Raw genomic sequence first — 115343 nt, forward strand, 5'->3', positions numbered from 1 at the left:
GTCACTTTGCTGGTTCTTCAGCACATTCGAGATGCTTGCTGTCGTACCCGACGCATCTGCCGCCATAACGGTTGCAGCTGGCTGCAGCAGCACTGCTGGAGCCGAGAGCAGCATAGTAAAAGCTAGAGCTACGGATACCGTACTTTTTTTCATGGAACAAATCATCCTCCTAATTTTCAAATAGTTGTAATTTTTGTATCATAATTACCTTTCGAATTATACTTAGATCCTGTTAATTTGTCAATAATATCCTTGTAAAAAATTGTCGCTAGATGTAGAAGAGTGTCTAAACATGGCGTTATATGACATTCGCTATACACCTATAAAGCATGTAGCTCTTCCTCTATACTTTCCCCTAGCATTTTTATGGCAATTGTCAAAAAATCCGCCTCGCTAATTTTAATTTGTCCGAAGCGGAAGCAATAGCCCCAGTTGCGTTTGCCACTCGTAAACGTCAAGTCGTCCAACAGACCCGCGATTTTCACGGTCCGGCAAGGCAGAAAGCGAACGGCCCGCCGAAAGGGAATAAACGATTCCGTCATTTGATGCGGATAAATCCGGTCATCCATCATCTGCCCAATGGCGGTAAACGCCTGCAGCGATTCTCCTCCGTTCATCTCCGTACGCGGCGAATAATAAATGAGCCAATCTCCCGCCCGCATCCGCTTCAGCGCAGCTTCCTTGCCGTTGCAAAGCTGTGCAACCCCCTCCTCCACACCTATCCGCACATGCGCTTCCGAGACGACGCCTATCCAATAGCGGCGCTGCTCTAGCGAATCGCTTGCTACTGCGGCTAAACTATCCTGCTCCATGGACATTGCAAGCTGCGCCGGCTGCTGAGTGTGTCCCCTTTGCGCCAATTGCTCTAACTTCCTCATTACGGCTTTCGCATCATACGCTTCATTTCGTAACATATTTGCTCTCTCCTCGGCCTTTTATTAAGCTAACTATACAAAAACACTACTGACAACAGGTTGTCAGTAGTGTTGATCACCTTCTCTAGCTCGTCCATTTCCTTCAAATTAATTGATGATGGCTCCATAGGATCGCAAGAAAATAACGGCCTGTTCGCTATCCATACGCACCCCCTTCAAATCAAGGCCCTTTAAATCAATTCCATCCAGCTTGGCCCCTCTTAAATCGGCTCCTTTAAGTCTAGCTTTGCTTAAAGAAATTCGGGTCAGATCGGCATCTCTTAAATCCGCCTTCTCCAAATTAGCATCCGTAAAGTCAGCCTCCAAAAAACGAACGCCTCTTAAATCTTGTTTTGAAAATCGGGCATGCCTTAAGTTCGTGTAAGCCCAATCTCCTTGAGCAATCGTAATTCCGTCCATTTGGGCACTCGAAAAGTCGGAGCCTGTCATTTTGCAAGCGTTGAATATGGAAACAAATAGGTTTGCATCGTTGAAATTACAATTTTCGAAGGCTGTCCCCGTATGAACGGAGCCGTTTAAGGATGTTCCGCGAAAGCTGCATTCGACAAAACGACAGTTAGTCGTAACTACTTCCTCCATGGAAGTATTCGTAAATGTGCATTTAGTAAACGTACAGCGAAATAATTCGCCATAACGCAAATCACGTCCATCAAACGGAACCTCATTATAAGACTGCTCCTTGTATTGGTACAAAAATAACCCTCCTGCCCTATTTTATTGCTTCTTTTTGGATTCTGCCTTTTTCTTCGATGACTTTGTTGATTTTTCTGGCGTTTTTCGCTCAGCTAGTACAGCAGCCAATTGATCCGCCTCTTCTCTGAGCAGCTTTTCTTGCTTCGATTGATATTCCGATATAATAAAGTTTTGGAGATCAGAATTGTTCATTTGCAGAAATTGAGCAAAAGCTTCCGGATATTGGAATGATTTTTCCCCAATTGCATTTGAAAATAAAACGTTTATTTTCCCGTCTTCCTTGCCTACTACACGCCCAATACCAAATTTAATATGGGTAACCGGTTGATCCATCATATTCATTGGATTCGTTTCCTTTCAGCTCAGCTCGCAAATATTGGCCGGTGTAGCTCGCTTCGCAATCGGCTACCTCCTCTGGGGTACCTGTGCAAACGATACTGCCGCCATGTGTACCACCTTCGGGGCCTAAATCGATGATATAATCTGCGTTTTTAATCAAATCCAAATTGTGCTCAATAACAACTACCGTATTCCCGCCATCGACGAGTGCATGTACTATATGAACCAGTTGATGCACATCCGCCACATGCAGCCCTGTCGTAGGTTCATCCATAACATATAGGGTTGAGCCTGTAGCCGGCTTCTGCAGCTCTGCTGCAAGCTTCACTCGCTGTGCTTCCCCTCCTGACAACGTCGTGGAGGATTGTCCCAGCTGCACATACCCCAGTCCTACCTTGCAAAGCGCTTCGATCTTTTTACGAATTTTAGGAACGTTGCCGAAAAATGTGACCGCTTCATCCGCTGTCATTTCTAACACTTCCGCTATGCTTTTACCTTTATAGTGAACCTCCAGCGTTTCACGATTGTATCGCTTCCCTTTGCATACATCACAGGCTACAAATACGCTAGGAAGAAAATGCATCTCCAGCTTCATCATTCCGTCGCCGGCACATGCCTCACAGCGGCCCCCCGATATATTGAACGAAAATCTTCCCGGGCCGTAGCCACGAACTTTCGCTTCATTTGTCAGGGCGTAAAGAGATCTAATTTGGTCAAAAAGTCCGGTGTACGTAGCCGGATTGGAGCGCGGGGTACGCCCTATCGGGCTTTGGTCAATGTTAATGATTTTATCTAAAAAATCGATTCCTTGCATTTGCTGATGATTTCCCGCACTCATGTGGGCATGGTTGAGCTCCGCAGCCAGCCTTTTATAGACGATTTCATTGATTAAGCTTGATTTTCCAGAACCCGAAACCCCCGTCACACATGTAAAGGTGCCCAGTGGGATGGAAACATCAATAGCTTTCAAATTATTTTCTGCTGCGCCGATAATCGTTAAAGCTTTTCCATTGCCTTTGCGCCTGTATTCCGGGACGGCAATTTGTTTTTTGCGAGATAAATATTGGCCAGTTACCGAGCTTGGCTCCTTCGCAATATCGTCAAGCGTTCCTTGCGCAACAACATAACCGCCATTTTTCCCGGCGCCGGGCCCAATATCTACAATCCAATCTGCCTGTCTGATTGTTTCTTCATCATGCTCAACAACAATGAGCGTATTCCCCATTTCACGCATGTCCCCTAATGCCGACAACAGTCGCGCATTGTCTCGTTGATGAAGGCCAATGGAGGGCTCGTCTAAAATATATAATACGCCCGTTAAGCCCGAACCGATTTGCGAAGCTAATCTAATGCGCTGGCTCTCACCCCCGGAAAGAGTGCCAGATGTCCTTGAAAGCTGTAAATATTCCAAGCCTACATTGTTCATAAACTGAAGCCGGGAACCAATTTCCGCAACGATCAATTCAGCAATCGCCGCCTTCGTTCCAGGCAGCCTCAAATTCGCAATAAAATCAAGGGCAGCAGAAACAGATAACCTGCAAAATTCAGCGATGTTCATACCGCCAACCGAGACAGCAAGCAGCATGGGCGCAAGACGGTCTCCGTGGCAATCTGGGCATGGCGGCGCAAGCGTTTCATCCACAGCCTCCTGCTGCATCCCAGCAGCTCCCTTAAAAGAGGCCGCTTTGACTTGAAAGCCTAGCCCGGAGCAGGTCCGGCATGCCCCTTCTTGGTTATTGAATGAAAACATGCGTGGCGTTAACTCGGCTAATGACACCTCGCAGCGTGGACAGCTGTAGCTTTGTGAGAAGGAAGTCTCTTCCCCGCTGTCATACTGATAAATAAGGACGATATCACCAGCTAGCGAAAACGCGGTTTCAAGGGAATCGGTCAGCCGCTGTGCATCATCTGCTTTCACCGTAAGCCGGTCAACGACAATTTCCACCGTATGCTTCTCGTTTTTATGAAATGGAATATCATCATCCAGCTGATAAAAGGAGCCGTCCACCCGGACACGCGCATAACCGCTAGCCTTGGCGTGCTCCAGTATTTTACGGTGCTCGCCTTTTTGCTTTCGCACGATAGGGGCAAGCACTGCAAACCTCGTTCCTTGCGGCAAACTATAAATTTGATCAACGATTTCATCAACAGATTGCCGGCTAATTTCATCGTTGCAAACGGGGCAATGCGGCGTTCCGACTCTGGCCCACAGCAAACGCAAATAATCATAAATTTCCGTAAGTGTCCCGACGGTAGAACGCGGGTTGTTGGAGGTCGTTTTTTGCTGAATGGCAATCGCTGGCGAAAGCCCTTCTATGGCGTCAACATCCGGCTTGCCGACTTGTCCCAAAAAATGCCGGGCATACGCAGATAATGACTCTACATAACGTTTTTGGCCCTCCGCATAAAGGGTATCAAACGCCAAGCTGGATTTGCCAGAGCCGCTCACTCCAGTAAATACGACGATTTGATCACGGGGAATTTGAATACTAATGTTTTTTAAATTATTTTCCCGCGCACCACTAACCTGTATAAAATGCTCCATCTGCTAACCTCCTAAATGACTCAAGCAGGTTGTAAAAAGCTCAAATAACCGTTTTCCGCCTGCGGCGTCTGTTCATGAAAAAAATCAACGGATAGCTCTCTAAAGCTGGATATCCGTTGATTAAGTCTCTATATCATTTATATCTCGAATGAACTAGGCAGCTTTTACACGTTTAATAAACAGTCCAACGATGGCCCCTGCGACTGCAACGAATAGGACAAACACAAAGGCATCCTGAATGCCTGCCGTAAGCGCGGCTGGTGTAAATGTCGAACCGCTTTCCCCAGCTGCATTTTGCATATAGTGATTGGCACCGGATGTCATGACGCTAACCGCTACAGCCATGCCAATCGCGCCTGCAATCTGGATGAGCGTATTCATAATCGCTGTTCCATCCGGATGCATATGGCGAGGTAGCTGATTCATCCCATTCGTCTGGGCTGGCATCCACACTAATAAAACACCGATCATGAGACAAATATGCAGCATGACAATGAACGCAATCGTGGATACAGCCGTTACAGCCGAGAAGAACCAAATCGTAACCGCCGCTAAAAAGATGCCCGGTATCACGTGCCATCGAGGGCCGAATTGGTCGAACAGACGGCCAAAACAACAAACATCGGGTGCTTGAATGCTCTTAAATTCATTAATGGCTGCTTCATCATCAATTGCCGAATGACGAACAATACGAGTGAAAGCCCGCCAACAGCTAGTGGCACAATGACGTTCATGCTGCTCCAGCCAGCTTCACTTTCACCGGCATTGCCAAAGCCAAACACAATGCCACCGAACCCGGCAGTCGACAATACAAGAGATAACAAGTCGATGCGCGGTTTGGTAATGGCAGATACATTTTGCATATATATGAACCCAACAAGCGATGCAATTAGCATAAGAACGAGGGATAGCCAGAAAATCCAGTGCCAGCTTAAATGGGCAATCATCAATCCGGAGACGGTTGGACCTACAGCAGGTGCAGCCGTAAATACGAGTGTCACAAGTCCCATGGCAAAGCCACGCTTATGGGGCGGAAATATAATAAGCACCGTATTGAACATAAGCGGGAGCAGAAGTCCTGTTCCGATCGCCTGGAAAATACGGGCTGTCATCAGCACCTCGAAGCTGCCTGAAATTCCCCCAATACCAGCATCTTTATCTAGGAAATCAGCTTGCGGATCACTTCATGGAGCGGAATCATGCGGCGGCCAAGCAGCTTTGGCGGGTCGTCACTCTCGATTACAGCCAAGCTATTTGCAGGAACTAGCTGCAGCAATGATTCGACGATCAATGATCCAAGCTGACCCGTTGCTCCGGTTACCATTAATTTCATCTTTTAATACCTCCATATCCCTTATAAATTTGGATTTGTTCGTTTATGTCCGTCGACATAATTAAAGTTATCATATAGAATTATGACAACAGTATGTCATAGTTTTTTTCGCAAAAAAAAATAAAAAATAAGGATGAATCCCTTGAAGATTGATCGACTATTATCCATCGTTATGCTGCTGCTTGAGCGTAATAAGGTCAGTACTTCTACCCTTGCCAAAATGTTTGAAGTCACTCCTCGCACGATTTTCCGAGATATAGAAGCGATAAATAGAGCCGGCATTCCCATTATTTCTTATCCGGGTGTTCATGGCGGTATTGGCATTATGGAAGCCTACAAAATAGAAAAAAAGCTATTTACCGTTTCGGATATAACGGCCTTATTAATTGGGCTTAACAGCATTCAAGCTTCAATGTCCAGTGAAGAAATTTTAACTACGATTGCGAAAGTAAAGGGGCTCGTTTCCGAAGAGCAAATGAAGGATTTTGAAAGTCAAATTTCTATTGACCATACGCCCTGGCTAGGCAACCGTAACGTAAAGCCGAATTTCGAGGAAATGAAAAATGCGATTCATGAGAAGAAGCTATTGTCGTTTAAATATTCTGACCATAACAGCAAGCGGACGCTGAGAAAAATCGAGCCCTACCGTTTGGTACTGAAAAATTCAAACTGGTATTTACAGGGCTATTGTATGGCCAAACAGGATTTTCGCACATTTAAATTATCTCGCATTTCAGCTCTTAAACCTCTTAATGAAAGCTTTGTGCCTAGGGAAATTGGGCCAGAGCTATTCGAAATGGCTGAAAAACATACGATTACCATTAAGCTTCTAATTGATGAGTCGCTTCGCGACTTTATGGTGGAGTACTGCGGGGAGCAAAACGTCGAGCCTCATGGAGGAAATAATTTTGTCGTTTCCTTTCCATTCAATGAAAATGACCTTGGATACGGTTATTTACTTGGCTTTGGCGATAAATGCGAGTGCCTGGAGCCTGAACATGTGCGTTTAGAGCTTATTAAGAGAATTAATCATTTAGTGGATACTTACAAGCTGCGTGCATTCCCGCAGGTGGACCATGAGAAATAAGCTTGTAACAGCTTTTGAAAGCGGCATAACCTAATAAACCTTAAGCAAAAAAAGCGTGAAGCTTGGACGAAATACGAGTGTCCAAGCTTCACGCTAAAATTGAAATCTTGCATGCCCACCGTCTGCTATGCCTTCAATGCGCTCCAGCTCCAGCAGCTTGCGCTTCATCTCCAGACCTCCGCGAAAGCCAGTCAGCTTGCGGTCCGCCCCAACAATTCGGTGGCAGGGCAGCAAAATCGGAATCGGGTTGGCGCCATTCGCAGCACCGACAGCCCGTACTGCCGTAGGCCGTCCGATGGCAGCCGCAATATCGCCATAGGTTCGAGTCTCACCATAAGGCACCTGACCAAGCGCGGTCCATACTTGCTGTTGAAAGGCCGTCCCGATTAAATCGAGCGGTATTTCAGCAAAGGAGCTGCGTTCCCCGGCAAAATAACGCTCCAGCCATTCCACAATGCCTGTCCGTCTAATCGCCTCTGCATCTTCCCGCGGCTCCTTGCCAGGCGCTGCTTTGTTCATCCAATTGCGCCAGCCTTCCAGCTCCTCATGTGGGAATACTACACGGCACAGCCCCCGCTCGGTTGCAAGCAATAACCACCTTTGCTTGGCAAGCTCCAGCTCCATCCACATCATATCCGTTCTCATCAGCCCTCGTCCTTTCCTAGCGAATGTTATGAAAAAGAAACCCATAGACTGGACGCTTCTACTCCAAGCGTCCAGTCTATGGGCATCCGTCTATGCTAATGTTCCGGCATTTTTTGAGCAAGCTCAAATATCGTTTGATTTCTTAGATGCTCCTCCATCTTCCCCTCAGCTGACACCATCACTTGTTGAATTAAACAAGTGGAACTATGATTCAGCGAGCAATCAAACAAGGAGGCCGTGCCTTCGATGGCATGAATAATATCCAGAAACGATATTTGTTCCCAATTGCGCTTTAGCTTGTAGCCTCCGTTGGCGCCTGAAGCGGATTCAATCATGCCCGCTTTAACGAGCTTGGTCAATATTTTGGACAAATAGGTAGGCGATACTTGCTGCCTCTCTGCCAACTGCTGAACCCCAACTGGCTTATCCGGGCTGGTCGCCACAAGAAACAGCATCGTATGAAGAGCATAGTTAGTAGCTTTTGAATATTTCATGCGGGTCATTCCCCTCAATACAAGACTTCATTTATCTATATTAGCGGTTATTAGCTTAGCTAGTCAAGCTTGCCGGGTGACTACAAAGCGGGCATCAGCCTTTAAAAATGACCGTGAATTTCACGCCTTTCTCGGTATTTTCAACCTGGTACTCACTTTCATGGAGCTCCAAGATCCGTTTCACAATAGAGAGTCCCAGTCCCGTGCCTCCTGTTCGCCGATTGCGCGAGCTTTCGACGCGGTAAAAACGCTGCCATATTTGCTCCAGCTTTTCCTCGGGAATCGTATCGCCAACATTTTCTATGGAGAAAATCAGCCTGCTCCCTCTGCCCTCAATCTGAATCGTAATGGCGCTGTTTTCCTGCGCGTGCTGAATCGCATTGCCTATGAAATTTGATAGCACATGCTTCATCCACCTCGCGTCGGCATGCAGCGGGAGCTCATTGCTCGTCATGACGGTAGCCTCAAGCTGCTTAGCTTGCAGCATATGGACATAGTTTCCCGTCACTTCCTCAAGCAGCTCGCTAAGCATAAATGTGCTTTTACGCAGCTTGAACGTATCGGATTGCAGCGTGGCCAAATTGAGCATGTCCTCCACAAGCATTTCCATGTTCTGCGCTTCCTCTACAATCACCTTTAAATAGTGATCCTGCTTTCCGGCTCCTACGCCATCCTGCAGCCCTTCGCTGAAGCTTTTCACAATACTAAGCGGCGTTTTCAGCTCATGAGAAGCATTTGCGAAAAATTCCTGCTGAGCCTGTTCCATCCTTTGCTTTTCCGCAATATCTTTTACAAGCTGCTGATTGGCCTTCTTCAGATCTCCTAGTGCAGTGTCCAAGCTGCGTGAAAGGGTATGGAGGCTGCTTGATAAGCTTCCCAGCTCATCGTTTTGCCGAATTGGCTCATGCACGCTGAAATCGAGCTGCACCATCCTTTTGGCTGCATTGTTCATCGAAATGAGCGGACGGGTAACCATTTTTGAAAAAAAGAACGATAAAATGATGATGAGGATAAATCCACCTACACCTAAATAGACGTAAAACCAACGCAAAGCTTCATTCGTTTCGCCGATTTCCTGCAGAGAGGTGACGGAAAACAGCAAATCCACTTCCCCCGATTGCTGCTCAACGGGATAAATCATGATCGAATTGCGAACACCTGACCATGTTTGCGTCCACTTTTCCTCTACAACCTCCATGTTTTCGAGCTTTTCCTTCCGCTCCTGACTGAGTGGGAACCACTCGCTGATCGCATCCAGCAAAATGCCTTGCCGCGTCGTATACGTCCTCGAAACGGGTTGGATCAGTTCGGTGACGATGCCGGAAACCTTCTTATACTCGCCTCCGATCGTCACATTGGAGGTGTAGCCTACACTTGGGCGGCCCGTTTTGTGAATGCTTAACGGATAAAGCACCTGATTCATCGATTCTGCCCCAGGCTCCTTCTCCCCTTCCACCGTTACAACATTCCCCGACTGAATGCCGGCTGCCCGGAATTCCGTTTCGTAGCTATTCAAGAACAAGGACAAGGGAACAACATACAAGCTTTGATCATCCGTTTTTAATGTAATGTGATAAGGATCATCCATTCTCACTTTGCCGTCCAGCGTTAAAATGGCGAGCTGGATTTTATTTTGAAGCATAAAACGGGCAGCTTCATTAGACGTTTTGCTGGAGCTCCAGCCGGTCTGGGCATAGTTTTGGGCAAATTTCGCCAGCTGCTTTTCATTGCCGCTTATTTTCTGATTTTCATAAAATTGATCAAACAGCAGCAGCTGACAGAGGATGACCATGCCGTAAAAACAAAGAAAAAAGACAACGGTCATAATGAACAGCTTAAAAGTAACTCCCCGCTTCTTCATGGCTCCTCCTCAAATTTATAACCCGTACCAATAACGGTGCGAATATGCCGGGCCTCAAAGCCGAGCTTGCTCCGGAGCTTCTTAATATGGGAATCAACGACACGGGAATCCCCTTCAAAATCCATCCCCCAAATTTGGTTCAAAATGACGTCTCTGCGCAAAACAATCCCTTTATTTTTAATTAAAAACAATAACAAATCGTATTCTTTAGGCGCGAGCACCACCTCGGCGCCGCTTACATCCAAACGGTGAGCGGTCAAATTAAGCATCGCATCGCCAAATTTCAATATATTCGGCTGCAGCACGACGCTGCCCTCCACCCGTTTCATTAAGGCGGCTGCTCGCGCCAGCAGCACCTTAGGACTGAAGGGCTTCGTCACATAATCGTCGGCACCTAGCTCAAACCCCATAATTTTATCTTCATCGCTTGATTTAGCCGTCAATAAAATAATCGGAATAGCCAAGCTGCTCCGTACCTGCCGGCATACCTCGAAGCCATCCAATTGCGGCATCATAATGTCGAGAATGATCAGATCGGGCTGCACAGTGCCCAGCCAAAGCAGCGCTTCCTTGCCATTTTCCGCCTCAAATACGCGCCAGCCGCTCATCTTGAAATAATCGGCTATCACTTCCCGAATCAAGCTTTCGTCTTCAACTAGCAATAACGTTTTATTCATTATTTGAGTTCCTCTTCTATCCATAATGATCCTTACTTTAACAATCGACTATGGCTTTTATGTGCCCAATCCGCTCAGAGCAGATCGATCTTATCTATTATACCCAATCTAGTTTGAGGAGATAGGGCGTGCTGCATAACCATATAGCAAAAAGAACGAAGCATAGCTGCTCTTCCAAAGGGAAGAAGCGCCTTCGCTTCGTTCTTTTTGTTCACCCTTAACCTTCTTGCTAGTCAACTGGCTTTCTCATTAGCTGCTTTAGCCTTTCTTGGCCAGATCGTATAGCTGAAGCTGATCATAAAATCAATGCCGAGCACCCATGTCCACCACTCCATGACTTGCCTTAAAGCCACTGTCTGGGGCGGCTCGTTAACCATTATAATCATGCCATACAACACTGCACATCCAATAGCCCAAGCAGCGAGATGGCGAAGCCAGCCTAACCGCTCATTGCGGGCATGCTCTTCACCCGTTTTCGCTTTCTTCTGTGGTGCAAGGCCTCCGGCAAAGCGATGGGCAAACTGCACATCTGCCCAACGGATCATCGAATGCCCATATGCGATCGAACAGCCGATATATATGGCAGCCAGCCCGTGAACGAAGCTCGCCTCTGCCCCGCCACGAAGGTGAATAACTGTAGCGGCAAGCAGCACCAGATCGATGACAGGGGTGCAGTACAGCAGAAACGCTCCTAGCTTAGGGGCGCGCAGCATATAGCGGCTAATTAGACCAGCCAGCACAAACACCCAGAAAGCCATTTCACAGCCAATAATAAACACGGCCATTGTATCCTCCGCCTTTTTTAGTACGAATGTATTATTTAAACACCGTTGTTATTATAGCTCAATTGTATTAAAAAAACAACTGCGCTATAATACACTCATGCCAAAAATAGTTGATCACAATAAACGAAAAGAAGAAATTGCCGAAGCCGTATGGCGCATTATCGTTAGGGAAGGGCTGGACAGCGTCTCCGTGCGCCGCGTTGCCGACGAGATGGCCATGTCGCTCGGATCCATTAGACATTATTTTGTTTCGCAGGACGAGCTGCTGGTCTTTTCCATGCAGCTTGTTTCACAGCGTGTCAATGAGCGTATACAAGCGCTGCCCTTTACCGGAATGGTCCGCCACGATATGGAGCTGATCATCTGGGAGCTGATGCCACTGGAGGAAGTGAGTATGCAAGAAGCGCAAATTTGGCTCGCCTTCGCAGGAAGAGCGTCCGTAAGCGAAGCGATACGAGCGATAAGCCTCAGCACCTATGAGGAAATATACAACGGCCTAAGAAGGTCGTTAGAGCGTCTTATCCAGCAAGGCGTAACGATAGCAAATATAGATGCCGAATACGAAACGGCAAGGCTTCATGCCCTAGTGGACGGACTTGTCGTGCATGGCGTCACCTATCCACAGCGATTCAGCAAGGAAAGGATGAAAAGCATCGTTATCCAGCATCTCGATACACTGATGAAAATCCCTTGAACATCTGGATGTTTTCAAAAAATAGGAGCTGGTCAGTTGGAAGCCATTAAATAAGCTATGCCGTTGATCCGGCTTATTTAATGGCTTCCATATGTATCATTTACTATGGAGTTAATGATTTATGCTTTATATTATATTTTTTCCATTTCCTTATTTTCGCACGGAATGATTTAAATGGAGCCGCCGAATTAATATGAATCCACCGGGCCATCGGCCAGTTTTCCTTACTACCCGTCCAGTGTCGAGCGCCTTGTATAAAAAGCTCGTCCTCGGTTAATGTGTCAATCCATTCCAGCCAGCGCTGCTCCTCTTTCCGAAATAAGTCTCTAAGCTCAGATAGGGAATATGCACCGTACCTCTCGTAAAAAGATTGGTACAGGTTACCGAGCTGGTTCCATTTATGATCTGGAGTTGGCATAATAACACGGCGCCCTGCTTCCTCATCCCTATCCCAGCCCATAACTAGACCAAGCCAGCCCAGTTGGTAAGCGATTATTTCAGCAGGCGTTTTATCCACGTCCGGTATTCTGTCATCCTTTTGATCATTGCTGATTTCATCAAACTCCTTGTCGAGCAGTACATAATTGGAGTGGATAACTTCCAACAGTTCTTTTTTGGATGTATATTCATAGCTCGCCATAATAACACCCCTCTTTATCATTTCGGTTATATCACATCCGTGTGCAATGATGAATTAAAATTCATACCCTTTCACCTTCGCATAAACACAAGTATTAGCAAGCTCGCCTGTCTGCTCACGGGCGGACTTTCGCAAAATGCCCTCCAGCGTAAAACCGGCCCGCTCCGCTACCCGCGCACTGGCGTGGTTCATCTCATTACAGCGAATTTCGATTCGGCTGGCATTCAGCTCCTGAATGGCAAAGGTGGTAATTCCATTTACCGCCTCCGTCATCAAACCTTGGCCGGAACGCGACGTTCTCAGCCAATAGCCGATTTCAAACCTCCGCACATCCCAGTCAAATCGGTGCAATCCGCTGCTGCCGACAAATTCACCCGTCTGCTTATCAAACAAATGCAGGGGCAAATCGGTACGCTCCAAAAAATTCAACCGAGCCTTCCTTACATAAGCTTCCGATTGCTCTACAGTAGGCATGGTTTGCACAAATGGCATCCACGGCTTCAACTGCTCCAGGCTTTCAACAATCGCCTCATTGCTAAAAACACCGTCCCCCCACTGCGGAGCCCGAATGAGCAAGTGCTCGGTTTCAAACGATTCAGGGAAAGAAATTAAAATTGGATTTTCGCTCATTTCATACAGCACCTCCTGAAGGATAAGGAAATAAATTTTTTATAGTATAACGGCGATTCCATTATTTTACCAGCCTATTTTCGCCAGCTTTCCCCTCTATTCCTTTATGAGCCTATTAATCTATAAAACAATCAATTGTCTCGTTACAAACACTAGGTTCGCTTCATATATTATCTTATGAAGTGGAAAGGGGAATGCATATGCCTAACATCGAAAGTTCACACCGTTCTGAAGGTAACCGTACTGGCGGCAACCGTACTGGCGGCAACCGTACTGGCGGCAACCGTACTGGCGGCAACCGCACTGGCGGCAACCGTACTGGCGGCAACCGYACTGGCGGCAACCGCACTGGCGGCAACCGCACTGGCGGCAACCGCACTGGCGGCAACCGCACTGGCGGCAACCGCACTGGCGGCAACCGCACTGGCGGCAACCGCACTGGCGGCAACCGCACTGGCGGCAACCGTTAATCGCCATGCTCCTTTGCTCCCTTGAGCTGAAGCAAATACAAACAAGAAGAGCTGGGCCTATGAAGGCCCAGCTCTTCTTGTTTGTTAAATTTTACTCGCAATACTCTGTGTTACCTGCGACAGCCGTATGGATGCAAGCTTATCCTCCATCGCCTGCTGCGCTTCAGCAAACACCTCTTCGAGCGACGACTGGATGTTTCGTCCAGTCGGACAAGCCGGATTCGGCTTGTCATGAATCGCAAACAATTCCTCCTGCGTCTGCGATTGAACTGCCCGATAAATATCGAGCAGCGAAATTTCGTCCAGCGGACGGGTAATGCTCGCTCCAGCCACTCCCGGACTAGTCTGTACAAGACCCGCTTTCGCCAGCATGCCGATGATGCGGCGAATGACAACCGGGTTTGTATTCACACTGCCTGCAATATGGTCGGACGTCAAACGCTCGTCCTTATCCAAATCCAGCAGGCTCATGATGTGTATGGCTACTGCAAACCGATTGCTAGTCACGATGACCACCCTGCTTTCTATTCGACAAATGCAACCTGTCCATTCGAAAGTGAAGCAATTCTTGCCAGCGACTCCACTCGGTATCCCAGCTCAAGCAATCGTTCTCTGCCCGGTTGGAAAGACTTTTCAATGACGATGCCGATTCCTGCAACTTTGGCTCCAGCTTGCTCTACGATGCGCGCCATGCCAAGTGCCGCCTCCCCATTTGCCAGGAAATCATCGATGACGAGAAACACATCGTCCGCCTGTACAAACTTGCGGGCAACGCTAACCTCGCTCTCCTCCTGCTTCGTAAAGGAATATACCTTATGCGTGTATAAATCATCTTGAAGCGTCAATGACTTGCGTTTCCGGGCAAAAATCAGCGGAACGTCCAGCTTCATTGCCGCCATGACGGCAGGCGCAATTCCTGATGATTCAATCGTTAACACCTTCGTCACACCCGCAGCAGCAAACAGCTCTGCAAAATGCTCCCCAATGGCAAACATCAATTTCGGATCAATCTGGTGATTCAAAAACGAATCTACTTTAAGCACCTGCTCGCCTAGCACGATGCCCTCTTCTCTAATCTTCTGCTTCAAAAGCTCCATCCGTCATACTTCCCCTTCCAAAATGCTGCCACGTTCCTGAGAGGCCGGTTCATACAAATACGTCCTGCTCAGCTTGACGACCCGCCTGTTTGCTCTGCGAATGACGACGGAAGCATCATCCCAAGCTACGACGATGCCAATGACGTCATTCATCTCCAGCCCATCGCGGACAACGCGCACTTTCTCGCCGCTTATTCGGAACTGATCCAGCAATTCCTCACTAACCATGCACGAACACTCCTCCCCTCAAGCCGCACTCCCGTATAAGGTGAAAAAAAACCTCAATAAACTGTAGAACCGTTTATTGAGGCTGATATATGCTATTGATCTGCGTATGCCTTAGCCAACATGTTCCTTGGAATCATTCGTTTCATACCACTCATCCAATACGCGCGAGGACATGACACGCTTACCAATGTACTCGGCTTGACGCTCGCTAAACGGCTCACGCCATTCCAGATCCAGCTCTTCAAACAGCTTCACGATCGTAAGCAGCTCTGACCATGCTACATATCTTTTGTACCAGAAAAATTGCGGATGCTCAATCATATAAGGGTACAAATCATCAAATTCCGTATGTTTGCAATCTAATGCACGCTCAAAATGATTTTTCGCATCGGATAATTTGACATCCATGAATTCTGCTGACCAATTTCCCATTATTTCTGCCTCCCCTCGATCACTTACGTTTTATTATAAGCCAATTTCACTTGCGGGGAAAGAGCAATTGTTCTGGAACATCTTACTCAAATGTAATTTGGCCGCCTTCAAGCGACGAGATGCTAACGAGCGATTCCACGCGAACCCCTTGCTCACGCAGCGTGCGCGAGCCTGCCTGAAACGATTTTTCCACGACAACACCCATGCCCACAAGCTTTGCGCCAGAGCGCTCAATAATTTTGAGAAGTCCTCGTGCTGCATCGCCATTGGCAATAATATCATCAATAAACAGCACCCGGTCTTCGCTTGTCAAATATTGCTTGGATACCATAATATCGGTAACCATCCCTTTCGTAAACGAAGGGACACGCTCACAATAAGCGTCATTATCAGCGATTAGCGTCTTTTTGCGTCTTGCAAAAACAAGCGGTACACCAAGCACATAAGCAGCTGCAAAAGCAGACGGGATGCCTGAAGACTCTATTGTGATGACCTTCGTAATTTGCTCCCCAGCGAAGCGGTTTGCAAACTCATGGCCCATTTCCATCGTTAATGCAGGATCGACCTGGTGGTTGATAATAGAATCCAGCCTAAGCACATCCGTTGACAGTACCGAAGCCTGTTCCAAAATTCGTTGTTTTAAAATATCCATCGTATGCCATTCCCCCCACCAAAAATTCCTTTTGGATAACTTACCATAGGTATAGCCAGCAGCGCAATAAGAAACGCATAACTTGCCTCCTCGTTTCCGCCCATAGGAATTAATGGGTCGTTTCCCCAACTTTTTTGCCCTTTAACAGAAACTTTTTCCCAATATCATCCGTTTTACCTTATAGTAGAATAAAAGCATCATCACAATGATGACAAGCGAGGAGCGCTGCAAAGTGACGAACATGAAGAAATCACCTTATCGATTTGCAAAACATGCCGCAGTTATAGCCATTGCCGTTGCAACAGCTGGCTGTCAAAGCATGGCCGGGCCAAATGAAACGGCTCAAAGCGCAAGTACTCCCTTGACAGCAGACCAGCTGCTCACTCAGTCGGACAGCCCGCAAAAAACCTATTTGGAAAACGTTCTGGAGCAACAGCAAAGCCCTGTGCAAAATCAGGCGATTGAAGATCATGTAGACGCCAGTACCGAAGTGAATGCTGCAAACGGCTTGTCGAGCAATAAAACAACACCAGCCAAAACAACGGAAGAAGGAAAATGGAATGCCGCCAAGCCGGCACTTCTCGGCCTTGCAATCGGCGATTCTAAAGCAGCCATGACGAAGCTTTTTGGCACCGCTCTCGATTCCTACACGCTGGAGGAAGAAAATCAGGTTAAAATTGAAGTCCACGAATATGATGGCTTCGCTGTTGGCCTGAGCGACAAAAATACGATTCAATACATCGAAGTGTATGATAAAAAAGTAAAAACCGGACTGAGCGGCGTTAAAATCGGCGACCATTCCAAAACTGCCGTTAAGGCGCTTGGCAAACCTACGTCACAAAGCGGCTTTATTATCGCATACGAGGGAACAAAGACGCTGCTCAAGCTCGATCTTGATCCCGATTTAAGCGAGATCGTGTCCATCAAGCTGCTTGCCCGCAGCTAGCTTTAGTAATCCCCGGTCAACCACAGCATGAGTAAAGCAACGAGCAAAATCGGAAACGTAAACAGCAGCCCATATTTCGTATACTCCCGCCATGAAACCTTTACGCCGCCCTGACTCAGCAGTTGCAGCCACAGCAGCGTAGCAAGCGAACCGATGGGCGTAAGCTTCGCCCCAATCGCCGTTCCTAGCAGGCTGGCGTAAGGCAAATAATCTGCCCCATTCACCTGAGTAATCGCAAGCGACGAAATGAGAACCGCGGGCAGGTTGTTAATAGCTGCCGCCAGCAGCGCAAACAACAATCCCGAACCAAATATGCCAGCCATTGGCGAGCCGCTGGAAGCCGCAGCAATCAAGTCCGGAAACCACGCAACAGCCCCATGCACATGCAAACTGTACACAACCAAATTCATCGCCAGCGCAAATACGATAATGAGCCACGGTGCCCGCAGCACCGTCTGTTTGGCATCCACTTGTTTAAAAATAGCCGACGCCACCCAATGGAGCCCCGCACAACCAAGCGCAATCACACAAGCTGGAAGCCCGAAATGCTCCGACATCAAATAACCGGCCATCATGATGATGATAATGACCCAGGAAAGCCTGAACAGCGTAACATGGCCCAGCACGGTTGCAGGCTTTGGAAATACCTTTGGCATGTCGCCCCTGATCTTGTCATTTTTAATGATCCGGCCGAAATAAGTTAAAGTAACTGCAATGGTCGCGCCAATTGCCGCAAGTCCAGGCAGCAGCATTTGCGAGGCATATTGATCAAAGGGAATACGAAAAAAATCGGCCGTCAAAATATTCGTCAAGTTGCTCATCATCAGGGGAGCGCTTGCTGTGTCTGCCATCAGCCCGATTCCGAGCAAGTAGGCGAGCCTTCCTTTCCGGGACAGCTTCAGCAGCGCGGTTACTTCGAGCACAATCGGCACCATAATCAAAATCGTTCCATCGTTGTTGAAAAAAATCGTAATTCCCGCAGCGAGCAGCGACAGCATCGTAAACAACAGCAGCGGCAGTTGGTTAAAGCGATGGACAATATGAAGCGCCGCCCAGCGGAAAAAGCCATTTTGATCCAGCAAAGACGTAAAAATCATAATGCCAATCAAGGAAAACGTCGCATTCCACACAAATCCCCAGATGTATACGACATCCTCCAGCTTTAGCAGCTGTAAAACAAATAAAATAATAGCTCCGGCAAGCGCAATTAAAGCTTCATTCATGCCTTTTGGCTTCACCAGTATAAGCGCCAGCGTGATAATAAATACGATAATGGAAATAATCATAGTCATAGCCTTTATGCCAACCTGCCTTTAGTCAGATGAACTTGCAGTCATGCCCGTCCCGTTTTGGACATACCTTCTATAAAGCATGTGCAGAAGAGTTCGGAAACGGGGGAAGGGCAAATCATGATAATGAAACGAACAGGTAAGGTGCTGCAAATTGCATCTACCTATATGGGTACTGTTGTGGGAGCCGGCTTTGCGACAGGGCAGGAAATTTTACAATTTTTCACCCGTTTCGGCTATTGGGGGACGCTGACGATCGCTTTAGCGACCTTCCTCTTCATATGGCTAGGTACCAAAATGATGCTAATTGCCAGCGATATTCGCGCCAAATCGTATGAAGATCTGAATAAAGCGTTGTTTGGCGAGCAATATGGCCGTTGGATCAGCCACTTTATGTTCGTTATTTTGCTCGGGGTTACCGCCGTTATGCTAGCTGGAGCCGGAACGATTTTTTATGAAAACTGGAATATCTCTTATCAAACCGGCCTGCTCATTACGATTGTCGGCTGTTATTTCCTGCTGCGCAAAGGGATGAAGTCGATTTTGATGGTCAATGCGATCGTCGTTCCCGTCATGCTGCTGTTTACCGTCCTCATTATTATTGATACATTCAATACGCCAGGCGCCGGGCGCTTTATCTCGCTTGCCAGCGATCATTCGATCTGGGCAGCATGGGCTGCGCCTTTCCTGTATGCCGCCTTCAACCTGTCGATGTCCCAAGCGGTACTTGTCCCGCTCGGAGCCGAAATCCGCGACCGTAAAGTGATCATCATCGGCTCTTGGCTCGGCGGCATTGGCATTGGCTTCATGCTTCTTGCCGGCCATATTGCCTTGTCCGTACATATGCCTGGCATTCAGCAATATGCCATTCCAATGGGAGGCATCGCCAAGCAGCTTGGGCAAAGCGTGCAATTTATTTATGTATTCCTGATTTTCGCCGAAATTTTCACCACCCTGATCGCCGACATTTACGGCCTTACCCTCCAGCTGCAAGAGCGGCTGAAATGGTCACGTTCCATTATTACAACGATCATCCTGCTGTTCTGCTATATGGCAAGCCAGATCGGATTCGGGCCGCTTCTATCCACTCTTTACCCGATATTCGGGCTGATCAGTCTCGGCTGGCTGTATTTAATTATCCGCAAGCGAATGGACCGGAGCGAGGCTTAGGCAGCTTCTGCCCTTGGCCTTCTGCTCCAGCCCACTCCGAAATGACAGCATTTGATTATTCCGCTTGACGCAGCGTATTGACGTACACTTTTTTCAACTGCGCAATAACCCGCGTCAGCGAATAAACCTGCTTTGCTTTATCCCAGCCTGAACGCGCCAAGTTGTAGCGATAAGAGGAATCCGTAACCAGCTTCTCCAGCGCCTCAGCAAGTGCAATCGGGTCCTCTGGGGGTACGAGCAATCCATTGACGCCATCATCAATTTGCTCCGAAATGCCCCCGACATTCGTTCCGACAAGCGCCAACCAGCAGAGCGCGGCCTCGGCAAATACGGAACCGAACGCCTCCGCCCGCGAAGGCAGCACGAAAATATCAAAAAACGGCATAAATTCCTCGGGATGCAGCATGTAACCGTAAAAAATAATATCGTCATATAAATCCAGCTCGACTGCAAGCTGCTCCAGCTCAAGGCGAATCGGCCCATCTCCAATAATATGCAGGACGAAGGGATGACCCCTGCGCTTCAGCTCGGCACAGCCATGAAGAAGAATGTCAATGCCTTTGGCCGGCACTAGGCGGCATACGGTAATGAGCTGTGGAACTTCATTTTCATGGGCAATCGGCTTAAAGCGCTTCTCATCAAATCCGTTCGGAATGACCTTAATCGCTGCTGCGTCCAACACATAAGGAGAAATATACGTGCGGAATGATTCCGACACCGTCAGCAGCTTGTCAACACGCGCTTCCAGCTCGCCGTAAATAGCGGTCAAAAATTGATGCACCTTGCCATTCTCTTCGATTTTGCCATTCAATATTAGCTCGCGTTCATAGCTGGAGTGAATCGTCATCATGACGGGCGTGTCTGGATAAAGCTGCTTCATAACCAGCGCCGCAATCGGATGATGCGCATGAATAATATCATAGGACTTCTTCAGCCGCAGCTTCGTCCACCAGACGTAATCGCGGTACGTTTGAATATATTTATCGACAAGCGGATCCCCTTCAAAAGCGTGGTAATCGAATGTTTCGAATACCACTTCCTCCTGCCCTTTTCCTCTTACTCGCTTCGGAATCGAGAATAGCTCCATTTCCCATCCCATTTGCTGAAAGCGGTCCTGAATATAGGGAATCATGGAAGAAACACCACCCGGCTGCTCCGGCGGGAAAAATAAAGCTTGTAAGATGTTCATAACTTCAATCTCCTCCAAATTTGCGCTCAAAGCCTCAATTACCCGTATTCGATTGCTTGCAACGGATTACACATTTTGGGCAACGATGCCGATACTACTTATATTGGCGTTGTTCATCTGCCATCAAACATGATATAGTAGAACATATGTTTCTGTAAACAAGACGAATGTTGACAAGCGCAATTATTTTTTAAATTTTTATATTTTGAGCATATGGTGGTCTTACAATGACAATCCTTTCCTGGTTAGCAGGACCTAATGGTCAACTGCTCGCATCTTCATGCGTTATTCTCATCCTTATTCTTATGTTATTCATGTCTGTGCGCCTTAGCGCCAGCTACAAGAACAATCGAACGTATGGGCTGCTCAATGCAACGCTGCCCTTCTTCATGATTCATCAGGCGCTGCTGGCCATGCTTGCTTATGCAGGCACCGCTATTCCGCCGTGGATTCATCTGCTGGCTACAACATTGCAAATCATTTCTTTTATCATTATAAACCTTGTTTTCATGAAATTATATACTCATCGGGGAACCCGCCTGAAAGTGACGCCTTTTGTCGTCATGCTCGTTCTCACTTTTGTGATCGCTGGGCTGCACATTACGTATATGTCCTTCACTGGAGCAGAGGCTGCCTCAGGCAGAGCAGGCAACTTTATCGGCCTTGATTTTTACGCCCTGATCGTTACGTTTTTGATTTTGCTCGATACGAAGGGTATCGATATGAATACGAAATATTTCGCCAGCCTCGTCACCTATTTCGTCTATGAGCTCGCTCATTTGGCTGATGCGTACGCTTTTCACGGCACGATGCCAGGGATGCAAATTTTCACCTATTTGCTGTCAGTCGTCTATTTTGTCCAGCTGTTTCTGCTGTTGTTTGATTGGGTTATTGAGCGTCTTATTGCAACCTATCAATCGTCGATTACCGATGGTTTGACGGGGCTGTATAATCGCCGCACTTTCAATATGAAGGCGGGCCAGCTGATGAAGCGCGGCAAAGGCGTGGCCGTTATTTTCTGCGACATTGACAACTTCAAGCAGCTTAATGATACGCAAGGCCATCATAAGGCGGATATTGTGCTGAAGCAGGTGTCGGAAATTTTGAAAGAGGAATCGGCGGGAATTGGAACGGCCGGAAGATATGGCGGCGAAGAGCTGCTCACCTGCATTACCCTCGACAAGGTGAAGCCGGAGCGGGTAGCTGAATCGATCCGCAAGCGCGTAGAGCTGGAGACGATCGTAACGATCAGCGTCGGCGTATGCATCGCGAAGAAAAACGCAGACATTCAGGAGCTGGTGAAAGCCGCTGATGAAGCGATGTATACATCCAAAAAAAGCGGTAAAAACCGCGTCACCATAGCTCCCGCCTCTGCGGCTATGAAGCAGTCGCTTTAGAGATAGCTCGGCTCATGATGATTTTCAGCCATTTGTTTAAAATTCTGTTCATTCAGAATCTGAAATGTAGCGAAACAAAATGATATGCCTTGGTTTAAAATCAACAAAGACGAACCTGCGGAGGTTTAACTGATTCGCAAGTGCGTCTTTGTTTTGTCTTTCTAGATGAGCTTGGTTGTCGCATTACAAGACTGGCACCGTTTTATTGTACTTTTGTTACCTGATTAGGTTAAAGTCTAGTGACCCAAAGGGCCGGGTCACTAGATCTTTGTGGCAATAATTGAGATTAAGTTCATATATTTCCCGTCGTCAGCATTCAGCAGCGCGATATTATCGCGTGCATGGTCGTTGTCGCACTGAAGCCATTCGTGCCACGCTTTAGAAAAGCAATTCATTTCTCTTACCGATTCCACGTAAACATTTGGCGACTGCTCCCATAATTTCTGCCACCAATCGCAAGTATACCAATGAATATCATCCGTACTAGGTGAAAAGAACGGCTGCAACGCCTCAGGTACGCCCCCATCAAACTCGCATTCCTTTTTGCAAAGGCAAATTTGCCGTTAATTCCTCGATTATTACAATTGAACTAGGCCCCATTAAATTTGCTCTTATGAAATCAACGTTACCTAGGTCCCGTTTATTCATATTTGAGTCTCCTTTACTTTCTTAATAGGATATTTCCAATAAATCAACTCTTGATCTTCGTTGTCCATTTGAAATTCTAATTTCAATAACGCATTCTTAGAACCAATATTGTCAAGTTCGCATCTCGCTGTTATGATTTTGACATCATCGTGATTTAGCGCCCACTCTAATAATTTCTGAGCGGCTTCAAAGCAATAACCTTTGCGACGGTGGCTATCATTCGTTGCAAATCCAATTTCAATCATACCGTTTTGATCGGGATCTCCTAAAAAACCAATCCCTCCAACAATTTCTTGAGTATCTTTTTCCAATATGATCCATGAGTCATATCCTCTGGAGCCGTTATTTTTAATCAGTCGTTCTCGAAAGTAAGGTAATGCCTCAAAAAAATCAGGACCTGGCCATTCTCCGTTAGATTTGTAACCCATAGCTTCAATAGCGCCGGTATCATGACGAGCTGCTGCGTCGATCAAATCAAGATCCAGTGTTTTTAATATGAGCCGTTTCGTTTGAAGTTTCATGTATTGTCCGCCTTTCTCTTACTGATTTTGGATCCAAAACATTCGATTTCGTTTGACCAATATTTGAAATTTTTCGATTCCACCCCCTATGCCAAAAAATAGAAAAGGGTAGAGATGAACATACGTCATCCCTACCCTCATGTTACCTGCTATTGAGCAACAAAAAAATCCGCGCTGAATCAGCACGGACATGAACTCATTATAACAGGTATCCCTAAGGATCTGGTTATATCCGTTGTTCTTAACTAATTCCGAAGCTTTCAATCCCCACCCGCATAACAAAAATCGGGCAGACGGATAGTAGGTACATGAAAACCTCATCATATGGAACTGGTTTAGTTAAGAATAACTCCAGACAAAAAAATCTCTCCTTAGTGAACTTTAGTCATTATACCAAAGACAATTTCACCTGCCAACCCTTCACCATATTGTAAAAACGTTCATTGGAAGCATTCTGCCCTCTAGCCTAATAACGAATCGTAAGTCTAACACTTTATTTTCATCTGACACCTTTTGAGAGCGCTGGTTGTCCGCTGCATATCATTCAGTTAGCCGACGCTTTCCGTCCTGTCAAAATCGACTTCTCCGCCAGGATACAGCGTCGAGCTGTACAGCCGTTTCTGCTGCGGCAGTGCTTCTCCTGCTCCAGCTGTCCGTTCTAGCGATAGCGGCTTGCTTGCATAAATAGTCGCCAGCTCATCGTTATAAATAACAACCTGCTCCGTCCCGCTTCCTAGCAAATCCGCATGTACCGCGTAGCCTTCCATAGGAAACTCTGCAACGACTTCTCCATAACCGTCATACAGGGCAGGAAATACGCCGCCCCCACGGCGGTAGCCAAGAATATAGTCAGGCGCCTGCTCGCGCCAGCCGCTCACCGTCTCAATGATCGTCAGCCAGCCAGCCGTACTGCGGTCCTCCTTCCACAGCTCTTGTCCTGTGGCATCAAGCAAGAACAGCGCGTCTTTCCCTTTCAGACCTTTGCCGTCATCCTCGCGTACGAGCCGGTCGAGCCCGGCCACTTGCAGACCTGGCGAGTCGCTGCGAAAACGTCCTAGTGCGATGTGCTGCGATTCAATGGAGCCTTCATAACGCCATAACTCCTCGCCGCTGCGGCTGTACATGACCGTAACGCTGCCGCCAATGACGAGCTCCGGCTCACCGTCTCCATTCACATCGCCAACCCAGATGCAGTCGGCATGGTCATCCAGATCCGTACAGCTCCAGCGGAGCTTGCCCGCCGCATCCAGCAAATCATAGCCCGCCATTACCTCATCCTTGCCGTCGCCATCCAAATCGTACACCCATGGATAATGCCCCGGGTTGCCCTCATGCGTCCACAACAGCTCAAAATGCCGATTAAGCGCCCACAGCTTATGGTAGCGGTCTTTCAAAATAATGTCGGAGGCGTGCTCGCCGCCTGATAAGTTCGCAATGATGATGCAGTCATGGGCATGCGGATCCGGCAGGTCATAGCTTTCCTTAACCGTCCCAGTCGCGCCATCCAGCAGCAAAAAACGGTCCTCCATAATGCATAGCACCTCCAGCCTGCCGTCCCCATCCAAATCATAAATTTGTACGGGATAATCCGAGCCCTGTTTGCCTGCCTCTGGATCGGGCTTGCCATGCTGCCACAGCAGCCTGCCCTGCAAATCATAGGCGGTCAGGCACTGTACCTGATGGGGAATATAGCGAACATCCTGCCGATTGTCCGGCTGTACGAGCAGCAGTTCCATGCGGCCATCACCATTTAAATCGCCGATCAGCATTTTGCAGCGCGGCCCTGCCTCCCTAATGTCGATGCTTCCGAGCGTATATACCGATTCCGTTCCTGACATAATCGTTATTCCTCCTTACTTCCTATAAGGGATACGCGGCTGCCGCCTGCAACTTCGAGCTTTACGCCATCTACGCTAAGCCAGATGCTTTGCGCATTCGGATTTTCCACAAACGTTAAAGCAGCTGAAAATTGCAGCCGCTCATACGCTTTTATATAATCAACAATCTCCTTATTCGTTGCGTACCAAATATCATCCCGGCCCCCGATGTACTCGCAAAACTGCTCCATCAGCTCCCAATTGCCTTGGTCATCAAACTCGTAGCTGTGGCCCCATACGTACATGAGATACAAATATTGCGTTTTGTGCAGTCCCGCAAACGTCTCCGCATGTTCCATCAGACGATCATTATGGTGGCAGGTCGCCTTCCATTCATGCCAATCGTCTGGCAGGCCAAAGCCTCCTGTCGTCTGTACAACCCGCGCATATTCAATGCCCAGCGAGGGCAGCATCGTCTTAATCGCTGGACTGAACGAACCATTCGGATAAGACATCCCTCTAACGGCATACCCGAACAATTGCTCCAGCCGTTTGCGGTCCTCCATCACCTCATGCACAATCTGCTCAGCCGGGCATCGGGCAATCGTCGGATGGGTCAGCGTATGAGCGGAAACCTCGTGCCCGTCGTAAAGCTTTACCGCCTCCTGCTCCGTCAGCCTGCGCCCCGTGCCGAACAGCCCGCCATTGATATGAAACGTGCCTTTAATGCCATGCTGGTTAAAAATATTTACGAGGCGCTTATCTGCGCTCACGCCATCGTCATAGCTCATTGTCAATGCTTTATGCTTGCCCTGTGGAAAACAAAGCAGTATAGACGGCATCTTCATTCCTCCCCATATACTTTCAAATTGGTATATTCCGCAACGAGCGGCGCCATTTGCCGAAATCCGATTTTGCCAGCTCCGAGCAGCGGGCCATAAGCTACGCCGTCATCCTTCCATTCCAGAATAGGCAGCTCATTCATAGAAAAATAAATGCTCCCGCCCCGCTTCACAAGCAGCATGCGATAGCTTTCTGCGCAGTCTGCCGTCCCCGGCAGCGGATCGGCGCCTTGCGCCACGAGATGAAAGCCGTAGCTTTTGCGCAAATTGCAAGTATGGAACTGCCGTTCCTCCGGCCAGCGTCTGCGAAAATAAGCCAAATGCAGCGCATTTATATCGCCGTGATGATATTGCTCATAGGGGCCGTTTCGCGCAGCAAGCGCACAATCGAACAAATCCTCCCCGCTGCGCCCCTCCGCTGCAAAAAACAAAATCGCCAGCCCCGGCTCCGCTATCGGGCGAAAATCCCAAGCAATCGCCACATCCGCCGGAAAATGATGCGGGCACCATAATACAAAGTTCGCCTGCTGGCCTTCTGTCTCATCCCGGGCACTGGCTAGACGCAGCCGCTGCTGCGGAAAGGAGAGGACAGCATCCCCTTCCGCACGGAAACCGTTCATATCCTCCGCACAGCTCAGCGGATTGTCATAGATCAGCTTCCAGTGCGCTGGTATCATCGCCCGCTCAGCTCCTTCTGCTCCTGCGCTTCTGCCGCTGCACCGATCTGATCGGCCTGGCCATCGCCGCCTGTCCCTGGAGGCGCCAACTCCATAGCAGGCAGCGCCTCTGGGATCAGCTCCAGGCTAATGATCGTATTCAGCGACCACTGCGACGCCTCATTCGTATTGATCCAATCGATTTCCTTCATACTGCGGATGTTTTGGACAAGGGCAGCCTCGCCCAGCAAGTCCGTGCGGGCAAAAGCATTGCCCAGCAGCGTCTTCCAGGCAAAGGCTGCCGTTGCCGCATCTTGGCGGCGGAAAGCGCCGTAAGCGGTAATCGCAATGCTGAGGACCGGATGCTCAAAACGGCTGTCGCTGATTTCCCCGCCCGTCAGCTCATCCTTTTGCTCCTGCGTCCAGTTGTAATAAACGCCTAATTCACCCATCATATCTTCCCATTCCGGGTCCTTCAGCATCATCGCCAGCTCAAACCATACCTGCGGCGCACCCATGCATATGGCCAAATGGCGGCCATAATTGTCCTCGCCAAATGGCGTAAGCACATTGGTCGTCGGGTCATAGCCATATGTTGGCCCGGAGATGAGCCGATATTTCGCCTGCTTGACGCTGTTAATGCCGGTTACTATTTTATCCCGGTACAACGTATCCTCGAAGCGCTCCCAGCGCGTCATCCAGTTTGAACTGAACGCGGCCCAATCCGGCCCGACACGAATATGGGCCGGATGCTCGTCTTTTGGAAAATATGCGCGCATCGGGTCCAGCACCACCGTGCTGAAATCGGCGTCCTTTACCTCATCAAGCATATCGCCAATGCGCTCATCGGCGGTCAAATAATAGTAATAGCGGTGCAGCCCCGCCATCGCAATGCGCGCCTCCTTGCAGCCGCAGCCCCAATGAACCACGTTATGCCGCGAGCCAAGCCCGGCATATTCGCCAAAATGATACACATCCACCTCGCTCGTATGCCGCGTCATCGCCTCAGCCAAACGGAAAATATCCTCGCGCCCGCTGCGCATGAACATAAGCCACAGCCACATATTCGGCACCAGCTCTGAATTTTGCCATGCACAGCCGCCAAGATCATAGTTCCACACATGACGGACCGGATCATAGCTGTGCATGAAATCGCCAAAATCCCAAAAGCCGTACCAACGGCGCTGCTCCACCTCAGCCTGATAAAAGGCGACAATGCCATCCAGCCGCTCCTCTAGCTGCGCCTTTGCAGCGGTGCTGCGATCCGGCAAGCTCCAAATGCCGAAGGCACGTGCCTCATGCAAATGCTCCGGCTCGCATACAAGCTGGGAGGGCGACTGAATTTCCGCCAGCATATGCGCCAGCCCCTCTTCATTTGGCGTTGCCGCCGTGCACCAAAGCGTCAGCTCGCTCGTATTGGCAATGCCGTACGGCGTTGCCCGCAGCTCCTCCGAGCCCTCATAAGCCGATTCCACATACGTTTGTGTATCGTAATGCCGCAAATCCATCGCCGGCGCATCCGGCGACCAGAACCACACATTTAGCTCGGCCGAAGTCGAAGCTGTATGGCGAAGCTCCAGCGAGGCCGGATGCTTTTCCCAAAAATTCCGCATACCTGCAGCTAGGCCGCCGCCCTCGCTTCCGATATAGGCAAGCCCTTCCGCACGGCTTCCCTCACCCGCCTTCAGCCAGCTGCACTCCGCCTTCGTGCGTTTCGTCGCCACATAGTGATCCGCTGAATGCTGCACCAGCTTGAAATCATCCCAGACCGCCGAATTTTCCAGCAGCCCGAGAAAATAAGCATCCTCGTCCGCATCAAAAGCAACGGCTTCCCCCGCTACTTGCCGTTCAAACAGCTCGCGGTATTTGCCTTTCGTCCGCCGCGTATGCAGCGATTTCGGCGATTCCCGCAAAAAACCGCCGTCATTGCCCGCCAACCGGGCATGCCGATTGTAAAGCGGCCCCCGCATCGGTACAGCGAGCGACAGCCCCAGCCCTTTTATGTAATCCGCATGCGGATTGCCGTCATAGAAAAACGTGTGGACAAGGCGAATTGCATCCAGCCCCGCATACAAATAAAAGCGCAGCGTAAACGGTATCCATTCTCTGCTTGGACTGACTCTGACTACATTTTGCTGATTGGGCCTGTTCGGGTCAGCCGTTTGGCTTAAATTGTAGCTCGCGCGATGCTTGCCCGTCAGCTTAATGACCGCCCTGACCGGGCCGTCCTGCTCAACAGCCGCCGTATGAACAAAGCCGTGAAACGGCTCCTCGCGCAGCGATAAAGCGCCGTGCAGCTGGTTGCGGCTTTCCTTCAAGCACACCAGATCGCCGCCGCTGCACAGCTCCTGCTCCCCGCGCCTAATGCTGCGGATGATTCCTCTGCCGCTTCGTGCGAGCGTACAAACGATAACTCCTGTATCTACAATGATCGACTCGTCGGTTGTTACAACCTTTAGGATCGGCTGCTCGCTTTCGGCAGCCGCAGCTATCCCCTGAACCGGTGCCGCTGCCTGCTTTGCCAGCTCCAGCTGAAAGCTGCCCGCTGCGCCGGAGCCGACCGCCGCATGAGCGGACCATTTGATGCTGCCATCCGGCCAAAAGGCAGTAGGCCAGCTTTGCATCGGAAGTGCGGAAGCGCTTGCCGCATTTTCGATGCCTGCTGCCTCGCTATGCAGAATAAGCGAATCGCCGCGAAGCAATTCGCCTTCCTTCCAAGGAACACCCCATGTTAAACCGACAGGCGCAGCCGCCTGCTTACCTAGCCATTTGAGCTTGACACTCATGCTACCACCTCTTTCTTCTAAGCTTCTTTCTATACTAGAAGGATGGTAGTTTGCGGGCAATGACACTTTTTTGCTCCGAGACTCTTTTGCAATAAACGCCACTTAGCGGTCCAGATCGGGCATCCCAAGCGGGCCTTTCAAGGCTTGCACTTTCTTGCAAAGGCTTGAACTTTATTGTTTCAGCTATAGGCAGCAGTTGATGCCAGTTTTAGCATTGCGGCCGCTACCTAGCTACTTCTCTTGCTGCTTTTCTTGCTGCTTTTCTTGCAGAGCTCCTGCCTTGCTACTCCGCTTGGCTCAGCTCGCGATAGCGGCTTGGCGTCATGCCCTCCAGCTTTTTGAAGATGCGATTGAAATAGCTGTGCTGATAGCCGACGCGCTCAGCGACGTCATTAATTTTCAGCACGGACTCGCGCAGCAGCTCCTTCGCTTTGTCCATGCGCAGCCCAGTCAAATAATCGATGAAATTTTTACCCGTCACCTGTTTAAACGACTTGCTCAGGAAAAAAGGATTCATGCCGATATGCTCCGCGCAGCTGTCGAGCGATATATCGCTCATATAATGCTGCTGCAAATACAGCATCGCATGCTCGATCTGCCGCTTCACCTGGGCATTCGTCCGCTCGCCCAGCTCCCTAAGAAACGGAGCGGCAATCATGCCGCGGAACCAGTCCAATAGCAGCTCTGGCTCGCGAATTTGCGACAGCTGCTCGTAGCGGTTCGCACCCTTGAACAAGCGGTTCGGGGCGATGCCCGACACCATAATTGCATGCTGGACGGCGCCGAGCAAATGCAGCATGCCCTGCTGCACATCCATTTCCTTCGCCTCGGCGCTGGACAATGCTTGCAGAAACTGCTCCAGCAGCTCGTAAGCCTCCGCTTCACGCCCCGTCCGGAGCGCCTGTATAAACTCCCGCTCCAGCGTAAACGGATAGGCAGGCTCCGCTGCTGCGCTGCCCTGCTCTTCCAGCTGCTCCATATCAATGATTTGATTTTCCTGATCGTAGCGCCTGAAGCTGACCGCATGCTTCGTCTCTTCAAACAAATGCGGAATCTCTGTTATGCTCGCTGTATCCGGGCTGATCGCAATCGTCGCCCGCATATTAAGAATTTGGTTGAACGCCTGCATCGCCGCTTCGCTGAATGCATGCAGCTCCTCGCGATACGAGCGCCCTTCCGGCACAATAATGAGCAAGCCCGCTGCCAAATTATGAAAGTTAATCGTATTGCTCTGCTCAAAATAGGTGGCCGCAAGCTCCTCCATCATATTGACCGCCGCAAACGTCGCCAGCCCCTCATCGCCGTATTTGAATTTGCCCTCCAAATTAGCGATGCCGGTCAGCTTCATATATAGCACCATATAATGTGTGCCCGGCTCTATCTGCCATTTGTAACGCTCCATTCGGCGAAGCAGCTCCCCTTCGGAGTAATCCGCCAAATAGCCTTGCAGCAGCTGATGCAGAAAGCTCTCCTTCACATGAGGCAGCTGCTCCGAAAGCTTCGCATGCAGCTCCTCGCTTTCCCGGTGCAAATGCTGCCACTCCCGCTCGATCCACGTAAACTCGCAATCCGGCTTGCCTGCTGGCGCGCTTCGCTCCCGCAGCACCGTCATCAGGCGATTGACCGGGGAATATATGCTGCGCGAGGCAAGCCACGCTAGAATGGCCGCAAGCAGCAGTGCGCCAAGGCTGACCACAACAATGCTTTTCGAGACGACCATAACCGGCTCTGTAATGCCCGTAATCGGCGAAGCAGATACATAAGTCCAATTGTCTGAAATTCGTGACAGCTTGCCATAGGAAACCGCGTACGTCATGCCGCTCTCGCTGAACCGAAACAAAAATGAACCTTTATTCGAGCTCTCAGCAGCAACCGCCTCGTTTAAAGCGCTTACAAATTCAGAATTCCTGTCATTCCCGCTCGTGGATGCGTACAGCTCCCCATTATCCTGCATTAAATACGTTTCTCCGCCTTCACCGGGCGTCATCGTCCGCAGCATATCGCTAACCTTGTCGTTATCAAGCCTAATAAGCAGCGCTCCGAACGGATGCAAGCTGCCTCCAGGAACGTAATGCACAAGTGTCAGCTCTTTTTGGGACGGACGAGCCGCGTCAAAGGCCACCTGTGTCCAATAAGCTACTTTATCCGATTGGAGCAGCCCTTCATAGGCTTCTGCCTGTCCATCTCCTTGCAGCACGCCATATTCCGGCCCGAACAGCACATGCTGATCCCCGCCAAGATACAGCCCGACCTGCTTGTTCATCGTATTGGAGCCTTGCATGACCAGCAGCGTCTTCGTAATGTCACGCGCCTTCTCGAACTGCTGCACATAGTCCCGATTGCCGAGCGTATAATCGAATTTGGAATCGAATGCCCAGTGCGACAGCATCAGCTCCAAATTCGTCAGCTGCTCGTCAATGCTTTGCGCCCGCTGCTTAATTTGCTCATTATGCTGCTCCAGCAAGCGGTCCTCCAGTATGCCCCCAGCCAAAAAATAAACGAGCGCCCCGGTAATCAGTCCCGGAATGCTGCAAACGACGAGCAGCAAAATAAGATTTTTGCGATAAAATCTTCCTTTCGGACCCGCTGCTTTCCCCGCCCCCGGCATAAGCCTGGCTTTCATTCTTTTGATCATGAGCTCACCCACTAGCTGAAAATTAGGCGATTGCAACGAATCCCCTTTGTAAACGCATTCGCTAAGCAGGCTGAATTTCCTGCCAATCACGCTTCAATTTATTTATTTGTTACATATAATGGAATCGCATGGAACAGGAATAGACAGAAGACCGCTGCTATATGCGGTTCCTCTGCCTATTGCCCTGCCCGATCAGGCTATCAGCCTTGCGCGGCAAGCGTAAACGGCTGTCGCCGTCCTCTGGCGGCAAAGCTAGCGTTTCGCGCTGAAATATAAGCCCGTTATAAGGGTGTAACTTATAAATGCTTATATTTCATAAAAGCTCTTATTTACTTGCTGCATAAAGCTCGTTCATTTCCTTGGTTAAATCATCGCCGCCACTCGTTTTCCACAGCTTGATCGCGTCTTTAAAACCAGCCTCGTCGATTTGACCGACGATAAATTTGATCCGGGCATCATTCATAATATTGTCCAGCTGTGCGCCTTTTTGCGTATAAACGTCCGAGATGAAAGGCTCTGCCGGATTCGTCACGATAAGCTGTTCATTTTCCTTCTGCACCTCAGTCTGCTTGATGCGCAGCGGCGTCTGCTTCACTTTTGTCGACTTGTCCTCTGGAATAAAGCTGAGCATCTGATTGAGCCCCTCGACCTCGGATTCCAGCAGCGCTGCATCCTTGCTCGGCTCAAGCGCACCATCCACGATCGTATGATGCTTGTTTTCAATGCCATACCCTAGCAGCGTCTGCATTTCCGGTTCGCTCAATTGATCCATGAACGCAAGAATTTGCTTCAGCTCCTCCTCGGTTTTAACGGACGATTTAGGGAAAGCCAGCAAGCCGGCAAAGCCGGACGTTGGCAGCGTATGAACCTGTCCATCCGTTCCTTTCACCCCGCCAAACACATCCATATAATGCACATCCGGCTGGTCTTTGCCCGCTGCCGCAAGCGCAGCATGAATTTTATCGTCGGCCCGCGCCGCGCCGTCCACGACGTCCACTATGACGCCAGCCTGATTATTAACAAGCGGATCATTCCATTTCGCCGAATCCATAATGGCAAAATCCTGATTAATCAGCTTTTCATCGTACAGCTTTTTCATAAATTTAAGCGCTTCCAAATACTCGGGCGTGTCATAATCGACAACGAGCTTGCCATCCCGCTCGCCCCATTTGTTCGGTGACCCAAACCACAGCTTAATCGTATCGAAGCCGCTTGCCCACTGTCCCGTCCATTTGACCATGACCATGCCGTACGTATCGTCCTTGCCGTTTTTGTCCGGGTCCTTCTCCTTGAACGCCTTCAGCATATTGTAAAAATCATCAATCGTTTGCGGTGTTTGAAGGCCGACGGCATCGAGCCAATCCTTGCGGAAAAATACCCCATTGCGACCAAGGGCGCGTCCGCGGTACAGACCGTAATTTTTGCCATCAACCGAGGAGTTGTTTAAAATAACCGGGTTCGCCTGGCTCAAATTTTTGTAATCCTTCAAATAAGGCCCGATTTCCCAAAACGCGCCGGACTTCGCGGCATTAACGAAGCTCGGTGACTTCACATCTGGCACATACATAATATCCGGCAGCTTGCCCGAGGCGAGCGTAATATTAAATTTATCCGTATAAGAGGCGTTCGGCACCCACTCAAAATGAATGTCGGTATTCGTCCGTTTCTCGATTTCGGCTGCTACCGGACTATCATCCTTCGGGAAATTCGTTTTAAAAATCGGCAGCATAATATTGAGCTGCAGCGCCTTCTCGGCTGCCGGGCTCTCACCTGCTGCAGTCGGTGCAGCAGACGAACCTCCCGTACTGCCTTCGGCATTTCCTCCCTGCTGCGAGCAGCCTGCAATTACGGCTCCCGCCATTGAACCAACGAGCAGCATGGGCAGCAAACGTTTTCTCTTTCCTTCTTTCTTTCTCATCGCTGACGCCTCCCTTAATCATTTATCATATATGGTAAAATACCAAACCGCCAGCTACTTGCGCGCTAAATCGGCTTGTTTGTGTTGCCTCACGGAAACAGCTCTGACGTGCCTTCGCCATTAGCCCTTAATGGAGCCAATCAGCACGCCTTTGGCAAAATGCTTTTGCAAAAACGGATACACGAGCAAAATCGGCACGGTGCCGACGACGATAACCGCCATCTTGATCGATTGGTCGGGCGGCTTGACGAAAGACGGATCCATCGCATTAACGTCGCCTGCCGCAGCCTGTGACAGCAGAACAATTTGACGCAGCAGCACTTGAAGCGGCCATTTTTGCGGATCATTTATATACAGCAGCGCCGCGAAAAAATCATTCCAATGCCCTACCGCATAAAACAGCGTGAAGGTCGCAAGCACTGGCTTTGAGAGCGGCAAAACGATGCGCCACAGCAGCCCCAGCTCCGTACAGCCGTCAATGCGGGCCGCTTCCTCCAGCCCCGGCGGCAGCTCCTGGAAAAAGTTTTTAATAATGATCAGGTTGAAGGCGCTAATCGCCCCCGGTATAATGAGTGCCCAATAGGAATCGAGCATCCCCAGCTCGCGAATGACCAAATACGTTGGGATCATGCCGCCGCTGAACAGCATCGAGAAAATAACGAGATTCAGCACGACATTGCGGCCCATCAAATTGCGGCGTGCCAGCGGATAAGCCATCGTGACCGTGAAGAACAGGTTCACCAGCGTCCCGAACGATGCGATAAACAAGGAAACGCCAATGCTTTTCATAATCGTATTCGTAGAAAAAATAAATTCATATGCCGCCAGCGAAAACGTCCTTGGTATGAGAAACACCGTACGCTGGGTCAGCTCCGCATCGGTTGCGAACGAGCCCGATATGACGAAAATAAACGGCAGCACCGCCGCCAGCGCACAGACGCTGAGCACGATATAATTCGCAGTATCAAACACTCTGCTGGATACGGTATTGTAATGCTTAGCCATTTTTTCAAGGCCCCCTTCTTCCATACTGTATAATATATTGGTGTTCAAGAGGCTGCGCTGCATGAAAAGATTGACCTCCGATCGCTATCGCTTCTCCGATTCAATCTTTTCATTCCGCTACTCCTTTTTCACCATGCTTTTAGCTAGTACAGCCCCGACTGACCAAAGCGCTTCGCCAAATAGTTCGCCCCGACGACAAGCACGACGCCGATCAGCGATTTGAACAGCCCAACTGCGGTACTGTAGCTGAATGCGCCTTGGGTAATTCCCATCATGTACACATACGTATCGAATACTTCTGCCGCCTGCCGGTTGAGCGGGTTCAGCATGAGATAAATTTGTTCAAAGCCATTTTCAAGAATGTTGCCCATGCGTAAAATAAGCAAAATCACAATCGTGCTGCGTACTGCCGGCAGCGTAATATGCCAAATTTGACGCCAGCGATTCGCGCCATCCATCGTGGCGGCTTCATATTGTTCCATATCTACACCTGCAAGCGCAGCGAGAAAAATAATCGTCCCCCAGCCGCATTCCTTCCAAATGGTTTGCATAATGATCAGCGGCTTGAACCATTCGGGTGTGGCGAGAAATTCGATTTTGTGCCCGGTATACTGCTCCAGCACTTCGTTGACAGGGCCCCCGGCCGTCGTCAAAAATACATACGTCATACTCGCCACAATAACCATGGAGATGAAATGCGGTACATAAATCATCGTCTGCACCGTGCGTTTGAAGAGCGCAAAGCGTATTTCATTCATCAATATCGCCAGCACGATCGGTGCCGGGAAGAAAAATACTAAATTGTATAAGGAAAGCAGCAGCGTATTGCGCAGCAGCATAAAAAACTCGGGATTGGCAAAAAACAGCTTAAAATGCTCCACTCCCACCCACTCGCTTTTCAAAAATCCGGTAAACGGCTGGAAATTTTTGAACGCCAGCAGTACGCCCCACATGGGCACATATTTAAATACGATAAAATAAAGCAAGCCTGGCAGCAGCAATATGTACAGCCACTTGTCTTTCTTAAGCCGCCCCAGCACGCTTGGACGATAGTCCCGGGACGGCTGCTTGCCAGCTTCCGGCATAACCGCCATTTGTTTCATCCTCGCTCACCTCCAGCTTTCATTCGTTTACTTTTGTCCTGCCGCGTCGTTGGCCTCACTTATCACACTAATCTCAATCGGCCTCACTCATTTGCGGTGTAGCCTTAGTATGCGGGCAGCTCGCATTTTCCCGCAATTAGACATTCTTGAACCGCGCTGCTATGGGGTTTTTGGGCGTTTCGCCAAGAAAGTGCAAACCTGTGCAAAAGGTATTAAACCCGCATATTAGCCCTGTTAAAAAGTCCGATTGCCAGTCGGCAGCAGCGCCTATTAAAGTACAAAGTAAGATCAACGGAAAGGCGTGGGTTTAGATGAAGGGACCGCTGGAAGGAAAGCTGTATCATGGGGCGGCACTGTATCCTGAGCTTTGGAATGCTGATGTGCTTGCGGAGGATATGGCTTTAATGAAGCAGGCTGGCATTAATGTCGTGCGAATGGGCGAATTTATTTGGTCCAAGCTGGAGCCTGAGGAAAATCGGATTGACATTCGGTTTTTGGCTGAAATCATCCAGACGCTGCATGAAAATGAAATCGATACAATCATGTGCACACCGACAGCGACTCCACCGATTTGGCTATCGCATGGACATCCGGAGCGGCTGTTCGTCAATGAGAAAGGCGAGACGCTGGGACATGGGTCGCGGCAGCATGCGTGTACGAACAACGCCTACTTTCGCGGGCGCTCGGCGATCATTATTGAGCGTCTCGCTCAAGAGCTTGGCGGGCTGCCGGGCTTGATTGGCTGGCAGCTCGACAATGAGTTCAAGGCGCATGTAGCCGAATGCATGTGCGCAGCATGCTTGCAGCTGTGGCATAGCTGGCTGGAGCAGCGGTATGGAACGATTGAGCAGCTGAATGAAGCGTGGGGCACCCATATTTGGAGCGAATATTATAATCGCTTTGATCAAATTCCACAGCCGGGCGCAACGCCATTTCTGCATCATGCGTCGCTGCAAACGATGTATCGGCTGTTCTCGATGGAGAAGCTTGCAGAATTTGCTGAGGAGCAAATTGCCGTCATCCGGCGCCACTCGGCGCTGCCGATTACTCACAACAGCAGCATCGCCTTCCATGTGGATATTGAACGGCTGTTCCAGCAGCTGGATTTCGGCGCCTATGATACGTATGCGTCCAGCATCAATTGGCCGGCCTACTTGATCAACTGCGACTTATGGCGCAGCGTCAAGCGCGGCAAGCCGTTCTGGGTTATGGAGACGAGCGCCAGCTACAGCGGCTCGCTTGAGAGCTATGCGACACCTCACCCGGATGGTTATGTGAAGGTGGAAGCAGTCGCCGCTTATGCACTGGGCGCGGGAGGCTTCTGTTATTGGCCTTGGCGTCAGCAGCGTGCAGGCAGCGAGCAGCCGCATGGCTCAGTCGTAAGCGCTTGGGGCAAAAAGACGATTGGCTACGCCAATGTCGTGCAGGTTGAGCAGGCGCGGCGCGAGCTGGAGGACATTCTGCTTGCAACCTCGCCCATGCAGGCTGAGCTGGCGATGACGTATTCGGATCGCGCCAAAGCCTACTTGCGTACCGAGCCGCTGCGCAAGCTGAATCATCGCGGGCTCGTCACCGATTTTTATGCCCGGCTGGTCGCGCTCGGCATTCATCGCGACTTAATTATGGAAGGCAGCGAGCTCGGCGGATACAAGCTGCTGCTTACGCCATTCATGCCCTACTTGCCGCCGGACTACATCGACCGTGCCCTCGCCTTCGTTCGGGAAGGCGGCATTTGGATCGCGGGCCCGCTTACGGGCGGCCGGACGGAGCATCATACTTGGCATACCGATGCCGCTTTAGGAAAGCTGGAGGAGCTGGCTGGCGTGGAGGCTACGTTCGTTTATCCGATGGACGGAACGAATGCGTATGGACAAGCATTCGGCCTCCAGGCCCCGCTTGGCATGTGGAGCTCGGTGTTTGAGCCCCGGGGAGACAACGACCTCTCTGGCGGCGCATCCGCTTCTGACAGCGATGGCCAGGCAACCGCAATCGGCTGCGTTCAGCGTGGGCTGACGCCAGGCGCCGCGTTTATAACCGAGCGCCGCATCGGTCAAGGCAAGCTTGTCATGCTTGGCTCCATGCCGCAGGGCGATGAAGGGGATGCGATGCTGCGGCGCATGCTGCTGCATTATGCCGATGAAGCGGGTGTCACGCTGCGGTTTGAAGCTACCGAAGGCACCATTGTCGCACCTAGGCAGGGGGATGGCTATGTCATCTGGGTCATTATTAATATGGATGGTGCTGGCGGTACCGTTACACTGCCGCGTGCAGGCGTAGACGCCTTGACTGAGGCTGCCATTGCCGCTGGCCCGCTTACGGTGGGAAGATATGAATATAGGGTCGTTCGTTTTTAATATAATCAAGTTAATTCTGATAAATCTTCACAAAATAATGGATATAAATGCACAAAAAACAGCAGCGGAGTAGGGCAGAAACTTGTGTCCTACTCCGCTGCTGTTTTTTTGTTTCAATGTAACCACGTAGTTAAGCCTGACGTTAGAGTTCTTCATCATCATTTTCAGGATTCAAATAGGATAACCATTTTCAGCCATTCCCCTGGCACTCTCTTCTGGATTTTTATCATCATGAATAGGAGCCTCTACCGAAAGACAGCTTCTTGCATAGTCCTGGCGGACACAGCAGCCGCTATTTCAACCGAATTAAGGGTTATGGCAGGGGCTGCGGACTCAGGAGACGCTAATGCGCTGTCAATGACCATTTTGACGGAATAATGAGGGCTATAACGGCTTTCCTGTCCGCATACAGCCTCAAATCATCTCATAAATCAGAATAGCGGAACCTCAGTCCTCTGAAAATCTGTCGTTTGATTTATCCATTTACAATTGAAATGAGCTCAGACAGCTGCTGAATTTCAAAATCCGGTTTAACCGCGGTCATATTGCTCTTCTGGTGCGGATTAAACCAGCACGTAGCAATGCCGCTGTTGATGCCTCCCTGCATATCGGAGGTCAAGGAATCGCCGATGATGATAATTTTGGACGGGTCAGTTGCACCCAGCTTCGCAAACGCATAGTCAAAAATGCCTTTATGCGGCTTCTGATATCCCGTCTCCTCCGATACGATAATATGCTCAAAAAAAGGATTCAGCCCCGCTTTGCCAATACGCGACAGCTGCACCTCGAGAATGCCGTTCGTAATAACCGCCATTCGGCAATGCCCATGTAGACTGCTGCACAGCTCTACAGCACCTTCAATCAGAAAGCTGCCCTCGCCTAAATAGTCCAAATAGCAGGCGCTGAATTCATCTGCTGCGATGTGAGGATTATTTTCAGCAAAAAGCTGTCTAAACCGCTCCTGTTTCAGCTCCTCCAGCGTCACCTTGCCCTGCTCAAAATCCAGCCACAGCTGCTGGTTAATCATGCGATAGCGTTCTACATAGTCGCTGCCTGCAAGCGTAATGGCATAGTCCCGACAGGAGCTTGTGAAGGCGTGAGCCTCCGCCTGACCATAATCGAGCAGCGTATCGTCGATATCAAACAAAATAATATCGTATTTCATATTCGCTTTGCTTATTTCCACCTGCATAAACACTCCTTCGGCTTGTTAGCGGGAGCCGCCGCGGGGAGCGGAAACATTTTTCTCCAGCGCATACAGCTCGTCTTCCATCGCTTGCATTCGTTCGACAACCGTCTTTCTCGCATCCTGAATCGCCTGATTATAGACATGCGGACCGAGCAGCGCAACCATATGGTCAAGCAGCTGTTCCGCTGCTATAGAGCCGATTTCCTCCGAACGCTCCAGCTCAAAATAGTGCTGTACCTGCTCAATCAGCTGCTGCTTCTGCTCTCTTTGCCATTTTAGCTTCATCATCGCTTAAATCTCCTCCAGCTCACCGCGCATCATTAGAACGGCTTGTCCGCTTAATTGAACGCGATCCATTGTATTTTTCACCTTTACAAAACCGCCTCGAGCCGACGCTTGATAACCGACCAGCTCGTCCTTGCGCAGCCGCTTCGCCCAATAAGGCGCCAGTGCGCAATGCGCCGAACCTGTCACTGGGTCCTCTTGCACGCCCCCTTTCGGATAAAAAGCCCGCGATACAAAGTCGTATGCTGCCTGGCCTTCAGCGCGAGCTGTCACAACAACACCACGCCCATCCAGCAGGCGCAGCTGTGAGAAATCCGGCTTCAGTGCGCGCACGGTCTGCTCGCTGTCTACTTCAACGACATAATCCATACGGTTGCGTCCCGTATATCGCGGAATGAGCCCAAGCCCCTCAATAAGCGCCTCGGGCGCTTTCGCCGGAACTGGCGGCTCCGAAGGGAAGTCCATCGTCATTTCCGCCTCATCTTCCCCTAGCTCTACAGTCAGCACGCCGCTTCTCGTCCAAAAGGCTGCCGCCTGATTCGGACTTAGCCGCTCCGTCTTCCACAATACGAAAGCTGCAGCGAGCGTAGCATGCCCGCATAAATCGACCTCGCTCGCAGGCGTAAACCATCGCAGCTCATAACCGCCCTCGCGCGGGGCCACAAAAGCCGTCTCGGACAAATTCATCTCCGCCGCCACTTTTTGCATCCACCGTTCATCACTCAGCGCCTCCAGCAAGCATACCGCTGCCGGATTGCCGCCAAATGCTTCTCTCGTAAATGCATCTACTATATAAATAGGTACCATGTACGCCTCAGTCCCCTTCCTGCTCGTGTTTAATCACCAAATAAAAAGGAGGCGTCCCGCTGAGGACTCCTCTCCTATTATAACGCATCTAATTTGTGCGGCACAGCTTGTTCTAATCGGCAAGCGGAATAAGAAGCTCAACCGCTTCCTCCTCCAAATGCTGCTCCTGAATATAAAAAACTTCAAGTGCGACAGCGCTCTGATGCTTCTCAAGCTCCTGCTCGTTCATCCAGGCGAATAGCTGCTCGTAGGCTTCTCCAATTCTCTTGTTCGTTGATGCAACCATCGCATAACGATGGGTTGGGATGGTGAACTGCACCATGCCATCCGGCACGTCCTCTGACGGCGGCATTTCGTAGCAGGCCCAATAAGTGGCAAATACTTCGTTGCCAAAATACGGGCTGTACAGCAGCGGCGCCTTCGACGTGGTATTTAGCTCATGCTTGCGGGCTAGAAACTCGCTTTGCAGGCGAATCGCCTCATCTGGAAAAGTAGAATACGGACCACAATAACTAATCCCTACTAAATGAAGCGTTGGCTTCGTAATAATTGAGCAGTTGTCCACGCGAATTCCCCCTTTTCATCGGTCAGAACAGTTGCGTTAGGATGAGCTTTCACCCGCCAATAGTGTAACATGATTGCCCTAGAGAGCGGTAGCCCTTTATCCCAAATGGGCAGCATGGCTCAGCTGCAGCACAGGCAGCAGCTCTATCCGTTCATGGGTATGCTCGTGCACCAGCCATCGCTCCTTCATATGGTCGATGAACAGCACGCCGTCCAAATGGTCTATTTCATGCTGCATGCAGCGGGCGAGAAAGCCTTCACCGTGAAAAATAACACTTTCGCCCGCTCGGTTTAGGCTGCGCACCGCAACCTTCTCCGCTCGGCTCACCCGCCCGTAGTAGCCTGGAAATGACAAGCAGCTCTCCGCTCCCGTCTGCTCGCCCTCCATCGCTATAACTTCAGGATTAATGAGCTCGATCAGTCCGTCGCCGCAATCCATAACAACGACTCTTCTTAAAATGCCGATCTGGGGAGCAGCTAATCCCGCCCGTCCTTCACTTTCATATAACGTATCTGCCATATCACTAAGCAGCTTTAGTATTCTCGCATCTACCGCTTCAACAGGGCGCGCTTTTTTTCGCAATATCGGGTCACCGAACGGCAAAATAGCTTTAATGGTCATTTGGTCAAGCTCCTTTCGTTTTGGCGGGCGGCGTATGCACCCATAGCACACTCGGCGAGCAATCCAGCGCCGTGCAAAGCGCATCCAGCGTATCCGCCTTCATTTGTTTCGGCTGCCCGGTGAGCAGCGCACTAATCGAAGGGGCAGACAGGCGATAGTCCGCTTTCTCCTCAAGCAGTCGCGCCAATGCCGCACCAGACCAAATGCCCCGCTCTGCCATGACCTCCCGAAGCATCCACTCTAGCATATGATTCTCCTCCTTTTATAGGTACATAATTGTAGGCAACAGCTTATTTTATTAGGTATTGCCTAATATATCATAAAAGCAATCTGGCTGCAGCTGCTTTTTCATTTTCGTTTAAGCAAGCTAGTATATGATAGGCACGCTCCCCTACCTTCTATGAAAAGGCGTGTGAACCGCATGGGCTTCGACGATTTATTTTCCTCATTCCCTTTTCTACATACGAAACGATTAACGCTGCGCCAAATGGCTGTACAGGACGCCGAGGATTTGCATGCTTTTTATTCCGATACGAAGGTGACGCGGCATTTGGACTGGCTCGGGCCAGACTCCATTGAAGCTTCCAAAATGCTAATAGACTCCTGGAACAAAGCTTATGCAGAGCGCAAGCTCATTCCATGGGGCATTACGCTGCAAGACTGCTCCCCTATTTTGGGAACGGTGATGCTGATGCCGACAAGAGGGACGTTTGAGGAAGCGCCCCGTTATCCGCTCACACTAGGCTATGACCTGAATCCCGCTTATTGGAATCAGGGCATTATGTCCGAAGCGCTTCAGGCTGTTATGCATTTCAATAACAAGCATATTCACGCACGCCGCATTCAAGCCGAGGTCCATCCTGAAAATGCTGCTTCGCTGAACGTTTTGAAAAAGCTTGGTTTTCAGCAGGAGGGCGTGCTGCGGCAGTACTTAATGCATGAGGCTACTAAAAATTTTCTCGACGTCATTGTTCTGGCCATGCTATTTAGTTAATTAATCAATGAAAAAAAGCATTCGGTTGCAATAACCGAATGCTTGATAAATGATAGGAATAGGCTTAGAAATTAAAAACAAAATCATCGTCATTGAGCTGCTCGACGTGAATCGTCCGTACGTAGCCATTGCCTTTTTTGGAGAAGAAATCATGCTGCTTTGTGTGTGTGCTGATGCCATTGAATACGATTGGATTGACCGGCTCATCTGGGAACACACCGTCAAAGCCAAGATTCATCAGCGCTTTATTCGCATTATAACGCACATAAGTTTTTACTTCTTCCTCTAGGCCAAGCGGCGAATACAGCGAGTCGGTATAAATAACCTCGTTTTCGTACAGGTCGTTAAGCAGTTGATCCAGCTCAGCCTTAAGCGAAGTCTGCTCCTCTGGCGTGAAGGTGTTAAACAGCTCCTGTGCCAGCACGCCAACGTACAAGCCGTGGATGCTCTCGTCACGCAAAATAAGGTCGATAATTTCGCCGCTGCTCGTCATTTTGCCTTGACCTGCCAAATAAAGCGGATAGAAGAAGCCGCTGTAAAACAAGTAGCTTTCCAAAAATACGGAAGCGGCCATTGCTTTATACAGTTCTTGCTTCGTGCTAATGCCTTCATACCACGAGGAAATAAGCTCCGCTTTTCGTTGCAGCTGCTCGTTTTTCTCTACCCATTGGAAAATCTCGTCGATCTCCTCCGTAGACGCAAGCGTTGTGAAAATGCTGCTGTACGATTTCGCATGAATTTGCTCCATCATCGACATAAAAGACAGCACCGCTTTGCGCTGCAAACCATCCACATGCTCCAAAATCTTCGGCATGCCAATACCGCCCTGAATCGTATCCAGCAGCGTCAATCCGCCAAGCACGTTTTTATATAAGCTGCGCTCGGCATCGCTCATTTCCATCCAATCCATTTTATCATCGGATAGAGGGATTTCTTCGTCCGTCCAGAATTGCATTACGTTCTGCTGCCAGAACGTCAGCGTAAAATCATCATCCGGGCGGTTCCAGTTAACTGCCTTCATTATATATTAGGCTCCTTTGTAAAAGGCTGCGTGACGGCACATAGAGCGGCCGCCCCACAACCTTATCTTTTTGCGCAAATCTATTTTCTTTTTTTAAACCGCGCAGCTTGTGCACTCTTCTACGGATAGACGTTTCGTTCTTGTGTAATAGAGCGACTTCAATCCTTTATGCGCTGCATAAATGTAGAAGCGGGCAAGCTCCCGAGTTGTCACGTTGCTGTTGACATGCAGAACCGTCGATATGCCTTGGTCCACATGCTGCTGAATTTCTGCAATCAGGTCAATAAGCTTGAACTGATCGATATTGTAAGCCGATTTGTAATAGAAGAAATTGTCCTGCGACAAAAACGGCATTGGATAATAAGTTGTCGAGTTCGCATACGTCCGCGTCTCAATATGCTCAACGATCGGCATAACGCTCGATGTCGCATTTTGAATGTACGAAATGCTTTGCGTTGGCGCGATAGCCAGACGGTAAGCGTGGTAAAGGCCGTGCTGCTGTACTTTCGCCTTAAGCGCAGTCCAGTCCTCAGGGGATGGAATTTCCATACCTTCGAACAAAGCTTTCACCGCAGCGCTGACCGGACGGAAATCCGTCTCTTCATAACGCGAGAAGTAAGTGCCCTTCGCATATTCGGAACGGTCAAAATCTTTGAACGTTTCGCCGCGTTCTTTGGCAATTTCCATACTTTGCTCCAGCGAGTAGTAGTTCATCATCATGAAGAACGTGCTGGCGAACTCCTTCGCCTCATCGCTTTCGTAAGCAATGTGGTTTTTCGCCAAATAGCCGTTCAAGTTCATTGCGCCAAGGCCGACGGAATGAAGCTCTTCGTTCGCTTTGCGTACGCCTGGAGCGTTGTCGATTTTCGAAAGATCGCTGACTGTCGTAAGCGCCTCGATCCCAACATGAACCGATTCCTTGATCTTCTTAAGCTCCATGACGTTTACGATGTTCAGCGATGCCAAGTTGCAGCTAATATCGCGCTGAATCAGGTCATCCGTGCCGTAGTCGTTAATAACCGATGTCTCCTGCAGTTGGAAAATTTCCGTGCAAAGGTTCGACATCTTGACGCCGCCCACATCTTTAAGCGCATGAACGCGGTTCGCATTCGATTTGTTCATAATGTAAGGATAGCCGGATTCCAGCTGGATCGAAGCGATCTTGGTCATCATGTCGCGTGCGTTCATGACGATTTTCTTTTTCACTAAATCGTTCGCAAGCAGCTCCTCGTACATTTCATCCATGTCCATATCGTCCAAATATTTGCCATAGGCTTTGTGGACGGAATGTGGTCCGAAGACGTACAACGGCTTGTTTTGCGCAGCAAGCTCATAAAACTTGTTCGGTATAATAAGGCCGATCGACAGCGTTTTGATCCGCGTTTTCTCATCGGCGTTAATTTTTTTGCAATCGAGGAACTCAATAACGTCCCAGCCAAAAATATTATAATAGCCTGCGCCAGAACCTTTGCGCTGTCCCATTTGATCAGCATAGGAGAATGCATCCTCCATCAGCTTAAGGACAGGCATAATGCCTTTCGCCGCACCCTCGACGCCTTTGATTGGCTCGCCGCGTCCGCGCAGCTTCGAGAGGTTGACCGCTACGCCGCCGCCGATTTTGGACAGCTGCATGCACGTGCCAATGACATAGTTGATGGAATTGAGCGAATCGTCCATTTCCAGCAGGAAGCAGGATACCATCTCGCCGCGGCGGCTTTTGCCCGCATTAAGGAAGGTTGGCGTTGCCGGCTGCAGCCGCTGCTCAATCATCGCTTCAGCAATGCGCAGCGCTCTCGCTGCGTCGCCTTCGCCCAAATGAAGCGCAACAATCGCAACGCGGTCTGGATATTGCTCCAAATATTGCAGCTTGTCGTTCGTTTTCATGGCATAGTCTTTGTAGAATTTGGAAATTGCCATATACGACTGAAACTGGAAGCTGCTGTTTGCCGTTAAATCAAATACAGCCTCAACTTGCTCATATGTATAATGGTCAAAAACGTTATCGTAGTAGTCATTGCCGATCAAGTAGTCAAGCTTCTCCTGGAGCGAGGCGAACTTCACGCTCTTCTGCTCAACTTCCTCCATAAATGCTGCTACTGCCTCTTTATCCTTGTCCAACTGGTAAAAGCCGTCAGCTCCGCGCTGCATCAGCTCATTATTCAACTCAATATGCTTCAATGGTTCGCACCCTTTCAACAAAGTTTTCCGTATCGTATTTCGTTCCGGACAACTCAAATTTAGAAATAACAGGGACATTGTATAGCTCGGCAATCGTATCTGCGCTTTTGGCAAAGCCCGTTCCCCAATTGCGGTTGCCGCTGGCGGATACGCCGCGAAGATGTTTGCTGTTGCGCTTCAGGAACGACATGACCCGTTCTGGCACCTGTCCGAAACCTGTTGTATACGTGATGAGAACGAACGGCTCTTGGACCGCTTCCTGCTCTTCAATCGGCATAACGCGCATATTCAATTTGTTGATAAATCTTTTGACGTTGCCCGTCTTGGAATCATAGACAACCAGCATATATTTCTCTCTCCCCTACCGGATATCAGCAATAGAAAAGCGCTTCTGACCCTGAAAAAGCGTCAAATGCGCTAGTAGACTTAAAGTGTCGATTTCCGTGCTACACAACAAGATGTAGTTGCTGAATTTGATTCTACATCAATATATAGGTGGAGTCAAATGAAAAAATACGCCTATCTATGAGACCCGGTTTTAGGCCACTCGACTATTTTAACAGATACGGATATGATGTGGTAGAGTCATTTTTAATTGATACGGAGGTTAATATGAACGAAATTTTAACGCCTGAACAGCTCCGCGAGGCAGTGCATAAGCTATTTAAGGATGCCGGATATACGAATCCCGAGCTGCTGGAAAGCATCGAATTATTAGCGGCAGAGAACGATCGCTTGAAGCAGGAAGTTAAAAAATGGCGGCTCGCTGCTGCACGTGGGGCAGCCGCAGGCACTTCCATGAACAGCCGTTTGAAGGACGCGCTTCGAGAATAATTTTTGATAAAGCAATTCAAAAAGCATACATCCTTCACATTGCATCGCAGGGTAATCCTGCTAAAATGATACAGGCACACATGGACTCAAGTGTAAGGGAGAAATAGGCCATATGGATAGAGGTTGGATTACGGTCATTATTGGCCCAATGTTCTCGGAAAAATCCGGCGAGCTCATACGGCGCTGTCATAAATTGCTGCAATATGGCCGCAAAAAAGTAAGAGCGTATAAGCCTGCGGAAGATAATCGGTTCAGCAGCGAGGAAATTGTAAGCCGCATTGGCTACCGGCTGCCAGCCTTCAACATTCCGAAGGAGCTTACGCCCGAGATGGCGGAGCGCATTTTGCAGGATACGAAGCATGCCGACGTCGTCGCTTTCGACGAGGTGCAGTTTTTCTCCAAAACGATCATCCCTCTTGTAGAGGAGCTTGCCTATAACGGCAAACAGGTCATTGTAGACGGCCTTAACATGGATTACCGCGGCAAAGCCTTCGGCTATATCGGCGGGCTGCTTGCCATTGCAGACGAAATCGTAAAGCTGACTTCCTTCTGCGCAGTATGCGGCGATGCGAACGCAGCGTTCACGCAGCGCGTCATTAACGGCCAGCCAGCGACGCTGGGGCCAGTCATTTTAATCGGCGATACGGAGAGCTACGAGCCCCGCTGCCGCCATTGCTTCGTCCCTCCGCATAAAGCGGTGGAAGAAGCGAGTGAAGAGCATACAGACGCTGCTGCGCAGCTCTGATTGCAGGGAAACATACTGTAGCGAAAATGCGACAGCCGATCTCCCAGCAACTGTAATACGAGCACAAAAAAGGCTTGTACGGCCGCTCTGCTCCTGTTGAGCATGACGGCCGCGCAAGCCTTTTGGCGTTCCAGCAGAACGCCGCAATATCATTTTACCGCTGCAAAAAAAAGCCGCTCGGAGTGCTCGCCTTGGGGCTGCAGCTTGAAATCGGCAAAACGCTCGACCTTGCTGAATCCGGCTGCGTGCAATTGCTCCGCTATCCAGTCCGCCTCATAAGCCCGCTGCACATGCATTTCTTCAAAGCGGCGAAACCGCTCGCCGCCTTCATGCGCAAAAATCGTCAAATGATGCTCAATTTCGCAGCGCTCCTCATCCAGCTCGCATGTCCAAATGTAGGCAGCCCCGTCCTCGTCCAGCACGAATGGCTGCTCCTCCGCATAACGAATGAGCTGTGCCTTCGGATGCACATCGAACAGAAATACGCCGCCAAGGCGAAGCGCCGCGTATACCGCCTCGAAAGCGGCGATTACATCGGCTTCCTCCGTCAAGTAATTGACGCAGTCGCAGAACGATATAACCGCGTCCACAGGCGCGCCCAGATCCAATTCCCTCATATCCTGCTGCAGCCAGGTTGCTGTGCCTGCACGTGCGCCTTGGACGGCAGATAGCGCCTCATCCCATTTGCTGCGTGCCACAGTCAGCATATCCTCAGATAAATCGATGCCGTACACTTGCATGCCGGCCAAAGCCAGCGGTATCGCAATAGAGCCTGTCCCACAGCCAAGATCGGCAATAACAGAAGGCTTGCCATAACGCTCCCAGCATTGCTGTGTGAACCACAGCCAATCCTCGTAAGGCATGTCGCTCATAAGCTCATCGTATACCGCAGCGAACTCGCCATATGACTCCACCTAGAAAGCCCCTCCTTAATCCTCTGATGAGCCTTCGGAAGCAGAAGCTTCGCCATCGTTCGACTTGGCAGCATCGCCTGCTGCGCCATTGTCTCCTGTCGCTTCCACTAGATAGGTCCAGTTGCCCTTCTGGGTAATAAGACGCTCGCGCATCAGCTTGCCGATCGCACGCTTAAATGCCGATTTGCTAATGCCGAATTTTTGCTTAATAATGCCCGCTTCCGTCTCATCGGAATAAGGCATGCCGCCGCCCGGACGCTCCTTCAAAAAGGCGAGCAGACGATCGGCATCTTCAAGGCGGCCCACTTCCTTCTGCTGGCCCATCGACAAATTCACCCGTCCATCCTCGCGGATAAAGGTAATCCGGGCCGAGACACGCTCGCCAAGCCGAAGCGGGCGCAGGCGATCCGGTGCCGGAATAAGACCGTAGGCGCCGAAGCCGACAACGCCGCCATCAATTAGGACAAACGACCCCATTTGCAGCGATTTCGTTACCCAGCCTTCGATCCATTGGTTGCGCCAGGAATCTGGTGCAGCAAATACGAGCGGCCCAAGCTCATCCTCGCCCGCAAGCCGGGCAATAAGCCTGCCGCTTTTGTCATGGCCCAGCACAATGTGAACCTCATCGCCTGGCAGCGGACGATAATCGATATTTTCCGGCAGCTCCGAAAGCGGCAGCAGCAGCTGACGGCCAAGACCAATTTCAAGAAAGCAGCCCAGCCGCGGATGGACATCGGCAACCTTAAGCCGGGCCATCTCGCCGAGCTTCACCAGCGGACGCTTCATCGTCGCCGCCAGCCGATCCTCGGTATCAAAAAATATAAATACTTCAACCTCATTGTTAACTTTAGGCTTGCTGCCGACCAGCTCCGTATAATGCATCAGCACCTCGGATTCGCCATCGGTCAAAAAATAGCCGTAGGGCGACACTTCACGTGCCACCCTTAGCGTTATTGTCGTACCGGCGATCAAGCTCATGCGAACTCCACAACTTTGGCGTCAGACCACAGCTTTTCAATGTTATAATACTCACGCTCATCGCGGTGGAATACGTGAACAACAACATCGCCAAGGTCAATCAGCACCCAGCGTGCGGAATCCATCCCTTCAATGCCGCGTACGCGTACGCCGCGCAGCTCCGCGGATTTGCGGATTTCCGTCACAATCGCCTGTACCTGTGTATCCGAATTACCCGAGCAGATTACGAAATAATCCGCTACCAGGGAAATTTCCTGCAAATTCAAAGCTACAATACGCATAGCCTTCTTATCTTCCGCTGCAGCAACCGTTGCTTGCAGAAGCTCCTCCGAATGTACCGTCATAACTCAGCCTCCTGTTTTTAACTCTTCTATTAAACCATTACGTGCATCTATTGTCAGTGGAAAAATGGCCTTGCCTTTTTTGAGCAGCAGCAGGATGGTCGAATCAAACCCCGCAAGCAGCGCTTGCTCCAAGCTCTCCTTGCTCAGCCTGCGAATGTCGTCAACACCGGGAAAATCGCGCCCAGGCTCCATATAATCCGCGAGGCATACGACCTTGTCCAGCCGCGTCATCGCAAGGCGTCCCGAAGTATGGAAGCGAATGGCATCCAGCACCAGCGTATCTGTCACGCCATATTCATGCTCCGCCACCCAGGCGCCCACCTCGGCATGCCATAAATTTTTATCCTGATCAAGCAATTCAGGCGCCAGCTGCTGATCGCGCAGCACCTTCTCCATGCGGTCGACCGGCCAATATTTCGCCACATCATGCAAAATCGCCGCCAGCTCAGCCTGCTCCGGGTTTTCCCCGAACCTTACCGCCAGCTGAACCGCCGTTGCCATCACGCCTTCGGTATGCTTCCAGCGTTTCTCGGGCATTTGCGCTTTCACCGACTCAATCATTTGATCGCGCTCCATAAAGGCCCCTCCCTGTAATAAAATGAAACACAGCTTCCGGTACGAGATAGCGGAAGCTGCCGCCAGCTTGAATCGCTTCGCGAATCGCCGTAGATGAAATGCCGATTGGCGGCATATTGATATACGTCAGCCGCTGCTGCAAGTAGTCCGGCAGCTCGCCGGCTTCCGATTCCGTGCCTTCTCGATTAAGCCCGATGAAAGCAACCCGCTCCGCCAGCTCCTCAATCCGGTGCCACCCGGGCAAATCATTGATCCGGTCAGTTCCAATAATATAGGAGAAGGAATCGTGCGGATGCAGCTGCCTCAGCTCTAGAACCGTATCAATCGAATAACTGAGCCCGCCTCTTGCAAGCTCTATATCCAATGCCCGAAAATGCGGATTGCCTTTTATAGCTTCCTGCACCATCTGCAGCCGCAGCTCGCTGTGCTCGCCAGGCTCATGGCTTTTAAGCGGAGGCAAAAACGAGGGAATAAACCACACCTCATCCAGCCCGCAGCTTGTGCGTGCTGTTTCTGCGGCAATGAGATGTCCGAGATGGATCGGGTCGAACGTTCCGCCCATAATGCCGATTTTACGCATAGCCGCAGTCCTCCTTATCTGTAGACTTCACACTTAGTCATTGCGGCGAAATAAGTACCGCTAGATACTTGCCAGCAAAAGCGGCAAGGTGAAACGGCTTCCGCCGCCGTCTGGCGGCGCGGCGCGTTTCAGTCCGAGAAATATCTTTCCTATATTTGAACAAATTGCGGGCACTCATTTCCTCGCAAGCCTTTAGCGTCCCACTTTGACAGCTGGCAATTCGATTTTGCGGTTTTTCTCTTCCGATGCGCGTTTGTAAAGCACAATCGTTTTGCCGATAACCTGTACCAGCTCGGCTTTAGCTGCTGCTGCTACTTCAACCCCGATTTCCTTCGGATCATCCATGCAATTGTTCAGCACGGACAGCTTGATCAGCTCGCGAAGCTCAATCGATTCATTAATATGACGTACAAGATGGTCATTCGTTCCACCTTTGCCGACTTGAAAAATCGGCTGTAAATGATGCGCCATCGCGCGCAAATAACGTTTTTGTTTCCCTGTAAGCATCGCTCTATGTTCCTTCTTTCAAATAGTAATAAGAAAAATGCTGCTAGCCCTGGAGGGCAGCGAGTACCGTCTCGCGCATCGCTTGAACAGGCGCAGGCTGCCCTGTCCAATATTCGAAAGCATACGCGCCTTGATAAATAAACATGCCCAGACCGCCATGCGTCCGGCAGCCATGAAGCGCAGCTTCCTGCAAAAACTTCGTTTGCAGCGGATTGTATATTAAATCGCTGGCCACACAGCCCGCTTTCAGCCATGAAGCATCAAGCGGACTTTCGTCCACATTCGGATACATGCCTAGAGAGGTCGTATTGATTACGACATCCGCGTCCGCGCATACCGTGCGCAGCTCATCATTCGTGACTGCTGCAATGTCGGCACGGTGGCGCAGTGCTGCTGCAAGCTCCTCAGCCTTGCCGAGTGAGCGGTTAGCGATTGTGATGCGCTCCGGCTGCTCGCCTGTGAGCGCATAAACAATGCCGCGCGCAGCTCCGCCTGCTCCGATCACGACGATCTTCTTCCCGGCAAGGTCCGGCTCCGCCTCTTCCTTAAGGGAACGGACGTAGCCGATGCCGTCAGTATTGTAGCCAATCAGGCTGCCGTTATCATTGACAATGGTATTCATCGCCCCTACCGCTCGCGCGCTTTCGTCGATTTCATCCATTTCCTTCATCATATCCAATTTATGAGGAATCGTCACATTCACTCCCCGAATGCCCATCGCCCGAACGCCGCTAACGAAAGAGGACAGCTCACCTGCCGTAATGTGGAAAGCCAAATAAACGCCGTTAATGCCCGTTTCCTGAAAAGCGCGATTCAGCATAATGGGTGACTTGGAATGATGAATGGGGTCACCAATTACACCGTAAAGCACTGTATGGCTATCTATGCGCTGCATAGCTTTATGGATTTCTCCCGCACTCATTTCCGCCAATATCCCCTCTCAGCTGCTATGAAGTGTAAAACGCAATGATGAGCTTCTCCCATCATGGCCGTTAAATCAATGAATCCCTAAGCAGCACCTTGATGCCTTTCGGGGCATATAGATCGAGCAAGGCGCCTGCCTCTCCGTTCACCTGAATCCAGCCTAGGCCAGAGATGAATACATCCTTCTTCGCTCCCCGCGGCACGCGCAGCGAGTGGCGCGTCCATGCCGGCATCTCCGCAAGCTCTTCGCGAGATGGTCCGCCGAGCAGCTCGCCCTGATGGTCCTCATAAAGCGCATCCGCGCGCTCCATCTTCGTCCGGTGCACATTGAGCGCATTAGAAATGTACAGCGTAAACGATTGGCGCTCGCCCTCTACAAAATCAAACCGGACTAAGCTGCCGATAAACAGCGTCTGCTGGTCATTGAGCTGATACACAAGCGGCTTGATCGGCTTGTCCGGCAGCAGCGACTGCAGAAATCCGCGCGGCACAATTTCCGTCATTCGCGTCGGATAGACGATGCCGGGCGTATCGATGATGAACTTGTCATCATCCAGCGGAATGTGAACCGCATCAAGCGTCGTTCCCGGATAGCGGGACGTCGTCAGCTCGCGCTCCAAATCGCTGTAATCTTTAATCAAGCGATTAATGAGTGTAGATTTGCCAACGTTGGTGGCGCCGACCACATACACATCGCGCCCTTTACGGTGACGATCAAGCGCCTCAATGACATGCTCGAAACCGATGTTGCGCTTCGCGCTGCACAGCACGATATCCAGCGTACGCAGCCCTTCGCTCTTCGCCTGCTGCTGCACCCAGTTGCGCAGTCGGTTCAGGTTCATTGATTTTGGCAGCAAATCGACTTTGTTGACGACGAGCAGCACGGGATTGTTGCCAACAAAACGCTGCAAGCCCGAAATCAGGCTGCCCTCAAAATCATACAAATCGACAATATGCACAACGAGGCTGTCGGTTGTTGCTACGCTGCTCAGCAGCTTCAGAAACTCATTTTGATCCACCGTCACCGACGATGCTTCATTATAATTGCGAATACGGAAACAACGCTGGCATATAGCCGGCTCCCTAACTACTGCCTGCTCTGGCACAAAGCCAGGAAGCTCTGCATTTTCCGTTTGCAGTTTTACGCCACAGCCCGCACAAGACTGCGCGGCCAGACTAAGCTGCTCTTCCTTCACTTCTTCTCCCCCTCATTCCATAACCCGTTTTTGCCAAGGCTCGATTTGGCGATACGCTCAATTCGGCGGTTGACCCGAGTCATGATTCCTTCATCAGCAGGAGCAATTGGCGCTACAAGAATCGTATATAATCCCATTCGATTGCCGCCCAGCACATCCGTCAGCATCTGATCGCCAATGACTACCGTCTCTTCCGCTTTCAGCTCCAATACCTTTAGCCCTTTGCGAAACGACGTATTAGCCGGCTTGCGCGCAGCATGAATAAACGGAATGTTCAAAGGCATTGCAAATTTGGACACTCTGGTTACATTATTATTCGATACGATAACGACTTTAAAGCCGCGCTCACGGACATCGTCCAGCCATTTGACCAGTTCGGGCGTTGCAAGCGGCACCCGCGCTCCCACAAGCGTATTATCCAGATCCGTAATAATGCCGCGAATTCCCTTCTTATGCAGCTCATCTAATTGAATATCATAAACCGTATCCACACGCATATGTGGCAACAGTTTCTTGAACATAAGCGTTAAACCCCTTTGCTTTTCTCCTGCTATCTTACGAAACTATAACATAAAAAACGATTTTGTTGCAAAAAAATACCGCCGTCCATTGTTTGGACAGCGGCAGGCTGAATTTTTCCTTCTATATATAGTCGGATAAAAGCTATTCATTATAATAGCGAAATAACATGCTTGACTTTGTTCACAAATTGCTCAGCCTCTTCTGGAGCTGCCTCGGCGCCACTATATTTGGCTCGTTCAAAATCGTTCAGCACCTGAGTCAGCTCGCTGCGAATATCTGTGCGATGCTGGGCAAACCGCTGTACCGCTTCCCGCAGCGTCTCATGCTCAGAGCGCTTTAGCCCCTTCCTCCGGCACACACGGAGCAGGCGCTCCGTTTCCCATACGATGCGTTCATTCGCCGTATAGGAGCGGAACCGGAAGCGAAGCCACGCCGCCTTCAGCGCTTGACGGCGTACAATCAAGCTAGCCGCGAGCAATAATACAAGCAGGGAAATGCCAGCTATATAAAAGCCTTTGTACGAAACGTCGGTTTTCTCGGCAGCTGCCGCCTTAACCGCCTCGTCTGTGTCCTCTTCTACTTCCGGTGTAGGCGCCGCTGCATCTTCTCCGGCAACCGTATAAGGGAATGAAAATCCTGCTGTCGGCTCAAAGGAAACCCAGCCATAACCTTCAAAATAAATTTCCACCCAAGAGTGGGCATCGGAATTGCGCACGGTATACGTGCCTTCCCCTTGCAAGAACGTATCGATATCAAAGCGATCTGCTGCATCAACACCGAGGGCAGGCAATGCGCCTGGCGCAAAACCCTTCACCCAGCGGGTAGGCAGGTCAACGGAACGGGCCAGCACCGCCATAGCTGTAGAAAAATAATCGCAATAGCCTTCCTGGATTTCAAACAGAAACTGGGCGACAAAATCATCGGACTCTCCCGTCAGCTTGCCCAGATCAGGCTCATTCGTATAGACAAAATTCAAACGCAAATACGATTCCAGCATTTTCGCCCGATCATAGTCATTGGTCGCAGTTTTGGTCAATTCCTCAGCAAGCTGCTTGACCTCGCCTGGCAAATTATCGGGCAGCTGTGTATAATGATCATTTTCATTCGAGCTGTACAAGCGCGCATTTGTGCTGCGGAGCTTCGCTTCATCCAGCACGGGAACGGTGGACACGACGGAGTATGATTCCGGATAGGGCTGCCTTCCCCTTCCCTGCAAAGGAAAACGCAGCTCTTGGTCGTCAGGCGCCCAGGTGAGCCGGTAGGATAAATTCGCTTCCGGATCATTAATCCAGTGAATGCGATTAATCGGAGCGGCAGCAAATAAAACGGGATACTGGTCCTTCCGAATCATCGTCACCGTCTGCTCCACTTCAATCGTGTCTGCCAGCTTGCGATCATACGGCAGGGAAAGCTCCTGCTCCTTTTTCAACTGATTGACGTTGTTCGGCTCCGTTCCTTCATCCAGCTCCAGCCAGCCGCTGCCGGTATAAAATGATTTCGTTTCCCCTCTCCAATAGCTCCGATGGGAGCTTGCAACCGTCATGACTGGCGAATAATCGAAGTTAAAGCCGCCGCCAAGCTGGTCGTCATCACGCCCATAGCCGGAGCTTGTGTCCAGCGTTACACCACCTGGGTCCGAGCCTTTTTCACCTAAAAAAACATTGACCTTCTCACCCTTCGATTCTTTCCAAATCGTATACGGGTCACGAAGCACAGGCGAAATCGATGGCATGAACAGGCCTGCCGCCATCAGCAGCGCAAGCACCGCCGCAATAGGCATAAATAATTGCAAAGGATAATGCAGCAGCTCCTTCCAGCTTCCTGGATGGTGACGCTGAAATTGGTGCAAATGCCCCGCTGCGAGCCATATGAGCCCTAGCAATACGACCCACGCCACATTGTCCCACAGCCAGATCGGCGTGAATGAATCGGCAACCGTCAAAACGAGCAAATTCGCCCCAATAAATCCGAATAGCCGAATGCGCGACGTCGTCCAGGCACTGAACAGCAAGTACGTGGCAAGCATAGCCAGGCTAAACCAAATATACGGGTTGAACTGGATCAGCAGACTCCATATCATAGCGGCGAATTTCCGCAAGCCTTCCTCTGAGCCGGTTAAGCTGGGAGATGCGCCTACTACTAACCATGTTGATACCACGACGAGCAGCAATTGGAGCGGCAGCCGCAGCCTGCGCCTCATCCTTGGAAGCAAGACGTCAACTGCCCCCGCAAGCAGCAGCGCCATATAAATGGAGGTAAATGTAGCTTGCCACCAGTAGTTTTCAAAAACCGCAATCGAATTAAGCAGCGAAAAAATAATAATGATACGCGATATTCGGCTGTACCACTCAAACGCGGCATATTCTTTCAATCTTTTTAAAGTATTTTTCATGCTCCGCCGCCTCCTTCAAGCACAGCCGGCAGCTCAGGCAGCTGCGTGAGCGTAAATACCGGCCAGCCTCGGGCGCGCAGCAGCTTCTGCCAGTCCTGATTCATCACGGCGGCCCGCCCGTCCACATTCGCAATATGGAGCAGGCAAGGCTGCAGCCCTTTGCGTGCGAGCCATTCCAAGCTGGCGCTCGCCTCCTTGCCCGAAGCTGTAGAAATAACAAGCGCAATTGAGCCCGAATCAAGCAGCGACTCCGATGCAAGCAGCGTCTGATATAAAGGCTGCTCCGCATCGGCATTCACCGCCGTTAAATGCTGCATAATCGCCCCCCGTTGCTCGGCACCCGCCTTGGGAGGGAAGATGGCCCGCTGCGATCCGGCCGACAGCAGCCCCATAGCCGTCTCTCCTCGCCCGCCGCTCTCAATGAGCGAAGCGGCCGCTGATACCGCGAGTTCAAAGCGGTCTGCCTGCGCCCCGCTGTAAGCCTTGGCATCGCGATCGATAATAATAAGCGTTCGGGGCAGCGACTCCCGTTCAAACTCCTTGGACTTCCAATGTCCCGTGCGCGCCGTCGCATGCCAGTGAATCCGCGACAAGCGGTCGCCAGGCACATATTCGCGCACGCCATTGATTTGGGTCGTCTCCTTCGCCGAGCGTGAAGCAATAGCGTGCGAGTATGGCCCGCGCGCGCCAAGCTGCAAACCGCGCTGCTGGCGAAGGGGGACGATTTGAGGCATCACGCTGAACACCGACTCCTCGGTAAAGCTGCCCGAATGCTCAAACAACCCAAACACATCATGGGAGGAGCAGGCGGTAGCCCCGAAGCGATATTCACCGCGCTGCAGCGGAGGTGTCGTATACAGTACTTCGCCGGAACGCTTCAAATTCGGCACAAAGGATGATTCGAATTGCAGCGCTTGTCCATTGTTGCGCAGCAATTGATCGCGGACAAGCACAAACGGTATCGGATAATACCCGGGCACCTTCACCGAAAGCTTGACCGTTAGCGAGCTCCCGGCCGCCAGCGCATAATCGCCATGGCCGCCATCCGATTTGCGCAAGCTGCGGCTGCCGCTTACTTTGCTAATGCCGCTAAAACGCCCTAGCAGCAAATAAAGCAGCAGCGCATTCATAATGACGAACAGCATGACGGCCGTTTTGCCGCCTTGAAATAACAAGTAAAGCAGCGCTCCTCCATACAGAAACGCGCTAATGAGCAGTCGTCTGCCTTGCAAGCTGAGCGTCCGCATTCCCATATCAGCGCTCCAATCTCACCGGCACTCTTACCTGTTCCATGATTTGATCGACCAGCTCGCTCGCTTTGAGGCCGTTCATTCTGGCCTCCGTATGCAGGGAGAGCCGGTGAGACAATACATGCGAAGCAAGCTTCTTCACATCATCAGGCGTAACAAAGCTGCGCTGCTCCAAATAAGCGGCTGCTTTGGCCGCCCGGGCAAACGAAAGGGCAGCACGCGGGCTGGCGCCAAGCTGGATACCGGGATGCTCGCGTGTAGCTCTGACAATGCTGACCAAATATTTGGCCACCGCCTCATCCATATGAACAGCCTGCACCTGCTGCTGAATGCGGATAATATCGTCCACATCGGCGATTTGGGCAATTTGGCTCTCCGGCTGCAGCCGAACTTCGCTGCCCATAATCATCTTCTGCTCATCTTCCTCGCTAGGATAGCCGAGCGAAAGCTTCATCATAAAACGGTCAAGCTGCGCTTCCGGCAGCAAATAAGTGCCCTCGAATTCGATTGGATTTTGCGTGGCAAGCAGCATAAACGGATGAGGCAGCGCGTAGGTGTCGCCGTCTACCGTCACATGGCCCTCCTCCATCGCCTCCAGCAGCGCAGATTGGGTTTTGGTCGTCGCCCGATTGATCTCGTCAGCCAGCAGCAAATTGGTCATGACCGGACCCGGCCTGAACAAAAACTCCTCCTGCTTCGGATGATAAATGGACACGCCTGTTATATCAGTAGGCAGCAAATCCGGATTGCACTGAATGCGCCTGAACTGGCCGCCGATTGAACGAGCCAGCGCCTTTACGAGCTGCGTCTTTCCCGTGCCGGGAACATCCTCTAACAGTACATGCCCGCCGCCGATCACTGCAATCATCAGTCTTTCGATTTGCTCTTGTTTTCCCAAAATACTATAATTTAGATTAGTAAGAATAGATGCGCATAATTGCATGTCAACCTGTCGCGTTTCCATATGAATAACCTCCCGCAGCGTATCAAGATGGATAAAGGCATATAGTTCCATTTTACAGTAGTCCAGCAAGTAAGTACAAATGCATCAATTTCCAAAAAAAACTGGAGGATCCCACAGGACCCTCCAGTTTTCCAATCTATTTCCCCTATATTACCCCTTAGGCCGAATAACCAATGCCGCCAGGAACGAAAAGATGATCGCAGCCGATATGCCCGAGCTCGTCACTTTAAAGATGCCGGAAATAACGCCAATCCAGCCTTGGTCATGCAGCTCGGTCAGAGCCCCGTGCACAAGCGCATTGCCGAAGCTCGTAATCGGGACCGTCGCTCCCGCTCCGGCGAAGGCAACGAGCGGCTCGTATAAGCCGATGCCATCCACCACCGCCCCAATAACGACCAGCGTCGCCATCGTATGCCCCGGGGTCAGCTTAAACACATCAAACATAATTTGCCCTAGGACGCAAATAGCGCCGCCTACTAGAAATGCCCATAAAAAAATCATCGCCTTACCCTTCCTTTCCGCAAATCGCGACAGCATGCGCAATGCCGGGAATGCTCTCGCCCTGCTGGAATGACAGCGGCGACAGCAGCGCTCCCGTCGCAACGACTAATATTCGCTTCAGCTCGCCCCTTGCGAGCCGCTTAAGCAAATGGCCATAGGTGACAACTGCCGAGCAGCCGCAGCCGCTGCCGCCCGCCTGCACCTTCTGGCGGTTCACATCGTACACCATTAGGCCGCAATCGCCAAAAACCGTGTCATCCATCGGGACGCCATTTTGCAGCAGCAGCTCATTGGCAAGCGGATGCCCGACACCAGCAAGGTCGCCTGTTACGATTAAGTCATAATCTTTTGGGGAACGTCCTGTATCGTTAAAATGCGCTTGAATCGTATCGACGGCCGCAGGTGCCATCGCAGCGCCCATATTAAATGGATCGGTGATGCCGAGATCGACGATTTTCCCGATCGTCGCGCATTCGATGGTCGGACCGTCCCCCGAAGCGGCAACGAGTCCGGCTCCAGCGCCAGTAACGGTATATTGTGCCGTCGGCGGCTTCTGCGAGCCGTATTCGGTCGGGTATCTGAACTGCTTCTCCGCCGTGCAGTTATGGCTGCATGTGCCCGCCAGCACATAATCGGCAGAGCCGGAGTTGACGAGCATTGCGGCAATCGACAGCGACTCCATCGACGTGGAGCAGGCGCCGAAGACGCCAAGATAAGGCACGCCCAGCGACCGCGCTGCAAAGCTGCTGCTTATGATTTGGTTCATTAAATCGCCGCCCACAAAAAACTGCACCATTTCCTTGTCGATCCGGGCATGCTGAAGCGCGAAGTCCGCTGCCTGCTCCAGCAGCAGCCGCTCGGCCTTCTCCCAGCTTTTCTGCTGCATATCCAGCTCGGGATGCACAAGGTCAAAATCCTCGGCCAGCGGGCCGTCGCCTTCGTCTGGCCCTACTACCGTTGCCGCGCCGATGATGACGGGGCGCTTCTCGAACCACCAGGTCTGTTTGCCGCGCAGCATATTATTGCCCTCCTGTGCCGAGAATGAGATGGACGATGCCGACGAAGAATGCTGCCACAACGCCGAACACGATAACGGAGCCCGCCAGCTTGAACATATTGGCGCCAACGCCAAGGACCAGCCCTTCAGCACGGTGCTCCAGCGCCGCCGAGCACATCGAATTGGCGAAGCCTGTGACAGGCACGGCTGTGCCGGCTCCTGCCCACTGGGCGATTTTATCGTACACCCCAATGCTCGTCAAAATCACTGAAATAATAATGAGCACAGCAACCGTCGGATTGCTCGCATCCTCCGCCTTCATATGAAGCAAATGCATAAACAGCTCCTGAATCACTTGCCCAAGCACACAAATACCGCCGCCAATAATGAAGGCTCTCAAACAATTCGTTCCTATGGAGCGGGCAGGCTCCCGCGTTTTGGCAAAGTTCTGGTATTCCTTTGACGACATCGCCATCTTCTTGTATTTCCCTTTGTCTGAGCTGCTTGCTGTCATAGCTTGCCCCCCTTTCCGTTATACGCTGCTGCAAAATGCTAAACACGAGATGCGCGGACGCACCAGTTCTTGATCATTATTTGCCACCTAAGGGGCTATTATGTATGCAGCACATCGTTTTCCTTTCAAATGCTTATATTCGGAAAAAAAGAGCATTCGCCCGCTTTAGCCGCAGCCAAAACAGTCGAATGCTCCTTTATATTCCTGGTCCGTGAGCCAGCACGGACATCCAGCTTAAAATAATAGCAAAATCAACAGCAGAACGAGCAGCACATACAGCGCCAGCACAAGTAAAATCAGCTCCAATTGCTTGCGGCTGCTTAATGCATTGGCTTTCCTCACAGGCGGCCCTCCCTTTAGCTATGCTTCTATACGTTCAGCATATGCGGGCAGGGGCAAATGCGGAGCTTGTCCGCAGCGGTTCTTCTAGCTTTCCAAAATCGCTACGCCTTTCGCTGCGATGGCAAGCGATCCGTTTACAGCTTCCCCGCTCAGCAGCTCTTTCGTGAACGTGCTAGGCAGCTCCGAGAGCTGCACCGCTTCCGCATTGTGATTCAAAATGAACGTAAAGGTGCTGCCGTTAATGGCCCGCTGCGACACTTCAACGCCGTCTGGAGTCGCAAGCAGCGGTTTAATGCCGGCAGAACAGCACAAATGGGCCATGAAGCCTTCGAGGAACGTTTTATCCGGGCTGGTCGCCACATACCAGGCTTTGCCTTCGCCAAACGAATTAACCGTTACCGCAGGCATGCCTTTATAGAAGTCTGAACCATATTCGGCAACCACTTCAGCGCCCTCTGTATGAATCAGATCGCACAAAATGCTGCCGGAGTATGTCCCGCTATCAAGCGCGCCAAGCGGTTTATTAAGGATAATATCATTTTGCTTGCCCGGCAGCAGGGCATCGATTTCCTCGGCCCAAATGCCCAGCACCTTGCGCAGCTTGCCCGGATATCCGCCCAGCGTCACGATATCATTTTCATTGACGATGCCGCTGAAAAACGTCGTGACGAAAGTGCCGCCGCGCGCAACGAAAGCTTCAACCTTCTCCGCAAAGCCAGGCTTCACCATATACATCACAGGAGCGATGACGAGATCGTAACGATCGAGCTGCTCCTCCACGCTGATCATATCCGTCTGCACGTTCATTTGGAACAAGGCGTCATAATATTTATGAACCTCATCGAGATATTTAAGCGCGACGGTCGGACCGCTCGACAGCTCGACCGCCCAGCGATTTTCCCAATCGTAGACGATCGCTGCCTTGGAATGAACACGCGAATCGAGGATGCGGCCAGACAACTGCTGAAGCTCAGCACCCAACTCGGCACATTCGCGGAATACGCGGGTATTTTCATGGCCGACATGCTCAATAACGGCGCCATGGTATTTTTCACAAGCACCAACCGAGCGGCGAAGCTGGAAAAACAGCACCGTATCCGCGCCGCGCGCCACCGCCTGATAGCTCCATAGCTTCATAATGCCAGGACGTTTAAGCGAGTTGTACGGCTGCCAGTTTTGCTGGCTTGGCGTTTGCTCCATCAGCATAAACGGCTGGCCGCTTTTGAGGCCGCGCATCAGATCATGCGTCATTGCCGTCAGGCTGAACGGCGTATCCATCGCAGGATAGTTGTCCCAAGAGACGACATCCATATATTTTGCCCATTCGAAATAATCCAGCTCGGAGTAAGTACCCATTAAGTTCGTTGTCACTTGCAGATTAGGCGAATGCTGCTTAATCGCTTCATATTCCAGCTTATAGCAAGCAAGCATGCTTGCCGACTGAAAGCGGCGGTAGTCGATGGAAATGCCCTGGAAATTGGTCCGGTTGTGGCCCCACTCCTCGCTGAGGGCACTGGGAGCAACGATCTCATCCCAATCGTAAAAGGTATGGCCCCAAAATGCGGTATTCCACGCCTTGTTCAGCTTCTCAAGCGTGCCATATCGCTGCTCCAGCCAAACGCGGAATGACGCCTCGCAGTTGTCACAGTAGCAATAGCCGCCGTATTCATTCGATACATGCCATACGAGCACAGCGGGGTGATCTTTATAGCGCTGTGCAATCGTGCCAGCCAAACGCTCGGACAGCTTGCGGTAAGCCGGGCTGTTCGGACAGGAATTGTGGCGTCCGCCGAATTTGCGCTTGCGTCCGTCGTAATCGACACGCAGCACATCGGGGTGCTTTTTCGCCAGCCATGCCGGGTGTGCACCTGTACTCGTCGCCAGACAGACATAAATGCCGTCCTTGTATAGTCGGTCAATGATGCGGTCCAGCCATTCGAGATCATAAGTGTCCTCATCAGGCTGAATGCGCGCCCACGAAAAGACGTTGACGGTCGCTACATCAATGCCCGCTAGCTTGAACATCCGAATATCCTCTTCCATAACAGACTCATCCCACTGCTCCGGATTGTAGTCGCCACCGTACCAAATTTTCGGCAATTTTTCATTAATCACTGTAAAACAGCTCCTCTTCCATTTCGACTAGTCTTTAATTACCATAACATGCCTATTGACAGAAATGAAGGAGAGAACTCATTTAAGAGTTCTCCCCTCCATTGCATCCCCTTACTTTTGCGACCAGAACTCCACGCGGTCTTTAACCATTTGCGTAAACTGTTCATTCAGCTTGCTAGCGCCTGCTTTGTCCAGATCCGCCATGAAATCATCCCAAATTTTGTCGAAGTTTTCCGGCTTCGCCAAAATCGCTTCTGGAACACGTTTCTTCATAATATCTTGTGTTTTTTGGAAAATGACATCCGCTTCCGAGCCTGTTTCAAAATTCAAGTTCCATGCTGCGCCGTAAGGACGCTCAGGGAAAGCATCGTCTGCAGGCCAGAATTCTTTGTACATCTCCACTTTGTAAGCGGCAAGCGTCTTTTTGTCCGCTTCCGAATATTCAGCTTTGAACTGCTCTGGGAATTTCGTCGTAAAATAGTTGCCTGTGGAATCTTTAACGCCATCGCCGTAACGAGCCGATATGAAGTAATTTTCAATACCTGTCGTTTTCTTAAATTTGTTGCCATCGTTTGTTTTGAGATCTTGAATTTCTTGTTTGAATACGCGTTTGCCATCCACAACATCATAATGCTTGCCTTCAATTCCCCAGTTAACGAGAATTTGACCTTCTTCAGAAGCCAGGTAATCCAGGAACTTGATCAGACGGACAGGATCTTTGGCCGATTTCGTAATCGCAAGACCGTGTCCTGCCATGTAGCCTGTACCTTGATACGAATGATCTTGGAAGCTTTCATCAAGCGTTACAGGGAAGCGCGCATACGTCGCATCGAACTTTCCTTCCGCTTTCAGGGAATTTTCCGCTTGCATGTAGTCCCACTTCTGATCGATAATGCCGACTACTCGGCCTGTTGCAATTTTAGATTTGTACTGGTCATATTTTTGAACGAAGCTTTCTTTGTCCAGAAGGCCGATATCGTTCATGTGGTTCAGCCAGCGGAAATATTCTCTTTCTTCCTCACGTTGGTAGTGAAGCTTCGTTTCGAATGTTTTCTCGTCGATAGCGAACTCGCCATTATCCGGCAAGCCTGTTGCATAAAATGCAGGGTTTGTTACGGAAATCAAAATTTGCCATTCGCCGCCGTTAAGCGACAAGCCGATTCTTTTTTGTCCATCCTCAGTCGTCGGATTTTTCTCAATGTACGATTTAATGGCATTTTCATAATCTTTAACGGTTTTGATTTCAGGGTAGCCCAGCGCCTCAAGCGCCTGATGCTGAATTTCGAAGCCGCCTTCGGCATCAAAATAAGTTTGGCCTACACCGGAAGAAGGAAGCTCATAAATAGCTGGATCATCTTTGCTGTAACGAAGGCGGGTTAAATAATCGCCATACACTTTTTTAATATTAGGGGCATGCTGTTCAATGAGATCCGTCAGGTCAAGAAGCGCGCCAGCGTCAACCAAGCTTTTTACGCTGCCCTTCGCCATAACCATATCCGGATACTCTCCGCTTGCTGCCATCAGAGCGAACATGTCCGTATCTGATCCGCCAACCGGGAACTCCTGCTGCATCGTAATGCCTGTTTTTTCTTGGAGGAATTTACCGATGTCGCTTTGCATGTTATCCCAGTCTGGATTGTTATCGCCCGATACCAGTCGTACCGTAATAGGCTCAGTAGAGCTTCCATCGCCTGCATTGCCAGTATTGCCTGTGCCTGCTTCGTTATTGTTGCCCGAGCCGCATGCTGTGAAAGTCAAAGCCGTTGCAAGCAGCAAGCCCATTAGAGCGGTTTTCTTTTTCTTCATCTTCGTATTGCCTCCCTTTTAATCGGTATTAAATTATGAAGCGATAAACTTGTATATAACAGGAAACCTGCTATTACCATATGGAAGCCTTAAGGCCCGTCCACTAGCTCTTGACTGAGCCAAGCGTCATCCCTTTGACAAAATATTTTTGCAGGAAAGGATAGACGACTAAAATCGGTACCGTAACGACCATCGTAATGGCCATCCGGATGGATTCTGGCGATACCGCAGCCAAGTTTTGCTGTACGCTCGCATCACGGTAATTAGAGCCGGACTGCGTCGATTGCAGCACCTTCATCAGCTCATATTGCAGCGTTGTAAACTGCGGGGCCTGCGGATTGTACAAATACGTATCTAACCAAGCATTCCAGTGTTGTACCGCAATGAACAGCGCAATGGTCGCCAACACAGGCTGGCAAAGCGGCAGGATCACCCGCCAGAAAATCGTGAAATCGTTAGCGCCATCGATTTTTGCAGACTCTTGCAGAGCGTAAGGCAGTCCATCAATGTAGGAGCGGACGACGAAAATGTTCCAAACGCTCAAAATAAGCGGAATAATATATACCCAGAAGCTGCTCATCAAATTTAGATTCTTAATCAGCAAATAAATAGGGATCATACCGCCGGAGAAATACATCGTCATCGCGAAAAGCGGTGAAATCAGCTTGCGCGCCTGAAATTCGCGGCGGCTAAGCACAAACGCCATCATCGAAGCCGACAGCACCCCGATAATCGTACCGATAATGGTACGCAGCACCGAGTTTTGGAAACCGGTCAGCAAGGTTTTATACTGAAAAATCGTAATATAGTTTTCCAAGGTGAATTTTCTAGGCAGCACCGTAATGCCGCCTTTCACCGTATCCATGGATTCATTGAATGAAATAGCGAGTACGTTCAAAAACGGGTAAATCGTAATTAATCCAGCAAGCCCCATCACAATATATATGATGACGTCTGTAATGATTTCTGACTTTGGTCTAATCGTTCCCTGCATGCTTTTCTCCTCCTAAATAACCGATTCTTTCGTAATGCGTTTGTAGATGGCGTTAGCGCTAAACACGAGTATAATGCTGACGACGGAGTTGAATATGCCGATCGCCGTACCGTAAGAGAAGCGGGTCATTTGAATGCCATACTTCAGCGCATATAAATCGAGTACCTCGGAATAATCGACAACGAGCGGGTTGCCGAGGAGGAATTGCTTTTCAAAGCCAATGCTGATCAAATGTCCGATGGACAAAATAAACAATACCATAAAGGTGGTGCGAATGCCGGGCAATGTAATATTCCACATTTTACGGAATCTTCCTGCTCCGTCAACGGTTGCCGCTTCATATTGCTCGGGATCAATGCCCGCCATAGCCGCCAGGAATATGATCGAGTTCCAGCCCGTTTCCTTCCACATATCGGACATCGTTACAATGCCCCAGAACCAGCTGCCTTTCGTCATAAATTGAATCGGCTCGTCTATCAGATTTAGCCACATAAGCAGGTCGTTGACACCGCCGCTATCCGTGGACAACATTTTGCTAACAAGGCCAGCGACGACAACCCAGGATACAAAGTGGGGCAAATACGAAATCGTCTGGATGGAGCGTTTGAAAAATTGGCCTCTGATCTCATTGAGAAACAGGGCAAAAATAACGGGAACGGTAAACGAGACGATCAGTCCCATAATACTCATGCCCAGCGTATTGCGCAGGACGAGATAAAAGCGTTCATCTCCAAACAACTGAATGAAGTTGTCGAAGCCGACCCATTTTTGTTCAAAAAATCCTTTGGCCGGTTTATAATTCTGGAATGCCATCACCCAGCCCCAAAGCGGTACATAGCTGAATACGAAAACCCAGATGACAAACGGGACGGACATAAAATACAAGTATTTCTGCTGCTTCATCCGGTCCCAGAAACGATTGGCTTTGCTTTTGTTCACATTAAGCGGGTGTTCTGCGGTTGGTAACGATTTCATCTCTGCTCCTCCTAAAAACTTCACTTTCACTCAACATATCCGTGAATTTCTCTCTTTATTATGTTCCCATCATAACCGATAGCATTTTCAGCTAGGCACCCGACAAATTCCACCTAAAATCATATAAAAATACGTACAGGCTGCTATTTATGTGATTTTGATATGATTTTTCTGCAAAAAATGAGGGATTCCGGCCGGATCATTAGCTAAAAATGACGGATTTCGCAAAAAAATGCCCTCCGCTTGAAAACAAGCCGAGGGCATTTTTGGAAAATAAAATATGTAATTGGAAGTTTATTTACCCGCTTCGTTATGATTCTACGATAGCAATCGCACGCGCCGGCGCTCCATCGGCATTCCGAAATTTGAGCGGCAAAGCGCAAAAGGTAAATACTCCGCCGCCTATTTGATCCAAATGAATTAAATTTTCGACGATAACCATTTCGGATTGCGAAAAGATTTTTTTGTGAATGGTCAAATTCGCATCCGAAATCGGGTCAACGCCAATAACGTCGAGGCCGACCCCTTTTTTACCACTTTTGATTAAATAGTCGGCTACTTCCTCCTTCATATAGGGATACTCGCCAAAATATGAATCCGTCCCCCAATACTTCGACCAGCCTGTGTAAAATAGCAGAAAATCAACCGAGTCGGCAAGCGCGCGTACCCGCTCAATATAGTCCATCGTAATTTGCTCGCCAGCCTGCAGATCGCTGCATGAAATGACGAGCGCCGTCCCCACGAACTGCTGCGCTGGAATATGCTCCAGCGTCTTTCCACCCGCAAATATATGCGCAGGCGCATCCATATGTGTGCCGGTGTGAGAAGCAAGCGTCAGCAGCGTTTCTCTAAAGCCGTCCTTCTCATACGTGCTCAGCGATTCCAGCGTTGGCTGCGGCGTGCCGGGATAAACAGGCGTCTGTTCAAAAATGGTATGCGTCAAATCGATGACTTTCAATCCACGTTCCCCTTTCGATTTAGATTTAACTTTCGCTTTATCTTTCGCTTTAAGACTCCTGCCGCTCGGCATCTGATTTCACCATGCCTTTAAACGACGAAGGCGACATGCCTTTATATTTTTTAAATTTAGCGTGAAAATAATCGACGTTCGCATAGCCGACCAGCTCGGATACTTGATGGACCTTAAGCCCTTGCTGAAGCAGCTCTACCGCATGGCGCAGCCGCACCTGATCGAGATAGGTGTTGAAATGCTCGCCGGTGAAATTTTTAAACATTTTGCCCAAATAGCCGCTATTATAATTAAACAGCTCTGCCAGCGTTTCCAGCTTTAAATTTTCCGCATAATGGCGCTCGATAAAACCGGTAATTTGCTTAATGACCGATACATTGCTCGAATTTCCGAGACGGAACGCGAGCTGCGACAGACGGTCCTCCAGCAGCGCCATCATCTCATCATAGTTCGTCTGTTTGTATAAATCCGTTACAATGCGCAGCTCGTCCTGAATCGCAAGCTGTACATGAACCGCCGTCAGCTTGTTCAATACAATCGTCAGCATTTGCGCAAAGCTGGTTTTAATGCGCTGCTCGGAAAGCCGGCTCGTGCTCGCCAGCTCCCCCGATTCCTGCAGCATCAGCCGCACGCCATCCTGGCTGCCGATGTCGAGCATATAATACAGCTTCTGGGCCAGCTCCTGGAGCCGTAATTGGAGCTGCTCCTCATCCGCCTCTGCACGCAGAGCCTGCTCCTCGCCTCCGACGAGATGAAGCTCGCCGCTTGACAGCCGGAAGCTATGCTTAATCGCCGCAAGTATGGCTTCATAGCTGCTCGGCAGCTGTACAAGCGCAGGCACCGCCTCGCCAACGACAGCGATATAACGCTGCTCCTGCGCCGCCTGCTGCACCCACTGCCGAAGCAGCTCGCCCGTGCCTTCCTGCACGACGTAATCTTTCAGCAGCACAGCCGTATATGCGCCCGAGCTAAACGTCCAGCCTGCCCGGTTGCTCTGTACCGCACTTGTCAATCTACGCCTCGCCGCAATGCTTGCAGCAGACGTATGCTCCTCCGTTCTTGACCACTCAATGAGCAGCAGCTGGAAGCTCTTCGCCGTAACGCCAGTAAGCTGCTCCAGCTCCTTCCATATTTCCGGATAGCTGGCCGCATCGCCCGATACAGCAAGCTGCAGCAGCTCCTCCCGGCGCAGCGTCTCTCTATGGCCAAGACTTGCCGCCTGCTCGGAACGCTTGTCCAAAATCCCCGCGATACGCACAACATTCTCATAGAGCTCGTCATCGTCAACCGGTTTTAATATATAAGCGTCAATGCCGAACTGGATCGCCCGCTGCGCGTAGCTGAAATCAGCATGTCCGCTCAAAACAAGAAAATGGCAGGAGGTGTCAATTTTGCGAATTTCCTCTATCACCTGCAAGCCATCCATTCTCGGCATGCGTATATCCATTAAAATTAAATCGGGCGCCAACTGGCCGTGCTTAATAAGGGCTTCTGGGCCGCTGGCCGCTTCCCCTACCCAGATAAACCCAAGACTTTCCCAATCAATAATTGTACGCAGACCTGCGCGAATCATCGGCTCATCATCAACGATAAGCAGCTTATGCATCTTCTTGCCCTCCTTGCGCTTGCGGGATTTGAAACGTAATGGTCGTTCCGCCATCTTCCCCGCCGCTCATAATCTGCAATCCGGAAGCCTGTCCATAGAGCAGCACCAGTCGCTGATGAACATTGCGCAGTCCAATGCGATATTCCTGCTCATCGTCCATATCCCCCAGCGCCAGCATAATTTCATCCATTCTAGCCTCGTCAATGCCAATGCCGTTATCCGACACTTTCACATGCAGCACCCGATCCCGAAGCAGCGTCGTCACGGTCACGCAGCCGCCTTCATCGATGTTTTCCAAACCATGAATGACCGCATTTTCGATCAACGGCTGAATGATCAGTGGCGGAATGTCCAATGACTGTGCATGCGGGTCCAGCTCCAAATTAAAGGTGAGGCGGTCATTGCCGTAGCGAAACTTCTGAATTTCCAAATAACAGCGGACAATTTCCAGCTCATCCTTAAGTCTTATTTTACCAGCGCCAATTTCCAAATTGCGGCGAATGAGCTTGCCCAGCATATGGACAATCGAGGAAATTTCCGTCTGGCCGTTTACATGCGCTTTCATGCGAATGGACTCCAGCGCATTAAACAAAAAATGGGGATTGATTTGGCTTGCCATCATTTTAAGCTTAATATCCTTCTGCCTCAGCTCCAGCTGATCCTGCTGCCGCTGGGACTCAGAAACCTCGTCCATCAGCCCGCGAATGCTGACCACCATATTGTTGAACTGCCGCGAGAGCAGCCCAATCTCATCATTGCCGTCAACCGTAGCCACCGTCGTCAAATCGCCCATTGCTACTTTGTTGAGGTTTTTATGCAGCAGCAGCATGCGCGTCGCAAGCAGTCCCGAGAAAAAATAAATGAGCAAAAACGCAATTGCCAAACTAATGCCCATAATCGTCAGTCCCAAAATACTAATGCGATTCGCTTCGCTGACGATGCTGTCGATCGAAAAGACGGATACGATGCGCAAACCATTGCGGCTCGATTGTGGGGTGAGCTCCTCCATGACAAGCCGCGAACGCTTGCCTTCATACAAAATTTCAAAGGTACCCGGCCCTTTCCCGGACAATTGATTGGAAAAATCGAGATTGGTTAAATTCAGCCCCACCTGCTTCGGATTGCTGGCCGCCACAATATAGCCGGAATCATCAAAGATCATCGTATCGAAAGGCTCCTGGCTAAGCAGCGCATTCAGCTTCTCTTGATTGATGCCAATGACTAGCACGCCGCTTGTCCGATAGGTAGGAAACGGTATTTTTCGTACAAGGCTGAGATAATTTTTATTTTTCTTCGTCTCATCCTTGATGTACATCCAGTGGATGCCGACTTCCCCCATCGCACTTTTGTACCAGGAAGCCTCTTCAGTGGCTTTGCTTGTTTTGATGAATTCCCAGTTATCAAGAATCGTTTCGTTCGTCGTATAAAAGCGGATATTATTGATTTCTGAATACAGCTGCATATAATCTTTAAACGCCCGAAATTCCCACAATGCGCTTACAGCCTCAAACGTAGATTCATAATTGGTGTTCACCGTGCTTCGCAGCGCATTGTCAAACAGCATTTTATCCGAAATTGTAATGGGCATCCGAATAATGTCATCCGTCTGCTTCTTGATTTTCTCTACATTGTTCAGCGTCTGCTGCGTCGCCTGATTCAGCACATTTTGACGAAAGGCCGCCGTTAAAATAATGCCGACAAGCAGCACCGGAATGCAAACGACGAGCAAAAATGAAATCATCAGCTTATGCTTAATGCGAACATCGTTCATCTTCCTGACGAAGGCAGATTGTTTCTTCACTCGGCAAATGCCCCTTCTTCTATTACTTCTTATATCTCTAGCGTCAATTCGTGGTAAAAATGTAAGAAAGCGTTCTCGAAAGCCCCGCTTCTATTATAAAATGCAGCACCCCAGATGTACACCCTGCTCCTCCCGCCCGGGTAACGAGCCAAATAAGCCTGCCCACCTGCAGCAAACAAAGGGTTTGGCTTGCGCAAGCTTATGCCGCGACTGGCAAGGTGAAACGGCTTCCGCTGTCCTCTGGCGGCGCGGCGCGTTTCAGTCCGAGAAATATAGAGAAAGTATGGCGAAATCATATCCTTTCCTATATTTAAAAAAGACCGCAAGTTCATAAAGAGCCTGCGGCCTAACGATCCTTAATATGCTTTTAGGAAAAAATAAAGCTGCTCAACCGCACGCTGCCGCTCAACGAAAGATATACGTCCGCCTGCGGGGAAATGCCCGCTGCAAGCGATGCCGAAACGGTCTGCCACTGCTGCTCGCCGCCAGCCGGCACCGTCAGAACAGCTGCTTGCTCAGCCTCAGCCGCGCCAAAGCGCACCGTCAGCGTGCCGCCAGCCGGGCCTCCGCTAACCCGCGCCTCGATGGCTGCTGGAGCAGCGCTCCATTGCACATCTGCAAGGCGTATCCAGCCAGCGTTTGATGCGTCCGCCAGCCGCACGCAGGTGCCGCTTTCCTTGCTCTCATCAAGCAGCACGCCGGAATAATCATCATAGTTTTCCGCGCGCGTCAGCTGCATCAGCGCTCTTGGCGGAATGCTCTCGCCTTCGATGGAAAGCTCGGCTGTCAAGCGGATGTCGCTTGACGAGCTGCCGGCCATCAGGCTGTAAACGCCTGACTCCAGACAGAAGCGGTCCCGCGTCACATCCCACATGGAAAGCTCAGCTGCGCTAATCGCGATCTGAACCGTAATGCTTTCCTGCGGCTGCAAGTAAACGCGCTCGAAGCCAACGAGCTGCTTCACCGGACGTTTAACTCGCGAGGCATTCGCATGGGCATACAGCTGCACGACTTCGCCGGCCTCCACACTGCCCGTATTCGTTACTCGAATGCTGGCTGTCCAGCCTTCGCCCGTTTCAGCCGGGGAAATTTGCAGGCTGTCGAAGGAAAATGGCGCATACGTCAGCCCATGGCCGAAAGGATATAGCGGCGTATCCTCAAAATACAAATAGGTACGTTTTCCTTTAATAATGTCATAATCCAAAATATCGGTTAGCTGCTGCTCCATTTGGCTGTACCAAGTCATATTCAGCTTGCCTGCCGGAGCAAAATCGCCGAACAGCACATCAGCGACCGCATTGCCAAGCTCTTGTCCGGCATGCGCCAAATAGACAACGGCTGGAAGATGCTCCTGCGCCCAATTAAGCTCAAACGGGTAGCTGCCGATGACGACGGCAATTACGTTTCGATTAACTGCGTATACTTCCCTCAGCAGCTGCTCTTGCGCTGCTGCAAGCGTAAAGCCCGGACGGTCCGTTTCTTCCTTGCCGTTAATAAGCGGGTTGTTGCCAACGAATACAATCGCTGTTTCTGCTTCGCGGGCTGCCGCTACTGCTGCGGCAATTCCATCAACGGTAACGTCTAACCTAAAGGCACCTTTATGCTCTTTGTCACGATTGTTGCCGCTTCCGCTGTTAGCTGCGCCGCCCGCGTTGTCTCCAGCTGCTTCTGGCGCACGATCTTCCTCGGTAACTTCCTCGGTTACAGTAAGCAGCTGCTTGCCATCCTGCTCCTTCAGCACAACTGGTTTATCATCCCATGTAACAATGTCCGTCGTGCCATCCGCTTTCGCATCCAGACGCAGCACTTCCTTCACATACCAGCCATAGGCCTCATCCGCTGCAGCCGCAATGTGGACATCATCTGCGCTCGTCGCGAATTTGCCCGTCGATTGGCTTTGCAGCGTCAAGCTGTTCCAGCCCCAATCGCATACCTCAAACGTCTCCGCAGCGCTGCCAGCGGCGACCTGCAGTACACCGTTGTCACCAAGCGAGACAGGTGCTCCATCTGCGGCAGATCTCAATACCACCTGATTGCTGCCGCTCGTAAACGTTACCTTTTTGCCAGCCAGCTTCTGCTGGATGGCAGCGAACGGCGTAACCGTATAAGGGAAAGTGCCGGAGTACCAATCGCGATACACAACATCGCCGAGCGGCCCGATGACCGCTACGCTGCCCAGCTTGCTGCTGCTCAGCGGAAGCGTGGCCTTTTCATTTTTGAGCAAAACGATCGACTCGCGAGCAGCCTGAAGCGACAGGTCGCCGTGGGCTGGAGCGCATAAGACGGAATCTGGCACATTCGCATACGGATTATCCGCATCAAATTCGCCAAGACGGAAACGCACGCGGAACGTATTGGTCAGCGCTTGGTCAAGATCTGCTTCCGCAAGCAAGCCTTCGGACAATGCCTCATGGATCGCCCCGCAGCTAATTTCCTTATCGTCGGTAATGCTGTCGATTCCCGCTTTAATCGAATGGGCTACCGCTTCCTTGTACGTATCATAATAATGATGATCCTTCACCAGGCCGATCAAATCGCCAGCATCGCTGACGATAAACCCATTCATGCCCCATTCGCCCTTAACGACCTTGTTCACATCCTCATGCAATATCGTCGGGATGCCGTTTACCGAATTGTACGACGTCATCATCGATTGCGCGCCGCCCTTGACGAACGCAGGCTGAAAAGCACGCTGGTAATATTCCTTCATATTGCGCGGATCAATGCTCGCCGAGCAGCTGCCGCGATCAATTTCATTATTGTTGGCGATAAAATGCTTCAGCGTCGCGACCGCTTTGAAAAAAACCGGGTCGTCGCCTTGAATGCCTTGCACGAGTGCCGTAGTAAGCTCGCCCGTCAGCTTCGGGTCTTCGCCATAAGCCTCCTCCGTCCGTCCCCAACGCGGATCGCGTTCCATATCGACGGTAGGCGCCCACAGCGTGAGGCCATTTACTTCTGGGTCGCGCTGATAATAGACGCGGGCTTCATCACCGATGACAGAACCAATAGCTTTCAGCAGCTCCGGGTTCCAGGTGCAGCCAAGACCGAGGGGCTGTGGGAACGAGGTCGCTTCGCCGAGCCAAGCTAGACCATGCGCTGCTTCCGTTCCATGCTTGTATGGTTTTACGCCGAGCCGCTCAACGGCAGGCTGATATTGAACCATTAGCTCTACTTTTTCCTCCAGCGTCAGCCGCGATACGAGATCGCGCACACGCTCCTCTATGTCCAGCTTGCCGTCTAAAAATGGATACTGCTGTTCTGTCATGGTTTTTCCACTTCTCCCTTATGCTATATCTTCTATATATAGGTGTATGATTTAAGCTTACAGTGCTTCCTTCGGCAAGACGGTATATACAGCGCCAGCCGACGTTTCAAACCGCTCGCCCTGCATTGCGACTAGCGTGCCTTCGCCTTCCATTTGTACGGCCAGCTCCAGATCGCCGCTGCGCAGCGTGCATAGCGAGCCTGCCAATGACTCGATGCGGGCAGACGCCAGACGTCCATTTTTCCATTCCATATCGATCATGAAGCCGCCGCGCGCCCGCAGTCCTCGTACGGAACCGTCCGGCCATGCTTTTGGCAGTGCGGGCAGCAGCGCAAGCTCCTGCGTATGGCTTTGAAGCAGCAGTTCAGCAATACCTGCTGTCCCGCCGAAATTTCCATCAATTTGGAACGGTGGATGATCGTCGAACAAATTCGGATGCGTCGAGCGGGAAAGCAGCGTCTCGATAAAATGATGCGCCTGCTCCGGCTCGCCCAGCCTTGCATATAAGTTAATCAGCCAAGCGCAGCTCCAGCCCGTATGGCCGCCGCCGCTCGCGATTCGCTGTCTCAGCGATTCCCGGCCAGCCTCCAGCAGCTTTGGCTCCTTCTCCGCATTAATCAGAAAACCCGGGTACAGGCTAATTAAATGCGATACATGGCGATGTCCCGGCTCATGATCCTCATATTCCTCAACCCATTCCATCAGCCTGCCATCCGAACCAACCTGAAATGGGGGCAGCTTCACAAGCGCTTCCTGCCACTCGCTGCGCAGCGCTTCATCCTCGCCTAGCAAATCGGCTGCGTGCAGGCAAAGCGTGAATAGCTCTTTAATAAGTGAAATATCCATAGTCGTTGCCAGAGAAACGCTGCTTGTGCCGCCGCTGCCATCTGGCAGCTTGTACATATTTTCCGGCGAAGTTGCCGGAACCGTTACAAGTACGCCATTCTCTGTCTCCTGCAGCCAGTCCAGACAGAACAGAGCAGCTTGCTTCATGACCGGATACGCACGTTCGCGCAAGTAGGCCAGATCTGGATTAAACGCATAATGCTCCCAGAGATGCAGACAAAGCCAAATGCCGCCGAATGGCCAGAAAGCCCAGCTTGGATGCCCGCCCGAAGGAGTCGAGGCCCGCCATAGATCCACATTGTGATGGGCGACCCAGCCGCGCGCATTATAATGAATAGACGCAGTTCGGCTGCCGGTCTGGCTAAGCTCGCCAATCATATCAATCAACGGCTCATGGCATTCGCCCAGCCCGCAAATTTCCGCATGCCAATAGTTCATTTGCGTATTGATATTCGTCGTATAGTTGCTGTTCCATGGCGGCTGTACCCGGTCATTCCATATGCCCTGCAAGTTGGCTGGCTGCGTACCGGGCCTTGAGCTCTGCATTAGCAAATACCGACCATATTGAAAATATAAAGCCTCCAGCTGCGGATCTGCCTCGCCCCGCTTATAGCCTGCAAGCCGCTCATCTGTTGGAAGCAGCGCATTCGGGCTAGTACCGAGATCGATAGCTACCCGGCGGAAAAGCCGCTGATGCTCGGCAATATGCTGGCTGCGCAGCTCCTCATAGCCGAGCGCCGATGCAATCGCTAGTGGCTGCTCATTTTTAAGCGCCAATGCCGCGGAATCATTAAACGGCATCACCTGATAGCCGGCAAAGTTGGAAGCAGCCGCAAGCAGAAGCGTAACCGTGCCGTGTCCGCTTACAGTAAGCGAGCTGCTGGAGCCACCTACGATGTTAGTCGCGCCTGCACCTAGCAATTGCAGCCTTGCCTCGAAGGAAACACCCCGGCCCTGCTCATAAAGCACCGACTTCGGATGATCCTGACGATAGTTGTCGGCAATATGGGATGGGCATGTCCCGCTCAGTACAAGCGCGCCGCCGCTACCTTCCGTCAGCTGCACCGGATGCGGCGACTCCAGCCCTGCCGTTAGAGAAATCTCCCCGCCGTCCAGCGCCTCATAGCGAATGCACATCACTTGATGGACGGCGCTTACGAATATTTCGTGGCGAAACGATCGGCCATCTACTGTATACGCAGACGAAGCAATTCCTGTATCAAGGTCAAGCTCACGGCGAAAAGCAGAAGTTCCGCTATCGCTTCCCAGCTGGCGATGTTCCATATAAAGATCGCCCAGAGGCTGGTAAGCCTCCGTGTTCATACCTAGCATTTTATCCTGCACAAGCGTCTCGGCCTCGCCGTATTGCCCAGCAAAAATGAGCTCTCGCGATTTTTTCAAATACCGCAATGCTTCATAATTGTTGGTGTCGCGTGGAAATCCAGACCATAACGTATCCTCGTTAAGCTGCACTCTCTCCTTGCGCGCATCTCCAAATACCATGCCGCCCAGTCGGCCATTGCCGATCGGCAGCGCTTCCTCCCAACGGCTCGCTGGCTGCTTGTACCATAGCTTCCATGGCTGAATATTTTGCTGTTGCTGTGTTGTCACTGCGATGGTCACTCCTTTAGTTTTTATGGTTCGTCGCTCTTGCAGCGCCGTGGCTCAAATCCGTCGCCAAGCTTATATATTCATCATAAGCCAGACCTCTTCCTTTGCAGTACCCTCAATATTGCGGACAAAGTCATATATAAATTAGTACCTTTCTCGTCAAAAAACGCATAAAAACGACAGCAAACACGCCTGTTTCCCGGCGCTTGCTGCTTGCCGGGCACTGGCGTGCCTGCTTTTCCCCTTCAATTAGCGGCTTATTTGAACACTTGAGACAATGCCGTCACATAATACGGCACCGCTTTGATCTCATGAAACGCTGCCATTTCCACACCTTCAAAGCGCTCCACGAACGCCTGATTTACGAACGTATGCGTCGTACCTTTTCGAATCGGAGTAATCGCGAGCTGAAGCTCATTATCCAGCAGTTCATTTTGGAAGCCCTTCAGCCCAATCGGCCAAGCTTGGCCATAATGGATATGGTCCGTCAGCAGCTCATTATTCAAATAAGCAGCGGCTACATCGCCATCATATTCAATATGAAGAAACAAGTCTGCTACCTGCTCTGGCCAATAAGCATCGATTTGCACGGCCGCATGACGACTTGACGTATTCTTGATGAGAAGCTGAGGTTCATAGGCCGCAACCTTCACCGTATACGTCTGGAGCAAGCCTCCGGCAGCAGGAGAAAGGCTGCCTTGGCTTGATTTGAGCTCGGCTTCAGCTGCCGGATACATGGCAACTTGCCATTCCGCCTTGCCTGGCGAGGTGCAAATGAGCTGCCCGCCCGCTGCATAAAGGTGGCTGTCGCTGATCAGCAGGCGTTCTTCTCCCCACACGCGGAGGCGATAGGTGTTCAGCGCCTCTTCTCTGGAAAGGACGAGTATACGAACGACGTTCCCGTCTTTACGCTTCACTTCAGCGACATGCTGCTTGCCCACTGCAGGACGCACTATATAAACCCCGTCCTGCTGCTCCACAGTGCCGCCACCATCGCTAGTTACGCCCGCGACCGTGTCAACAGCTATAACAAGCTCTGGGCTCAGTCCCTCATGCGCATAAAAGACAAGCAGAGGCTCCTCTAAATCCGCAAGCTTCGTCAATGGCTGAACCGTAGCGGAAACGATGCGAATGCCTGCTGCTTCCAAGTGGAACGGCAGCACCGCGCTAATTCCCTGCTTGAGCCGCAAGCTCCCGGTATGCGGAAATCTCGCCTGTCCTCTGGACGTATCCAGCGTCACCGTTACTTCCTCCCGGTCTGGCATGTCTACATGATCCTGAAAATTGTTCAGGAATAGGAAGCCCGAGCCATCCTTCTGCCGCAGGCAATAGCGCAGCTCCTCCGTATTTTCAGGATGCAGCTCCGCTTGTCCTTCCGGCAGCACCGTTCCCATCGGTGCCAAAATTGCACCGTAAGCTTCCATGAACAAGCTGAGCGTGCGGATGCGGTCGTACGATTCGCCAATGCGTCCAAACTCGCCTAGCGGAGACTGGTAATCATACGTTATTTTCGGCAAGCCGTATTCGTTGAGAAAACCATTTTCACCGCGCGGATTCGAGCCGCCATGATACATGTAATAGCCGAGCAGATTGCTGCCGCTAGCCAGCTTTACAAGCGTCATCGCTTCCACACTGTCCGGGCTCACATGCGGCCTTGCCGTATAGCTGACCTGCATGCCTCCTGCCATCTCGCAATATGCGACGGGATATTGTGCAGAAGGATAATTGACCTTCTCCATCGGTGTTACATGAAGATCGCGGAAAATATATTCGCCGCTTGGCGGCTGATTAGGAATCCAAGGCGTATACGCATAGCCTGCAAGCATCGGGAGCGTATCCGTTTCCGGCACCGCCGCTCCTCCCCATGCCGTTGCCGTAAAGAACAGCGGGCGAATGCCCGCTTCTGCCGCAATCGCTTTGAGCTTGTCCAAATGCGCATTGCCGCCCGTGCCCGAAGACATGAATATTCCGGTTTTGTAGCCCCATGAGTCCAGCGGAGCGCCGCAGTGCATAAATTCATTTTCGAGCTGAATTGCAATAACCGGGCCGCCTTCTTGAAACAGCGAGCCTTTCATCTGCCTTGCAATTTCGCGGTACAGGCGCGCTGCGTAGTTCAAATACAGCTCATCATTCGAGCGAATGACGAGCGGCTTGTCGAACACCCAATCCGGAATGCCGCCATTACGCACCTCGCCGTGGCAGAAAGGGCCGATTCGAAGCACGAGCGGCAGCTCCAGCTTGGCGCATAAATCTATAAAATGGCGGAGATTGCGGTTGCCATTCCAATTAAAGCGCCCTTCCTTCTCCTCGTGGTAATTCCAAAATATATAGGTAGCGATTATGTGCACCCCGCCTGCCTTCATCTTGAGCAGCTCTTCCTCCCAGTACAAATAAGAAAATCTGGAAAAATGAAACTCACCGACGACAGGAATAAAAGGCTCGCCATTGCGCGTCATGTAAAAATTCGTAAAACCGAAGCTTTCTCCTTTCGGATTGCTTCCTTTATTGCCGGACAATGTGCCTGTCGTAATCTCCTTATTGCGCTCATTCAGTTTTACAGCTATTTGGTGCTTACTCATAAAGCCATTACCTCCTTTATCTTCCTCCACTGTACCGCGCCTATGCCCACTTTTCCATTAACAATCATCTGTTCCTAATGGAGCATATTCTGATTTTGCGTTAATGCATCACTTGCGGCTGGAAGCTCCAACCGCTTACAATATAGCCATAAGGAACGAGGAGGCTTGCTTCACCATGCTCAACAAAAAAACACAAGGCTTCGAGACGGAGAAGCTCATTGTTTTGCCCTCCTACCAGCTTGAGGAGATGACCAGCCACCCGATTATTCGCCAAGCCTATGTGACGGATATTGGCTATTTTCACCGGGCCAAGCACCATTACCGGGAGCGGCCCAAAGGCTGCGATGCTTATATTTTCATCTATTGCACGAACGGGGAAGGCTGGATCAAGCTCGGCGGCGAGGAGACGATTCAAGTAACGGAAAAAACCGTCTCCATCATTCCCGCCTTTACCCCTCATAGCTACGGGGCCAATACGGCGAATCCATGGAGCATCTACTGGTTTCACTTTCGGGGCGAGGAGCTGGTGCAACTGCTGGAAAGCCTTGGCCTTGAGGCTGAGCTGCTCCACGTCTCCCTGCCGGAGGCAGAGAAAATCGTCGAGCTATTCAACCAATGCTACGAGCTGCTTTCGGCCAAATCCTATTCGGTCATTCATCAGCTGCATATTTCGCAAACGGTTCGTTATTTGCTCAGCTTCATTTCGCTCATTCCAAAGCGCAAGCAGGACGAGAAGATGCTCGCTTATATTGAACAGGCTATCCAATATATGAAGGAACAGCTGGAAGGCCATTTGACCTTGGACGATTTGGTTACGCGAACGCGCATATCCAAGCAGCATCTTAATCATCTTTTTAAGCAATCTACTGGCTACGCTCCCATTGACTATTATTTGCGGCTGAAAATGCAGCGCGCCGGACAGCTTTTTGACCTTACCGACCAAAGCGTGAAAGCGGTCAGCCTGTCGCTCGGCTTTAAGGACCCGTATTATTTTTCCCGGCTGTTCAAGAAGATTATCGGCGTGTCACCTACGGATTACCGCAAGCAGCTGAAAGGTTAGAACGCTATAGTCCATTGTCCTTAACCGATATATTCATCAACTTTCGCCTGATAGATTAAGAGACTAGCACATCTCTCTGGCATTTTAATAGAATGTATGAACTGAAGCAGAAGGGGGATTGCATTTATGGAGCTTATCCGGGAGCTATTGCGTGCACATACCGCTGCTTTGCTCTCGCAAGCATCCAATCGGGTAACAAAGAGGTTATTGCGGGAACCAGGGCAAAACCGTTAGGCTGAATGGGAGACACCAGCGGGAAAAGCGCCTTGCCCTGCGTTATGCAGGCAAGGCGCTTTTGGTATGGCTATTTGCTAACGCTTCATTCCTTGTAAAATGACGTTTAGATTAAAATTCCGTTCAAATTTCTATTTTATCAAGCTTTTCAAAAACTCCATCAACCCACACTTGGTCATCCCATCGTTTTGGATCATGAAGCTTTCTATCAGCGGGATGTCCTGTTGCAATCGTATCTACACCATCTTTGTTTCCAAAATAATAATCAACGATTTTTAATGCCTTGTTTTCAGCTTGAACTAACATCTGAAGGTTCATTCCAGACCCTTGGTTCGAAAATGGTAAACTTACGTAGTAGAGATTTACGTCCAGTTTCTTGAGCTCTGCTTCCTTGAATTCATTTTCCAAACCGAAATGGACACTGATTGCTCCCTTTAGTTCTTTTCTTTGTTCTAGCTCTAACATTGTATTTGTGTATTTAAGAAGATTTTCATTAGATATGTAATTTCTAAAGGTTACTGTTTCTTGTTCTGCAACAGCACCGGTATACAAATTCACAAAAGCTTTTCCAAATGTGACTACGGTTTCTTGATCGTCATCACCAATTTGATTCCCACTAATTGAAAATGGTTGATTGGCTAGTTCTTTTAATATTTCTGCTGCTGATTTCTCTGGTCGTTCCAACGAAACTTCTTCACCTGATGATATATTCTCTAAGTCAGTTATTTGTTCTAATGCATCTCTCCCCTTTATTACAGGATTTGCTATCAATCCAATCCCAACTGCTAGCAAAATGATGATTGAGAAAGCAAGTAACCAGAATTTTGGCTTTCTATAATTTAATACGTTTTTAATCCTCCCCTTCACATTTCCCTCACCAAAAGCAAGCGGATTTCCATTCAAAATAGGTCTATCCGCAGCAAGTGATAATAAGGAGGACGCGTAAGATTTTTTTATAGCCACATCAAAATCCATCTTTTTCAATACACGTTCATCACAGGAAAATTCCATATCCCTACTCATTAACATGAAGGCTACCCATACAAGAGGATTAAACCAGTGCACGGATAATAGTAAGAAGGCTGCTGGCTTAATGATATGATCCAATCGTTTAATGTGAGTCTGCTCGTGCAGCAGGATGTAGCTGCGCTCCGTGGCATCGAGTCCAACGGGCAAATAAATTTTTGGTCGTATAAAGCCAAGTACAAAAGGTGTTTTCAAATTCCCAGCTTCGTAGATATTCCGCTCTACCCGTTGGGCATCTTTGAGCTGTTTTTTCAAGAGAAATACAGATGCAAGACTATAAATAAGCAAAACCAGCATACATAAAATCCAAATATATGAACCAATTTGTATGTAAATCTGCCATGGATTCACACTATCCTGTGCAGCCATTGCTGGTATTGTCCCGCCTGCAATTGAATCGACCACTTCTATCCCACTATTAATCTGCGGACTTTGCTGAGGCATACTAGCTTGAGGTATTGGATTTCGATCCCCATTCCTTGGCAACAGACTATATACACTCTCAAAGGTGACTGGAACGACAAGCCGGAAAGCTACCACTCCCCATAAAGCATAAGAGATGACCTTCGGAGCTTTTTTAAGCAGCAGCCTGATTAATATGACAACAAGAATGACATAGCTTGCTGTAAGGCTCATGTTTAAAACAGACAGAAATAGCTCGCTCATGATTACCCCTCCTTGTGTTCATCAATCAGCTTTTTCAGCTCCTCTGCTTGGCGGTTATTTAATTTTCTTCCGCCCATAAACGCTGTTAAAAATTTGGGCAAGGACCCTCCATACGTATCTTCAACAAAACGTTGGCTTTGATTTGCGTAATATTCATCCCTTGTAATCAAAGAAGAAACGACTGAATTTTCATTTTGTAATAAACCTTTTTCACACATTTTTTTCAGCACAGTATAGGTTGTGGACTTTTTCCAATTCATTTCCTCTTGACATCGTTTCACAAGATCACCAGAACTTATGGGTTCGTTTTTCCAGATTAAATCGGTAAACTTAATTTCGCTTTCTGTAAGCTTATAGCCTTTCATTTTCCCACTCCTTGGTCTATAAGTTATCGACCTCATATCTGTAGTCTATAACTTATAGACCAAATGTCAATAGTAAGCTGACCTGAACAATAAAAAATACGCCAGACCGCCGCTGGCGAACCAGGCGTCTGACGTAAGTTCGATTGAATTGAATTAAATTAAATTAATGCAGTCCTTCAAGCCCCAATTCCTGCTTGCCCTTCTGCTCTTCCGCTCCCGCTTGTACTTTCCCTCTGCGCAGAAACAAGCCGAGGAAAATGCCGACGATGGCAATAACGAGCATAATGCCGAACGTATAGCCGAATGCTTCTGGCGCAACGGCAAGCGTCGCTTTCTGCACTTCGGCAGGCGTCGTAAGCGGCAGCTGCTGATCCACAATGAGCGTCTTCACTCGTGACGAGAGCACCGTAACTAAAGTAGCAACCGCGAAGGAGCTAACAACCTGCTGCAAAGCACTTGTCAGTGACGTGACTCGGCTGACGAGCTCGCGCGGCGCTTTTTGCAGCAAATGCGAGTTGAGCGGCATCATCATGAGGCCGGAGCCCATGCCCGCCATAATGAGCGGAAGCAGCAAGTCGCTGCCTTCAGTCGTCAAATCGACCTGCGTATATTGAAAAATCGCACCGGATACAAGGCTCAGGCCAATAACAACAAGCCATCGCACCCCGATTTTATCAAACAAATAGCCGCCAATCGGCATCATAAATGCGGAAGCTAGCGCCTGCGGGAACAAGGTCAGCCCCGTATCAAAGGCGCCGTAGCCTCGTGCCTGCTGCAGAAATTGCGGAAGCAGGAAAATCGCGCCGAAAAGCGAAAATTGCAGCAGCCACTGCACAAAAATGCTGAATGAAAAGTCGACCGAGCGGAACACGCGAAGCTCCAGCAGCGGTGTTTTTGAACGCAGCTCTACGATAATAAATGCGATGAGCGCAATGCCGCCGATAACGAGCCCGCCAATCGTTTTATCCGAAGACCAGCTTTCCGCGCCTTGCGTAACCCCGTAGGATAAGGCAGCAAATGCAAGCGGCCCTAAAATCATGCCCGGAATATCAATGCCGGTGACCTGCTTGCGCTCCGTCTTCGGCAGCTTCCAAAGGCCGAATATAATGCTGAAAATGCCGACCGGAATGTTTATCAGGAAAATCCAGTGCCAGGAGTGATATTCCACGAGCCAGCCCGCCAAAATCGGGCCAACCGCAGGCGCGAGCAAAATCGGCACGCCCATCATCCCCATGACTTGCCCTACCTTATTCGGCGGGCTTAAACGAAACACATAAGCCATAGCGACCGGCATAACGAAACCGCCGCCCAAGCCTTGAATAATCCGAAATACGATGAGCCACTCGGCGCTGCTAGGCAATGCGCATAGCAATGATGCCAAGGTGAAGGCTACAACCGAGCCTAAAAATATATTTTTGGCTCCAAAGCGATCCGAAAGCCAGCCTGAAAGCGGAATAACCGCCGCCGTCGCCAGCATATAGCCCGTTACCGTCCACTGAATCGTTGGCAAATCGGTTTTAAAATCAATGACGAGTCTAGACAACGCCACATTCATCGCCGTTGAATCCAAAATAACCATAAATATGCCTGAAATAATGGCGATCATCGGTACGATAATACTTGCCAAGCGGAATTCAGGCTCTGCGCCGCCTTTCGATGCTGCTTGCGACATTTGTTCTCCCCCTGCCTATCTACACAAGATGACTTACGTGCCCATTTCCCAATGGACAGCTGTCCCATCACATATAATAAGGGCATTTTACCTTATTGTCAAATATTTTAGTTGTTAAGTATTTGTAGGTTAAGCATTTCTGTTTCATGACCTTATAAACCTTTTATAAACCCTATTTAAACCTTTGCCAGCCGTTTCCTTGCAGCACAAAAACCGCCATCCCGGCAGCAACTGCACCCGGATGGCGGCTTGTATTTTATACCCAAATGGCTTTATTACTACTCGGTTACAGTTCCGTAAATCAAGACAGGAGCTTCGACTTTATCGCCGATACGGATATTGTCATAAATTTTCGCGAGCACATCGTCCACATTTTCACGATTGGCATGAATGGTTACGAGCGATTCGCCGGCTTTGACGGTGTCGCCCACTTTTTTATTCAGCATTAAGCCTACAGCCAGATCGATTTCCGAGTCCTTCGTTGCGCGTCCTGCACCGAGCAGCATCGCTGCCGTACCGATTTCGTCGGCAACTATCTCTGCTACAACACCGTCGGTTTTCGCTGGCACTTCAATTAAGTAAGCCGCTTGCGGCAGCTTCTCTGGATGGTCAACAACCGTTGGATCTCCGCCCTGATTGGCAATAAACACTTTGAATTTCTCCAGCGCTTTGCCATTGCGAATGACTTCCTTCAGCATTTCCTCCGCCTCTTCCAGCGAGCTTGCTTTGTTCGCCAAATAGACCATTTGACGCCCTAACGCCAGACATAGCTCCTCCAAGTCCTTTGGACCTTTGCCTTGCAGCGTATCAATCGCTTCCTTCACTTCCAAAGCGTTGCCGATTGCAAAGCCCAGCGGCTGGCTCATGTCGGAAATGACCGCCATCGTTTTGCGTCCAACGTTGTTGCCGATGCTTACCATCGCGTGCGCAAGCTCCTTCGCATCGTCTACCGTCTTCATGAAGGCGCCTGCGCCTGTCTTCACGTCAAGCACGATAGCGTCGGAGCCGGCAGCGATTTTTTTGCTCATAATCGAGCTTGCGATAAGCGGAATGGAGTTAACGGTTGCTGTAACATCGCGCAGCGCATACAGCTTCTTGTCAGCTGGCGTCAAGTTGCCGGATTGGCCAACGACAGCGATCTTATCCTTGTTCACGAGACGAACAAATTCTTCCTTCGCAAGCTCCACGTGGAAGCCAGCAATTGCTTCAAGCTTATCTGTCGTCCCGCCGGTGTGGCCGAGGCCGCGTCCCGACATTTTCGCAACTGGAATGTCCAGCGCCGCAACGAGCGGGGCCAGTACAAGCGTCGTCGTGTCGCCTACACCGCCAGTGGAGTGTTTGTCTACCTTCACGCCTTCAATGGCTGACAGATCGATCGTATCGCCGGAATTCACCATCGCCATCGTCAAATCAGCGCGCTCCTGCTCCGTCATATCCTTGAAGAAAATCGCCATTGCCATTGCGCTGGCCTGATAATCAGGAATTTCGCCTTTCGTATACCCTTGAATGAAGAAGTTAATTTCTTCAGCGCTCAGCACTTCACCATCGCGTTTTTTCTCAATCAGGTCTACCATTCTCATGCTGCATTCTCCTCACGGTTTTAAATAAATTTATTAGCTAGGCTACCTTGCCTATTACAGGGAAGTTACCGTTTCCAGCGCTACTTCCATCATGTCATTGAATGTGCTTTGTCTTTCGGCAGAAGTCGTTTCCTCGCCGGTCAACAGGTGGTCGCTTACGGTCAAAATCGTCAGGGCATTGACGCCATATTTTGCAGCCAGCGTATAAAGCGCCGTCGTTTCCATTTCAACGCCAAGCACATTATGCTCCATCAGCTTCTCGACAATGGACTTATCATCCCGATAGAAGCTGTCCGAGCAGAAAATATTGCCGACATGCAGCTTGAGGCCTTTGGCTACGCCGCGCTCGTAAGCCGCCTTCAGCAGCTCAAAGCTGGCAATTGGCGAGAAGTCATAGCCGCCGAATACGTGGCGATTCATGCTGGAATCCGTACAAGCCGCTTGCGCCAAAATAACCTCGCGCACGTTTACGCTTTTTTGCATGGCGCCGCATGTGCCGACACGAACGAGATTTTTCACGCCATATTCGCGAATGAGTTCATTGACGTAAATGCTGATGGACGGTACGCCCATACCTGTTCCTTGCACCGAAATACGCTTGCCTTGGTACGTCCCTGTAAAGCCCAGCATACCGCGCACTTCGTTGTAGCACGTTACATTTTCCAAATACGTATCCGCAATATATTTCGCTCTTAGCGGGTCGCCTGGCAATAAAATCGTTTCAGCGATGTCGCCTTGCTTTGCATTAATATGAACACTCATTATAATATCTCCTCTGCTTCGTTCATTTAGTTAGTTAGTTGATTCGTTCATTGGTTCATTTAACGACGGCATGAAGCTGGTTCCGTGATCAGGCCATGTAACGCCGAAATTATCGGCAATGGATGCTCCGACATCAGCGAAGGTGCTTCTAATCGCGAGCTGCCTGCCGCCTTGCTTGAAACGCGGCGAATAGACGAGTAGCGGCACATATTCGCGGGTGTGATCCGTTCCTTCATAAGTCGGATCATTGCCATGATCAGCCGTAATGATGAGCAAATCCTGCTCCGTCAGCTTGGCGAATACTTCTGGCAGTCTGGCATCATATTGCTCCAAAGCCTGTCCGTAACCTTGCGGATCGCGGCGGTGGCCGTACAGCGCATCAAAATCGACAAGGTTTAGGAAGCTGAGGCCTTTGAATGGCTCATCCAGCACCTCAACAAGCTTATCCATGCCATCTTCGTTCGAGACGGTGCGAATGGCCTTCGTGACCCCTTCTCCATCAAATATATCGGCAATTTTGCCAAGCGATATGACAGCTAGACCCGCATCCCTCAGCGTAATCATCACCGTTGGCTGAAAAGGCTTAAGCGCATAATCATGGCGATTAGCGGTACGCTTGAAATGTCCGATCTCCCCTACAAACGGCCGGGCAATAATCCGCCCCAGCATATACGGGTCCTCCAACGTAATTTCCCGGCAGTATTCGCAAATGTCGTACAGCTCTTTAAGCGGCACAATTTCTTCGTGCGCAGCAATTTGCAGCACCGAATCCGCCGAGGTGTAAATAATGAGCGCTCCTGTCTTCACATGCTCTTCGCCCAGCTCTTCAATAATTTCCGTTCCACTAGCCGCTTTATTGCCGATGACCTTGCGGCCTGTCTTCTTCTCAATGCGGGCAATCAGCTCATCTGGAAAGCCATTTGCAAAGACGCGGAATGGCGTCTCGATATGAAGGCCCATCATCTCCCAGTGCCCTGTCATCGTATCCTTGCCGCTGGACGCCTCCTGCATTTTCGTATAAAAAGCAAGCGGATGATCCGCAGCCGGAACTCCGGCAATCGGTTCAATATTCGACAGTCCAAGCGCAGCCATATTCGGCATATACAGTCCGCCCATCTCGCGGGCAATATGCGAGAGCGTATGGACGCCAAAGTCTCCGAACGCGGCAGCATCCGGCGCTTCGCCGATGCCTACCGAGTCCATTACAATTAGATGTATCCGTTCAAATGCTGCCATGCCTGGCACCGCCTCTCCTCAAGCGTAAACGGCTTTCGCCGTCCTCTGGCGGCAAAGCTACCGTTTCGCGTTGAAATATAGAGAAAGGATAGAAAAATCATATCCTTTCCTATATTTTAAATGAAAATCCCTGCAATCGTCGCCGACAGCACGCTGACCAGCGTTGCACCATACAGCAGCTTCATGCCAAAGCGTGCAACGGCATTGCCCTGCTTCTCGTGCAAGCCTTTGACCGCGCCTGCAATGATACCAATGGAGGAGAAATTAGCAAACGAGACGAGAAACACCGACACGACGCCGACTGCTTTGGCCGAAAGATTAGGATATTTGCTAATTTCCAGCATCGCTACAAATTCATTCGAAACCATTTTCGTGGCCATAATGCTTCCCGCATCAACGGCATCTTTCCACGGCACCCCCATAATAAAAGCGAAAGGAGCGAAAATAAATCCAAGTATTTGCTGAAAGGAAATGCCGAGAATGCCAAGAAACAATCCATTAATCATGCCGATGAGAGCAATAAAACCGATCAGCATCGCCGCGACAATAATCGCAACCTTGAAGCCGTCCATAATATATTCGCCCAGCATTTCGAAAAAGGTCTGCTTCTCCCCTTCCTCCTGTACTTGCAGCACGTCCTCGCCTTCCTCCACCGTATACGGGTTAAGAATGGAAGCGATAATAAAGCCGCCGAACAGGTTGAGGACGAGCGCGGTCACCACATATTTCGGGTCTAAAATTTGCATATACGAGCCGACAATCGACATCGATACGGTGGACATCGCAGAAGCGCACAGCGTATACAGGCGATGCTTCGGCAGCAGGCCAATTTGTTTTTTGACCGAAATGAATACTTCCGATTGGCCCAAAATGGCTGATGCGACCGCATTATACGACTCCAGCTTGCCCATGCCATTGACTTTGCTTAACACATATCCGATGCCCTTTACGATAAAAGGAAGGATTTTCAAATATTGCAAAATACCAATTAGCGCGGAAATGAAGACGATTGGCAGCAGAACCGACAGGAAAAAGGAAAATTGTCCTTCATTTAAAATGCCGCCAAATACAAAGTTGATTCCTTCCTGCGCGTAGGAAAGCAGCTGCTCGAACACGCCGGAAAAACCTTTAATCAAGGTCGCGCCCGCAAACGTATTTAATAGGACAAAGGCAAGAACCACCTGCAAAACGATCATGATGGCAATCGGCTTGAAACGAATATTTTTCTTATTGTTGCTGACGATATAGGACAATCCTAGCACAACAAGCAGGCCTAATAAAGCTACGATGTATTTCATAGTTGCCGCCTCCTATTTTTTCATCATTATGGTAGTTGATTGGCTGAATAGAGCGCTTACAAAGTTATTCTGATGCCACCGCTCTTTCGTTTATCGAGAAAAGCGGGCCGCTCCTTCGGAAAGGAGCAGCACCGTGTTCTATGGTTACTTCATTAATAAGCGGCGCTGGATTGCTCGCCCTGCATAATTTTTACGCCGGAGCTTGCTCCAATGCGCGTTGCGCCTGCTTCGATCATTTTTTTCATATCCACAAGACCGCGAACGCCGCCCGATGCTTTAACGCCAAGCTTGTCTCCGACTGTTTTGCGCATAAGCGCTACATCTTCAGCTGTTGCTCCGCCAGTAGAGAAGCCCGTCGAGGTTTTTACAAAATCGGCTCCGGCTTTCAACGAACGCTCGCAAGCACGAACCTTTTCTTCATCGGTGAGCAGGCTTGTCTCAATAATGACCTTCACAATCGCTTTGCCTGCCGCCGCATCAACAACCGCTTTAATATCCTGCTCCACGTAGTCATCGTTGCCGTCTTTCAAAGCGCCAATGTTGATAACCATATCAATTTCGTCTGCACCATTTGCAATCGCATTGCCCGTTTCAAAAGCTTTAACGGCGCTCGTCGATGCTCCTAATGGAAAGCCGATAACGGTGCAAACTTTGGACTTGCTTCCTGCCAGCTGCTCAGCGGCAAAAGCGACCCAAGTCGGATTTACACAGACCGAAGCAAATTCATATTGTTTCGCTTCCTCCGTCAGCTTAGCGATCTCTGCTTTCGTCGCGTCAGCACGCAGCAGCGTATGATCAATCATTCCAGACAAATTTAACATGACCTGTTCCCCTTCCCCATATACGAGTTCCTCAAATACACACTCAGTTTAACATGTATTTGGTCATATGTAAACAAACACTTGGACTTATGTTCACTAAATGAAGCGTTTCAATGCTGATATTACGTTTTTTCGTCAATTCCTTTAATAAATCACCCATTTTCGCTGTCTATCACTCATCAAATTATGAACATATGTAAAATTAATTTTTTAACAAAAAGAAAAACGCCTCCGCAACTTCGCTCCTGCTGAAGGAATCGAAGATTACGAAAGCGTCCTAAATGGCTTCTTACTGGTCAGTATGGGTAGAATGGGCGGCATAATGCCCAAACCTATTTGCCATACATATGCTAATCACTAAATTTGGAAGCATGGAAAGCTTTAATGTGCTGCCGAACTTCCTCAGCCGTGTCGAGATCAAGCACATCGCTTAGCAGTTGGGCGCTATCCTGCACATTTAGTCTAGACAGCGTAAACTTTTGCTTCATCAGAGAAGCGGCATCCATACTCCATTCATCCAGCTCCATCCCGAGCAGCAGCGGTGCTGCGAGTGGATCGCCCGCCATTTTACCGCACATGCCAACCCATTTGCCTTCCTTGTGCGCCGCTTGTATCAAGCTGCGAATCGAGCGGATAACCGCCGGATGGAAATAATCATATAAGTGCGCGACCTTCTCGTTCATGCGGTCAACGGCAAGCGTATATTGCACCAAATCGTTTGTGCCAATGCTGAAAAAGTCAACCTCTTTGGCGAAACGGTCCGCCAGCTGAATGACAGACGGAACCTCGGCCATAATGCCGATTTCCAGTTTTTCATCAAAGGCGATGGCCTGCTCCTTCAGCTCGTCCATGATTTCAAGCGTCAACTGCTTGGCAGCGCGGAACTCCTGCATGGAGGATATCATCGGGAACATGATTTTAACGGTGCCGAAGGCGCTGGCACGAACGATCGCCCTCAGTTGGGTGCGGAAGAGCTCCCGCTCATTCAGACAAAGGCGGATAGCGCGATTGCCGAGAAATGGATTGTCCTCATGCGGCAAATCCCAATAGGACAGCTCCTTGTCTCCGCCAATATCCAGCGTGCGGATGACGATAGGCTTGCCTCTCCAAGCTTCAGCAAGCTGTTTATATACAGCAAATTGCTTTTCTTCGTCCGGGAAGCGGTCAGCGTTCATGAACAGAAATTCCGTTCGGAACAAGCCGGCCCCATGGGACTCTTCCACAAGACCATCTCGCATTTCCTCCGGCATGCCGACGTTAACAGCGAGCTCGATCAGCTTGCCATCTTCCGTCTGTGCTGGCAGCAGCCTGTATTTCTCAAGCTTCCCTGCTGCGGATTGCTCCTCCTGCTGCCGCGCTTCATAGTTCGAGCGGGTAGCCTGATCGGCATTCAGCACGATAACGCCCTCCGTACCGTCCAGAATCAGCTCATCACCATGGCTCAGCTGCTCGAAAGCAGCACCCGTGCCCACAACCGCAGGAATGCCGAGCGAACGGGACAAAATCGCTGTATGCGTCGTTTCTCCGCCAACCCGTGTCACAAAGCCAAGCACAATGCTGCGATCAAGCTGCACGGTAACGGAAGGCGTTAAATCTTCCGCTACTAAAATAACAGGCTCTGTAATACTCGCCAGATCCGGATAAAAAACCTGCTGCAAATGGCTCATGAGCCGATCCGCAACGTCCTTCACATCATGAATGCGTTCCTTTACGTATGCATTGTTCATCTTCTCAAACAATGCGGAAAGCTGGGCCAGCACGGTTTGTACCGCTTGTTCAGCGGACGCCTGCTTGCGCTTAATTTGACCGCGAATATCGCCGTAAAAGGCGGGATCATCCAGAAAGCTCAGCTGCCCCTCGATAATTGCCGTTTTGTCCTTCCCCAGCTTCGCCTCGGTTTTGGCAATGATCGTATTCAGCTCTGCTGCCGACTGGCGCTTCGCCTGCTCCAGACGTTCAAGCTCCGCCTCCACCTGCTCCGGCTCAATCCGCTGAGGATAAGCCGCCTCTACAGCAGGTGCGCCATAGATGAATGCTTTCCCGAAGCGGATACCTTCCGAAACGCCGATGCCTTTGATGCGCTGCTCGCTCATTGCTCTCCGAAACCTTGCTCGAATAATTCAGCAAGCTTGGCGACAGCCTGCTCCTCATCTTCACCGTCTGCCGACAGCTTGACTTCAGCACCTTTTTCCAAACCAAGCGCAATGATGCCAAGCACGCTTTTCGCATTTGCCTCCCCGCCGCCAACCACCTCTACGTAAATATCCGCTGTGAATTGTCCTGCAGCATTAGCCAGCACTTGGGCCGGACGCAAATGCAGCCCTTCTTCATTTATGATTGTCAATACACGTGTTTGCATCGCTCTGTTTCCTCCTTTAATCTCGCTGTGCTTACAGGGCGCTTTCCAATGTTTTCAAAATATCTGCTGCACTTTGGCCAACCAGCAGCTCTTGGCGAAAGCTCTCGTGTATGAGCTTGCGCGATACCGAAGCCAAAATCCGCAAATGCTCCTTGCCTGCCTCCGATTCCGGAATAGCCAGCAAAATAATCGATGTGACCGGCTTGCCATCAAGGGAGCCCCAATCAATTGGCTGTGCGAGACGGGCAAAGGCTAAGCCCGGCTTGATGACCCCCGCGGATTTGCCATGCGGAATCGCAACGCCAAAGCCGATGCCTGTTGACGCATGCTGCTCACGCGCTTCAACCGAAGCTAGAAAAGCAGCCTCATCGTTCAAATAACCAGCCGATTGCAGTCGCTCAGCAAGCTCTTTAATAACGGCTTGACGGTCACCAGCGGATGAATCGAGAATGATTGTTTCAATATTTAATAAGGTTTGGGATGACATGGTCATTACCTCCATGGAGTGGGATTTAAGCTGCTGCCAGCTTATTTTTTTTGAGCAAGGATACCGTTACGGCTGTAACAACAGAACCGATGACAATAGCTGCGGCATAAGCGCCGAGATGCGTTACTGCATTGGGAATAGCGAGTACGAATGCCCCGCCATGCGGCGCTTGAAGCGTCGCGCCAAACACCATCGACAGCGCGCCCGCTACTGCGGAACCAAGCACCGTACCTGGGATGACACGAAGCGGATCAGCGGCCGCGAAAGGAATAGCGCCTTCGGTAATAAAGGCCAGCCCCATGACTCCTGCAACTTTTCCCGCGTCGCGCTCTTCTTTGGAAAATTTGTTTTTGCGTATGACGGTGGCAAGCCACAAGCCAAGCGGCGGAGTCATTCCCGCTGCCATCACGGCTGCCATTGGGCCATACACATGGCTTGCAAGCAAGCCGACAGCAAATGTATACGCTGCCTTATTAAGCGGACCGCCCATATCGAACGCCATCATGGCTCCAAGCAGCAAGCCGAGCAAAATCGCATTCGTTGAATTTAGACCTGTCAGCCATGTCGTCAAAATATCCATCAATGTCTTCACTGGCGTTCCTACGACATAAATCATGATCAGCCCGACTATGAGCGTAGATAGCACGGGGATAATGAGGATTGGCTTAATGCCTTCCAGCGATTTCGGGAGCTTGATTGCATGCCGCAGCCATTTTGCCACATAGCCGGCAAGAAAGCCCGAAATAATACCGCCCAGGAAGCCGGCTCCCAGCTGGCTGGCCAGCATTCCGCCTACAAGTCCAGGTGCAAGACCGATCCGGTCTGCGATCGAGAAGGAAATAAAGCCGGACAAAATCGGAATCATTAAGGCGAATGCCGCCCCGCTGCCAATGTTCATCAGCGCTGCTGGGAGCGTACCTTCCTCTTGAAACGCTTTTATACCGAAAATAAACGAAATCGCAATAATGATTCCGCCAGCGACAACGAGCGGCAGCATATTCGACACACCTGTCATCAAGTGCTTATAGGCTCCTGTTCGCACAGAGCTGCCCTCTTTCTTCGTCTGCTCCTGTGCAGGCGCGGCCGCCCCAGCTTGAGCCCCTTCTTTCGCCAGCGCCTGCTCAATCAAGCCTGCTGGATTGCGGATGCCTTCGGCCACGCCAACTTTAATAATCGGCTTGCCTGCAAATCGAGCTTCCAGTACATCGGTATCCGCTGCCAAAATAATCGCGTGTGCTTCGGCGATTTCCTCCGGCGTAAGCTCATCCTCTACGCCAAGCGCGCCGCGCTTTTCAACCTTCAGCGGAACACCTTTCTCCTCTGCCATTTTTAGCAATGATTCCGCGGCCATATACGTATGGGCAATGCCGGTCGGACAAGAAGTTACAGCCAGCAATTTCTTCATGTCAATTCCTCCCTTATGATGTCGCCAGTCGCTTCAATATAATCACAATGCCTGAATATTTATATCGCCCGCCCGGCTGCGAATTTCTTCAAACTCGCATACTTGGGTGCCTGCTTTGGAAGCCGTTATCGTTCCAGCGGCCGTACTCCACCTTGCCACATTTTCGAGGCTGCTATTTTGCAATAGCGCCTGCGCAAGCACGGCTACCATTGAATCTCCTGCGCCAACAGTGCTCAGCGCCTCAATAGGAAACGGCTTTGCCAAGTAGGCTTCGTTGCCGCTCATGACGATGGCCCCATCTGCGCCCATCGATATCATAACGAGCGTTATCCCCTGAGCAAGCAGCTGTCTTCCCGCCTGTACGATTTCCTCTTCCGAGTCCAGCTTGCGCTGAGCGAGCTGCTCCAGCTCATAATGATTGGGCTTGACCGCGTAAGGAATCGCTTTGATGCCAGAAACCATCGCCTCGCCATCCGCATCCAGAATCGTACGTACGCCTAGCTTGCGCGCTTTCAAAATATAATCATGATACAGCTGTGGCGGCGCCCCCTTCGGCAGACTGCCTCCAAGGACGAGAACCGACGCTTTCGGCAGCAGCTCATCCAGCAGCTGATCCAGCTCGGAAAGCTGGCTTTCGCTGACCGCAAAGCCCGGCTCATTCACCTCGGTCGTCGTTCGCTGCTTCTGATCTACAAGCTTCATATTCGTCCGCGTCTCGCCCGGTACTTCAACAAATGCCGTATGAATGCCTGAACGATCCAGCTCATCTTTAATTCGCTTGCCAATGTCGCCAGCGATGAATCCAGCGGCGGTAACGCTGGCTCCAAAGGTGTGTACGATTCGCGCCACATTAATGCCTTTCCCGCCGAGATCAAGGCGAATGTCCTCCGCCCGGTTGAGCCCGCCCAGCTTCAGCTCCTGAAGCATAATCGTCTTGTCCATGGAAGGATTCAAAGTAAGTGTAATGACTTGCTGCTTGGACATGCTGTTACGCCTCCTTTCCTGCCGAGGTTCGATATACCTCGACGCCTCGCTCTTCCAGCTTCCGGGCAAATTCCTCCGGCATATCCGAATCGGTAATGCACACGTCAATATCGCTCCAATCAGCGAAGCGCGCGAAGCTGATCTGATTCACCTTGCTGCTGTCGCTGAGTAAAATAATGCGGTCAGCGCGCTTGATCATTTTGCGCTTGATATCTCCTTCGACCACGTTCGGCGTGCTGAGCCCTTCCTCCAAATCCATGCCGTTCGTTGCCATAAACGCCTTGTCAACCTTAATGAAATCCAGGCTGCGCTCGGTAATCGGCCCGACCAGTGACAATACGCCAGGCCGGTAAGCCCCGCCAAGTACGATCACATCGATGCCTGGCGGAAGCTCCAAATCCTGCGGAAGCATGAGCGAATTGGTCACAACCGTCAGCTTCGTAAACGCTGTCAATTGCTGCATTAAATAAAAAGTTGTTGTGCCGGAGTCCAGCAAAATGGTATCTCCGTTGCTAATCCATTGAACCGCTTTAGCTGCAATCGCTTTCTTTTGCTGCGTTGATGTAATCTCTCGCTCCGAAAAGCTCGGTTCAAAGTTAACACTGCGAATGGAGATCGCTCCGCCATGCGTGCGCTTAAGCAGCCCAGCTTCCTCCATCTCCCGCAAATCCCGGCGAATCGTCGACTCCGATACTTGAAACTTTTCACATAGTGCCTGCAGGTCAACACGCTTCTGATCCTCTACTAAAGCTAAAATTAAATTTTTGCGTTCTTCACCAAAAATGTTCCTCACCGCCTAGTTGATCGTTTATGAAATCATTCAACCATTCAAATGAATGATTGTGATCGTTTTATTTATAAACCGATTATATTCAGTCATTTACGTGATGTCAATTGGTTTATTTAACTATTATTTTCACAAACGGTCATACTCAGTCATTCCATGAACATATTCAAGGCAAATGGTCTGCGCATGCCCATGACCATTCACACATTGCTATTTAGAAGGTTAAGCCTATAAAATAGGATAAGACAAGCGTAAACGGCTTTGCCGTCCTCTGGCGGCAAAGCTTCGTTTCGCGATGAAATATAGAGAAAGGATAACGAAATGATATACTTTCCTATATTTCAAGGTGAAGCGGCTATCGCCGTCCTCTGGCGGCACAGCGCGTTTCATTCCGAGAAATATAGAGAATGGATGGATAATCATATCCTTTCCTATATTTCAAAAAAATCAATTATTGTGAGGTGTTTCCTTATGCAGCCAACACTAGAAACAGAACGATTGATTTTGAGAGCGTTTAACTTAGACGACGCAAGCAGAGTCCAGAAACTGGCCGGCAATATTGAAGTAGCAAGTACAACACTGTCTATTCCTTACCCCTATCCTGATGGGGCAGCCGAGGATTGGATTAGCAACAATACAATTAGAGCAAGCAATGGAGAGGGCTTCCCTTTCGCAGTGACCCGCAAAAAAGACGATGCCTTAATCGGCTGCATGAGCTTGAATCTGAGCAAGCCCGATCAGCGAGGCGAGCTATCTTACTGGTCAGGCAAGCCTTATTGGGGGCATGGCTACGCCACAGAAGCGGCAAAGCGTGTCATCCAATTCGGCTTTGAGCAGTTGGAGTTGAATAAAATTATGGCAGCAGCTATGGCCAAAAACCCTTCTTCCTCCAATGTCATGAAAAAAGTTGGCATGAAATATGAAGGCGAATTCAAGCAGCATATTTTCAAATGGGGCGAATTTGAGGACTTGGTCTTTTACGGCTTGACGAGGGCGGATTACGAGGAGCTTAATCGTTGATTTTTGAATAAAAGCAAGTCTGCGATGAAAGCATATCTGAAAAAATAAAAAATCTTTCATGCAACGAAGGAAGAGGAGGGCAGTTGCCCTCCTCTTCTTCTGCTTACGAGCTTATGATTTATGACGACTTTTTAAAATTTCAACCTCTTCTTCCACCTTCGCAATCATGTTCCGATGCGCGTCAAGCCGATCAACGATTACAGATGAAACCACCTCGGTAATGCGAGCTGTCTGTTCAAAGGTCGCTTCAAGCTTTAATTCCATACGTTCCAGCTGCTCATTCACTTTTCTAAAGCCTTCGCGCTGACTATCAGCAAGCGCTTGATGACTTTCAGCAAGCGCCTGATGACTTTCAGCAAGTGCCTGATGACTTTCAGCAAGCGATTGTTGACCACTAACAAGCACCTGGTGACTTTCAGTAAGGGCTTGCTGACCTTCTTCCAACGTTCCTACCCGTTCGTTGATGATCTTAACGACAGAAAGCAATTCCTTCAAAGTTGATTCAATAATGTTGTTTTCCATCAAGTCAAACGACCTTTCGCTTTAATTAAGTTTAGTATGCTGGAAGATTCGGAAGACGTCAAATTGCCACTGCCTCTGCAAATTTGACAAAATAACATTAATGTGTTATCTGATTTAGAAACCATGTAAACCCCACTATAAAAAATAAGAGAAGGGCAGCTGCCCTCCTCATATCTCCACTCTCGTTGTACAGCCATTCAAGCACAAACTGCTCTTTACTTTAACGCTTATACCCGGCTGATAAGGAACTCAAAAGCCAGCTCCTGATCCGCTGGGATCAAATATTCATCATGGACAGGAGCGCCCCAGCTGTCGTCACCGCCGACACCCATTTGTCTGCCTGCTACCGTCACGACTGTATAATGAACGTTTGGAAGCTCATGGTGATGCTGTGCGCTCTCCAGCTCAAATGCAGTATAAGGCGCAATGTTGCATTCTACAGGCTGAGTTGCCGGCGCTGAAATGCGAATGCCTCGTCCGAGATCATTCGTAATGCTTACACGACGGACACCTGTACGATTGCCCGACTCTTGCGGCACAACATAACCGGATACATTATCTGCGGCAACGTTTTGGAATTCGCCAAGACGCGCCCCAAACGCACGGTCAATGTAGTTTTCATCCGGACCCATTGCATACCAGTCCAGATGCTGATAATCAGCAGGCACCTTGAACGAAAGAGCGAAAATCGGCAGCTTCGGCAAGTTCGCCGCTCCCTCATAACGCGATTTCACCTGCACGCTTCCGTCACCCAGCACCGTATAGGCTACTGTTACCAATACATCGGCACTAATGCTAAGGCGATATTGGAACGTTACCGTTGCCGTTCCCTCCTGCTCGGTCAAAACAACGTTAATGCATTTGCGTGTTAAGCTGGCAGCAAACCATATGCCGGAATCAAAGCCAAGTGAAAAACCTTTGTCATTATCCGTCGTTGCCCGCCAGAACAATGGAGCTGGTGGCAGTGCAATCATCTCTTTGCCCGAATAGTTGACCGAGGTCAGCGTGCCCGCCTGCTTGGAGAACATAATGCTGAAATCGCGGCCATGCACACCAATGTTGACATCGCCTTCTACGACGCGCAGTTCTCCTGCCGGAAGCGAAGCTGCTACCTTTTGCTCCACTAAAAATACGAATTGTCCAAACGACAGCTCATGTCCTGCATCCGCCCAAAGCGTGCTTGCTTTCAGCTGCAAGGACGCATGAATAACATATTCGCCTGCTTGCTCTGCCGCTGGAAGAACGACCGGAATATAAGCTTCGCTTTGTGCAGCTACTTGAACTTCGCTTACGCTGCGGAAAATTTCAGCACCCTCTAGATGCAGCTTAATGACCAGCTCATAAGCATCTGTTCCTTCAAACAGATTTTCATTGACGATTTTCACGCCTTCGCGGTCAGGAAGCAGCTTAATGTTCTGATAAAGGAACTTCACTTCCTGCATTTTCGGCGATACTTTGCGATCGGCATAGACGATACCGTTCGTACAGAAATTATAATCGGTCGCACGGTCGTCGAAGTCGCCGCCATAAGCGAGGAATTCCTTGCCGAAGCGGTCTTTTTTCACAATGACCTGATCGATGTAATCCCAAATAAAGCCGCCTTGGTACAACGCATATTTTTGCTCAAGCTCCGTATATTTGTGCATGCCGCCAACCGAGTTGCCCATTGCATGCATGTACTCGCAGCTGATGTACGGCTTTTGCGGATTATCGTTCAAATAAAGCTCGATATCTGCCGGCTTCGCATACATGCGGCTTTCCATGTCGCTCGTGGCGTCATAGTCGCGATTATGGAATACACCTTCATAATGAACGAGGCGGCTAGGGTCAGCGCTGCGGAAATAGTTCGATACGTTCAGCAGCACCTCGCCTGCATAAGCTTCATTGCCGACCGACCAGATTAAGATGGACGGATGGTTTTTGTCCCGCTCGACCATAGAAATCGCCCGATCCATGACGATATCCTGCCATTCCAGCTTATTCGCAGGAACGTTCCACGACGGCTCCACAGCACCCATTTTTTGCCATGAGCCATGCGTTTCCAAATTCATCTCGTCAATGACATACAATCCATACACGTCACACAGCTCATACCATAACGATTGGTTCGGGTAATGGGAGGTGCGAACCGCATTCAAATTGTTTTGCTTCATCGTCTTAATATCCCACAGCATATCGCCTGCCGTAATGGCACGTCCTCTGCGAGGATTAAATTCATGGCGGTTAACGCCTTTGAAAACAATTCGTTTGCCGTTGATATGCATCACTTTGTCGATCATCTCGAATTTGCGGAAGCCTACGCGCTGCGGAACCACTTCAAGAAGTTCGCCTGCCGCATTATAAACTTCTACATACAATTTATATAAATACGGATTTTCCGCATTCCACAGCGACACTGCTCTAGCATCAAGCGACGCCGTCCATACCCCAGCTTCCGTTGCCTCAGCAGCTCCAGCCACAACCGCCTGTCCATCTGCATCCTTTAGGACAAGCTTGATGCTTGCGCTGTCAACTGCACCGCTCAGCTTCAAGTCCACCAATAGCTTGCCTTGCTTATAAGCCGCATCCAGCTCTGTTTTTACAAACAGATCACGAACATGGATTGCTGGAACGGTATACAAATACACATCGCGGAAAATACCAGAAAAACGCCAAAAATCTTGATCCTCGAGCCAGCTTCCCGTGCTGCGCTGATAAACCTCAACGGCCAGCCTGTTTTCACCTTCCAGCAAATAAGGAGTCAAATCAAATTCGGCCGGTGTAAAGCTATCCTCGCTATAGCCAACGAACTTTCCGTTCAGCCAAACATAGAAGGCAGATTCTACGCCTTGGAAGGAAATGTATACGGGCTTGCCAAGCATGTTTTGTGGCACGTTAAAATGCTTCACATAGCTTCCCACCGGATTGTCATTTTCCGAAATAGCCGGCGGGCGAAGCTCATGATGTCCATCCCATGGATACATTGTATTTACATATTGCGGCTTGCCAAAGCCTTGAAGCTGAATATGGCCTGGCACCTCTATTGCGCCCCAGCTGTCGCTATTAAAATTTTGTTCGTAAAAAGCAACCGGACGATCTGCAGGTCTTACGGCATAGTTGAACTTCCAGCTGCCATTCAGGCTGTAGCGCAGCTTCATGCCGCCATCTGCCTCCGCCTCTGCTGCAGTTTCATAATAACGGTGATCGGAATGAGCTGGCACTCGGTTAACAGCAAATACACTTACATCAGTTAGCCAGTCGAGGCTCGGCTTTGTAGTAGTCATAAAATAATTCCTCCATAACGTAGATGATAAGTCAGGCGGCTGCATGCATGGCATGCAGCCGCCTATCCCTTGCTTATTTTACAATCGAAATCATTATTTGACCGAACCGGTCATACCCGCTACAAAATGTCTTTGCATCAGGAAGAACACAAGCGCTGTCGGAATCGTCGAAATCACAATTGCCATCATAATCATGCCGTAATCTGGCGTGTAGCTGGAGCCCAAATTAGAGATCAGCATTGGAATCGTACGCTTGTCTGGCGATTGCAGCACGATAAGCGGCCACAAGTAGTTGTTCCAGCTCGACATAAACGTAATAATTCCCGCTGCCGCATACGTCGTCTTCATCGTCGGCACATAAATGCGGAAGAACAAGGCCAGCTCGTTCAAGCCATCAATACGGCCTGCTTCAAGCAGCTCTTTCGGGAACATTTTAGTGTTTTGACGGAAAAAGAAGATGAGAAACGCTGTCGTCATCGTCGGCAGCACGACGCCCGATAGGGTATCAAGCCCTAAAAACGGAACACTGCTCGATATTCCCGCGAACATTTGATACAGCGGAACCATAATCGCCGCGAACGGAATCATCATCGACAGCAGCAAAATCGTGAAGACGATGTCCTTCGCCTTGCTTTTATAAATTTCAAAGCCGTACCCTGCAAGCGAAGCAATCAGCATCGCCAGCAGCGTCGTCGAGATCGAAATTTTAGCCGAATTCATGAGCGCCGGCACAATGTCAACCGAGCTGAACAAGTTATTAATATTTTCAATAAGCTTGCTGCCTGGAAGCAGTCTGCCCTGCGTTACATCTGAGGAGCTGTTCGTCGCGCTGACGATCATCCACAGAAACGGGAAAATGGAAATGAACGCTGCGACGCTGAGAAAAATATAAACCGATACCCGTTTTAGCTTATCCATTTTTATCACCTGCCGCTTTAAACTGAACAAATGCCAAAATAATAATCATAATTACGATAGAATAAGACACCGTTGCTGCATATCCGAAGTCTGCGGAATATTTGAAGGACAGATTGTAAATGTACTGGGAGATGGACATAGACGCGTTGCCCGGACCACCCTTCGTAATGTTCACAACCTCGTCGAACAGCTGCAGTGTACCGATAGTCGATGTAATGGATGTAAATAAAATAATAGGCTTCAGCAAAGGCATCGTAATGCCGAAAAACTGTCTCGTCGAAGAAGCTCCGTCGATTTTGGCAGCCTCATAAATCGAATGGTCAATATTTTGCAGAGCTGATAAGTAGAAAATCATATTGTAGCCTGTCCAGCGCCATGTAATGGCAATAATAACCGTAATTTTAGCCCAAAATGGATCTGTTATCCATTGAATAGGCGTGCCAATCAGATGCAGCTTGAGCAGCAATTGGTTCACAAGGCCGTCGCCTGCGAATAAGTATTTGAATATAACCGAGTAGGCAACAAGTGAAGTAACCGCCGGCAGGAATATCGCTGTGCGGAAAAAGCCCTTCAGCTTCAGCTTGCTGTCATTGAGCAGTACGGAAATAAACATGGCCAGCACAATCATAACCGGTACTTGAATGATCAGATAAATAAATGTATTCTTTAACGCCACACGGAACGTCTGATCACTGAATAGACGAATGTAGTTGTCAAAACCAACGTAGTGGAGGTTCATCCCTTTGCCGGATTTGAACGAGAGAAGAAGCGCTTGAATCATTGGGTAAAAATAAAAGGATGCGATTAGCACGACGGCAACGATGACGAACAGCCATCCCGTCAAGTTAGCTCGATTACGAATTTTTATGCCAGGCTGCGCTGATTTCACGAAAGCCTAACCCCTTTCTTCACGGAAATAAAATCTCGGGGCAATCGCCGCCCCCGCCCATCCAAGCACGAGCTTTTCTGGCGAGGGCTTGTGATCACCCAAGATTTTATTCATCTGCCGTATGGTCGAATTTATTTAACTTGTGTTTCTGCTTGAGCTTGAGCATCAGCCAATACTTGATCGATTGCTTTGCCGCCCATGAAGTTTTGCATTTCTACAACAAGAATGTCCTCGATTGCATACGTATGCATACCGTAGTTAACTCTTGGAATTTCAGCTGTCCATTTTGCAAAATCAGCTACAACTTTTTGTCCGCCGAAGAAATCGTCAGCTGCTTTGTAAGCTTCGCCGTCAGCTGCTGCTTTCAGTGTGCCGATTGCGCCGATATCTGTAGCAAGCTTCTGGTACAGATCCACATCGGAACCGAATGTTTCTTTCAAAAATTCAGCTGCCGCTTCCTTGCCATCAACGTTCATTACATACCACGAGCTGCCGCCAAGGTTCGAAGCGCGAACGGAATCAGCGTTGTTCGCCAGTTTAGGGAACGGTACAACCGCCCATTTGCCGGACTGCGATGCTTCTGCTTTAACCGAAGCGGTAATCCAGTTGCCCGTTGGAACGCTTGCTACTTCGCCGCTGTTAAACGCGCCTACAAACTGGCTCCAGTCGGAAGTCACTTTTACAATGTCCGCTTCCATCAGTTTCTTGTACGTTTCAAACGCTTCTTTCAAAGCCGGGTTGCCTGCCAGATCCGGCGTTACGCCGTCATCTTTCAAATACCACGAGCCAGCGGATTGAATCATCATACGAATCAGGCCAAGATCGTTAGGATCCTGTGTCAGCAGTTGTTTGCCTGTTTTAGCTTTTACTGCTTTGCCGATTTCGATCAATTGGTTCCAGTCCAGCTCTTGCAGATCAGCTACTTTGTAGCCAGCTTGCTCCAAGTAGTCTGTTCTTACATAAAGACCAGTTACACCGGAGTCGAATGGTACGCCGTATTGTTTGCCATCAAGGCTTGTCGGCCCGATTTTGTAATCGGCAAAGTCTGCCGGTTTGATGTAATCCGTTAGGTCAAAGAAAGCATCCGGGTAAGCTTGCAAGAAGCTTTGCGCACGGTAATCTTCAATCAAAATAATGGTTGGAAGACCTTTTGTTGTGCCCGAGTTAAGACCTGCATTCAGCTTTTGGATAATGTCAGCTTGTGCATTTTCAACAATGTTAAGCTTTACGCCTGCATCAGGGTGCTTAGCGGCATAAGCCTCACCCGCACGCTCCATAGCGCCGATGTTAAACGTTTTGTCCCAAGCCCAAACGGTAAGTTCTTTTGTAGCTTCTCCGCTGCCTGTGTTTGTAGAATCATTTGTTTTAGCTGAACATGCTGTGAGCAGCACGAAGCTGGCCAATAGGATGGCAAGCATTTTTTTCACTGAACCCAACCCCTTTTTTATTGTCTGCGTAACTGAAAGCGTTTGCCGGCTAACGTTATTCATTATAACAATCTGTTTATTGCATTCGATAGCAATATCTTTATAGGGATTTGTCATTCTTTTATTTGATGTACAACAGTTATTTTTTACCAATAGTAATTAATTTGCTTATTGGTAATATATTTAGGCGTCATTTGGAAAGATCAAGGATTTTCTTCTAAGTATTGGATTGAGTGTGTCAATGAGGCTGATTTCCTATTTCTTATTTCTTATTTCCCTGCCACCATCCTTCATATTGAAAATGATTTAATTGAATTTTGTGCTTCAAGGGCTACTATTATACTGACTTCGACAATTTAAGGCTGCTCAATAAAAAAACAGCGGCTCATGCAGGTTTAACCTGACAGCCACTGTTTTAAAATTCCCCATTACTCAAACAACAACGGAAGCTTGATTTTCACGCGTGTCCCTTGGCCCGGATCGCTGACTATCGTCACCCCGTAGCCTTCGCCATAAAGCAGCATTAGACGGTCATGCACATTGCGAATGCCAATACCCGAGAAAAAATGGCTGGCCGAATGCACGCCGCGCTCACGATCTGTCTCAGCTGCTCCTAAATCATCACCCGCTTTACCGAGCCCGCTAATGCCGACGCCATTGTCAACGACCTCACAAATAAGCGATTCGCCCTCACGGGAGATGAGTACATAAATATAACCTTCGCTGCGCTCATGAAAGGCATGGAAAAAGGCATTTTCCATAAATGGCTGGATGACCAGCTTCGGCAAATGCGCCCCCATACAGTCCTTGTCCGCAAAATAATTGACCCGTATCTGCTCGCCATAACGCACATGGTTAATAAATACGTAATTTTTCAGGTTGACGAGCTCCTGCGAAACCGGAATCGTCTCGCTTATGTTGCTCACTGTATTTTGCAGCAAGGAAATCAGTGCGTTTATCGTGTCCGCAGCCTTGTCCTTGTTGCCCTGCTGCACCAAAATTTTAATCGACGCCAGCGTATTATACAGAAAATGAGGATTGATCTGCATTTGCAGGGCAGACAGCTCGGCATTGCGCTGATCCTTTTGCGTCTGAATAAGCCGCTTAATGTAATCGTTCAGCTCATCCAGCATATAGTTGTAGGCATTGCCCAATTGCTTAATTTCGTAGCTTCCGGTTACCGACGTATAATTGTTGAAATCATTTTTCGTCACTCTAGAAATTTGCCGCGCCAGCAGCGTAAGCGACCTCGTTAGCCGCCTTGAAATCACAAAGACGATAATGAGCGCCAGCAGTACGATCGCAAGGGAGATGAGGGCAACCATTTTGAAATCAACCATTTGGCTCATGACCTGCTGCTTATCAATCAAGTTCACCAAATAAAAGTCATAGGTCGGCAAATATTTCGACAGCACGAGGCTGCTTTTTCCCAATGCCGTTGTATCCATAACGTCCAGCTGCTGCTCTTCAATTTTCTTGGCATAGGTCAAAAGCTCTGGTACCGTTGTCCCTACAAGCTGCTCCTGGTTGCTCGAAACGATCATGCCCGCTTTATTAATGATTACAACATCATTACCGATGCTCGTGAAGCTCGTATAAAACTTCCGAAAATCCTTCTCTTTTATGGCAAAATAAAGCTGGCCGTAAGGCTGGCCGCTCGTCCGCTCCAGCAGCGTTTTCGAGGCTACAACAACCGCATTTGAGCTGTCTCCAGCCTTCATGCTTTCCTGATCCAGCTCATATAAAATACGCCGCGGCTCCTGCAAAGCATGCTTCGTAAGCTCGCTGCTGCGAAGCTTTTCAATAGAGCGAGGCCAATAGGTGCTGTCAGACGAATGGCTGCGGCCATTAATGCCCGTTATCGTAATGTTCACCGAATAAGCGGAAACGTTCGATTGAATCCGCTTCATCTGCGTATTGGCTTCATAATATCTTTTCAGCGACTGAGCGGTGCTCTGATCGGGCTCCTTCAGAAACGACTTGAGTGTTCCGCTTTGCTGCACATCATTGGTCGCGGTCACAATGGAATAGCTGAACGACTCGAAATTGGTCTGGACCTGATTAATGATTTTTCCATTCGTAATGCTGAACGTATCCATGAACAGACGCTGCGACATCTGCATCATCACAAGCGTAGTAAGCAGCGACACGGAAATGATGCTGACTAAGGTGACGGTAAACATTTTAATAAACAAGCCGTGATATTTAAATTTTGCTAAAAACGCCTTCATGCATTAGTCCCTTTTCTGGTTGACATATTGTTTGCGGTAATGGCTGGGCGACAAGCCCGTTATTTTTTTAAACACTTTTGTAAAATAGCTGTGATCCGAGTACCCTACCATGCCGCTGATTTCCGAAATGGACGCCGTATCGGCAAGCAGCAGCTCCGCTGCCTTCTCCACCCGGATTTTGTTCAAATATTCGCTAAAGCCCTCATTATTATGCGCACTGAAATACGTAGACAAATACGACGGGTTAAAATGAAAATGCTTCGCCAGCTCCGTCAGGCTAAGCGGCTCAGCATAATGCTCGCCAATATAGGCAAGCAGCATCGCCATATTCGGATTGCCAGCTCCTTGCTTTCGAGTTGCCAGCACAGCCTCCGCATCGCTCACGAATGCTTCCATTAAAACAATCGCTTCGCTTATATGCGCTGCATCGCCAATTTCCTTGAAGTAGCGGTATTTCGCCTCCTCTAGGTGCGATGCATCCACCTCCAGACGGCCCAATACAATCGTCATATTAAAAATAACATTGCTAAGGAACGATTTAAACTCAAATACATCCTTCTTATAAAAATGCGAAGCGCCCTGCACATAGGCGAGCAGTTCGCTAAAAGCGCTCTCAAACTGCTGCTTGCTCAGCTGCTCGGAAAAACGCGGCAAATCAAACTTATCCTCTACAGGCGGCATATAGGGCAGTTCCCCTGCAATAAGCAAACGATCCGGGTCCGCTAGAAAAAAGCGGTAATCGCTCATTTTGAGAAAATGAAGCTTGAAATGATCCCCCACCTCGGTATAATTGCTGAACGGCTCGCCCAGCGTCCATCTCGCCTCAAGCTTCTGCTCGCTTGTCCACTCGTCAAGCCTGCGTGCGGCGGCAGCAAGCTGCGGGCTCTCCAGCTCGTTCATATTAATGAGCAGCACGACGCGTCCCGCCTCCGACCTAAGCGGAAAATAGACCGACTGCTCCAGCGAAACGACAAGCTCCGCCTGCATTCTTTTTTTCAGCAGCTCGGCTGTGGCGAGCACCGCATTTTTGTCTCCAGACGGCTTGCACTCTGCACCTAGCATTCGAAAGCTATCGTAAGGAAAAGTTGCATCTTCCTCATCAAGCTCTACGCCAAACCCATCCATCAGCATATCCAGCAGCACCTGGACCGTTGTATTTTTATCCGTGGGGGCAAGCTCCAGCTTCAATGAAGGAATTCGCTGCGCAGTGCGCTTCAAAACCTCAAGCAGATGGGTCGCCTCCAGCTTAGGCTTCAATATATAATCGGCAACGCCGCTTTGAAAGGTTGATCTGACATAATCGAATTCCCCAAAGCTGCTGAGCACAATGACTTCGATTTCCGGAAATCTCGCTTTAACGATCCGGGTCAGCTCCGCGCCATCCATGACAGGCATGACGATATCCGTTATGACGATATGCGGCTCCAGCTGCTGAATCAGCTCCAAAGCTTCCGTTCCGCTCGCAGCCTCGCCGACAATTTGAAAGCCTTCCTTTTCCCAATTCAATAAATGCTTGATGCCTTGCCTGACTAATAGTTCATCATCTACAATGAGCACGCGGCAAAAAGGCGCCATTACGATCCCTCCATTATCATCTTGCTATTCCCTTTGAAGTGTCTGGGGCTTATTCATAATAGGTGCGAATTCTTATATCCTGATTGTAATTGCCAAACCCCTTGCCGTACAAGGTTAATCCTCCCCTGCCCGGCACACTTTCCTCCGCGCTGATGCGCAGCGTCAAAAACGGGCTTTCCCAATCCAGATCATGAATGGTCAGCTCTGATATTTGCAAGCCATCAATGAAGGTGCCGTTCTCATTCAGGCGCAGCACCTTCAATAAGCCATATTGATTCACGTCGCCCCGCCACCAGTCTGGAGACAGCCTCCCGCGCACACGTCCAAAATCGCCTGGACTCGTCCACTCGCCTACATACAAGCCATTGATGAAAAAACGGATATCCGACGGCCAATTTTCATTAATTTGCGGCGCTTCCGAACCAATTTCCAATGATATTTCCAATTCCTGAACCCGTTGATCAACAAAAAGATGATTGGGCACCTTATACTCGACATACCCTCTGGCAAACCATAAAATGCCGGCATTCATTCGCTCAGGGTCCAAAAAATATTTCGGGTTATCATATTGCCCGATCAGCTTTTCCGTAGTTGCAATGCCGCAGGTCGGAAAGGCGGCTACATCGGTATAATGGCCGACTGGGAGCATCGTTTCAATGTTTTTCCGCTTCTGATCGTTTGGCCTCGACAGCCTGATTTGCAAATATTCCGCTGACAGCGAGCAATATTTATAGGTGCCGCCGCCTACCCGTTTCATTTTGCTGGTCACAATGCCAGCCTGCTGAAGCTTGTTCACATGGGTGCTGACAATTGCGCTGCTCAAAAAAAGCTCGGCTGCCAGCTCCTTAATATGCCGCTCCCGCTCGTCCAGCAAATCGATAATTTGCAGGCGAACCTCGCTTGCCAGCGCCTCATATACCCGAAGCGATTCCGCATTCGTCGTTAAGTACATTCTGTCACATCCTATTTACAGGATTATCAATTTAGCTAATCCTTCATTATTACGGACCTTATTTATTGCTTGTATTTATTCATTATGTTAAAAATATAAGGAGATAGCAAGTATATGAATTCAGTTTTTGGCTAATTCATTAAACAGGAGGTTTTACCAATATGTCTTTGAAATCAACGATGCTTATTGATAAACATTTTAAAATTGCCGAGGTTGACCCGCGTCTATATGGATCATTCATCGAGCATCTGGGACGTGCCGTATACGGCGGCATTTATGAGCCAGGGCATCCGACTGCCGATGAAAATGGCTTCCGCCGCGATGCGCTCGAAGCGATTCAAGCGCTGAACGTTCCTATTATACGCTATCCGGGCGGAAATTTCGTCTCTGGCTACAATTGGGAAGATGGCGTTGGCCCGAAAGAAGAGCGCAAGCGTCTGCTTGAGCTGGCTTGGTGGACGACCGAAACGAATGAGGTCGGCACTAACGAATTCGCCGATTGGGCGAAGCTCGTAGGCTCCGAAGTCATGATGGCAGTCAATCTCGGCACACGCGGCGTCGATGCGGCCCGCAATCTCGTCGAATATTGCAATCATCCATCCGGCTCCTATTATAGCGATCTGCGTATTTCTCATGGCTACAAAGAACCGCATAAGTTCAAAACGTGGTGCCTCGGCAATGAAATGGACGGCCCTTGGCAGATCGGTGCCAAAACAGCAGTCGAATACGGAAGGCTTGCGAATGAAACAGCTAAAGTCATGCGCTGGGTTGATCCATCGATCGAGCTTGTTGCCTGCGGCAGCTCGTCGAGCGGCATGAGCACATTTGCCGATTGGGAAGCGACTGTACTGGATTTGACCTATGATCAGGTCGATTACCTGTCGCTGCATACGTATTACAACAACAATGAAAACAACTCGGAAAACTTCCTTGCGAAATCGCTCGATATGGATCAATTCATTTACAGCGTAACCGCGATTGCAGATTACATGAAAGCGAAGAAGCGCAGCAAGAAGAAGCTCATGCTGTCGCTCGATGAGTGGAATGTATGGAACTCCATCGGCACAAGCCGTGCAGAGGAGCGCTGGCATATTGCACCGCCGGAATTTGAAGATGTATATACGCTTGAGGATGCGCTTGCTGTCGGCTGCTTCGTCATTACGCTGCTTAAGCATGCAGACCGGGTGAAAATTGCCTGCCTGGCCCAGCTCATTAACGTTATCGCTCCGATTATGACGGAAAATGGCGGTCCGCTTTGGCTGCAAACGACGTATTTCCCTTACAAGCACGCTTCGCTGTATGGAAGAGGCACCGTGCTTCAACCCATTACTTCATCGCCTAAATACGATTCGAAGGATTTCACTGATGTGCCTTATTTGGAAGCGATCAGCGTTCACAATGAAGAACAAGGCGAAATTACAATTTTCGCTGTCAACCGTCATTTGAAGGAATCGCTTGATTTGGATGTTGATGTTCGCAGCTTCGGCGCGGTCAGCCTAATTGAGCATGTCGTGCTGGAAAATGACGATATTAAGGCTTGTAATACGAAAGCTCGCCCTAATCAAGTTCTGCCGCATAACAATGGCACAGCCAAAGTCGATGGCGGTCAAGTTAGCGCCGTACTGGGCAAAGCTTCATGGAATATGATCCGCCTGAAAGTTACTACAAACTAATTCGCTGCTAGCCAGCCGAACCAAAAAACCTCCGAAATTCGCCTGTTTAAGGGATTTCGGAGGTTTTTTATTGAAGCAAAGCAGCGGATTTGCTAAGCAAGGATTGCTTCATGACGGCTCGTTTCATTTGCTGCTTTTGCACAAGGTATGGCTGCTCGAAAAACGACCCATCCTGAAACAATTGTTTAAAAGCCTGCATCACTGCCTGAGCCGCCAGCGCTTCATCCTCCAGCACATAGCAGGCGACCTGATAACCATAAACCTCATATTGCTTGAGCACAGCGGCTTTATGCTGCAGTTCCTGCTGCTTTGTCAAAGCTCTGTTCATGGCGTCAAGTCACCTCCCTGCTCCTGGCGAATGTTCCTTATAATGATAGACCTATATTAAGAGGGGAAACAGCAGTATGTATGTTTGCCATATATGTCTAACTCAACTATACAAGAGGATGCTTGCCTGCAATAGTACCATGTTTTTATAGTACCCTCCGTATAGCACCTCCTGCTGGGCGCCCTTGTATGGGCAGGAAACAGCGGCATTGCTATTTGCAGCGAAAGCGGGCTATAATGTTGAGAAAAAGAATTCCATTATATGATTTAGTGGACAGAGGATACTTTCATGATTGAAATTCGTACTTCCCAGCTCAGCAATGGCGAGCTGAACCGCGGCGTATTCGCCACCCAGGACATCGCCGAGGGCGCGCTTATTCACGAAGCACCGGTTATTCCTTACGACAACGAGGAGCATGTCCATATTGAGAAAACGATTATTGGCGACTATGCCTTTGAATATGGCGCGAATCATTCCGCTCTTTTGCTTGGCTATGGCATGCTGTTTAATCACTCCTATACGCCGAACACGTTCTATGAGCTTAATTTTGACAATTTGACGGTAGACTTTTTTGCCTTTTCCGATATTAAGGCAGGAGAAGAACTGCTCATTAACTATAATGGTGAAGTCGATTGCGAGGATCCTCTATGGTTTAATGAGGAGCAGGACACGAATAAAGCAGATTAGCTGAACGATGAATAGAAGAATTGAAGCCCTAAAGATAGGCACTATGGAATTAGTGCTCGCCTTTCGGGCTTTTTATGCTGCAATCGCTAAGGTCACATAGCCATTTAAAGAAAAAAAGAAGCAGCTCATCAGCCGAGCAATCGGCTGACAGGCTGCTTCTTTTCTATGCTCGCTGCTTCTAGTATTTGCGAGGCGGCATGGACACCGCCCTCCTGCACGAGGCGGTATGCCCGCGCGATCTCCTGCTCCGTCGGGCTCGGAACGCCCTCCAGCGGATATTCCCGTCCGAGCTGCTGCCACTTGTAGACGCCCATTCGGTGGTAGGGCAAAATCTCAAACTTCTCAACCGATTGAAGCCCGCTAATATAAGCGCCAAGCGCGCGCAAATCGTCGCCGCCATCGGTCACCTGCGGAATGAGCACATGCCGAATCCATACCGGCTGCTTCCACGAGCTCAAAGCAGCTGCGAAACGCAAAATCCGCTCATTTGGACGGCTGGTCAACTGCTCGTGCTTGGCGGAATCAATCATTTTCAAATCCAACAGCACCAAATCGGTAACCGCCATAAGCGGCTCGGCGTGATGCGGTTCGCAAAACCCGGAGGAATCAAGCGCCGTATGCAGTCCCCAGCGCTGCTTGCACGCTTTGAACAGCTCGGTTACGAATGGCGCTTGCAGCGTCGGCTCTCCGCCCGTAACCGTAATGCCGCCGCCGGAGCGGCGATAATACGGCACATAAGGCTCTATTTCCCGCAAAATATCGTCGACCTTCACCTGTTTACCCGCTCCTGTATCCCAAGTATCCGGGTTGTGGCAAAACTGGCATTGCAGCGCGCAGCCCTGCATAAAAAGCACGAAGCGGATGCCCGGTCCATCGACGGTTCCAAACGTATCAAAGGAATGGATTCTGCCTAGCATGCTTAGGGCCTCCTTTCTATACTGCGCCGTGGAACGTACGGTTTATAACATCGAGCTGCTGCTCGCGGGTCAGCTTAATAAAGTTGACGGCATAGCCCGATACGCGAATCGTCAGCTGCGGATAATTTTCCGGATGCTCCATCGCATCAAGCAGCTGCTCCCGTTCAAACACATTAACGTTCAAATGATGGCCGGAGCTGTCCGCATAACCGTCGAGCAGCGACACCAGATTGTTAATGCGTGTCTGCGGCTCCTTGCCGAGCGCCTTCGGAATGATCGAGAACGTATTGGAAATGCCGTCGAGACAATCCTCGTACGGAATTTTGGCAACGGATGCAAGCGAAGCAAGCGCCCCCTTGCGGTCTCTGCCATGCATCGGATTAGCGCCCGGGGCAAAAGGCTCTCCAGCTTTTCTGCCATCCGGCGTGCTGCCCGTTTTCTTTCCATACACGACGTTCGATGTAATCGTCAGCACCGACATCGTTGGCAATGCGCCGCGGTAAGTGCGATGCTTGCGCAGCTTATTCATAAACGTTTCGGTCAGCTGCACGGCGATCCGGTCTACCCGCTCGTCATTGTTGCCGTACATCGGATATTCGCCCTGAATGTCAAAATCGACAACGATGCCATTTTCATTGCGAATCGGTATAACAACCGCATGCTTGATTGCGCTCAAGCTGTCCGCCACAACAGACAAGCCCGCAATGCCGCATGCCATTGTACGCAAAATTTCGCGGTCATGCAGCGCCATTTCCAGCCGCTCATACGCATATTTGTCATGCATGTAATGGATAATGTTCAGCGTGTTCATGTAGAGACCAGCCAGCCATTCCAGCATGGCGTCGTATTTGCCCATTACCTCTTTATAATCGAGGCGCAAATCGCTCGTGATTGGAGCAAATGCCGGCCCAACCTGCGCACCAGAAACCTCATCCACGCCGCCATTGATAGCATAGAGCAGCGCCTTTGCCAAATTCGCCCGCGCTCCGAAAAATTGCATCTGCTTGCCGATTCGCATCGCAGAGACGCAGCAGGCAATGCCATAATCATCGCCGAACTGCGGGCGCATAATGTCATCATTTTCATATTGAATCGAGCTCGTTTCTATCGACACCTTGGCGCAATATTTTTTGAACGCTTCCGGCAGGCTTGCTGACCACAGTACGGTCAAATTCGGCTCCGGTGCCGGCCCTAAATTATATAGGGTATGAAGAATACGGAAGGAGCTGCGCGTCACCCTAGTCTGGCCATTGACCGCCATGCCGCCAATCGACTCTGTCACCCAGGTAGGGTCACCGCTGAACAGCTCATTATAGTCTGGCGTCCGCAAAAACTTCACGATCCGCAGCTTCATGACAAAATGATCCATCAGCTCCTGTGCCTGCTCCTCCGTCAGCCTTCCTTCCAGCCGATCGCGCTCGATATAAATATCGAGAAAGCTGGAGACGCGCCCAAGGCTCATCGCCGCGCCATTCTGCTCCTTAATCGCCCCCAGATAAGCAAAGTACAGCCATTGGAACGCTTCCTTCGCCGTAGCTGCCGGACGGGAGATGTTGCAGCCGTAGGCAAGGCTCATCTGCTTAAGCTCCTGCAGCGAGCGGATTTGCTCGGAAATTTCCTCCCGGTCGCGAATCGTATCCTCCGTCATCGTGCCTGTTTCCAGCAGCAGCAGCTCCTGCTTCTTCCCGGCGATGAGACGATCGGCCCCATATAAGGCTACCCGGCGGTAATCGCCAATGATTCTGCCGCGTCCGTAAGCATCCGGCAGCCCTGTAATAATGCCCGCTTTGCGCGCTGCCCGCATCTCTGATGTATAGGCGTCGAATACGCCTTGGTTATGGGTTTTGCGAACCTCGGTAAACATTTTGACCATTTCGCCAGGAAGCTCGAAGCCGTAGGCCTCGCAAGCATCTACGACCATTTTGATGCCGCCGAATGGCTGAATGGAACGCTTCAATGGCGCGTCGGTTTGCAGCCCGACAATCTGCTCCTTCTTCTGGTCAATGTAGCCGGGCGCATGGGCGGTAATGCTGGAAACCGTATGCAGGTCAATATCCAGCACACCGCCGTTCGCCCGCTCCTGCTTGACGAGCTGCTGGATTTTTTGCCAAAGCTCGCCAGTAGCCTCGGTGGCTCCCGCCAAAAATTCCTCATTGCCAGTATAAGGCTGAATGTTATGATCCAGAAAATCCTTTACATCAATGCGTTCCTGCCACTTGCCTGCTGCAAAGCCCCGCCAAGCGCCCGCAGATTCTGCCACTTTAATGCGATCGGTTTGATTGACAGCCATCTTCTTCGCCTCCCATATCCTTTATAGCTTCAGTATAAAACCGGGTTCTTTTTTAAAATGTGAATATTATCACAATCTATAAAATAAA

At 50.0% G+C, this 115343-nt stretch carries 103 protein-coding genes and 1 pseudogene (2 of these 104 running past the window's edge); 14 read left to right on the top strand and 90 right to left on the bottom strand.

The window, feature by feature from the left end:
* From pelA to ASF12_RS36705, 7 genes and pseudogenes are all read right to left on the bottom strand, one after another.
* Positions 1 to 153, bottom strand: the 5' portion of a protein-coding gene (gene pelA / locus ASF12_RS28315; RefSeq protein WP_056041851.1) for a pectate lyase. Its footprint begins 798 nt before the window's first position; only the first 153 of its 951 coding nucleotides appear in the window; the start codon lies at positions 151 to 153; its stop codon lies beyond the left edge, outside the window.
* Between the two features lie 167 nt (positions 154 to 320).
* Positions 321 to 818, bottom strand: coding sequence for an EVE domain-containing protein (locus tag ASF12_RS28320; protein ID WP_081419113.1), 498 nt, complete (start codon positions 816 to 818; stop codon positions 321 to 323).
* Positions 819 to 1022: 204 nt separating this feature from the next.
* Positions 1023 to 1628 carry a pentapeptide repeat-containing protein gene (locus ASF12_RS28325; RefSeq protein ID WP_056041853.1) on the bottom strand — a complete coding sequence of 202 codons (606 nt, stop codon included), beginning with the start codon at positions 1626 to 1628 and terminating at the stop codon, positions 1023 to 1025.
* A 21-nt stretch (positions 1629 to 1649) separates the two neighbouring features.
* Positions 1650 to 1970, bottom strand: coding sequence for a hypothetical protein (locus ASF12_RS28330; RefSeq protein WP_056041855.1), 321 nt, complete (start codon positions 1968 to 1970; stop codon positions 1650 to 1652).
* Positions 1936 to 4512, bottom strand: coding sequence for an excinuclease ABC subunit UvrA (uvrA, locus tag ASF12_RS28335; protein WP_056041856.1), 2577 nt, complete (start codon positions 4510 to 4512; stop codon positions 1936 to 1938). Before uvrA ends, ASF12_RS28330 begins: the two co-directional genes overlap by 35 nt.
* Positions 4513 to 4665: 153 nt before the next feature.
* Positions 4666 to 5657, bottom strand: a pseudogene (locus ASF12_RS34085) (MFS transporter); the annotation flags it as partial.
* Positions 5658 to 5671: 14 nt separating this feature from the next.
* A complete protein-coding gene (locus ASF12_RS36705; protein ID WP_442952561.1) occupies positions 5672 to 5845 on the bottom strand; it encodes a hypothetical protein in 174 nt (57 codons plus the stop codon).
* Between the two features lie 142 nt (positions 5846 to 5987).
* Here ASF12_RS36705 and ASF12_RS28350 point away from each other — a divergent pair, with 142 nt between their 5' ends.
* Positions 5988 to 6932, top strand: a complete 945-nt coding sequence (locus ASF12_RS28350; RefSeq protein WP_056041862.1) for a helix-turn-helix transcriptional regulator — start codon at positions 5988 to 5990, stop codon at positions 6930 to 6932.
* A gap of 93 nt (positions 6933 to 7025) precedes the next feature.
* Here ASF12_RS28350 and ASF12_RS28355 read toward each other — a convergent pair whose 3' ends face one another.
* The 5 genes from ASF12_RS28355 to ASF12_RS28375 all read right to left on the bottom strand — a co-directional run bounded on the left by ASF12_RS28355 (position 7026) and on the right by ASF12_RS28375 (position 11394).
* Positions 7026 to 7577, bottom strand: a complete 552-nt coding sequence (locus ASF12_RS28355) for a methylated-DNA--[protein]-cysteine S-methyltransferase (protein WP_056041863.1) — start codon at positions 7575 to 7577, stop codon at positions 7026 to 7028.
* Between the two features lie 95 nt (positions 7578 to 7672).
* Positions 7673 to 8071: an Rrf2 family transcriptional regulator gene (locus tag ASF12_RS28360; protein WP_056041866.1), complete on the bottom strand. Its 399-nt coding sequence runs from the start codon at positions 8069 to 8071 to the stop codon at positions 7673 to 7675.
* A 94-nt stretch (positions 8072 to 8165) separates the two neighbouring features.
* Positions 8166 to 9932, bottom strand: a complete 1767-nt coding sequence (locus ASF12_RS28365; RefSeq protein ID WP_056041868.1) for a sensor histidine kinase — start codon at positions 9930 to 9932, stop codon at positions 8166 to 8168.
* Positions 9929 to 10609, bottom strand: a complete 681-nt coding sequence (locus tag ASF12_RS28370) for a response regulator transcription factor (RefSeq protein ID WP_056041870.1) — start codon at positions 10607 to 10609, stop codon at positions 9929 to 9931. The genes ASF12_RS28365 and ASF12_RS28370 overlap by 4 nt, the downstream gene beginning before the upstream one ends.
* 233 nt (positions 10610 to 10842) lie before the next feature.
* The gene (locus ASF12_RS28375) at positions 10843 to 11394 is read right to left on the bottom strand and encodes a hypothetical protein (RefSeq protein ID WP_056041872.1); all 552 of its coding nucleotides are present in this window, start codon (positions 11392 to 11394) and stop codon (positions 10843 to 10845) included.
* A gap of 97 nt (positions 11395 to 11491) precedes the next feature.
* Between ASF12_RS28375 and ASF12_RS28380 the strand changes: the two genes are divergently transcribed.
* Positions 11492 to 12088: a TetR/AcrR family transcriptional regulator gene (locus ASF12_RS28380; RefSeq protein ID WP_056041873.1), complete on the top strand. Its 597-nt coding sequence runs from the start codon at positions 11492 to 11494 to the stop codon at positions 12086 to 12088.
* 103 nt (positions 12089 to 12191) lie between these two features.
* Here ASF12_RS28380 and ASF12_RS28385 read toward each other — a convergent pair whose 3' ends face one another.
* Both ASF12_RS28385 and ASF12_RS28390 read right to left on the bottom strand, forming a co-directional pair.
* Complete coding sequence (locus ASF12_RS28385; RefSeq protein ID WP_056041875.1) at positions 12192 to 12728, bottom strand: ClbS/DfsB family four-helix bundle protein; 537 nt, start codon at positions 12726 to 12728, stop codon at positions 12192 to 12194.
* A 54-nt stretch (positions 12729 to 12782) separates the two neighbouring features.
* Positions 12783 to 13358 carry a GNAT family N-acetyltransferase gene (locus ASF12_RS28390; RefSeq protein WP_056041877.1) on the bottom strand — a complete coding sequence of 192 codons (576 nt, stop codon included), beginning with the start codon at positions 13356 to 13358 and terminating at the stop codon, positions 12783 to 12785.
* A 177-nt stretch (positions 13359 to 13535) separates the two neighbouring features.
* Here ASF12_RS28390 and ASF12_RS28395 point away from each other — a divergent pair, with 177 nt between their 5' ends.
* Positions 13536 to 13853 carry a hypothetical protein gene (locus ASF12_RS28395; protein WP_155973515.1) on the top strand — a complete coding sequence of 106 codons (318 nt, stop codon included), beginning with the start codon at positions 13536 to 13538 and terminating at the stop codon, positions 13851 to 13853.
* A 59-nt stretch (positions 13854 to 13912) separates the two neighbouring features.
* On the opposite strand, the gene ASF12_RS28400 is transcribed toward ASF12_RS28395, so the two are convergent.
* The 5 genes from ASF12_RS28400 to ASF12_RS28420 all read right to left on the bottom strand — a co-directional run bounded on the left by ASF12_RS28400 (position 13913) and on the right by ASF12_RS28420 (position 16237).
* Positions 13913 to 14338, bottom strand: a complete 426-nt coding sequence (locus ASF12_RS28400; RefSeq protein WP_099521865.1) for an Rrf2 family transcriptional regulator — start codon at positions 14336 to 14338, stop codon at positions 13913 to 13915.
* 14 nt (positions 14339 to 14352) lie between these two features.
* Positions 14353 to 14925, bottom strand: a complete 573-nt coding sequence (locus ASF12_RS28405) for a xanthine phosphoribosyltransferase (RefSeq protein ID WP_056041880.1) — start codon at positions 14923 to 14925, stop codon at positions 14353 to 14355.
* A 3-nt stretch (positions 14926 to 14928) separates the two neighbouring features.
* Positions 14929 to 15153 carry a hypothetical protein gene (locus ASF12_RS28410; RefSeq protein ID WP_056041882.1) on the bottom strand — a complete coding sequence of 75 codons (225 nt, stop codon included), beginning with the start codon at positions 15151 to 15153 and terminating at the stop codon, positions 14929 to 14931.
* Between the two features lie 111 nt (positions 15154 to 15264).
* Positions 15265 to 15585 carry a hypothetical protein gene (locus ASF12_RS28415; protein WP_046229684.1) on the bottom strand — a complete coding sequence of 107 codons (321 nt, stop codon included), beginning with the start codon at positions 15583 to 15585 and terminating at the stop codon, positions 15265 to 15267.
* A gap of 82 nt (positions 15586 to 15667) precedes the next feature.
* Positions 15668 to 16237: a xanthine phosphoribosyltransferase gene (locus ASF12_RS28420; RefSeq protein WP_056041884.1), complete on the bottom strand. Its 570-nt coding sequence runs from the start codon at positions 16235 to 16237 to the stop codon at positions 15668 to 15670.
* A gap of 232 nt (positions 16238 to 16469) precedes the next feature.
* Here ASF12_RS28420 and ASF12_RS28425 point away from each other — a divergent pair, with 232 nt between their 5' ends.
* A complete protein-coding gene (locus ASF12_RS28425) occupies positions 16470 to 17183 on the top strand; it encodes a hypothetical protein (protein WP_155973517.1) in 714 nt (237 codons plus the stop codon).
* Between the two features lie 2 nt (positions 17184 to 17185).
* On the opposite strand, the gene ASF12_RS28430 is transcribed toward ASF12_RS28425, so the two are convergent.
* On the bottom strand, positions 17186 to 18475 hold the full coding sequence (locus tag ASF12_RS28430; protein WP_081419101.1) for an ArsB/NhaD family transporter: 1290 nt from the start codon (positions 18473 to 18475) through the stop codon (positions 17186 to 17188).
* Between the two features lie 123 nt (positions 18476 to 18598).
* Between ASF12_RS28430 and ASF12_RS28435 the strand changes: the two genes are divergently transcribed.
* Positions 18599 to 19642, top strand: a complete 1044-nt coding sequence (locus ASF12_RS28435; RefSeq protein WP_056042087.1) for a YkvI family membrane protein — start codon at positions 18599 to 18601, stop codon at positions 19640 to 19642.
* 55 nt (positions 19643 to 19697) lie between these two features.
* On the opposite strand, the gene ASF12_RS28440 is transcribed toward ASF12_RS28435, so the two are convergent.
* A complete protein-coding gene (locus tag ASF12_RS28440) occupies positions 19698 to 20831 on the bottom strand; it encodes a glycosyltransferase family 4 protein (RefSeq protein ID WP_056041890.1) in 1134 nt (377 codons plus the stop codon).
* 227 nt (positions 20832 to 21058) lie between these two features.
* On the opposite strand from ASF12_RS28440, the gene ASF12_RS28445 reads away from it, so the two are divergent.
* Entirely contained in the window at positions 21059 to 22228 is a 1170-nt protein-coding gene (locus ASF12_RS28445; RefSeq protein ID WP_056041892.1) for a GGDEF domain-containing protein, read from the top strand.
* 644 nt (positions 22229 to 22872) lie between these two features.
* Here ASF12_RS28445 and ASF12_RS28455 read toward each other — a convergent pair.
* The 9 genes from ASF12_RS28455 to ASF12_RS28495 all read right to left on the bottom strand — a co-directional run bounded on the left by ASF12_RS28455 (position 22873) and on the right by ASF12_RS28495 (position 36141).
* Positions 22873 to 23397 carry a GNAT family N-acetyltransferase gene (locus tag ASF12_RS28455; protein WP_056041895.1) on the bottom strand — a complete coding sequence of 175 codons (525 nt, stop codon included), beginning with the start codon at positions 23395 to 23397 and terminating at the stop codon, positions 22873 to 22875.
* A 548-nt stretch (positions 23398 to 23945) separates the two neighbouring features.
* The gene (locus tag ASF12_RS28460; RefSeq protein ID WP_056041896.1) at positions 23946 to 25235 is read right to left on the bottom strand and encodes a rhamnogalacturonan lyase family protein; all 1290 of its coding nucleotides are present in this window, start codon (positions 25233 to 25235) and stop codon (positions 23946 to 23948) included.
* Between the two features lie 5 nt (positions 25236 to 25240).
* The gene (locus ASF12_RS28465; RefSeq protein ID WP_056041898.1) at positions 25241 to 26056 is read right to left on the bottom strand and encodes a polysaccharide deacetylase family protein; all 816 of its coding nucleotides are present in this window, start codon (positions 26054 to 26056) and stop codon (positions 25241 to 25243) included.
* 2 nt (positions 26057 to 26058) lie between these two features.
* Positions 26059 to 26733, bottom strand: a complete 675-nt coding sequence (locus ASF12_RS28470) for a DUF1961 family protein (protein ID WP_056041901.1) — start codon at positions 26731 to 26733, stop codon at positions 26059 to 26061.
* On the bottom strand, positions 26730 to 29498 hold the full coding sequence (locus ASF12_RS28475; RefSeq protein WP_056041903.1) for an exo-rhamnogalacturonan lyase family protein: 2769 nt from the start codon (positions 29496 to 29498) through the stop codon (positions 26730 to 26732). The genes ASF12_RS28470 and ASF12_RS28475 overlap by 4 nt, the downstream gene beginning before the upstream one ends.
* 283 nt (positions 29499 to 29781) lie before the next feature.
* On the bottom strand, positions 29782 to 32133 hold the full coding sequence (locus ASF12_RS28480; protein ID WP_235533311.1) for a helix-turn-helix domain-containing protein: 2352 nt from the start codon (positions 32131 to 32133) through the stop codon (positions 29782 to 29784).
* A 325-nt stretch (positions 32134 to 32458) separates the two neighbouring features.
* Positions 32459 to 34051: an extracellular solute-binding protein gene (locus ASF12_RS28485; protein ID WP_056041906.1), complete on the bottom strand. Its 1593-nt coding sequence runs from the start codon at positions 34049 to 34051 to the stop codon at positions 32459 to 32461.
* Positions 34052 to 34171: 120 nt separating this feature from the next.
* Positions 34172 to 35056, bottom strand: a complete 885-nt coding sequence (locus ASF12_RS28490) for a carbohydrate ABC transporter permease (RefSeq protein WP_056042092.1) — start codon at positions 35054 to 35056, stop codon at positions 34172 to 34174.
* Between the two features lie 143 nt (positions 35057 to 35199).
* Entirely contained in the window at positions 35200 to 36141 is a 942-nt protein-coding gene (locus ASF12_RS28495; protein ID WP_235533315.1) for an ABC transporter permease, read from the bottom strand.
* A 329-nt stretch (positions 36142 to 36470) separates the two neighbouring features.
* Between ASF12_RS28495 and ASF12_RS28500 the strand changes: the two genes are divergently transcribed.
* The gene (locus ASF12_RS28500; protein ID WP_056041910.1) at positions 36471 to 38513 is read left to right on the top strand and encodes a beta-galactosidase; all 2043 of its coding nucleotides are present in this window, start codon (positions 36471 to 36473) and stop codon (positions 38511 to 38513) included.
* Positions 38514 to 38988: 475 nt separating this feature from the next.
* Here ASF12_RS28500 and ASF12_RS28505 read toward each other — a convergent pair whose 3' ends face one another.
* From ASF12_RS28505 to ASF12_RS28530, 6 genes are all read right to left on the bottom strand, one after another.
* Positions 38989 to 39678 (bottom strand): YjjG family noncanonical pyrimidine nucleotidase, encoded by a 690-nt coding sequence (locus ASF12_RS28505; protein WP_056042093.1) that lies wholly within the window; start codon positions 39676 to 39678, stop codon positions 38989 to 38991.
* A gap of 45 nt (positions 39679 to 39723) precedes the next feature.
* Complete coding sequence (locus ASF12_RS28510; RefSeq protein ID WP_056041912.1) at positions 39724 to 39990, bottom strand: DUF2164 domain-containing protein; 267 nt, start codon at positions 39988 to 39990, stop codon at positions 39724 to 39726.
* A 3-nt stretch (positions 39991 to 39993) separates the two neighbouring features.
* A complete protein-coding gene (locus ASF12_RS28515) occupies positions 39994 to 40794 on the bottom strand; it encodes a PhzF family phenazine biosynthesis protein (RefSeq protein WP_056041915.1) in 801 nt (266 codons plus the stop codon).
* A gap of 112 nt (positions 40795 to 40906) precedes the next feature.
* Complete coding sequence (locus ASF12_RS28520; protein ID WP_056041917.1) at positions 40907 to 41359, bottom strand: GyrI-like domain-containing protein; 453 nt, start codon at positions 41357 to 41359, stop codon at positions 40907 to 40909.
* Between the two features lie 96 nt (positions 41360 to 41455).
* Positions 41456 to 41980, bottom strand: coding sequence for a peptide deformylase (def, locus tag ASF12_RS28525; protein ID WP_056041919.1), 525 nt, complete (start codon positions 41978 to 41980; stop codon positions 41456 to 41458).
* A 4-nt stretch (positions 41981 to 41984) separates the two neighbouring features.
* Positions 41985 to 42227, bottom strand: a complete 243-nt coding sequence (locus ASF12_RS28530) for a helix-turn-helix domain-containing protein (RefSeq protein WP_056041921.1) — start codon at positions 42225 to 42227, stop codon at positions 41985 to 41987.
* 174 nt (positions 42228 to 42401) lie between these two features.
* Between ASF12_RS28530 and ASF12_RS28535 the strand changes: the two genes are divergently transcribed.
* Complete coding sequence (locus ASF12_RS28535) at positions 42402 to 42974, top strand: GNAT family N-acetyltransferase (protein ID WP_056041923.1); 573 nt, start codon at positions 42402 to 42404, stop codon at positions 42972 to 42974.
* Positions 42975 to 43038: 64 nt separating this feature from the next.
* Here the strand turns inward: ASF12_RS28535 and nrdF are convergent, their stop codons facing one another.
* The 3 genes from nrdF to nrdI all read right to left on the bottom strand — a co-directional run bounded on the left by nrdF (position 43039) and on the right by nrdI (position 46519).
* Positions 43039 to 43995, bottom strand: a complete 957-nt coding sequence (gene nrdF / locus ASF12_RS28540; RefSeq protein ID WP_056041925.1) for a class 1b ribonucleoside-diphosphate reductase subunit beta — start codon at positions 43993 to 43995, stop codon at positions 43039 to 43041.
* A 93-nt stretch (positions 43996 to 44088) separates the two neighbouring features.
* Positions 44089 to 46173, bottom strand: coding sequence for a class 1b ribonucleoside-diphosphate reductase subunit alpha (nrdE, locus tag ASF12_RS28545; RefSeq protein ID WP_056041927.1), 2085 nt, complete (start codon positions 46171 to 46173; stop codon positions 44089 to 44091).
* The gene (gene nrdI, locus ASF12_RS28550) at positions 46160 to 46519 is read right to left on the bottom strand and encodes a class Ib ribonucleoside-diphosphate reductase assembly flavoprotein NrdI (RefSeq protein WP_056041929.1); all 360 of its coding nucleotides are present in this window, start codon (positions 46517 to 46519) and stop codon (positions 46160 to 46162) included. Before nrdI ends, nrdE begins: the two co-directional genes overlap by 14 nt.
* Positions 46520 to 46785: 266 nt before the next feature.
* On the opposite strand from nrdI, the gene ASF12_RS28555 reads away from it, so the two are divergent.
* Positions 46786 to 47007 (top strand): hypothetical protein, encoded by a 222-nt coding sequence (locus ASF12_RS28555; RefSeq protein WP_056041931.1) that lies wholly within the window; start codon positions 46786 to 46788, stop codon positions 47005 to 47007.
* 112 nt (positions 47008 to 47119) lie between these two features.
* A complete protein-coding gene (locus ASF12_RS28560) occupies positions 47120 to 47752 on the top strand; it encodes a thymidine kinase (RefSeq protein ID WP_056041933.1) in 633 nt (210 codons plus the stop codon).
* A gap of 149 nt (positions 47753 to 47901) precedes the next feature.
* Here the strand turns inward: ASF12_RS28560 and ASF12_RS28565 are convergent, their stop codons facing one another.
* From ASF12_RS28565 to ASF12_RS28685, 25 genes are all read right to left on the bottom strand, one after another.
* A complete protein-coding gene (locus ASF12_RS28565) occupies positions 47902 to 48666 on the bottom strand; it encodes a class I SAM-dependent DNA methyltransferase (RefSeq protein WP_056041935.1) in 765 nt (254 codons plus the stop codon).
* 15 nt (positions 48667 to 48681) lie between these two features.
* Positions 48682 to 49644, bottom strand: coding sequence for a CvfB family protein (locus ASF12_RS28570; protein ID WP_056041938.1), 963 nt, complete (start codon positions 49642 to 49644; stop codon positions 48682 to 48684).
* Entirely contained in the window at positions 49641 to 49988 is a 348-nt protein-coding gene (gene rsfS, locus ASF12_RS28575) for a ribosome silencing factor (RefSeq protein ID WP_056041940.1), read from the bottom strand. The genes ASF12_RS28570 and rsfS overlap by 4 nt, the downstream gene beginning before the upstream one ends.
* A 3-nt stretch (positions 49989 to 49991) precedes the next feature.
* Complete coding sequence (yqeK, locus tag ASF12_RS28580; protein ID WP_056041942.1) at positions 49992 to 50564, bottom strand: bis(5'-nucleosyl)-tetraphosphatase (symmetrical) YqeK; 573 nt, start codon at positions 50562 to 50564, stop codon at positions 49992 to 49994.
* A complete protein-coding gene (gene nadD / locus ASF12_RS28585; RefSeq protein ID WP_056041944.1) occupies positions 50542 to 51144 on the bottom strand; it encodes a nicotinate-nucleotide adenylyltransferase in 603 nt (200 codons plus the stop codon). The genes yqeK and nadD overlap by 23 nt, the downstream gene beginning before the upstream one ends.
* 192 nt (positions 51145 to 51336) lie before the next feature.
* Positions 51337 to 51651, bottom strand: a complete 315-nt coding sequence (gene yhbY / locus ASF12_RS28590) for a ribosome assembly RNA-binding protein YhbY (RefSeq protein ID WP_056041946.1) — start codon at positions 51649 to 51651, stop codon at positions 51337 to 51339.
* Between the two features lie 43 nt (positions 51652 to 51694).
* Positions 51695 to 52573, bottom strand: a complete 879-nt coding sequence (aroE, locus tag ASF12_RS28595; protein WP_081419103.1) for a shikimate dehydrogenase — start codon at positions 52571 to 52573, stop codon at positions 51695 to 51697.
* Positions 52574 to 52643: 70 nt separating this feature from the next.
* Positions 52644 to 53771, bottom strand: a complete 1128-nt coding sequence (gene yqeH, locus ASF12_RS28600) for a ribosome biogenesis GTPase YqeH (RefSeq protein WP_046229654.1) — start codon at positions 53769 to 53771, stop codon at positions 52644 to 52646.
* Positions 53768 to 54292, bottom strand: coding sequence for a YqeG family HAD IIIA-type phosphatase (locus ASF12_RS28605; RefSeq protein ID WP_056041947.1), 525 nt, complete (start codon positions 54290 to 54292; stop codon positions 53768 to 53770). Before ASF12_RS28605 ends, yqeH begins: the two co-directional genes overlap by 4 nt.
* Before the next feature lie 149 nt (positions 54293 to 54441).
* Complete coding sequence (locus ASF12_RS28610; protein WP_056041949.1) at positions 54442 to 56685, bottom strand: DUF4129 domain-containing transglutaminase family protein; 2244 nt, start codon at positions 56683 to 56685, stop codon at positions 54442 to 54444.
* Positions 56682 to 57938 carry a DUF58 domain-containing protein gene (locus ASF12_RS28615; RefSeq protein WP_155973519.1) on the bottom strand — a complete coding sequence of 419 codons (1257 nt, stop codon included), beginning with the start codon at positions 57936 to 57938 and terminating at the stop codon, positions 56682 to 56684. The genes ASF12_RS28610 and ASF12_RS28615 overlap by 4 nt, the downstream gene beginning before the upstream one ends.
* 1 nt (position 57939) lies before the next feature.
* The gene (locus tag ASF12_RS28620; protein ID WP_056041952.1) at positions 57940 to 58899 is read right to left on the bottom strand and encodes an AAA family ATPase; all 960 of its coding nucleotides are present in this window, start codon (positions 58897 to 58899) and stop codon (positions 57940 to 57942) included.
* Positions 58900 to 59049: 150 nt separating this feature from the next.
* On the bottom strand, positions 59050 to 59400 hold the full coding sequence (gene spoVAE, locus ASF12_RS28625) for a stage V sporulation protein AE (protein WP_056041954.1): 351 nt from the start codon (positions 59398 to 59400) through the stop codon (positions 59050 to 59052).
* A 4-nt stretch (positions 59401 to 59404) separates the two neighbouring features.
* Positions 59405 to 60418: a stage V sporulation protein AD gene (gene spoVAD, locus ASF12_RS28630; RefSeq protein ID WP_056041955.1), complete on the bottom strand. Its 1014-nt coding sequence runs from the start codon at positions 60416 to 60418 to the stop codon at positions 59405 to 59407.
* 1 nt (position 60419) lies between these two features.
* The gene (gene spoVAC / locus ASF12_RS28635; protein WP_056041958.1) at positions 60420 to 60911 is read right to left on the bottom strand and encodes a stage V sporulation protein AC; all 492 of its coding nucleotides are present in this window, start codon (positions 60909 to 60911) and stop codon (positions 60420 to 60422) included.
* A 426-nt stretch (positions 60912 to 61337) separates the two neighbouring features.
* Complete coding sequence (locus ASF12_RS28640; RefSeq protein WP_056041961.1) at positions 61338 to 63368, bottom strand: beta-galactosidase; 2031 nt, start codon at positions 63366 to 63368, stop codon at positions 61338 to 61340.
* A 111-nt stretch (positions 63369 to 63479) separates the two neighbouring features.
* Positions 63480 to 65174, bottom strand: a complete 1695-nt coding sequence (locus ASF12_RS28645; RefSeq protein WP_056041963.1) for an ABC transporter substrate-binding protein — start codon at positions 65172 to 65174, stop codon at positions 63480 to 63482.
* A gap of 103 nt (positions 65175 to 65277) precedes the next feature.
* A complete protein-coding gene (locus ASF12_RS28650; protein ID WP_056041966.1) occupies positions 65278 to 66168 on the bottom strand; it encodes a carbohydrate ABC transporter permease in 891 nt (296 codons plus the stop codon).
* 12 nt (positions 66169 to 66180) lie between these two features.
* A complete protein-coding gene (locus tag ASF12_RS28655; protein WP_056041968.1) occupies positions 66181 to 67143 on the bottom strand; it encodes an ABC transporter permease in 963 nt (320 codons plus the stop codon).
* Positions 67144 to 67453: 310 nt separating this feature from the next.
* Positions 67454 to 68101 (bottom strand): cyclase family protein, encoded by a 648-nt coding sequence (locus ASF12_RS28660; protein WP_056042099.1) that lies wholly within the window; start codon positions 68099 to 68101, stop codon positions 67454 to 67456.
* A 49-nt stretch (positions 68102 to 68150) separates the two neighbouring features.
* Positions 68151 to 69719, bottom strand: coding sequence for a response regulator transcription factor (locus tag ASF12_RS28665; protein ID WP_056041970.1), 1569 nt, complete (start codon positions 69717 to 69719; stop codon positions 68151 to 68153).
* Positions 69712 to 71520: a sensor histidine kinase gene (locus ASF12_RS28670; protein WP_155973521.1), complete on the bottom strand. Its 1809-nt coding sequence runs from the start codon at positions 71518 to 71520 to the stop codon at positions 69712 to 69714. The genes ASF12_RS28665 and ASF12_RS28670 overlap by 8 nt, the downstream gene beginning before the upstream one ends.
* A 367-nt stretch (positions 71521 to 71887) precedes the next feature.
* On the bottom strand, positions 71888 to 74785 hold the full coding sequence (locus tag ASF12_RS28675; protein ID WP_056041971.1) for a glycoside hydrolase family 3 C-terminal domain-containing protein: 2898 nt from the start codon (positions 74783 to 74785) through the stop codon (positions 71888 to 71890).
* A 57-nt stretch (positions 74786 to 74842) separates the two neighbouring features.
* On the bottom strand, positions 74843 to 77242 hold the full coding sequence (locus tag ASF12_RS28680; RefSeq protein WP_056041972.1) for a glycoside hydrolase family 95 protein: 2400 nt from the start codon (positions 77240 to 77242) through the stop codon (positions 74843 to 74845).
* A 257-nt stretch (positions 77243 to 77499) separates the two neighbouring features.
* Positions 77500 to 79821, bottom strand: a complete 2322-nt coding sequence (locus tag ASF12_RS28685; protein WP_056041973.1) for a beta-galactosidase — start codon at positions 79819 to 79821, stop codon at positions 77500 to 77502.
* 175 nt (positions 79822 to 79996) lie between these two features.
* Between ASF12_RS28685 and ASF12_RS28690 the strand changes: the two genes are divergently transcribed.
* The gene (locus tag ASF12_RS28690; RefSeq protein WP_056041974.1) at positions 79997 to 80881 is read left to right on the top strand and encodes an AraC family transcriptional regulator; all 885 of its coding nucleotides are present in this window, start codon (positions 79997 to 79999) and stop codon (positions 80879 to 80881) included.
* A gap of 357 nt (positions 80882 to 81238) precedes the next feature.
* Here the strand turns inward: ASF12_RS28690 and ASF12_RS33350 are convergent, their stop codons facing one another.
* From ASF12_RS33350 to ASF12_RS28760, 14 genes are all read right to left on the bottom strand, one after another.
* On the bottom strand, positions 81239 to 82807 hold the full coding sequence (locus ASF12_RS33350) for a M56 family metallopeptidase (RefSeq protein ID WP_063892677.1): 1569 nt from the start codon (positions 82805 to 82807) through the stop codon (positions 81239 to 81241).
* A 2-nt stretch (positions 82808 to 82809) separates the two neighbouring features.
* Positions 82810 to 83172: a BlaI/MecI/CopY family transcriptional regulator gene (locus tag ASF12_RS28700; protein ID WP_056041975.1), complete on the bottom strand. Its 363-nt coding sequence runs from the start codon at positions 83170 to 83172 to the stop codon at positions 82810 to 82812.
* A 163-nt stretch (positions 83173 to 83335) separates the two neighbouring features.
* Entirely contained in the window at positions 83336 to 84844 is a 1509-nt protein-coding gene (locus ASF12_RS28705; protein WP_056041977.1) for a DHA2 family efflux MFS transporter permease subunit, read from the bottom strand.
* A 278-nt stretch (positions 84845 to 85122) separates the two neighbouring features.
* On the bottom strand, positions 85123 to 86424 hold the full coding sequence (locus tag ASF12_RS28710; protein WP_056041979.1) for a pyrimidine-nucleoside phosphorylase: 1302 nt from the start codon (positions 86422 to 86424) through the stop codon (positions 85123 to 85125).
* A gap of 54 nt (positions 86425 to 86478) precedes the next feature.
* Positions 86479 to 87186 (bottom strand): purine-nucleoside phosphorylase, encoded by a 708-nt coding sequence (deoD, locus tag ASF12_RS28715; protein ID WP_046233744.1) that lies wholly within the window; start codon positions 87184 to 87186, stop codon positions 86479 to 86481.
* Positions 87187 to 87216: 30 nt separating this feature from the next.
* Positions 87217 to 88422: a phosphopentomutase gene (deoB, locus tag ASF12_RS28720; RefSeq protein ID WP_056041981.1), complete on the bottom strand. Its 1206-nt coding sequence runs from the start codon at positions 88420 to 88422 to the stop codon at positions 87217 to 87219.
* Positions 88423 to 88538: 116 nt separating this feature from the next.
* Positions 88539 to 89720 carry a NupC/NupG family nucleoside CNT transporter gene (locus tag ASF12_RS28725; protein ID WP_056041983.1) on the bottom strand — a complete coding sequence of 394 codons (1182 nt, stop codon included), beginning with the start codon at positions 89718 to 89720 and terminating at the stop codon, positions 88539 to 88541.
* Between the two features lie 152 nt (positions 89721 to 89872).
* Positions 89873 to 90541 (bottom strand): deoxyribose-phosphate aldolase, encoded by a 669-nt coding sequence (deoC, locus tag ASF12_RS28730; RefSeq protein WP_056041986.1) that lies wholly within the window; start codon positions 90539 to 90541, stop codon positions 89873 to 89875.
* Between the two features lie 350 nt (positions 90542 to 90891).
* Positions 90892 to 92634, bottom strand: coding sequence for a phosphoenolpyruvate--protein phosphotransferase (gene ptsP, locus ASF12_RS28735; protein ID WP_056041987.1), 1743 nt, complete (start codon positions 92632 to 92634; stop codon positions 90892 to 90894).
* Positions 92631 to 92900, bottom strand: a complete 270-nt coding sequence (locus tag ASF12_RS28740; protein ID WP_056041989.1) for an HPr family phosphocarrier protein — start codon at positions 92898 to 92900, stop codon at positions 92631 to 92633. The genes ptsP and ASF12_RS28740 overlap by 4 nt, the downstream gene beginning before the upstream one ends.
* Before the next feature lie 31 nt (positions 92901 to 92931).
* Positions 92932 to 93387, bottom strand: coding sequence for a PTS sugar transporter subunit IIA (locus tag ASF12_RS28745; RefSeq protein WP_056041992.1), 456 nt, complete (start codon positions 93385 to 93387; stop codon positions 92932 to 92934).
* A 25-nt stretch (positions 93388 to 93412) separates the two neighbouring features.
* Entirely contained in the window at positions 93413 to 94792 is a 1380-nt protein-coding gene (locus tag ASF12_RS28750; RefSeq protein ID WP_056041993.1) for a PTS fructose transporter subunit IIC, read from the bottom strand.
* Positions 94793 to 94834: 42 nt separating this feature from the next.
* Complete coding sequence (gene pfkB, locus ASF12_RS28755; protein ID WP_056041995.1) at positions 94835 to 95776, bottom strand: 1-phosphofructokinase; 942 nt, start codon at positions 95774 to 95776, stop codon at positions 94835 to 94837.
* A 4-nt stretch (positions 95777 to 95780) separates the two neighbouring features.
* A complete protein-coding gene (locus tag ASF12_RS28760; RefSeq protein WP_235533312.1) occupies positions 95781 to 96569 on the bottom strand; it encodes a DeoR/GlpR family DNA-binding transcription regulator in 789 nt (262 codons plus the stop codon).
* Between the two features lie 465 nt (positions 96570 to 97034).
* Here ASF12_RS28760 and ASF12_RS28765 point away from each other — a divergent pair, with 465 nt between their 5' ends.
* A complete protein-coding gene (locus ASF12_RS28765; RefSeq protein WP_056041996.1) occupies positions 97035 to 97583 on the top strand; it encodes a GNAT family N-acetyltransferase in 549 nt (182 codons plus the stop codon).
* Positions 97584 to 97694: 111 nt separating this feature from the next.
* Here the strand turns inward: ASF12_RS28765 and ASF12_RS28770 are convergent, their stop codons facing one another.
* The 8 genes from ASF12_RS28770 to ASF12_RS28805 form a co-directional block, all read right to left on the bottom strand.
* Positions 97695 to 98105 (bottom strand): hypothetical protein, encoded by a 411-nt coding sequence (locus ASF12_RS28770; protein ID WP_056041998.1) that lies wholly within the window; start codon positions 98103 to 98105, stop codon positions 97695 to 97697.
* A gap of 227 nt (positions 98106 to 98332) precedes the next feature.
* Complete coding sequence (locus ASF12_RS28775; RefSeq protein WP_056042000.1) at positions 98333 to 101368, bottom strand: glycoside hydrolase family 2 TIM barrel-domain containing protein; 3036 nt, start codon at positions 101366 to 101368, stop codon at positions 98333 to 98335.
* Positions 101369 to 101461: 93 nt separating this feature from the next.
* Positions 101462 to 102286: a carbohydrate ABC transporter permease gene (locus ASF12_RS28780; protein ID WP_046233755.1), complete on the bottom strand. Its 825-nt coding sequence runs from the start codon at positions 102284 to 102286 to the stop codon at positions 101462 to 101464.
* A complete protein-coding gene (locus ASF12_RS28785; protein WP_046233756.1) occupies positions 102279 to 103175 on the bottom strand; it encodes a carbohydrate ABC transporter permease in 897 nt (298 codons plus the stop codon). The genes ASF12_RS28780 and ASF12_RS28785 overlap by 8 nt, the downstream gene beginning before the upstream one ends.
* A 131-nt stretch (positions 103176 to 103306) precedes the next feature.
* Positions 103307 to 104602 (bottom strand): ABC transporter substrate-binding protein, encoded by a 1296-nt coding sequence (locus tag ASF12_RS28790; protein ID WP_056042002.1) that lies wholly within the window; start codon positions 104600 to 104602, stop codon positions 103307 to 103309.
* A 428-nt stretch (positions 104603 to 105030) separates the two neighbouring features.
* Positions 105031 to 106833 carry a sensor histidine kinase gene (locus ASF12_RS28795; RefSeq protein WP_056042004.1) on the bottom strand — a complete coding sequence of 601 codons (1803 nt, stop codon included), beginning with the start codon at positions 106831 to 106833 and terminating at the stop codon, positions 105031 to 105033.
* A 3-nt stretch (positions 106834 to 106836) separates the two neighbouring features.
* A complete protein-coding gene (locus ASF12_RS28800; protein ID WP_056042006.1) occupies positions 106837 to 108408 on the bottom strand; it encodes a response regulator transcription factor in 1572 nt (523 codons plus the stop codon).
* Between the two features lie 49 nt (positions 108409 to 108457).
* A complete protein-coding gene (locus tag ASF12_RS28805) occupies positions 108458 to 109360 on the bottom strand; it encodes an ArsR/SmtB family transcription factor (protein WP_056042007.1) in 903 nt (300 codons plus the stop codon).
* Positions 109361 to 109521: 161 nt separating this feature from the next.
* Between ASF12_RS28805 and arfA the strand changes: the two genes are divergently transcribed.
* Positions 109522 to 111033, top strand: coding sequence for an arabinosylfuranosidase ArfA (arfA, locus tag ASF12_RS28810; RefSeq protein ID WP_056042008.1), 1512 nt, complete (start codon positions 109522 to 109524; stop codon positions 111031 to 111033).
* Between the two features lie 67 nt (positions 111034 to 111100).
* On the opposite strand, the gene ASF12_RS28815 is transcribed toward arfA, so the two are convergent.
* Positions 111101 to 111361, bottom strand: a complete 261-nt coding sequence (locus ASF12_RS28815; RefSeq protein ID WP_056042010.1) for a hypothetical protein — start codon at positions 111359 to 111361, stop codon at positions 111101 to 111103.
* A gap of 288 nt (positions 111362 to 111649) precedes the next feature.
* Between ASF12_RS28815 and ASF12_RS28820 the strand changes: the two genes are divergently transcribed.
* A complete protein-coding gene (locus ASF12_RS28820; protein ID WP_056042012.1) occupies positions 111650 to 112048 on the top strand; it encodes an SET domain-containing protein in 399 nt (132 codons plus the stop codon).
* A gap of 128 nt (positions 112049 to 112176) precedes the next feature.
* Here the strand turns inward: ASF12_RS28820 and pflA are convergent, their stop codons facing one another.
* From pflA to ASF12_RS28835, 3 genes are all read right to left on the bottom strand, one after another.
* Positions 112177 to 112965, bottom strand: a complete 789-nt coding sequence (gene pflA, locus ASF12_RS28825; RefSeq protein WP_056042014.1) for a pyruvate formate-lyase-activating protein — start codon at positions 112963 to 112965, stop codon at positions 112177 to 112179.
* Between the two features lie 16 nt (positions 112966 to 112981).
* Entirely contained in the window at positions 112982 to 115255 is a 2274-nt protein-coding gene (pflB, locus tag ASF12_RS28830; RefSeq protein WP_056042016.1) for a formate C-acetyltransferase, read from the bottom strand.
* Positions 115256 to 115324: 69 nt separating this feature from the next.
* A protein-coding gene (locus tag ASF12_RS28835) for a hemerythrin domain-containing protein (protein ID WP_056042018.1) crosses the window boundary here: on the bottom strand, positions 115325 to 115343 show its 3' portion. The gene runs 611 nt beyond the window's last position; only the last 19 of its 630 coding nucleotides appear in the window; its start codon lies off the right edge, out of view; it ends in the stop codon at positions 115325 to 115327.

Source organism: Paenibacillus sp. Leaf72, from assembly GCF_001422685.1.
Taxonomy (GTDB): domain Bacteria; phylum Bacillota; class Bacilli; order Paenibacillales; family Paenibacillaceae; genus Pristimantibacillus.

What these genes read in the sequence shown, in the direction of transcription:
- ASF12_RS28320 (WP_081419113.1), bottom strand. Translation starts at nt 818, where the DNA reads ATGTCCATGGAGCAGGATAGTTTAGCCGCAGTAGCAAGCGATTCGCTA.
- ASF12_RS28330 (WP_056041855.1), bottom strand. Translation starts at nt 1,970, where the DNA reads ATGAATATGATGGATCAACCGGTTACCCATATTAAATTTGGTATTGGG.
- uvrA (WP_056041856.1), bottom strand. Translation starts at nt 4,512, where the DNA reads ATGGAGCATTTTATACAGGTTAGTGGTGCGCGGGAAAATAATTTAAAA.
- ASF12_RS36705 (WP_442952561.1), bottom strand. Translation starts at nt 5,845, where the DNA reads ATGAAATTAATGGTAACCGGAGCAACGGGTCAGCTTGGATCATTGATC.
- ASF12_RS28355 (WP_056041863.1), bottom strand. Translation starts at nt 7,577, where the DNA reads ATGAGAACGGATATGATGTGGATGGAGCTGGAGCTTGCCAAGCAAAGG.
- ASF12_RS28360 (WP_056041866.1), bottom strand. Translation starts at nt 8,071, where the DNA reads ATGAAATATTCAAAAGCTACTAACTATGCTCTTCATACGATGCTGTTT.
- ASF12_RS28365 (WP_056041868.1), bottom strand. Translation starts at nt 9,932, where the DNA reads ATGAAGAAGCGGGGAGTTACTTTTAAGCTGTTCATTATGACCGTTGTC.
- ASF12_RS28370 (WP_056041870.1), bottom strand. Translation starts at nt 10,609, where the DNA reads ATGAATAAAACGTTATTGCTAGTTGAAGACGAAAGCTTGATTCGGGAA.
- ASF12_RS28375 (WP_056041872.1), bottom strand. Translation starts at nt 11,394, where the DNA reads ATGGCCGTGTTTATTATTGGCTGTGAAATGGCTTTCTGGGTGTTTGTG.
- ASF12_RS28380 (WP_056041873.1), top strand. Translation starts at nt 11,492, where the DNA reads ATGCCAAAAATAGTTGATCACAATAAACGAAAAGAAGAAATTGCCGAA.
- ASF12_RS28385 (WP_056041875.1), bottom strand. Translation starts at nt 12,728, where the DNA reads ATGGCGAGCTATGAATATACATCCAAAAAAGAACTGTTGGAAGTTATC.
- ASF12_RS28390 (WP_056041877.1), bottom strand. Translation starts at nt 13,358, where the DNA reads ATGAGCGAAAATCCAATTTTAATTTCTTTCCCTGAATCGTTTGAAACC.
- ASF12_RS28405 (WP_056041880.1), bottom strand. Translation starts at nt 14,925, where the DNA reads ATGGAGCTTTTGAAGCAGAAGATTAGAGAAGAGGGCATCGTGCTAGGC.
- ASF12_RS28410 (WP_056041882.1), bottom strand. Translation starts at nt 15,153, where the DNA reads ATGGTTAGTGAGGAATTGCTGGATCAGTTCCGAATAAGCGGCGAGAAA.
- ASF12_RS28415 (WP_046229684.1), bottom strand. Translation starts at nt 15,585, where the DNA reads ATGGGAAATTGGTCAGCAGAATTCATGGATGTCAAATTATCCGATGCG.
- ASF12_RS28420 (WP_056041884.1), bottom strand. Translation starts at nt 16,237, where the DNA reads ATGGATATTTTAAAACAACGAATTTTGGAACAGGCTTCGGTACTGTCA.
- ASF12_RS28430 (WP_081419101.1), bottom strand. Translation starts at nt 18,475, where the DNA reads ATGACTATGATTATTTCCATTATCGTATTTATTATCACGCTGGCGCTT.
- ASF12_RS28435 (WP_056042087.1), top strand. Translation starts at nt 18,599, where the DNA reads ATGAAACGAACAGGTAAGGTGCTGCAAATTGCATCTACCTATATGGGT.
- ASF12_RS28440 (WP_056041890.1), bottom strand. Translation starts at nt 20,831, where the DNA reads ATGAACATCTTACAAGCTTTATTTTTCCCGCCGGAGCAGCCGGGTGGT.
- ASF12_RS28445 (WP_056041892.1), top strand. Translation starts at nt 21,059, where the DNA reads ATGACAATCCTTTCCTGGTTAGCAGGACCTAATGGTCAACTGCTCGCA.
- ASF12_RS28455 (WP_056041895.1), bottom strand. Translation starts at nt 23,397, where the DNA reads ATGAAACTTCAAACGAAACGGCTCATATTAAAAACACTGGATCTTGAT.
- ASF12_RS28460 (WP_056041896.1), bottom strand. Translation starts at nt 25,235, where the DNA reads ATGTCAGGAACGGAATCGGTATATACGCTCGGAAGCATCGACATTAGG.
- ASF12_RS28465 (WP_056041898.1), bottom strand. Translation starts at nt 26,056, where the DNA reads ATGCCGTCTATACTGCTTTGTTTTCCACAGGGCAAGCATAAAGCATTG.
- ASF12_RS28470 (WP_056041901.1), bottom strand. Translation starts at nt 26,733, where the DNA reads ATGATACCAGCGCACTGGAAGCTGATCTATGACAATCCGCTGAGCTGT.
- ASF12_RS28475 (WP_056041903.1), bottom strand. Translation starts at nt 29,498, where the DNA reads ATGAGTGTCAAGCTCAAATGGCTAGGTAAGCAGGCGGCTGCGCCTGTC.
- ASF12_RS28480 (WP_235533311.1), bottom strand. Translation starts at nt 32,133, where the DNA reads ATGATCAAAAGAATGAAAGCCAGGCTTATGCCGGGGGCGGGGAAAGCA.
- ASF12_RS28485 (WP_056041906.1), bottom strand. Translation starts at nt 34,051, where the DNA reads ATGAGAAAGAAAGAAGGAAAGAGAAAACGTTTGCTGCCCATGCTGCTC.
- ASF12_RS28490 (WP_056042092.1), bottom strand. Translation starts at nt 35,056, where the DNA reads ATGGCTAAGCATTACAATACCGTATCCAGCAGAGTGTTTGATACTGCG.
- ASF12_RS28495 (WP_235533315.1), bottom strand. Translation starts at nt 36,141, where the DNA reads ATGCCGGAAGCTGGCAAGCAGCCGTCCCGGGACTATCGTCCAAGCGTG.
- ASF12_RS28500 (WP_056041910.1), top strand. Translation starts at nt 36,471, where the DNA reads ATGAAGGGACCGCTGGAAGGAAAGCTGTATCATGGGGCGGCACTGTAT.
- ASF12_RS28505 (WP_056042093.1), bottom strand. Translation starts at nt 39,678, where the DNA reads ATGAAATACGATATTATTTTGTTTGATATCGACGATACGCTGCTCGAT.
- ASF12_RS28510 (WP_056041912.1), bottom strand. Translation starts at nt 39,990, where the DNA reads ATGATGAAGCTAAAATGGCAAAGAGAGCAGAAGCAGCAGCTGATTGAG.
- ASF12_RS28515 (WP_056041915.1), bottom strand. Translation starts at nt 40,794, where the DNA reads ATGGTACCTATTTATATAGTAGATGCATTTACGAGAGAAGCATTTGGC.
- def (WP_056041919.1), bottom strand. Translation starts at nt 41,980, where the DNA reads ATGACCATTAAAGCTATTTTGCCGTTCGGTGACCCGATATTGCGAAAA.
- ASF12_RS28530 (WP_056041921.1), bottom strand. Translation starts at nt 42,227, where the DNA reads ATGCTAGAGTGGATGCTTCGGGAGGTCATGGCAGAGCGGGGCATTTGG.
- ASF12_RS28535 (WP_056041923.1), top strand. Translation starts at nt 42,402, where the DNA reads ATGGGCTTCGACGATTTATTTTCCTCATTCCCTTTTCTACATACGAAA.
- nrdF (WP_056041925.1), bottom strand. Translation starts at nt 43,995, where the DNA reads ATGAAGGCAGTTAACTGGAACCGCCCGGATGATGATTTTACGCTGACG.
- nrdI (WP_056041929.1), bottom strand. Translation starts at nt 46,519, where the DNA reads ATGCTGGTTGTCTATGATTCCAAGACGGGCAACGTCAAAAGATTTATC.
- ASF12_RS28555 (WP_056041931.1), top strand. Translation starts at nt 46,786, where the DNA reads ATGAACGAAATTTTAACGCCTGAACAGCTCCGCGAGGCAGTGCATAAG.
- ASF12_RS28560 (WP_056041933.1), top strand. Translation starts at nt 47,120, where the DNA reads ATGGATAGAGGTTGGATTACGGTCATTATTGGCCCAATGTTCTCGGAA.
- ASF12_RS28570 (WP_056041938.1), bottom strand. Translation starts at nt 49,644, where the DNA reads ATGAGCTTGATCGCCGGTACGACAATAACGCTAAGGGTGGCACGTGAA.
- rsfS (WP_056041940.1), bottom strand. Translation starts at nt 49,988, where the DNA reads ATGACGGTACATTCGGAGGAGCTTCTGCAAGCAACGGTTGCTGCAGCG.
- yqeK (WP_056041942.1), bottom strand. Translation starts at nt 50,564, where the DNA reads ATGGAGCGCGATCAAATGATTGAGTCGGTGAAAGCGCAAATGCCCGAG.
- nadD (WP_056041944.1), bottom strand. Translation starts at nt 51,144, where the DNA reads ATGCGTAAAATCGGCATTATGGGCGGAACGTTCGACCCGATCCATCTC.
- yhbY (WP_056041946.1), bottom strand. Translation starts at nt 51,651, where the DNA reads ATGCTTACAGGGAAACAAAAACGTTATTTGCGCGCGATGGCGCATCAT.
- aroE (WP_081419103.1), bottom strand. Translation starts at nt 52,573, where the DNA reads ATGAGTGCGGGAGAAATCCATAAAGCTATGCAGCGCATAGATAGCCAT.
- ASF12_RS28605 (WP_056041947.1), bottom strand. Translation starts at nt 54,292, where the DNA reads ATGTTCAAGAAACTGTTGCCACATATGCGTGTGGATACGGTTTATGAT.
- ASF12_RS28610 (WP_056041949.1), bottom strand. Translation starts at nt 56,685, where the DNA reads ATGAAAAATACTTTAAAAAGATTGAAAGAATATGCCGCGTTTGAGTGG.
- ASF12_RS28615 (WP_155973519.1), bottom strand. Translation starts at nt 57,938, where the DNA reads ATGGGAATGCGGACGCTCAGCTTGCAAGGCAGACGACTGCTCATTAGC.
- ASF12_RS28620 (WP_056041952.1), bottom strand. Translation starts at nt 58,899, where the DNA reads ATGGAAACGCGACAGGTTGACATGCAATTATGCGCATCTATTCTTACT.
- spoVAE (WP_056041954.1), bottom strand. Translation starts at nt 59,400, where the DNA reads ATGATTTTTTTATGGGCATTTCTAGTAGGCGGCGCTATTTGCGTCCTA.
- spoVAD (WP_056041955.1), bottom strand. Translation starts at nt 60,418, where the DNA reads ATGCTGCGCGGCAAACAGACCTGGTGGTTCGAGAAGCGCCCCGTCATC.
- spoVAC (WP_056041958.1), bottom strand. Translation starts at nt 60,911, where the DNA reads ATGACAGCAAGCAGCTCAGACAAAGGGAAATACAAGAAGATGGCGATG.
- ASF12_RS28645 (WP_056041963.1), bottom strand. Translation starts at nt 65,174, where the DNA reads ATGAAGAAAAAGAAAACCGCTCTAATGGGCTTGCTGCTTGCAACGGCT.
- ASF12_RS28650 (WP_056041966.1), bottom strand. Translation starts at nt 66,168, where the DNA reads ATGCAGGGAACGATTAGACCAAAGTCAGAAATCATTACAGACGTCATC.
- ASF12_RS28655 (WP_056041968.1), bottom strand. Translation starts at nt 67,143, where the DNA reads ATGAAATCGTTACCAACCGCAGAACACCCGCTTAATGTGAACAAAAGC.
- ASF12_RS28665 (WP_056041970.1), bottom strand. Translation starts at nt 69,719, where the DNA reads ATGCATAAGCTGCTTATCGTTGATGATGAGCCGATGATTCGCGCAGGT.
- ASF12_RS28675 (WP_056041971.1), bottom strand. Translation starts at nt 74,785, where the DNA reads ATGACAGAACAGCAGTATCCATTTTTAGACGGCAAGCTGGACATAGAG.
- ASF12_RS28685 (WP_056041973.1), bottom strand. Translation starts at nt 79,821, where the DNA reads ATGAGTAAGCACCAAATAGCTGTAAAACTGAATGAGCGCAATAAGGAG.
- ASF12_RS28690 (WP_056041974.1), top strand. Translation starts at nt 79,997, where the DNA reads ATGCTCAACAAAAAAACACAAGGCTTCGAGACGGAGAAGCTCATTGTT.
- ASF12_RS33350 (WP_063892677.1), bottom strand. Translation starts at nt 82,807, where the DNA reads ATGAGCGAGCTATTTCTGTCTGTTTTAAACATGAGCCTTACAGCAAGC.
- ASF12_RS28700 (WP_056041975.1), bottom strand. Translation starts at nt 83,172, where the DNA reads ATGAAAGGCTATAAGCTTACAGAAAGCGAAATTAAGTTTACCGATTTA.
- ASF12_RS28705 (WP_056041977.1), bottom strand. Translation starts at nt 84,844, where the DNA reads ATGTCGCAAGCAGCATCGAAAGGCGGCGCAGAGCCTGAATTCCGCTTG.
- ASF12_RS28710 (WP_056041979.1), bottom strand. Translation starts at nt 86,424, where the DNA reads ATGAGAATGGTAGACCTGATTGAGAAAAAACGCGATGGTGAAGTGCTG.
- deoD (WP_046233744.1), bottom strand. Translation starts at nt 87,186, where the DNA reads ATGAGTGTTCATATTAATGCAAAGCAAGGCGACATCGCTGAAACGATT.
- deoB (WP_056041981.1), bottom strand. Translation starts at nt 88,422, where the DNA reads ATGGCAGCATTTGAACGGATACATCTAATTGTAATGGACTCGGTAGGC.
- ASF12_RS28725 (WP_056041983.1), bottom strand. Translation starts at nt 89,720, where the DNA reads ATGAAATACATCGTAGCTTTATTAGGCCTGCTTGTTGTGCTAGGATTG.
- deoC (WP_056041986.1), bottom strand. Translation starts at nt 90,541, where the DNA reads ATGTTAAATTTGTCTGGAATGATTGATCATACGCTGCTGCGTGCTGAC.
- ptsP (WP_056041987.1), bottom strand. Translation starts at nt 92,634, where the DNA reads ATGAGCGAGCAGCGCATCAAAGGCATCGGCGTTTCGGAAGGTATCCGC.
- ASF12_RS28740 (WP_056041989.1), bottom strand. Translation starts at nt 92,900, where the DNA reads ATGCAAACACGTGTATTGACAATCATAAATGAAGAAGGGCTGCATTTG.
- ASF12_RS28745 (WP_056041992.1), bottom strand. Translation starts at nt 93,387, where the DNA reads ATGTCATCCCAAACCTTATTAAATATTGAAACAATCATTCTCGATTCA.
- ASF12_RS28750 (WP_056041993.1), bottom strand. Translation starts at nt 94,792, where the DNA reads ATGAAGAAATTGCTGGCTGTAACTTCTTGTCCGACCGGCATTGCCCAT.
- pfkB (WP_056041995.1), bottom strand. Translation starts at nt 95,776, where the DNA reads ATGTCCAAGCAGCAAGTCATTACACTTACTTTGAATCCTTCCATGGAC.
- ASF12_RS28765 (WP_056041996.1), top strand. Translation starts at nt 97,035, where the DNA reads ATGCAGCCAACACTAGAAACAGAACGATTGATTTTGAGAGCGTTTAAC.
- ASF12_RS28770 (WP_056041998.1), bottom strand. Translation starts at nt 98,105, where the DNA reads ATGGAAAACAACATTATTGAATCAACTTTGAAGGAATTGCTTTCTGTC.
- ASF12_RS28775 (WP_056042000.1), bottom strand. Translation starts at nt 101,368, where the DNA reads ATGACTACTACAAAGCCGAGCCTCGACTGGCTAACTGATGTAAGTGTA.
- ASF12_RS28780 (WP_046233755.1), bottom strand. Translation starts at nt 102,286, where the DNA reads ATGGATAAGCTAAAACGGGTATCGGTTTATATTTTTCTCAGCGTCGCA.
- ASF12_RS28795 (WP_056042004.1), bottom strand. Translation starts at nt 106,833, where the DNA reads ATGAAGGCGTTTTTAGCAAAATTTAAATATCACGGCTTGTTTATTAAA.
- ASF12_RS28800 (WP_056042006.1), bottom strand. Translation starts at nt 108,408, where the DNA reads ATGGCGCCTTTTTGCCGCGTGCTCATTGTAGATGATGAACTATTAGTC.
- ASF12_RS28805 (WP_056042007.1), bottom strand. Translation starts at nt 109,360, where the DNA reads ATGTACTTAACGACGAATGCGGAATCGCTTCGGGTATATGAGGCGCTG.
- arfA (WP_056042008.1), top strand. Translation starts at nt 109,522, where the DNA reads ATGTCTTTGAAATCAACGATGCTTATTGATAAACATTTTAAAATTGCC.
- ASF12_RS28815 (WP_056042010.1), bottom strand. Translation starts at nt 111,361, where the DNA reads ATGAACAGAGCTTTGACAAAGCAGCAGGAACTGCAGCATAAAGCCGCT.
- ASF12_RS28820 (WP_056042012.1), top strand. Translation starts at nt 111,650, where the DNA reads ATGATTGAAATTCGTACTTCCCAGCTCAGCAATGGCGAGCTGAACCGC.
- pflA (WP_056042014.1), bottom strand. Translation starts at nt 112,965, where the DNA reads ATGCTAGGCAGAATCCATTCCTTTGATACGTTTGGAACCGTCGATGGA.
- pflB (WP_056042016.1), bottom strand. Translation starts at nt 115,255, where the DNA reads ATGGCTGTCAATCAAACCGATCGCATTAAAGTGGCAGAATCTGCGGGC.